Consider the following 112,816-nt stretch of genomic DNA (forward strand, 5'->3'; position numbering starts at 1 on the left):
CAGCGCCTGCGGGCGCAAGGTTTCCGGCGCCTGCGGCAGGGTTCCCGACGACCGGGCCGGTATAGCCGGCCTGTCGGAGCTGGGACATTGCGGTGGAGTTGCCTGCACCCACCAGCAGCACGATCACCGCGTCGGGATTCTCTCCGGCGATACGCGTTGCGGTGGTGCTGAAGTCCTGGGTGCTGGCCTGGACGGCGGTGTTCGAGAGGACCTTGTATCCGTACTCGTCCTGCCCCTCCGGGATGGTGTGTTCCCCGAGTCCGGCCAGGGTGACGTTGCCGGCGTTGTAGAGCACACTGACAGTACGGGCGCCCTGGTCGCGCAATCGCTCGAGGGCCTTGACGAAGTACGTTTCCATCGGTGCCGTCGCTCGGTAGGTGTAGTCACCGATGACAACTCCTTCACTGCCGGATTGAGTGAAGACGGTCGGCAGCTTGGCCCGTTCGACGAGGGGTGCGATCGCGACCGCGTGAGCACTGAGGACCGGACCGAGCAGGGCGCTGACGTTCCGGTCCGTCAGTGCCTCGGTCGCCTGGCTGACGGCAGTCTGGGTGTCGCTCGCGGAATCCCGCTTCTCCAGGACGAATTCGGTGTCGCCGAGGTAATCCTGCGAGTTGATTTCGTCGATGGCGAGTTCGATGCCTTTGAGCTGGCTGCTACCGACGTATGCGGTAGTTCCGGTCTGGTCGGTGACGGACACGACCTTGACCTGGTCCGGCAGATCGCCGTCCGCGAGCGACCCCCCTCCGCCCGAACCACACCCTGTGAGGACGAGCGCAGCGGCTCCGATGGCGGCGAGGATCCGAACACGACATCCACGGTCGACTCGACTCATGACTCCCCTTTCGGGACGAATGATGTGCATCATTATTCGTGATTGGCATCACAGTATGGTCATGAATCCGAAATGTCCATAGGAAGCCGTGAATCGGGCGCGTATCAGCGTTCGACGGCCAGAACGTCCGGGAGCGCGGCAACGGAGGTCGACTTCCAATACCTGCGCCCGAAGGCAAGGACCGCACCACAGAAGGCCGAGAACAGAAGGACCATGACAGCGGTTCCGCGCACATAGCCCAGACCGGACGACAGTGCTCCGGCCAGAAGAATCATCGATGCCGCGAATCCGTAGGAGACGCACGCATACAACGACGTGGCCCTCCCCTGCTGCACCGGTGTCGACCCTCTCGTCAGGAGCTCCAGCCCCTTCGCGTAGGCGAATCCCTGCCCGATTCCCCACAACAGACAGCCGACGAGAACCAGGACGAGCCGGCCGGACAGAACGCCCGCCACGAGAACGACACCACCGGAGCCCAACAGGACGAGCGAACGAGGGGCGGACAGAGTGCGACGCACGACTCTCGCTACATGCGGGGCGATCCAGGCCGCCACCAGCAGCACGATTCCACCGAGGACCCCGGCGACGAGCAGGTCCGATTGCAGACTGCTCCGGAGCGTCGTCGGTAGCACACCCACCGCGATTCCGCCGACCGTCCAACCCGCTGCCCCGAGGCCGTAGGCGGCGAGCCTGCCGGGCGTGGCCATATCCCGGGGTTGCCCGCGCCCACTGCTGCTGCTCACCGTCGGCTCGACGACCGTCGCAGCGCGTATTCGTGCGCGGTTCCACCACAGCACCACGATGAGAAGAACTTCGCACACCAGAAGTGCCACAGCATGGAGACGGTAGATCAGCACGGTCGGATCGGCGAAGGTCTCGGCCACGACGGCTGCCGAGAGAAGACCGATCAAGGAGCCACCGATCGCGCCGGTCGCCGCGAGCGTCCGGCCGGCCTCCCCGCGAGCGGTGACGGCGAGGGTCGCCGCGGAGCCCGTGGCCGCACCGACACAGACTCCGGTCAGCGCCCGGCCGAGAAAGAGAAGCGGAGAGAAGTCGCTTCCGAGCCACAAGGCGACGTCACCGAGTATCCCGACGAGCACGGCCCCCGGAAGAACGAGATGCACGTGGCGGCCCACCCTCGTCCGGTTCATCACGAGGAACATCGAGATCAATGCCGCGAAATACGTTGCGAACAGTGCCGCGAGCACGAACGGGGACATCCCGAGCCGTTCCTCGTAGAGCGGTAGGAGCGGTCCCGGGATGTTCGAACCGACCACGGTGAACGCGAAGGTGAGTGCGACGACGAGACCCAATGCGGCCGCGGCTCCCCCTCCCGTTCGGCCGGAATGTGCGATCACGCTCGAACGGGACGCGATTTCACCAGGGGAGGATCGAAATCGGTGGGTCCGACCTTCGACGCTCCGCCCGGTGACCCGATCTCGGCGAAGAACTCGTGGTTGGCAGCAATGTAAGCCGAATGTTCTTCGGGCACGTCCTCCTCGAAGAAGATGGCCTCGACCGGACACACCGGCTCGCACGCGCCGCAGTCCACACATTCCTCCGCATTGATGTACATCATCCGTCCGCCCTCGTAGATGCAGTCGACCGGGCACTCCTCGATGCAGGCCTTGTCGAGGATGTCCACGCAGGGTTCGGTCACGATGTAGGTCATGCAACCCTCCAATCAATGAGTTAAGTCATAATCATATTCATCGATTTGGTAGTGTCAACGAGAATCGTCGAGAACCGATCGATCGAGGACATCTCCGTGCCTCCGGCGGCGATAGCTCCTCGACCACGGCATCCGAACACGGTCGAGGGCCTTTCGGCCCTCCGTCCAGGGGTCCTAGGTATCCCTAGGCATTTGCCTGGTGTGACCGTAGCCACAGGCTGTCATCGTGGAGATATCGCCGGACACATCGCGTCGAGCCGGACCGGAAGAACCCGGTCATCACGAATCTTCAGTACAGGCTCGGCCGCGTCGGACACCGCCCCGTCCGTCCCGGGAACGAAGCCCGCTACCTGGAGGATCCCATGACCGACATCGTGGAGCACGTGCGCACTCGCCTCGACGGCGCACTCGTCGAAGACCCGAGCACCGGGCGGTACCAGATCCGCCGTGACGTCTTCACCGACGAGGAGATCTTCGAACTCGAGATGAAGCACATCTTCGAGGGCAACTGGGTGTACCTCGCCCACGAGAGCCAGGTCCCGAACGTCGGTGACTACTTCACCACGTACATCGGCCGCCAGCCCGTCGTCATCAGCCGCGACAAGGAAGGCGAGCTGCACTGCCTGATCAACGCGTGCAGCCACCGCGGCGCGATGCTGTGCCGTCGCAAGACCGACAACCGCACCACCTTCACGTGCCCCTTCCACGGCTGGACGTTCCGCAACAACGGAAAGCTGCTGAAGGTCAAGGATCCCCGCGACGCCGGCTACCCCGAGCAGTTCAACACCGACGGCAGCCACGACCTGCGGAAGGTCGCTCGTTTCGAGAGCTACCGCGGTTTCCTGTTCGGCAGCCTCAATCCCGACGTCAAGTCGCTCGAGGATCACCTCGGCGACACCACGAAGATGATCGACATGCTGGTCGACCAGTCGCCCGAGGGCCTCGAGGTGCTGCGCGGTTCGTCCACCTACACCTACGACGGCAACTGGAAGCTGCAGGCGGAGAACGGTGCCGACGGCTACCACGTCTCGGCCACCCACTGGAACTACGCGGCGACCACCGCGCGTCGCACCGCCGGTGAGTCCAGCAACGAGACCAAGGCGATGGACGCCGGCACCTGGGGCAAGCAGGGCGGCGGCTACTACTCGTTCGACCACGGCCACCTGCTGCTGTGGATGTGGTGGGGCAACCCCGAGGACCGTCCGCTGTACCCGCGCAAGGACGAGCTGGCGAAGGAGTTCGGCGAGAAGAAGGCCGAGTTCATGGTCGGGGCGTCGCGCAACCTGTGCCTGTACCCGAACGTGTACATCATGGACCAGTTCTCCTCGCAGATCCGGCACTTCCGCCCGATCTCCGTGGACAAGACCGAGGTGACGATCTACTGCATCGCACCGAAGGGTGAGAGCGCCGAGTCCCGCGCCAACCGGATCCGTCAGTACGAGGACTTCTTCAACGCGACCGGCATGGCCACCCCGGACGATCTCGAGGAGTTCCGCTCCTGCCAGAAGACCTACCTCGCATCGGCTGCGCCCTGGAACGACATGAGCCGCGGTGCAACCCACATCCTCAACGGACCCGACGAGGTCGCACAGGATCTCGGCATGACGAAGGTGCTGTCGAGCGGTGTGAAGACCGAGGACGAAGGCCTGTACCCGATCCAGCACGGCTACTGGCTCGAAACGATGCGCGAGGCCATCGCCGCCGAGAGCTCCGCCGCCGACCCGTCCGCGCTCTGAGAGGAACCGGAATCATGACTGCCGTACACGAATTCACGCAGACCGACATCGAACAGTTCCTCTACCGTGAGGCCCGGCTGCTCGACGACCGCGAGTTCGAGCAGTGGCTCGAGTGCTACCACCCCGACGCCGAGTACTGGATGCCGGCCTGGGACGACGCCGGCGCTCTCACCGAGAACCCGCAGACCGAGATCTCGCTGATCTACTACCCGAACCGCGGTGGCCTCGAGGACCGGGTGTTCCGCATCCGCACCGACCGTTCGTCGGCGACCTCGCTGCCCGAACCCCGCACGGGACACAACATCACCAACGTCGAGATCCTCGAGCGTCGCGGCACCGAGATCGACCTGCGACACAACTGGTTCTCGTTGTACTTCCGCTACAACACCACCGACACCTACTTCGGGACCACCTTCCTCACCCTCGACGTCTCGGGCGCACAGCCGGTGATCAAGAAGAAGAAGATCGTCCTGAAGAACGACTACATCCACCACATCGTCGACGTCTACGTCGTCTAGTTCCACCCCGATCACGAAAGGAGGCACGTGCCATGGCTTACCAGGTGGCATTGAGCTTCGAGGACGGGGTCACCCGCTTCATCAAGGTCAACCCGAACGAGACCGTCGCCGACGCCTCGTACAAGGCGCGCATCAACATTCCGCTCGACTGCCGTGACGGCGCGTGCGGAACCTGCAAGGCCTTCTGCGAATCGGGCAGCTACGACGGCGGCGACTACATCGAGGACGCCCTCACCGACGAAGAGGCCGAGCAGGGTTACTGCCTGCCGTGCCAGATGATGCCGGAATCCGATCTGGTGGTGCAGATCGCGAGTACCTCCGATGTCGCGAAGACCGCGGCTGCCTCGTACAGCGCGACCATCACGGATCTGCGCCGCTACTCCGAGAGCGTCGTCGGGTTCACCGTCGAGATCGACAACCGTGACGATCTGGTGTTCCTGCCCGGTCAGTACGTCAACATCGGCGTGCCCGGCAGCGACGACGGCACCGGCAAGGCCGCGACCCGTTCGTACTCGTTCAGCACCGGCCCGCACGAGAATTCGCTCGCGTTCCTGGTGAAGATCACCGAGGACGGTCTGATGTCGGAGTACCTGCGCGACCGCGCGCAGGTCGGCGACACCCTCGAGTTCACCGGCCCGTTCGGCAGCTTCTTCCTGCGCGAGCGCAAGCGCCCGTCGCTGCTGCTCGCCGGCGGTACCGGCCTGGCGCCGCTGCTGTCGATCCTGTCGAAGATCGAGGCCGACGGCTCGGACCAGCCGGTGCACCTGATCTACGGTGTCACCTTCGACCACGATCTCGTCGAGCTCGACGCGCTCGAGGAGTACACGAAGCGGCTGCCGAACTTCACGTTCGACTACTGCGTCGCCGACGAGGCGTCGTCCGCTCCGAACAAGGGCTACGTGACGGGTCTGTTCGAGCCGTCGCATCTCAACGACGGTGATGTGGACATCTACCTGTGCGGTCCGCCGCCCATGGTGGAGGCAGTGCGTAACCACCTGTCCGAGAACGGCATCGAGCCGACGAACTTCTACTTCGAGAAGTTCAACACCTCGGCCACCCCGGGTGGGGCAACCGCACCTGCTGCCACCGACGCCGAGAAGGCCGCGGCGGAGAAGGCTGCCGCCGAGACCGGTCGTCCGGTGGTGCTCGAGAACCCCGAGCCCGGCAACTACGAGATCGGCGAGGAGCATCCGCCCGTCGCCGAATCGGACGAGCAGTTCGATGCCCGCATGGCCCTCGAACTCGGCGTCGTCGAACTCACGATCGGCCGGCTCACGCCGGAGCAGCTCGTCGAGTTCCGCATCCTCGCCGAGGCGTCGGGCGCGTCGGTCGAAGGCGACCACTTCACCGACGCCGCGGCGTTCACCGACACCAACGCGGCCTTCCACGAGTTCCTCTTCCGTTGCTGCACCAACCCGGTGTTGCTCGAGGCGTACAACAAGCTCGAGGTCACCCGGTTGATGAAGCAGGTCCTGCGCGACGCGCAGTGGATCGAGGAGCACATCGTCGACGAGCATCTGCAGTTGGTCGAGGCGTTCGAGAAGGGTGACAAGGCCGCCGCGCGCGACCTGATCGTCGTCCACTCGCAGCACGCCAAGGAGACGATGCGCCGTGCCATCGCCACCAACGCCCCGGCAGGTGCCTCTTCATGACCGAGACGAAGATCTTCCCGGGCCGGTTCGACGGCCGGTGCCTGACGATCACCGGCGCCGCGCAGGGCATCGGTCTCGCGGTGGCGACACGCATCGCCGCCGAGGGCGGTGAGGTCGTGCTCGTCGACCGCGCGGATCTCGTCCACGAGGTGGCCGAGCAGCTGCGCGAGGCCGGCGGCAAGGCACATTCGGTGACGGCGGATCTCGAGACCTTCGAGGGCGCGGAGGAGGCGATCTCCCACGCGGTCCGCACCACCGGCCGCATCGATGTGTTGATCAACGTCGTCGGCGGCACGATCTGGGCCAAGCCGTACGAGCACTACGCGCCGGAGGAGATCCAGAAGGAGATCCGGCGGTCGCTGTTCCCCACCCTGTGGACGTGCCGCGCCGTCGCTCCCCATCTGATCGAGCGCCGCGCCGGCACGATCGTGAACGTCTCGTCGGTCGCAACCCGCGGCGTCAACCGCGTGCCGTATTCGGCGGCGAAGGGTGGGGTCAACGCGGTCACCGCGTCGCTGGCCCTCGAGCTCGCCCCCTACGGGGTCCGCGTGGTGGCGACCGCACCGGGCGGCACCGTCGCTCCGGAGCGACGGATCGCGCGCGGTCCGTCGCCGCAGTCCGAGCAGGAGAAGGCCTGGTACCAGCAGATCGTGGACCAGACCGTCGACTCCTCGCTGCTCAAGCGGTACGGCACGCTCGACGAGCAGGCCGCCGCAATCTGTTTCCTGGCCTCCGAGGAGGCCTCCTACATCACCGGCACGGTTCTTCCCGTCGCCGGCGGCGACCTGGGCTGACCGCCCCCTCGCACGGCCTCACCGGAGGCGCCCGTCCCTCCGGTGAGGCCACTTTTCTCCCTGAATTCGCTTGTGACTCCACCCACAGACCGGAGCAATGCATGACCCACGCCACACAGACCTGGGCCAGTCCACAACATCGGCGCAGCGTCGTCTGGATCGTCGCGCTCGCCACCCTCGCGATCATCTTCGACGGCTACGACCTCGTCGTGTACGGCACCGTCCTTCCCACCCTGATGGCCGATCCGACCCAGCTCGGGGAGATCTCCGCCCAGCAGGGTGGTGCCCTCGGCTCCTACGCGCTCATCGGCGTCATGGTCGGCGCGCTGCTGACCGGCGCGTTCGGTGACCGCGTCGGTCGCCGCAAGATGATGTTGATCAACATCGTCTGGTTCTCCGTCGGCATGGGTGCGGCGGCCTTCTCCACGAGCATCACGATGTTCGGTGCGTTCCGCTTCTTCACCGGCATCGGCGTCGGCGGCCTCGTCGCCACCGCCGGAGCCGTGGTCGCCGAGTTCGCGCCTCCCGGCAAGCGCAACCTGTTCAACGCCATCGTCTACAGCGGTGTCCCCGCCGGTGGTGTCCTGGCCTCGCTGCTCGCGATCCTGCTGCGCGATGTCATCGGCTGGCGCGGACTGTTCCTCATCGGCGCGTTGCCGCTGCTCGTCCTGCTGCCGTTGGCACTGATGAAGCTCCCCGAGTCGCCGGCCTGGCTGCAGTCGCGGGGACGATCCGACGAGGCGCAGCGGGTGTGCGCGAAGTTCGGTTTCCCGGTGCCGTCCGCGGCCCCTGTCGCCCCCACCGAGAAGATCGGTTTCGCGGCGCTCGCGACCCGCAAGTACGCCCTCGGTACGGGACTGCTCGGCATGATGAGCTTCGCCGGCCTGCTGCTCACCTACGGCCTCAACACCTGGCTGCCGAAGATCATGGCCGACGCCGGTTACAACGCCAACGGCTCGCTCGCCTTCCTGCTCGTCCTCAACGGCGGCGCCATCATCGGCGGCCTGCTCGCCTCGAAGGTCGCCGACGGCCGCGGACCGCAGTCCGTCATCGTCACCACCTTCTTCCTCGCGGCCGTGGCCCTGGTGCTCCTGACCCTCGGCTTCCCGCTGCCGGTACTGCTCACCGCTGTTGCGATCGCCGGTACGGGCACGATCGGCACCCAGGTGCTCATCTACGGGTTCGTGTCCAACTACTACGACACCCCCGCCCGCGCGGCAGGTGTGGCATGGTGTGCCGGCTTCGGTCGTCTCGGCGGCATCGTCGGCCCGGTCATCGGCGGCCTGCTGATCGGTGCGGGCTTCGCGAACAACGTGAACTTCTACATCTTCGCGGGGATCGCGCTCGCCGGCGGTCTGGTCACCTGGTTCGTGCCCCGTCCGGCCGTCACCGTCTCGCCGGTCCGCAGTTCCGACCGGCCCGCGCCGACTACCGTGGATGTGTGACGGACAACACTGTGCTGATCGGCCGGAACTCCGAGTTGATGCAACTCGAACGCCTCCTCGACGAAGCCCGCGCGGGTGTCCCCTCGCTGGTCCTCGTCGAGGGGGCATCCGGCGTCGGAAAATCTTCCCTCGTCTCGTATTTCGTCGCTCGACACGACGACATCGCCGTGCACGACGCCACCGGGGCACGCTGGGAGGCCGGCCATCCCTGGTCCGTTCTCGAACAGCTGCTCGGCGACACCGTCACGGCCGGTGATCCGGTGGAGGCGGCACGCACGCTCCTCGACCGGATCGACGACGTGACGGTGATCGTCGTCGACGACGCGCACTACGCGGATGTCGAGTCGTTGCAGTCGCTGTCGTCGTCGCTCCGGCGAGCGCACGGACGTCCCCTCCTCATGATCTGGATCGTGCCCGACGTGCTTCCCGACGATGTCGCTCCGGCGACCGCCGACCTCCTCTCGAACAGCCACCGCGTGGACATCCTCCACGTCGGCGCGCTGGCGCCACCCGACGTCGCACAGCTCGCGCTGCATCGCATCGGTGTCGATCTGTCCGCGTGGACGGCACGGCGCCTGCAGGAACACACCCTCGGGAATCCCCGTTCGATCCTGCAGCTCCTCGACGAGATCCCGCGCGACGAATGGCACCGCTGGCAGGCACGTTTCCCGGCTCCGAGACAACATGCGGGAAAGGTGGGGCGCATCCTCGCCCGGTGCTCACCGGACACGCGCGCCCTCGTCGAATCGGTTGCCGTCCTGGACACCGCTGCGACACGGGGAGCCACCGAATCCCTCGCGCTCGTCGCCGAACTCGCCGAGGTCGGCGACACGACCGGGCCGCTCGACGAGGCCCACCGGCTCGGCCTGCTCACCATGCGTGAGCAACGGGGCGTGGTGTCGTTGTCGTTCCCCGATCCCATGACCCGCGCCGCCGTCGCCGACGAGATCGGTCCCGCGCGCTGGCACAGTCTGCACGCGCGGGCCGCCTTGCTCGTCGACGACGAAGGCGCCCGGTTGTTCCACCTGGTGTCCGCGACACCGACCGGCAACGAAGAGCTTGCCGCCGACCTCGACGCCTACGCCCGGCGGTGTGCCGCCGACGGCGCCTGGTCCCAGGCCGCCGAAGCACTCATCACCGCGAGCCGCATCACCCTCGACCGAGAACTGCGGACCCGCAGAATGATCCGTGGTGTCGATGCGCTGACCGGCGCGGCGGATCTGCCCCAGGCCCAGACGTTCGTCCCCGAGATCGAGAGCGTGCCGAGCGGGCCGATGCGCAACGCCGTGCTCGGTTATCTCGCCATCCAGAGGGGACGGGCCGCGGAAGCGCACCACCTGCTCACCGAGGCGTGGTCGATGCTCGACGATCCGGAGTCCGAACCCGAACTCGCCGCGACGATCTCCCAGCGCATGGTGCTGCACTCGCTGGCACGACTGCGCGGCGACGATCTCGTCCTGTGGGCCGATCGCGCGGCCGACACTCTTCCCGAGACGGCTCCACCTGTCGTCGAGTCGCGTGCCATCCGCGGACTCGGACTGGCGATGACCGGTCGTGTCGACGAGGCGGTCGAGTCGTATTCGGCTCTGTCCGAAGGAATCCGGCTCGGAGCACAGAGTCAGCGCATCCGTATGGCCGAGGGCTGGCTCGCCCTGGTTCTCGACCGGCCCGATCTCGCCCGGACGGAACTCGAGGCCGCCGAACCGACCACCTTCCGCGGCGGGTCCTTGCGTATCTCCCTGTGGGCGCAGGCCTGGCTCGCGCGAACCCAGTTCGCCCTCGGCGCGTGGTCGGACGCGCTCCGCACCGTGGATCGCGCGGCGGCGCAGCTCGACGCTACCCAACTCGACCTGCTCCGACCGCTCGTCCACTGGACCGGCGCCCAGGTCCACGCGTTGCGCGGGAACTGGCCCGCTGCACGGGAACACGCCCACCGTGCCCGCGCCGGGAACAACGACTACCCGCTCATGCTCGTACCGGCCTGCCTGTGCCTGGCGCAGTGCGCCGAAGTGGTTTCCGACTACACGAGCGTGTTGCGCTATCTGCAACCGATCGTCACCCTGCGCGAACGGGGTGCGGTCGACGAGCCCGGCCAGTGGCCGTGGCCGGATCTCTACGGCAACGCCCTCGTCATCACCGGACGTGTCGACGAGGCGGACGAATTCCTGCGACCGCACGAGGAACTCGCCGCCGAACGCGGTCACCGCTCCGCCAAGGCCCGTCTCGGGTACGTGCGCGGCCGGATCCTCGGTGCCCGCGGCGACATCGACGCCGCCCGCGATGCCTTCGAGAAGGCACTCGACGAGATCGATACGCTGCCGCTGCCCTACGACCGTGCGCGCATCAACTTCGCGTACGGTCAGACGATGCGCCGGGCGGGGCGTCGCCGCGACGCCGACACGGTGATCCGCACCGCCCGCGAGCTGTACTCCTCACTCGGCGCCGTCTCGTACGTCGAACGCTGCGACCGGGAACTCAAGGCCGGTGGTCTTCGCACCGGTGACAGTGAGACCGACGCCCCGCGTTCAGATTTCACGACTCTCACGCCGCAGGAACGCGCCGTGGCCACACTCGTGGCGTCGGGTCGCACGAACAAGGAGGTGGCCGGTGAGCTGTTCCTGTCCGTGAAGACCGTGCAGTACCACCTGACCCGCGTGTACTCGAAGTTCGGCATCCGCTCGCGCAGCGAGCTCGCCGCGAAGTTCCGACAACAGGATCGAGGTTGACCATTGACCGCCGTGGACGATCGCCCCACCGCCGAGACCGATCTGTTCGAACGCCCCGTGCGTCCCGTCGTCCGGCCGCGCGGAATACTCCGGGATCTCGGCCCGCGATACGCCGCGAACGGTCTGATCGGGCTCATCTTCTCGTGCACCGGACCGGTCGCGGTGATCCTCGCCGCCGGCGCCGCGGGCGGGCTGAGCGCACCGCAGCTGGCGTCGTGGATCTTCGGGGTGTTCGTCCTCAACGGGCTGCTCACCATCGCGATGAGCGTCGCCTACCGGCAACCGCTCGGATTCTTCTGGACCATCCCCGGCACCGTGCTCGTCGGCGGGTCGCTCACCCATCTGAGCTGGGCCGAAGTGGTCGGCGCGTTCTTCGTGACCGCGGCCCTCGTGACGGTGCTGGGAGCCTCCGGACTGGTGCGCCGGGTGATGGAGGCGCTGCCCATGCCCATCGTCATGGCGATGGTCGCGGGAGTGTTCCTGAAGTTCGGCATGGACCTGGTGGCAGCACTCGGATCCGACGTCGCGATCGCCGCCCCGATGGTGATCGTCTTCCTTCTGCTCAGTTCGGTTGCGGTTCTCGGTAAGTGGATGCCACCGATCCTCGGCGCCCTGCTCGCCGGGGTGGGTGCGGTCGCACTGTCGGGCCGGTTCTCACCGTCCGGGGCCGACAGCGCGGTCTTCGCCGCACCGGTGTTCACCGCCCCGCAGTTCACGTGGTCGGCGATCCTCGAACTCGTCGTGCCGCTCGCGATCACCGTGCTGGTCGTGCAGAACGGGCAGGGCATCGCGGTACTGCGTTCGGCGGGCCACAACCCTCCCGTCAACGTCTCGGCGATCGCGTGCGGACTGTGGTCCTTCCCCGCCGCGTGCGTCGGTGCCGTGTCGACCTGCCTGACCGGGCCGACCAACGCGTTGCTGGTGTCGTCGGGGGAACGTGCCCGTCAGTACACCGCGGCGATCACGTGCGGGACGCTGGCGATCGTCTTCGGACTGTTCGCACCGCTGTTCGTCCGGTGGATGATCGCCGCACCCGCCTCGTTCGTCGCGACCCTCGGCGGCCTGGCGATGCTCAAGGCGTTGCAGGGCGCCTTCGTGGCCGGGTTCGCGTACAAGCACACGATGGGTGCGCTCGTCGCGTTCGTGGTCACCGCCTCGAACATCACCGTGTGGAACATCGGCGCGGCGTTCTGGGGGCTCGTCGCCGGTGTGGCCGTGTCGTGGCTGATGGAGCGTCCGGACTTCAGCCGCTGACACCGACCCCGACGTACTCGGCGAGGTGCTCGCCGGTGAGCGTCGACCGCTTCTCCACCAGCTCGCCGGGGGTGCCTTCGAAGACGATGCGCCCACCGTCGTGGCCGGCGCCGGGGCCGAGGTCGATGATCCAGTCGGCGTGGGCCATCACGGCCTGGTGGTGTTCGATGACGATCACCGACTTGCCGGACTCGACGAGCCGGTCGAGCAGGCCGAGCAACTGTTCGACGTCGGCGAGGTGCAGGCCCGTCGTGGGTTCGTCGAGGATGTAGGTTTCGCCCTTCTCTGCCATCGCGGTGGCGAGCTTGAGCCGCTGCCGCTCACCACCCGACAGGGTGGTCAGGGGCTGGCCGAGCCGCAGATAGCCGAGACCGACGTCGGACAGTCGCTGCAGGATCTTCGACGCCGCCGGGGTGCGCGCCTCGCCGTCGGCGAAGTACTCCTGCGCCTGCGCGACGGACATGCCGAGCACCTCGGCGATGTTCTTCCCCGCCAGGGTGTACTCGAGCACCGCGGCCTGGAAGCGCTTGCCCTCGCAGTCCTCGCAGACCGATTCGACGGTGGCCATCACTCCGAGGTCGGTGTAGACGACACCGGCGCCGTTGCAGGTCGGGCAGGCGCCCTCGGAGTTGGAACTGAACAGGGCCGGCTTGACGCCGTTTGCCTTCGCGAACGCCTTGCGGATCGGTTCGAGCAGCCCCGTGTAGGTCGCGGGATTGCTGCGACGCGAGCCCTTGATGGGGCTCTGGTCGATCGTGACCACGCCGTCGCGGTCGGCCACCGAGCCGTGGATCAGCGAGCTCTTGCCCGACCCGGCCACGCCCGTCACCACGACGAGCACGCCGAGCGGGATGTCGACGTCGACGTTCTGCAGGTTGTGCGTGTCGGCGCCGCGGACCTCCAGGGCGCCGTTCGGGGTGCGCACCGTCGGTTTCAGCGACGCCCGGTCGTCGAGGTGGCGACCGGTGAGGGTGTCGGCACGCCGCAGTTCGTCGACGGTGCCCTCGAAGACCACCTGTCCGCCCTCGGTGCCGGCGCGCGGGCCGAGATCGACGATGTGGTCGGCAATCGCGATGGCCTCGGGTTTGTGTTCGACGACGAGCACGGTGTTGCCCTTGTCGCGCAGTTGCAGCAGCAGGTTGTTCATCCGCGCGATGTCGTGCGGGTGCATGCCGATCGTCGGTTCGTCGAAGACGTACGTGATATCGGTCAGCGACGATCCGAGATGGCGGATCATCTTGATGCGCTGCGATTCTCCACCGGACAGGGTGCCGGTGGGGCGGTCCAGCGACAGATATCCCAGCCCGATGTCCGCGAAGGAGTCGAGCAGATGACGAAGGTTCTTCAGCAGCGGAGCGACCTGCGGAAGATCCAGTCCGCGCACCCATTCGGCGAGATCGCTGATCTGCATCGCGCACACGTCCGCGATGCTCCTGCCGTCGATCTTCGACGACCGCGCCTCGGGGGCGAGACGCGTCCCTTCACAGTCCGGGCATGTGGAGAAGACGACGGCCTTCTCGACGAACGCACGGATGTGCGGTTGCATCGCGTCGAGATCCTTGGACAGGAACGACTTCTGGATCTTCGGGATCAAACCCTCGAAGGTGACGTTGACGCCCTCGACCTTGACCTTGGTGGGTTCCTTGTAGAGCAGGTCGTGGAGTTGCCGCTTGGTGAACTTCGCGATCGGCTTGTCGGGATCGAAGAAGCCGCACCCGCGGTAGATCCGGCCGTACCAGCCGTCCATGCTGTAACCGGGGATCTTCAGGGCACCCTCGTTGAGCGAGAGACCGTCGTCGTAGAGCACGGTGAGGTCGAAGTCGGAGACCGAACCCTTGCCCTCGCATCGCGGGCACATGCCCCCGAGCCGGTTGAAGGTCACCTTCTCGGCCTGGGTCTTCCCCGCACCCCTCTCCACCGTCACCGCACCGCTCGCCCGCACCGACGGCACGTTGAACGAATAGGCGTTGGGCGGACCGATGTGCGGCTCCGCAACCCGGCTGAACAGGATGCGGAGCATCGCATTGGCGTCGGTGGCGGTGCCCACCGTCGAGCGCGGATTCGATCCCATCCGTTCCTGGCCGACGATGATCGCCGCGGTGATGCCGTCGAGCACGTCGACGTCCGGGCGGGCCAGGGTCGGCATGAATCCCTGCACGAACGCGCTGTACGTCTCGTTGATCAGACGCTGCGACTCTGCGGCGATCGTGCTGAACACCAGCGAACTCTTGCCCGAGCCGGACACACCGGTGAACACCGTCAATCGCCGCTTGGGGATCTCCACGCTGATGTCGCGGAGATTGTTCACGCGCGCTCCGTGGACCCGGATCGCGTCGTGGGTGTCGGCGACGTGCGCTGCAGGTGCCGGTGTGTCCTTCGTCGAGGTCATGTTCGAAGACTCCAATGGTCGTATGGATGCGGGCGGAACGGGTGCGACGATCGGAGAGTAGGTCCGATCGTCGGATCGGTCAGCGCAATTGCTGGATGCGGACCATGTTTCCCGCGGGATCGCGGAGGGCGCAGTCGCGGACCCCGTACGGCTGGTCGGTGGGTTCCTGGACGATCTCGGTGTCGCCGGCCTGCAGCTGCTCGAAGGCCCCGTCGAGATCCTTCGTCGCGAGGATGATCGACGCGAAGGTGCCCTTGGCCATCATCTCGGCGATGGCGGCGTTCTCCTCCTCCGTGATGCCGGGGTCGGCGTCCGGCGGGTACAGCACCAGGGACGTGCCGGGAGTGTCGCTGCGGCCGAGGGTGATCCAGCGTTTCCCGGCGTAGCCGACGTCGTTGAGGACTTCGAAGCCGAGCGTGTCGCGGTAGAACGCGAGGGACGCCTCGGGATCGGTGTGCGGAAGGAATGTCTGGTGAATGGTGATGTCCATGCCGATCACGGTATGACCGGCGGACCCGTCCGCGCTTCTCGATTCCTGATCGGTCTGGTGACATTCTTCGCCACGCACGACGGGATGCCGTTCGTCTCCTCGGCGGCCTGCTTGCGGTACACGCTCGGGGGCACGCCGACGAGTTCCGTGAACCGGGTACTGAAGGTGCCGAGCGACGAACAGCCCACCTCGAAGCACACCTCGGTGACGGTGAGGTCGCCGCGTCGCAGCAGCGTCATGGCCCGCTCGATGCGCCGGGTCATGAGATACGAGTAGGGCGACTCGCCGTACGCGAGCCTGAACCGGCGGCTGAGATGGCCGGCCGACATGTTCACACCGCGGGCGAGGGCCTCGACGTCGAGGGGCTGGGCGTACTCGCGATCGATGCGGTCGCGGACGCGGCGCAGCAACGCGAGGTCGCGGAGGCGCTGATCGGTGACGGGTTTACCGGGCACGGATCCGATCGTGCCACGATGTGCCGCCTCGATCCTGTCGTCGTGCGCCTCCACAGCACACCCGCCCCGTGAGGATCCCGGGACCACAAACCGGACCCGTCGGGACCGGAAAACTGACACTCTGTCGATACCTGCCCGTACGGACGAAAGGTCACCGATGGCTCGTGCGGTTCGCGTCGTCGTTCTCGGATCGGGATCGTGGGGAACCACGATCGCGTCGTTGTCCGCACGCAACACCCCGACGACGTTGTGGGCCCGCAACGACGACATCGCGCGCGAGATCGACACCGAGCACCGCAACCGTCGTTATCTCGGCGAACGGCCACTGCCGCAGGGCCTGCGCGCGACCTCCGATCTCGAAGAGGCCGCCCGCGAGGCCGACGTCCTGGTGGTCGGTGTGCCGTCGCATGCGGTGCGCAAGACACTCGAGCAGGTCGTCGACGAGATCCGCGCCTGGGTCCCGGTCGTCTCGCTCGTGAAGGGCCTCGAGCCGGGCACCCGCCTCCGGCCCACCGAGGTGATCGCCGAATGCCTTCCGGGACACCCCGTCGGGTTGCTCGCGGGTCCGAACATCGCCGGGGAGATCGCCGACGGCATGGCCGCCGCGTCGGTGGTCGCGATGCAGGACGAAGCGGTGAGCGCGGCGTTGCAACCGCTGTTCGCCACGTCGCTGTTCCGGGTCTATCGCAACACCGACGTGCTGGGCTGCGAACTGGGCGGGATCCTCAAGAACATCGTGGCGATCGCGGCCGGCATGGCCGAGGGGCTCAGCGTCGGCGACAACACCCGCGCGATGGTCCTCTCCCGCGGGTTGGCGGAGATGACGCGCCTCGGGGAGGCCATGGGCGCGGATCCGCGCACGTTCGCGGGCCTCACCGGGATGGGTGATCTCATCGCGACGTGCACGAGTCCGTCGTCGCGGAACCGCCGGGTCGGTGAGGCGCTGGCGCGCGGGCTCAGCATCGACGAGGCCGTCGAGGCACTGGGGCAGGTCGCCGAAGGGGTGAAGACCGCGCCGACGGTCATGGAACTCGCCCGCGAGTACGGGGTGGAGATGCCGATCGCCGCGGAGGTGGCGGCCGTGGTGACCGGGAAGAGCACCCCCACCGACGCCTATCGGGGGCTGCGCCGGGTCACTCCCGGCGACGAGAAGGACATCGTCTGACCTTCTCTACCGCTTTCTCGGGCGGATCGTAGAAAGCCGAATATTCACCTGTCGTCCGTTCGCGACCGGCTGAACGAACGCTCGGTGAAGTGATGTGCCATCGTGGTGACATGACTTCTGCTGCCGACACGCTGTCGTCCCTGCTCGACACCCGTTTCAGCTGCCGCGCCTTCCTGACGAAACAGGTCCCGCGTGAGGACATCGAACGCATGCTGCAGATGGGTCAGCGCACCGCGTCCTGGTGCAATTCGCAGCCCTGGCAGGTGCATATCGTCAGCGGCGACGCCACCGACCGCCTGCGCGACACCGTCTACGCGCAGGCCACCTCGGGGAACATGGATCCCGACATCCCCGGCCCGGCCGAATACCGCGGCGCCTACGCCGAGCGTCGCCGCGGTGCCGGCTACGCCCTGTACAACGCATTGGGCATCGCGCGCGACGACTACCAGCGCCGCACCGAGCAGATGCTCGAGAACTACCGCTTCTTCGGCGCACCGCACGTCGCGATCATCACCACCGACAAGGCCCTCGGCGTGTACGGCGCGGTCGACTGCGGCGGTTACGTCTCGACCCTGCTGCTCGCCGCCGAATCGCTCGGCATCGCTGCCGTCCCGCAGGCCGCCGTCGCGATGACGGCCACCGCGCTGCGACGCGAACTGAACATCGGCGACGACCGCGACATCGTCTGCGCCATCTCGTTCGGTTACGCCGACGAGGCGCACCCGGCCAATGCGTGTCGCACCGATCGCGCGTCGCTCGGCGAGACCGTCGAGTGGGTCGACTGAGCTTTCGATCGCCCCGGCCGGGTCAGTCGTTCTGGGCTCGGAGGTAGCGCCCGAAGTGCGGAACGGTGAACCCGATGAACCCGCGCTCGGCGGAGTAGATCAGGCCCTTCTTGATCAGTCCGTCGCGCGCGGGTGACAGGGAGGCCGGCTTCCGTCCGAGTTCGACGGCGATCTTCGATGTCGCGACGGGCCCGTCGTCGCCCGACAGGTCCGCCATGGCACGCATGTATTCGCGTTCGGCGGGGGTCGCCCGTTCGTAGCGGGAGCCGAAGAAGCCGACGGCGAGTTCCTCTTCCGCAGTCGGTGCCGCGACCCGCACGTCGTCGGCGGTGATCGGCGAGTCCGCTGCGACGTCCCAGGTGGCCTTGCCGTATGCCTGCACGAAATACGGGTAGCCGTCGGCGGTTTCGTACAGCAGGTCGAGGGCGTCCTGCGTGAACTCGACCTCCTCTCGCGCCGCGGGCGCGATGAGCGCGAGATCCGCTGCCGCACGGTCGAGCCGGTCGATGCGGTGGTAGGTGAACAGCCGCTCGGAGTAGGACTTCGACGCCGACAGCACGGCGGGCAGGTGCGGCAGACCGGCTCCGACGACGATGAGCGGCGCGGCGTCCTGGCTCAGCTCGTGGCAGGCTCCGCAGATCGCCGAGACGTCGTCGGGTCCGAGATCCTGCATCTCGTCGATGAACAACGCGATGCCCACGCCCACGTCGCGCGCGAGTCCGGCTGCGTCGACGAGCAGTTCGACGAGGTCGATCTCGATGTCGCCCGAGTCCGCGCGCCCTTTCACGGCCGGGGCATCGATCCCGGGTTGCCAGCGTTCGCGCATGCCCTTGTCGGCGGTGGCCCGCAACGCGAACGACTTGAGCACACCGAGGAAGTACTCCACCGATTCCGGATCCGGGTGCGCGGCGGCGATCTCGCGGACCGCCATGTGCAGCGCCGACGACAGTGGACGTCGCAGTCCCTGATCGGGGCGGGCCTCGATCTTGCCGGTGCCCCAACTCTTCGCGATGGCGGCGGAGCGCAGATGGTTGAGAAGGACGGTCTTGCCGACCCCGCGGAGACCGGTGAGGACGACGCTGCGTTCGGGTCGTTCCCGGGCGATCCGTTCGAGGACCACCTCGAACGCGGTGAGTTGTTTCTCGCGGCCGGCGAGTTCGGGCGGGCGCTGTCCCGCGCCCGGGGCGTACGGGTTGCGGACAGGATCCATCCGTCGATGCTAACGGCGAGCTCATCGGATTCTGAGCTCATCTAGCGCGTGTCGTAGACGGCCGTATTCGCTTATGTCCGCGCTCGAAACCGCAGTTGTTGTCGACATTTCGGCGAATTCTCGACAACGACTGCAACCTCGATGTTCCGGAGCAACATGCACGCATGCGCATTTCAGACTTTGACATTCATTTTCGATAGTGGCTATTTCTTTCCCCATGACAACGCTCTCCCGCTACGGCGGCGCCGTCCTCACTGTCGTCGCTGCAACCTTCGCTGCCGCATGCAGCGCCACCCAGGCCGACACCACCGAGACGACGACCGCCACCGTTGCCGCTTCCGAGGTGGCGAGCGCCGAACCGCGCCTCGTCGTCACCTACGACGGCGGCGTCCTCGTCGTCGACGAAGAAGACCTCACCGTCGTCGACGACTTCGCACTCGACGGCTTCAACCGCCTCTCCCCCGCCGGCGACGGACGCCACGTGCTGATCTCCACCGAGGGCGGATTCCGCGCCCTCGACACCGGCAGTTGGACGGAGGCCCACGGCGACCACGGCCACCACTACGCCGGCGCACCCACGCTCACCGACCTCACGTTCACCGCCGAGAAGCCCGGACACGTCGTGCCGCACGCCGGAGTCACCGCCCTGTTCGACGACGGCACCGGACGCATCGACGTGTTCGAGCCCGCCGACCTCGCCTCGGCGACCGACCTGCCGGATCTCGACAGCCGCACGCTCCCCGAGGCCCACCACGGCGTGGCCGTCCCGATGCCCGACGGCGGCATGCTCGTCACCCTCGGCGATTCCGAGGAGCGGACGGGCGTGGCGCTGCTCGACGAGAACGGCACCGAGATCACGCGCACCGAACAATGCCCGGGCGTGCACGGAGAGACGGTCGCGGCCGACGGGGTCGTCGCTTTCGGGTGCGAGGACGGCATGGTGATCTTCCGCGACGGAACGTTCACGAAGGCGTCGGTGCCCGACCCCTACGGCCGGATCGGGAACCAGGCCGGAAGCGAGGACTCACCCGTCGTCCTCGGCGACTACAAGACCGATCCCGACGCCGAGCTCGAGCGGCCCGAGCGCGTCGCACTCGTGGACACCCGCACGGCGTCGGTGCGCCTCGTCGATCTCGGCACGAGTTACACCTTCCGCTCCCTCGGCCGTGGACCTGCGGGTGAAGCGCTCGTTCTCGGCACCGACGGCAGCCTCCACATGATCGATCCCGACTCCGGCGAGATCGTCCGGCGGATCGAGGTGCTCGAGCCGTGGACCGAGCCCGACGAGTGGCAGGCACCTCGGCCCGCTCTCGAGGTGCAGGGCGGAACGGCGTTCGTCACCGATCCCGCCACCGATTCCCTGTACGCGGTGGACGTGACCTCGGGTGCGATCCGTTCGGCCGAACTGCCGCACACCCCGAACGAGATCAGCGGCGTCGCCTGACCCACTACAGGAGTATTCGGCTTTCTAGCTCCAATGCTAGAAAGCCGAATACTTTCCTCACGTCGCTCGGATCGAGACGTTTCCGCAACGTGACCCGCCTCACTTCGCAAGTTCACGAAACGGATATCTCGGCCAAAACGGTTGGGGAGACGATATTCTCGTCGTCCGATCCCGAAGACAACGATTGTGTAACGTGGCGACGCACCTGTTTCCTACCGGGAGGTACCGCCCGTGCTGTTGACCGAAGTCCGTACCCGACCTGTTCGATCCTTGGTGATCGCCATCGGTCTGACGGTCTCGGCCCTGGCAGTCGCGGGATACATGCGCGACGCGGTGAACGAGTACCTCATGGATCTCGACGTCTTCCGCGATGCCGGCTGGGCCTTCCTGCACCACACCCCGCTGTACACCGAGGGGTTCTTCAGCCATTCCGGCTTCCGGTTCATCTATCCACCCTTCGCGGCGTTCCTCTTCGCCCCGATGGCACTGGTGGGCAGTACCGCCCTGCAGGTGTTGTGGACGATAGGGCTCATCGCCCTCGTGTGGTGGGTGCTCAAGGTCGTCTACCAGCGTCTCGACATGTCGCAACCGAGCCTGATCGCTGCCGCGTCGCTCGGAGCGGTGCTGTGGCTCGAACCGTTCCGCTCCAACTTCACGTTCGGCCAGATCAACATCGTGCTCATGGCCCTGGTGGTCGCCGACCTGCTCGGCGTGATTCCGAAGCGCTTCCGTGGTGTCGGCATCGCACTGGCCGCCGCCATCAAGGTGACCCCGGCCGCCTTCGGTCTGATCTTCCTGCTGCGCCGCGACTGGCCGTCGGCATTCCGTGCGATGGGCGCCTTCACCGCGACCGTCGCGTTCGGCTACTGGCTGCGCCCCGATTCGACCGTCTACTTCTGGACCACGGAGTTCTTCGCGACCGACCGCGCCGGCGACCCGTCGTTCTTCCGCAACCAGGCGCTCACCGGTCTCATCGCCCGTTTCGACTTCTCCGACGGCACCGCCAAGGCACTGTGGCTGGCCGGTGCCCTGATCGTCGTCGCCGGTACCGCATGGGCCGCCTACCGCTTCCTGCGTGCCGACGAGCCCGTCGTCGCGGTGGCCCTGGTGGGCCTGGCGTCGCTGCTCGCCGCTCCGATCGCCGTCACCCACCACTGGGTGTACGCACTGTTCCTCGTGCCGCTGCTGGTCGCGCCGGCCTACCGTCGCTGGTGGCCCGTGCTGCTGCCTGCGACCGTCGTCTTCCTCATCGGACCCAACCACCTGCTTCGTGAGGCGTCCTCCGGCGGCTGGGTCGAGAAGCTGCTCCTCGAGGTGCTCGGAACCTCGCAGTGTCTGGCCGCGATCGGGGTCTTCGTCGCCGCGATGATCGCCGCGCGCAGCCGTCGCCCCGGCGCCGAGGCCCCGGCGGAAGCCCGCCCGGTGGAAGCGCAGGCGGCCTCGGGGGAGACCGAGGAGACCGTCACCGAGACCGCTCAGGTCCAGAACGCCGACGCGACGAGGTAGAGGCCCGTCCCGACGACGGTGCTCAGCGCGGCGTTGCGTCGCCACAGGTGCACGGCGATCGTGCCCGCGAGACCGACGGTCGCCGGGAGCCAGGTCGACTGCCCCACATCGCGCAGCGTGTACATCACGAGGATCACCATGACCCCCGCGGGCATCGTGCGACCGAGGAAGTCGACGAAAGCCGAGTTCTTCAGCGCCGACAATGCGAGGAACGGCGCCGCGCGCAGCGCGACCGTCACGACGAACATCACCGCCAGGGCACCGAGGACGTATGCGGCGCCGGGCACCGACTCAGGCACGGGCCACCTTGTTCCGGTAGACGAACCGCGCGAACAGACACACCACGAACAGACCGAGGCCGACGACGAGCATCTGCTCCTTCGCGACCAGCAAGGCGACGAGACCGCAGACCAGCGCGATCACCGGCGCCGGCACGTCATGGTTGGCGCGGAAGGCGTCGATGGCGAGCACCGTGAACAGCGCGGTGAGCGCGAACTCGAGTCCGGCGAGCCCCTCCGGGAGCACCGCCCCGATCAGCGCGCCGACCGTGCCCGACGCGACCCACATCAGCTGGCACAGCACCTGGACGGTGAGGATGCGGGTGCCCGTCAACTGTTCACGCGCCTTGGGCGCGACGATCGCATACGACTCGTCGGTGAGCGCGTACACGCCGTAGCGACGCCCGAGCCGGCTGCGGATTCGGTGCAGCGGGAACGACAAGCCGTAGAAGACGTGCCGGAAGTTCACGAGCAGCGTCGCCGCCGCGACCGACGCGAGCGGGGTGACCGCCGCGATGAGACCGATCGCGAGGAACTCCATCGACCCCGCGTAGATGACGGTGGAGAAGATCGGTGCCCACCACCAGTCGAACCCGCCCTGGGTGAGCACCACCCCGAACGCGAGGCCCAGCGGAATCAGTCCGAGACCGACGGCCCACGAGTCCGCGATACCCGCGCGGATCTCGAGGGAGCGACGGTCGGGCATGCTCATCAGGCTATCGCCGGGGCAGTGGTCTCTACGCCCGGCCCTGCCGGGCTCGGGACCACCCGTGTCCGGCCCGAAGGAAGGTGATCTGTGTCCACCTCGTTCACGGAGGTCGTGTCCTCCGCGTGGCAGGCCGTGTCGACCGTCGACGAGCCCGCACCGACGATGGTCGTCGTCGGCACGGCGATCGTCGCGCTCGTGCTCGTCACGGTACGTCCACTGTGGTTGAAGACCCGCCACGTCATCACGCAGGCGCACGAGGGATCGCACGCGCTGGTCGCGGCGCTCGTGGGCCGCAAACTGTCGGGCATCCGCCTGCACAGCGACACCTCGGGGGTGATGGTGTCGTCCGGTAATCCGCGCGGTCCCGGCATGGTCGCGACGACCTTCGCGGGGTACACCGGCCCGGCCGTCCTCGGCTTCGCCGCGGCGACGTTGCTGACGCTCGATCGGCCCGCCGCGGTGTTGTGGTCGATCCTCGCCGCGCTCGCCGTTCTGTTGCTGCTGATCCGCAATCTGTACGGCTTCGTCTCCGTCGTGATCGCGGGTGCGCTGGTCGGTGCGGCCGCCTATCTCGGTGATCCGATCGTCCGGTACACCGCGGCGTACCTGATCACGTGGGTGCTGCTCCTCGGCGCGACCCGCCCTGTCCTCGAACTCGCCCGCACCCATTCGCGCGGTCGCGGCCGGGGTTCGGATGCCGACCAGCTGCGTTGGCTCACCCGGCTCCCGGCCGCGGTGTGGATCGCGCTGTTCGCGATCGTCACGGCGGGTACCGCCTTCTACGGCGTCACGCGGATCGTGGTGACCCAGCTGTCCTGAACCGTCAGGACGCCGGCGGCACCTCGCCGTAGCGGGCGAGCAGGGCCCGGCGCAGGATCTTCCCGCTGGGCAGTCGCGGAACCTCGCCGAACTCGACGGTGCGCGGCACCTTGAAGTGCGCGAGGCGCTCGCGGGTGTACTCGACGAGTCCGGCCGCGAGGGCGTCGTCCGCCCGCACTCCGTCCACGGGCGTGACGACGGCGTGGACGCGCTGGCCCATCTCGTCGTCGGGCAGGCCGACGACGGCGACGTCGAGGACGGCGGGGTGCATCGTCAGCACGTCCTCGACCTCGACCGGGTAGATGTTGACGCCGCCGGACAGGATCAGATCGGTGCGCCGCGCCGAGAGGTACAGATAGCCGTCCTCGTCGACGTGCCCGAGATCGCCGAGGGTCGTCCAGCCCCTGTCGTTGTGGGCGGCGGCGGTCTTCGCCGGATCGCCGTGGTACTCGAAGTCCGGGCCGTCGCCGATCCACACCGTGCCCACCTCTCCCGGACCGAGTTCGCGGCCGGTCTCGTCGCAGATGTGCACCTGCCCCGATGTCGGTCGGCCGACGGAACCGCGATGTTCGAGCCATTCCGGTGTGGTGATCATGAAGAATCCGTTGCCTTCGCTGCCCGCGTAGAACTCGAGGATCTTCGGGCCGAACCAGTCGATCATGCGTTCCTTCACCTCGACCGGGCACGGCGCCGCCGCGTGGACCACGACGCGCAGGCTCGACACGTCGTAGCGCGTGCGGATCGGTTCCGGGAGCTTGAGCATCCGCACGAACATCGTCGGGACGAACTGGGCGTGGGTGACGCCGTACCGCTCGACGGCATCGAGGGTGCGTTCGGCGTCGAAGGTCTCCATCACCAACGCCGTGCCCCCGTTGCGGACGGTTCCCATCGTCCAGCCGAGCGGTGCGGCGTGGTAGAGCGGTCCGGGGCTGAGATAGACGGAGTGCGGACCGAATCCGAAGGCGTCGCGCATCGTCGAATCGATGCCCAGACCCGTGCCGAACGGGGCTCCGGTGAGCGCCGGCAGGATCCCTTTCGGACGTCCGGTGGTGCCCGACGAATACAGCATGTAGTACCCCTCGAGTTCGTCGTCGACGGTGAGCTGAAGGACGGCGACCACCTGCCCCACGAGGCCTCGCTCATGGAGCACTTCTCGGTGAGCCGGCCGACGCTGCGCGAAGCCGTCCGCGTGCTCGAGGCCGAACGGCTCGTCGAGGTGCGACGCGGCTCGCGCTCGGGCGCGCGGATCTGCGTCCCGGGCCCCGAGGTGGTGGCGCGACCGGCGTCCCTGCTGCTCGAACTGGCCGGCGCCACCGTCGCGGACGTCTACGTCGCACGCGAGGCCGTCGAACCCGCCGCCGCGCGACTGCTCGCGGAGAACGGCAGCGAAGAGGCGTTCGACGAACTCGAACGCCTGGTGGACGAGACCATCCCGTCGTCCTTCGCCGACGGCACCTTCGGGCAGGCCGCCGCGATGTTCCATCTGCGGATGGTCCAGCTCGCCGGCAACTCCTCACTGGCGCTCATCGCGGGCATGCTGCACGAGATCTACGAACGGCACACCATGAACGTCACGCGCGAGAGCATGCAGCGCGACGCGGAGAAGTACGAGGACCACTACAAGGTGTTCGTCCGCTCGCAGCGCAAACTCATCCGCCTGCTGCGCGCCCGCGACGGCGAAGGTGCCTTCACGCACTGGCAGAAGCACATGGCGGCCGCGCGCGAACTCGTCGTCGGTGGACGCGAGGACGTCGAGGTGCGCGACATCCTCGATTGACCGGATCTGTTGCCGGCGATCACTTCTCGATCTCCATGGCGACAGCACGCACCGGTGCGCCGTCGATCCCTGCGAACGGGATCGGCAACAACGAGACGAGCGGATCCGGAAAGTCGATCGTGTCGAGGTTGCGCAGGTTCTCGCAGATGACCGCGTCCGCGTCGGCGAGCACGTGGTGCGCCGCGAGCGTCTCGTCACCCGTGGGATCCACGCTCGGCGCGTCGATCCCGATCGTGCGGACGCCGCGGTCGAGCAACCACCGGCAGGCGTCGACGCTCAGGGCCGGATGCTCGAAATAGCGGTCGGTGCCGAAATACTGCGACCAGCCGGTGAGGACGAGCGCGATGTCGCCGGCACCGATCGCGGGCTCGCCCCACATGTCGGCGGTGACGAGCGAACCGGCGTCGACGCGGGCCCGCACGTCGAGCACCACACCGCGTCCGACGAAGTCCTCCGGTGGCACCGCGTCGATCGCGGTGCCACCCCTGCGTACGTGGCGCGGCGCATCGACGTGGGTGCCGGTCTGTGAGCCCATGTCGATGCGCATCAGGTCGAAACCGTCGGCCTCGACCGTGGCGTGCGGAGTGAACGTCGGTGCCGGATCTCCGGGATAGACCTGGATGGCCGGGGAGACGACGTGGGTCAGGTCGACGATCCGCCGTACGCGCATGACATCACTCCTGTTCGGATCAGCCGAAATCGACCTGCCGTTGCGCGTTCGCGAGCGCGGTGACCACACCGGTGCCGAAGGCCCCGAGACGGTCGAACAACACCGCCGTGCCGACCGCGATACCCTCGCTGCTGATGTGGTTGTCGGCCTCGATACCGACCTCCGGTCCCTCCGGTAGGCGGGACAGCGCCAGGGTGACATCGGAATTGATGTAGCCGACACCCTTGTCCGACCAGTTGGTCACGAACGAGGTGCCCTCACCGACGGTCGCGGTGTTCACGAACGGCGACAGTTCCTCGCCGACGATGATCGGCAGCTGCCGCGACCACAGCCGCTTGCGATCGGAGTTCTGGTGCTCCGACCGCACCCGCGTCCATCCCGGGCCGTCGCTGCCGTACCAGGACGAGTACTCGAGCGGTCCGGGCTGCGTCTCCAGGGAACCGGGGGGCGGCGTCGGGGACTCGCCACGTAGCCACACCGACCCGGGCGGCGGGGCCGACTTGCGGAGGAAGGTGAGCGTCGCGCGCGCCGACACCTCTCCGCCCTGCATCAGGTTCGCGTCTGCGACGCGGATGCGGTTGCCGTCGCGCACCCGGGTGGTGGTGAAGGTGATCGGTTCGTTGCGGACCGGCCTGAAGAGATCGAGCGTGAACCGGGACGGGACGAAACCCTCGACGGCATGGTGGATCTCGAGCTCGCGTGCGACCAGACCACTCACACACGGCCCGTTGAGCATCTTGTCCGACCACGGGCTGGCCGCGTACTTGGTGGGCAGGTAGACACCGTCGTCCTCGGTGAAATAACCGCGGTTCTTGCGCTCGTGCATTCGGGAATTCTCCCAGCACCGGCCGCGGCGCGCTCATCGGGATGCCCCAAGATGGGTTCGTGCACGTACACGAACCCGATGTTCCGGCCGCCCGTACCCGCCTGATCGTCGACGTCGACACCGGCATCGACGACGCTCTCGCCCTGCTCTATCTCGTCGCGAGCCCGGAAGCCGAGATCGTCGCCGCCCTGTGCACGGCGGGGAACGTGCCGGTGGACCAGGTCACCGCCAACACGCTGTCGTGGCTCGAGGTGTGCGGCCGGCCCGATATCGAAGTGGCTGCCGGATCGCAGGTTCCGCTGGTAGCGCCGCTGATGACCACCGAGGACACCCACGGCCCGCAGGGGATCGGGTACGCGGAACTTCCCGCTGCGTCACGGTCGCGGTCGGCTCGATCCGCCGCGCAGGCGTGGGTCGATCTCACCCGCGAGCATCCGGGAGAGCTCACCGGGCTCGTCACCGGCCCGCTCACCAACCTCGCCCTCGCCCTGCGCATCGATCCGGAACTGCCGTCGCGGTTGCGTCGCCTCGTGATCATGGGTGGGTGTTTCCACCATCCGGGTAATACGACACCGACCTCGGAATGGAACGTCGCGGTGGATCCGGAGGCCGCCAAGGTCGTGTTCGACGCGTTCTCGATCGCGCCTCCGGACCGGCGCCCGATCGTGTGCCCGCTCGACGTCACGGAGTCGATCGAGATGCATCCCGAGCATGTCGCGCGGATCGGGGACGTCGTCGGTGTGCCCCGCTCCGGGGAGCTCTCCCCCGACGCTCCGCGCGGTACGCGGTCGACGGCCGACGTCCCTCTCGTCCGCCACATCTCCGACGCCCTGCGGTTCTACATGGAATTCCACCGTGATCAGGGCCTGGGATTCCTCGCACACGTACACGACCCGTTCGCCGCGGCGGTCGCGCTGGGCTCGGTTCCCTACACCTCCCGGCCCGCGACGGTCGACGTCGAGCTCGACGGACGGCTCACCCGGGGCACGACGGTCGCCGATCTGTCCGGCATCTGGCAGAGGACGCCGAACGCGGATATCGTGGCGGGCACCCGTCCGGCCGAGTTCTTCGATCATTTCGTCGAAAGGGTGGGATCGTACATTCGCGACTTGAACCTACCCCCGAGTAAGAACTAGCGTCGACAGCGCACAGTTCGGGGACAAGGAGATAAACGTGGCACAGAAAGTGCGCGTCCAATATTTCGACGATATCGACGGCCAACCGATCATGGACGGCCTGGCGCAGTCGTTCCGCATCACGGTCGACGGCGACGAGTACGAGATCGATCTGCGACCGGCGAACGCAGACAAGTTCCTGGCGGTACTCCGCCCGTGGCTTCACGAGAAGGCACCTGCGAAGCCCGCAACGACCACCCGCACCATCACGCCGAAGAAGACTGCAGCAAAGGCCCGCACGCGGACGGCGGGAACCCACAAGGCGATTCCGCCCACTCGATCGCCGGAGCAGCTGGCCGCGATCCGGCACTGGGCCCGCAACAAGGGTTACGACGTCAACTCGCGTGGCCGGATCCCGCGCCACATCCTCGAGCGGTTCGAAGCCGCTCACTCCTGAGCATCACCCCGCCGCCTCCCGCGGCAGGCCATGAACACCACCGACGACCGGTGCCGTCCCGTCACGCGACGAGATGGTGCCGGTCGTCGCGTCGGATGGTCACCGCAGCGACGATCACGCCCACGACCACACCGATGACGGTGTCGGCGACCCGGTTCACGGCGAGCCCCGGACCCGCATGCTGCCCGAGGCCCGTGAGCAGCAATGCCATCGTCGTCACCCCGACCGAGGCGAGACCGTAGTTCCGGGTCACCGTGAGTTCGGTGACCGTCTGGAACAGCACGGCGGCCGCGACCACCGGCCAGTAACCCAGGTCGATCGCGAGCAGTACAGCAGCAATCATCGCGCCGCCGACATTTCCGATCAGACGTTGGATGCCGCGCTGAACGGTGTTGCGGTAGTTCAATCCCTGCAGCGCCGCCATGGCACCCATCGCAGCCCACAACGGATGGTCGAGCCCGATCAGTGCGGCGAGCGACGCGGCGAGCAACGACGCGACAAAGATCCGGGCCGCTCCGATCAGCACGAGACGGTCGAGCAGACGGCCGCATCCTTCGCGGACGAAACCGGGCGGTGTCGGCAGCACCGGCCGCCCCTCGGCATCGACGCGCGGAATTTCGATGTCGCGCCGCGCCTTCCGAAGTTCCTTCTCGAATCGGGCGAAGTCGTCGCGGCGTGCGCGGGAGGTGTCGTGCGACCCGCTGTCGAGCACCGCCTCGGCCGCGTCGAGCAGGGCGGCCAGTTCGTGGACATGGGTGTCCGGACGTCGCGGAGCGTTCAGCGCGACGGTCTCACGCGCCTTCCGGATGCTCTGTCGCGCTATGGGAACGGCTTCGGCACCGCGGATCTCGACGGCGGAGACCGCCGCGAGGGCGCGCGCCACCGCGAGACGGGCCGGCGTATGGGGATGGGAGAGCGCGGGCAGCATCGCCACGACGTATCCGAGCAGCGCACCGATCGCCGCCGCGGCGGTGACCAGGCCCGCATCCGTCCATCCGTCGGAGAATCCGGCGGCACCGGCCGCCGCGAAGATGAGGATCACCGGGCCGGGGCCCATGAGGGAGAACGCCGTGAACACCCAGTACGCGACGGCCGAACCCAGCGAGAGCACGACGATCTGCACCCACAGCGGGGCACCCATCGCGCCGAGCGCAGCCCCGAAGGCGGTGTATCCGACGATGCCGAGACCGACCCACGGAAGTCGCACCGCGAGACGCGGATACGGCTCGTATCTCAGGAAGGCGCTGGTGAGTGCGCCGAGGGCGGCGAAGCCGGCGACCTGTCCGTAGCCGAGCAGACCGCCGCCGACGAGGGCGAGCATCGTCGCGAGACCCACGCGCAGCGCCACGGCGACGGTCGGGTCGCCGCGCCGCACTTCGAGGGCGTCCTTCCATGCGCTCGCCGACAGTGGATGCGCGAGCGCTCCTCGGGTGTGACGGAGCTGGGGACGGTCGTCGAGTCGGCGGTCGAGCATCCGTCCACCATATTGCTTCACTGGTAAAATATCTATGAAATTGTTCGTCCTCTGCCGTTAGACTTGCCACATGCCCTCCGAGACACCCCAGCCCGACTACGTCGATCGCGTACGCCTCGGATGGACCGCCCACTACCCCGACCTCGACCTCCGCCCCATCGACGTGATCGGCCGCATCACCCGCATCGGGTCGCTCGCGCTCACCTACTTCGATCGGGAACTCGAACCGAGCGGCATCAGCCGCAGCGAGTTCGAGGTGCTCAGCGCACTCGCCCGCAGCGACCATCCGTTACGCGCCAGCGAGGTCACCTCGATCACGGGCATCTCCGGTGCGTCGACGACGAAACACACCGAGCGACTCGCCAAACTCGGCCTCGTCGAACGCAAACGACTCGAACGCGACGGCCGCGTCGTGCTGCTCACCCTCACCGACGACGGGCGCGCACTCGTCGAGAAGGAATTTCCGCGACGCCTGGCGCGCGAGTGGCAGATGCTCGACGGACTCGACGACGACGAGGTGCAGGTCCTGTCCGACCTGTTGCGCAAGGTCGTCCGCAACGTCGAGAACCACTACCCGGCCTGACGCCGGGAACAGCTCAGGGCATCTCCTGCGTCTCGGCCCGTTCGATCTCGCTCACGGCACGACGTAGATATGCCTCGGGAGCCACACGGCGCGCAGCGACGAGATCGGCGACGACGAGCAGACCCGCGGCCAGATACTGCTCGGGACGGATCCTCGGGCGCTCGGCGTCGGGATCGGACACACCGAGCGCGCCCGTGAGCACGGCGACGACGGCATCGGGTTCGAGCGACGGCAACCATCGCAGTCCGGAACGGACGGAGCGTTCGAGCACGGCCTGCACGTCCTCACCGGCGAGGCCGTCGGGATGCAGTTCCTCGAGCAACTCCCGGACCATGCCCGCATGCACGGCCGTGACCTGCTCGTAGGGCAGGTCGACCAGCACAGCGACCGCCTCGTCGAAGGGCTCGGCCGACTCGCTGCGGGCAGCGGCGAGCGCATCGGCGGTGGCCGTCGCGATCTCCCGCGGCGTTCTCGGCCAGTGGTCGGGCCACACAGCGATCTCCTGTCCTTCCTCCGTGCACCCGGTCACAGGCGTTCCTGCAACGCGAGCGCGTCGTGCGGGGCACAGCCTTTCATGTCGTTGTCGAAGTACACGTAGACGTCCCTGCCGTCGCCCAGCCATCCGCGGATCCGTTCGGCCCACACGTCGAGCACCTCGGGGGTGTACCCGCTCGCGTACAGCTCCTTGTCGCCGTGCATCCGCACGTAGACGAAATCGCTCGTGACATCGGTGAGGAACGGGAACCTTCCGGCCGTGTCGGCGACGACGAGCCCGATGTCGTGCGCGCGCAGCAACTCCACGGCCTCCGGACTCGCGAGGTCCGGGTGCCGCACCTCGACGGCGTGACGCAACGGACGCTCGGCATCGACCTCCACCCACACCCGGTCGTCGGCGAGCTTGTCGGTGTGCCGGCGTGCGAGTGCACCGGCGGCCGTCGTCGTGCGGGGCAACCGGTCGAAGAAGTCCGCGAGCCTGTCCTCCTCGAAACCGAGGGTCGGCGGGAGCTGCCACAGCACCGGACCGAGTTTCGGGCCGAGCGCGAGCACACCGGAGGCGAAGAAATTGGCGAGGGCGTCGTCGACACCCGCCAGCCGTTTCATGTGGGTGACGAACCGCCCGCCCTTGACGGCGTAGACGAAGTCGTCGGGTGCGGCGTCCCGCCACGCGAGGTAGCTGCTCGGGCGCTGCAGCGAGTAGAACGAGCCGTTGATCTCGATCGATCCGAACCGCCCGGCGGCATATTCGAGTTCCCGGCGCTGGACGAGTCCTTCCGGGTAGAAGTCTCCGCGCCAGCCCGGATAGCGCCACCCGGATATCCCGATCCTCGCCCTGGCCACGTTCCCGAGCGTAACCTCGCCTGCGATTCGGCAGGCGAAGCAGCACAACCGCGCTTATCCTCTGGGCTACAAGATCACATCACACGCCAGGAGCCGTCATGTCCACGAGCTCGGTTTCTTCCAACGATCCGTTCCGATCATTACTGAAGCAGATCTGGTGGGTGGTGCTGCTGCGCGGCATCCTCGCCGTTCTCTTCGGTGTCGTCGCACTCGTCTGGCCCGGCATCACCGTCTGGGCGCTGGTGGTCGTCTTCGCGGCCTACGCGATCATCGACGGCATCGTGCTGGTCGTCCAGTCGATCCGCGACAAGCCCGAGGGCTGGGGCTGGTGGCTCGCCATGGGCGTCGTCTCCGTCCTCGCCGGTCTCGTCGCGCTCTTCTGGCCCGGCATCACCGCACTGGCACTGCTGTACGTGATCGCGTTCTACGCCATCCTGTTCGGCATCACCGGCATCGTCGGCGGTGTCCGCTTCCGGAAGGTCCCCGATTCCGGATGGGTGTGGTCGGTGCTTGCGGGCGTCGTGGCCGTCCTGTTCGGCATCGTGCTGCTGGTCTTCCCTGGCGAGGGCATCCTGAGCCTGATCGTCCTGCTGGGCATCTACGCGATCCTGTTCGGTGTGCTGCTCATCATCCTGGCGTTCCAGGCACGCAGCGCAGCGAAGAAGGCCGGCGTCATCTGACCACCGGCCTTCTCCCCGATCGATCTCAGGCGTTGCGCAGACGACCCCACGCGTGCCAGCGATCGATCTCGATCCACGCGTTCACACGCTTGCCGTCACGCGCGTGGTACGGCTTGCCCGTGTAGTGGCGAGCGATCCGGTCGATGTCCTCCAGGGACGGATCGTCGGTGAAGTCGACGACCCGTCCCTGGAGGCTCACGTGCGTGATCCAGTCCTGCGGATCCATCGCCGACAGGCTCACCCGCGGATCGTTCCGCAGGTATTCGAGGCGCTTACGGGTGGAGTCCATGTTGACGAGGATCCGGCCGTTCTCGAAGAGATACCAGGTCGGAACGGACACCGGCTGACCGTCGGGGCGCAGTGAGCTGATCGTGGCGTAGTTGGGCTGGGCGAGGAACTCGGCAACGGCCTCGGGTACGGGTCGTTTCGGCACGGCACTCCCTTTCGATGCGGCGGACAGGGTCTCGATATCGAGACTAGGCCGTGATTCCCGGCGAAACCGTCCCCGGTGATGCGGGGTGGACCGACCATGGATGTCGAGATCCTCGAAAGGAGACGGTCATGCCGCGATATCTCTGGCAGGTGAACTACACCGCGGACGGCGCACGCGGGCTGCTCACGGACGGCGGTACGTCCCGGCGCGACGCCATCGTCCGGATGGTCGAAAGTGTGGGCGGGACGGTCGATTCGGTGCACTTCGCGCTCGGCGGCCACGATCTGTACGTGCTCGGCGAGGTGCCCGACGAGGTCGCGGCCGCGACACTCGAGCTCCGCACCATCGCCTCCGGTGCCGCGCGCTCCACGCCGATCGCTCTGCTCACTCCCGAACAAGTCGACGAGGCCGCGCGCCGCGACGCGAGTTACCGGACGCCGGGGAGCTCGGGCAGCTGACCGCTCGCCTCCCACGACACGCTGCTGGGTATCGTCTGCTCATCCTGTTGCTTTCCCGAAGAAAGTGAATTCGTGATGAGTGTGCGCCCGGCCCAGCGCAGCGACCGCCGCCCGGCCCGCATCCACCCGGCATGGTGGGTCGCCGCGGTGGCCTTCCTCGCGTTGTTCGGCGCCGCCGGCTTCCGGGCGGCACCCGGCGCGCTCATGGTGCCGCTGCACGACGAGTTCGGCTGGTCGACGAGCGTGATGTCGCTCGCGGTGAGCATCAACCTCGTCCTGTTCGGACTCGTCGCACCGTTCGCCGCCGCGCTGATGGACCGGTTCGGCATGCGCCGCGTGATCTCGTCGGCACTGTTCCTGGTGGCCCTCGGCGCCGGCGGCAGTATCGCCATGACCGCCTCGTGGCAGTTGCTCGTCTTCTGGGGACTGCTCATCGGTACCGGTACGGGATCGATGGCCCTGGTCCTGGCGGCGACCATCGCCGACCGCTGGTTCGTCGAGCGTCGCGGCCTGGTGATGGGCATCCTCACGGCCGGTTCCGCGACCGGTCAGCTGGTGATCCTCCCTCCCGTCGCCGCGCTCGCGGAGAACGTCGGGTGGCGGCAGGCCTCCCTCGTGATCGCCGCGGCGGCGCTCGTCGTCGTCCCGCTGGTGTGGGCGGTGATCCGCGACCGTCCCGACGAGCGCGGTGTCCTGCCCTACGGGGCCGACCCCGGGACCTACGTCGCGCCGGCGCGGGCAACCGGTGGTGCCGTCGCCCGCGCTCTCGAAGGGCTGGCCTTCGCGGTGCGTCACCGGGCCTTCTGGGCGCTGGCGATCGCCTTCGCCATCTGCGGAGCCACCACCAACGGGCTCGTCGGCATCCACTTCATCCCCTCGGCCCACGACCACGGCATGCCCACGACCACCGCGGCGAGCCTGATGGCGGCCGTCGGGATCTTCGACATCGTCGGCACCATCGCCTCCGGATGGCTGACCGACAAGTTCGATCCCCGCAAGTTGCTGGCCTTCTACTACACCTTCCGCGGCGTGGGCCTGCTCCTACTGCCCTGGCTGCTGCAGGAGTCCGTGCATCCCAGCATGATCCTGTTCGTCGTGGTCTACGGCCTGGACTGGGTCGCCACCGTGCCGCCGACCGCGATGCTGTGCCGCCGGATCTTCGGCGACCGCGGAACCATCGTGTTCGGCTGGGTGTTCGCCTCCCACCAGATCGGTGCCGCGGCGGCCGCTTTCGGAGCCGGGGTCATCCGCGACAACCTCGGCACCTACACCTACGCGTGGTGGGCCGGAGCGTCCCTGTGCGCGGTCGCCGCGTCGCTGTCGATTCTCACCAGGGGCCGCGTCGCCACGACCGCACCGATGGGCCGCAACTGAGCGATGCGACCGCGTGCGGATCGTGACGACGCAGGGGCACTATCCGGGTCGGAAGTCGCGCTCGCTACCGGCCCACTCGCGGGCCCACTCGCGCAGTTCCACGGCGCGGATCTTCGAGCCGTTGCCCCCGACCGTGGTGGGCATCCGTTCGATGACATGGATCGCCGTGGGCACCTTGAAGGCGGCGAGGGTCTCGCGGCACCAGGCCCGAAGGGTCTCCGAGGTCGTGTCCGCGGGTGCGTCGTCGGTGGGGACGACGAAACCGATCGCCTCGGTGTAGCCGCCGTCGCCGGTGATGCCGACGACCTTGGCCGTGGCCACGCCGGGATGCTCCGCCAGACGCGTCTCGATCTCGGCGGGGTCGACGAGGAAGCCGCGTAGGCGCAGGACGTCGCCCATCCGGCAGACGTAACGGAAACCCCCGTCGCCGAGGTCGACGGCGAGGTCGCCGCTGCGGAACCAGCCGTCGGCCGTGAACGCGCGCGCGGCGGCGTCGGGGTTGCCGAGATAGGCGTCGACGACGTTCGGGCCGCGGAACTGCAGTTCGCCCTGCTCACCGGCCGGGAGGACCCGATCGTCGTAGGGATCCGCGACCCGCAGTTCGATCGCGGTGTCGACCGCGCGTCCGCCACCGTTCCAGCGCACCGATTCCGGATCGTCGGCGTTCCACAGCATCGCGAGAGCGAACACTTCCGACGAACCGAACACCCCGGAGGTGTGGGTGCCGAATTCGTCGCGCAGCCATCGGGCGATCTCGTGGGAGCGGCCGAGGAAGTCGGCGATACCGACCCAGCGCAGTGCCGACAGGTCGACGCGTTCACCGTCGTGCCAGGCATCGTAGAGACGGCCGAACAGGTCGTCGGCGCCCACCGCGTGCGTGACCCCGACCTCGTGCATCCGGCGCAGGACCGCATCCGGGTCGAAGACCGTCTCCATGAGCAGCGCTCCCCCACCGGCGAGCGCGGCCATCGCGGTACTGAAACCGAAGACACCCGAGACCGGGAGCACGCACAGCGCCACGTCGCCCTCGACGACCTTCATGATCACGGCGTCGGCGCGTCCGTGACGGACGACCGCGTTGCCGCGGTGCGCGGCCAGCTTGGGCACACCGGTGGAACCGGACGTCGTGAACGCCACCGCGATCCGGTCCTCGGGATCGTCGTCGATCCCGGCCGGGGTCAGTGTCGCGGTATCGGGTGTCTCGGGTGCGCTCGCGCCACGCGTGTCGCCGCTACCGGCCGTCCAGGCTCCTCCGCCGAGGTCGAAGTCGGCCGGGGACGCCGAGGCGTTCGCCGGTCCGGGCACCACCGCGACCACCGGGGTGGCCACGTCGGGGACGGACGCCGCGGCCTCGGTGAGCCGGCCGAACAGGTCGAGTCCGTGGAAGGCGGCCGGCACGGCCACGACGGCAGGTCGCGCGGCGGTGAGGATGTGCGCGACCTCGCGGGTGTTGTAGCGGGTGTTGACACCGATGACGTGGGCGCCGAGTGCGGAGGCCGCGAACTGCCACACGAGTGCGTCGGACCAGTTCGGCAACATCACCGCGATGCACTGGCCGGCGCGCAGGCCGATGCCGTCGAGTTCGCTGCGCACGGCCTCGACCCGGTCGCGGAACTCTCCGCGGCTGCGTGCCACCGCCACGTCGTCGACGATGTCGTAGGCGATCGGGGCATCCGGGTTCGCGGCGACGAGGCCGTCGAGCAGTGCGGGCAGGGTGTCGGTGCGGGTGGTGGTCACAGCGCTGCCTCCTCGGGAACAGCGACCCGGCGCAGTTCACCGATCCAGGTGTCGGCGAGCGCGGCGAAGTCGTCGATCTCCTCCATCGGATAGTGCCCGATGCCGGCCAGTGCCGTGAAGCGGGCGCGTCCGGGAAGTGCGTCGTTGATGGTCTCCGCGGCCCGGGCCACGGCGTCGGGGTCGATCCACGGGTCGTCGACTCCGGCGACGAGGTGGATCGGTGCGGTCACCCGGTCGAGGCGGTCGCGCACGTCGTGGGTTCCCCAGCCGATGAGGTCGGACGACGAGATCTCCGGGTCCTCCCGCTTGTGCATGAGCGCGATCGTGTGTGCCTTCGCCTCCGGAACCGAACGTCCCACGGATGCAAGGGTTCCCAGATAGGTGCGCTCGGAGCGCGACGGACCGGCGACATCCTCGAGTTCGCGGCGCAGACCGGCGACGTTGACGCGGCCCGGGCCGGGTTCGGCCTCCATCGCGACGGCACCGGACAGCGGGCGGTCCGGGCGGGTCGCGAGTTCGAGGGTGAGCTTGCCGCCGATCGAGCAGCCCATGACGAACGGCCGGTCGATGCCGAGCGCGTCGAGCACCGCGCACAGCCAGTCGCCGTAGGCGATCAGGCTCGTGACGGGGCCACCGGGTGCGGGTTCGGAACGTCCGTGGCCGGGCAGATCGGGGACGATGACCCGGTAGCCGCGATCGGCGAGATCGCGGGCCACATGGCGCCACTGCACGCCGCTCTGGCCGGCGGTGTGGATGCACAGGACGGTGGGCAGATCGGTCGCGTCGAGAGCGTTGCCGGATCGTGCGTCGGGGGTGACGATCTCGACGAAGCCGAGCGCTCCGCCGATCTCCAGATAGCGGGCCTCGATCATGAGCGGGCCTTTCGGGCGAGGGCACGGGCGTGCCCGATGATCGTGTTGAGCGGCTTGGTCAGACGCAGGTACTCGTATCCGTCTCCGGTGGAGGAGAATTCGCCGCGGATGGCGCGGCGCATGAAGTCGTTCTCCTCGGACAGGACGAGATCGGCCCAGGCGTGGTCGGGTGCGACGAAGGTGAACGTCGCGCCGTGCGGGGTGCGCCGGGTGACGTCGACGATGCGACCCTTGTAGATGCGCAGGTGCAGTTCGGTCTCGCCGCTGCGCAGTCCGATGGTGCCGTCCCAGGTGGACAGCGACGAGGTGAATTCCCGGTCTTCGGAGAGACTCTCGGCGAGCAGGGCACCCCAGGCCGGTGTGCAGAAGTCCAGTTCGGGAGCCGACGGCTGTTCGTCGTCGAAGGTCCATGTCTCGGTGCCGGATTCGCGTACCGTGCCGGTCGCGTCCACGAGCCGGACGTAGCGGCGCGCGGTCCGACCGGACACGCGGGTGATCACGGTGTCCGCCGAGACGACGTCCGAGGCGGAGACCGGATCGTGTGCGTTCCAGGCGAATCCGGACGGGACACCACCGGGGACGGGCGTGACGAGCGAGGCGACGGCCAGGGCGCCGAGGACGGGTGAGTTCGCCGGCGCCACCGCGCCGGCGTCGGTCAGGACATCGGCCACGGCGCGGGGTTCCGAGACGGTGCGGTCCCCGACGGTGAGCGGGCGGGTGACGGTGTGTGCGCTCATGCCTGTTCGGGCCTTCCCAGGAGTTCGTCGGAGATGATGCGCATCTGGATCTCGCTGGTGCCCTCGAAGATCTTCGTCAGACGCGCGTCGCGCCAATGGCGTTCGACCTGGAAGTCGGTGGTGTATCCGGCGCCGCCGTGGATCTGCACGGCCTCGCTGGTGACCTGCTCGGCCATCTCGGTGGCGACGAGTTTGCACATCGACGCCTCGAGCGAGCACCGCCGGCCGGTGTCGATGTCGGTGGCGACCGAGTACATCAGCTGGCGTGCGGCTTCGATGTCGGCGGCCATCTTCGCGATCTTGAACCGCAGATGCTGGAAATCGCCGATGGGACGGCCGAACTGGCGGCGGGTGTGCACGTACTCGATCGAGTCCTCGAGTGCGGCGCGGGCGAGACCGATCGCGCGGGCGGCGGTGTGGGCCCGGCCCACCTCGAGACCGGAGACGGCGAGATAGAAGCCCTTGCCCTCCTCACCGAGCATCTTGTCGGCCGGGATGCGGAAGTTGTCGAACGACAGTTCCCAGGTGCTCCACCCGAAGTAGCCGATCTTGCGGACCTTGGTGCCCGAGATGCCCTCGGGGAACACGCCGCGCTCCTTCTCGACGAGGAAGGCGCTGATGCCGCGGTGCGGCTTGGCCGCGTCCTTGTTCGGATCGGTGCGGGCGAAGAGCACGAGGTAATCGGCCTCGTCGGCGTAGGTGCACCACATCTTGGTGCCGTTGACGACCCACTCGTCGCCGTCGCGCACGGCGCGGCAGGAGATGTTCGCGACGTCGGATCCGGCCTCGGCTTCCGACAGGGCGTACGCGCCGAGGTACTCACCGCGCGCGACCTTCGGCAGCAGCGCCGCCTCCTGCTCGGGGGTGAAGCCGCCGCCCATGCCGTTGCCGCGGGCGAGCAGACCCGACACGCTCATCCATGCCCGCGACAGCTCCTCGGCCACGAGGCAGTACTCGAAGACGCCGAGCCCGAGCCCGCCGTGTTCCTCGGGGATCATGATCCCGAAGAAGCCGATCTCGGCCATCTCCTTCTTGAGGGAGTCGGGGATGGTGCCCTGGACCGGGTCGAGTTCGTTGGCGACGGGCAGCACCTTCGTCATGGCGAAGTCGCGGGCGAGGTCGCGGATCGCGAGGCGTTCCTCGGTGAGATAGCGCGGGGAATCGGTGCGCGGCTGCGAGGGGCGGTGGGTCATGGGAGGTGCACTCCTTCGATGGACCGGAGTAGGTCATTAACGCTTGTTCACCCAGTACAGCACGGCACCCATGACCCGTCAACGGTTCAGCGCGAATATCCGACCAGATTGAGCGCGTATCCGGCGAAATCGTCGGCGACCTCCTGCGCCGAGAGGGGGCCGCTCTCCCGGAACCAGAGGGGGATACCGGCGCACATGGTCAGCACCGCGGTGACCCCCTGGTGCACCCGCTCGAGCGTGAAAATCCCTTGCTCCACACCGTCTTCCGCGATGTCGACGAAGAGCTGCTCCTGCGCGTCGCGCGAGCCCACCACACGCTTGCGGTCGAGCGGACCGAGATACCGCAGCTCCGAATTCGCCACCAGACACGCTCGCGGATTCCGCGCGGTGTACAGCGCGTGGGCCGAGACCGCCGCGCGCCACCGCTCGGCCGGATCGTCGCCGACCTTGCGCAGGGCGTTGCGGGTCGCCGTGAACTGCTCGTCGCTCGCGCGGCGGAGAATTTCCACGAGCAGTTCCGACTTGTTCTCGAAATGGTTGTAGACGTTGGCAGCGCTGCAACCTGCGGCGTTGGCGATATTGCGCATCGTCGACCCGTGGAATCCGCACTCGTAGAACTCGTCGAGCGCGGTCTCGAGAATCCGTTCCCGAATGGACGAGGACGCACCGTTCGACCGGCTGTTCATCCCTGCACAGTAGGCACACATCGCGCCGACCAGCAAGAACCTTCCCGTTGACGGGGCTGTTCACCGTTGTTATGGTCCGCATCACATGAACGGTTGTTAATAACCACGCACAACGGAGGATCTGCTGTGTCCAGTCCCCATCCCGAACCGTCCCTGCTCGACCGCATCACCCGCCTCGAAGACCTCGAAGCGATCCGGAAGCTCGACGCGCAGTACTGCCGCCACCTCGACGACGGCAACTGGGACGCGCTCATGGACCTGTTCACCGACGACGGCGAGTTCGACGGCCTGTCCCACCCGCGCGGGAAGGAGGAGATGCGCACCTTCTTCGCGGGACTCGCCGACGGCGGGCTGACCTCCTTCTGGCACTTCATCACGAACCTCGAGATCGACCTCGACGGTGACGGTGCCACGGTGCGTTCGTTCCTGTGGCAGCCCTGCGTCACCGACGGTGCACCCGCGATCGCGGCCGGTCGCTACAACGACGAGGTCGTCAAGATCGACGGCCGCTGGCTCTACAAGGTCAAGCAGGTGCGCTTCCACTTCTTCGGCCCGCTCGAGGCCGGTTGGGACGAGAACCTCTTCGCGCTCGACAGCGCCCGCGGCGCGGCGGTGCGGGCATGACCGACACCGTGAACAGCGCCGTCCCCGCATCCTCGACGGACGAGTTCGTCTGGACGCGGATGCTCCACCTTCCCGAGATCGCGGAACTGCGTCGCCGACGCGCCCGTGTGACCAACACGCTCGGTGGCATCACCGTCGTGCTGTTCACGTCCTTCCTCGTCGCCTTCATCGGATTCCCCGACCAGTTGGGAACCACCGACGTCCTCGGCATCCCGCTGTCGCTGTGGGTGGTGTTCTCCCAGTTCGCCGGAACCTGGGTGCTGGTCTGGGCATATTTCCGTCTCTCCCGCACCTACATCGGCCCTGCCGTCGACGACGCCGTCGCAGCCGTCGAACGGAACCATCCCGCATCCGAGGAGGTCGCATCATGACCGGTGACGCCGATTATCTCGCCATCGCGATCTGCAGTGCCGTCATCTCTCTGACGCTGTGGGTGACCTTCGCTGCGTCCCGGCGCGCGAAGAGCGCCGACGGGTTCTTCGCCGCGGGTCGCTCGATCTCGAGCTGGCAGAACGGATTCGCCATCGCGGGCGAATTCATCTCCGCCGGCAGCTTCCTCGGCACCACCGGCCTGATCTTCTCCAAGGGCGTCGACGGCACCGTCATCCTGTTCACGTCCGTCATCTCGTTCCTGCCGGTGCTGTTCCTCCTCGCGGAGAAGATGCGCAATCTCGGCAAGTACACCCTCGCCGACGTCCTCGTCTTCCGGACCGACTCACGGAACGTGCGGGTCGCGGTCGCGTTGAGCACGATCGCCACCGGCACCTTCGTGCTGCTCGCCCAGCTCGTCGCCGCGGGTGTGCTCCTCGAATCCGTCTCGGGCATCCCGTTCTGGCTGTCGGTGGTGGTCGCCGGATCGCTCATGGGCATCTACGTCTTCGTGGGCGGCATGCTCGCCACCACCTGGGTGCAGGTCATCAAGTCGACGATCCTGTCGGTGCTCGCGATCATCGTGTGCTTCGGCATCCTGGCGCAGTTCGGGTTCGCCTTCCCGAAGGTCCTCGACGCCGCGACCGACAACGCCGTCGCGGGCGACGCGATCCTGTCCCCCGGCCTGATCTTCGGCCAGACCAGCGCGATCAACCTCGTCTCCTACGCGCTCGCGTTCGCCCTGGGCACCGCCGGAATGGCGCACATCCTCATCCGGTTCTTCACCGTTCCCGAGGCCACGACGGCCCGGCGCTCGCTCGGCTGAACCGTCGCGCTGTGCAGCCTGTTCTACCTGATCGTCATCGTGATGGGCTTCGGCGCCGCGGCCGTGCTCGGACCGAACGGCACCGATCTCGTCGGGCCCGGTGGCAACCTCGCGGCACCCGTCCTCGTCACCGAACTCGGTGGCGGAGCCGGCACGGTCGGTGGGTCCGTCGCGCTCGCACTCGTCGCCGCGGTCGCCTTCGCGTCCATCGTCGCAGTGGTCGCCGGTGTCGTGATCTCCGCAGCCGGTACGTTCGCCCGCGACGTGTGGCCGGCCGTCACGCGGAAGGAACCGATCGAGAATCTCGACGCGGACGAGCAGGCCCGGGAGGACCAGGCCCAGGCCCGCATCGCGCGATACGGGGCCGTGTCCTTCAGCGTCATCGCGATCGGCCTGGCCATGCTCATCGGTGACGACACCAACATCACCTTCTTCATGGGCATGGCGTTCATGGTGGCCGGCAGCGCACACCTGCCTGCCCTCGTGCTGAGCCTGAACTGGCGGCGGTTCAACGCCACCGGCGCGGTCTGGGGTGTGCTCACCGGTCTCGTCTCGACGATCGTGAGCCTGATGTTCACCGAGGCCCTGTGGATGGGTAGCGGCCCCGCTCCCCTGACCATCCAGCTCCCGGTGATCGTCACCATGCCGCTCGGCATCGCAGCGTGCGTGATCGGGTCGATCGTCGGCGAGAAGCGTCGGGGACGCGGCCGCCTCGAGGACGAGAAACTCGCGGAGATGCTGGTGCGTGCGGAGACCGGCATCGGCGCGGAGGTCGCCGCCACGCACTGATCCGTCAGCGATATTTCGGGTTCGCGACCTTCAGGCGGTTCGCGGCCAACCCCCTGATCACCTCGGCGACCTGCGGGTCGTCGAGGTGATCTCGTCCTGCGCGCACACCGAGGGCGAGTTCGGCTTCGGAGCGGTAGCCGAGCCCGGCGAGCCGCACCCGGTAGGTCTCCCGCACCCCAGGGGCGAAGGTGGCCTCCCGGGCGGCGATGCCGAGGACGTGCGCCGCCACCCGGCTGCGGTAGCGGGTCTTCGCGTCGGCGCCCGCCCCGACCTCCAGGACGAACTCGCGGACCGCGTCGAGCAGCTCCTCGACGGGCGGTGCCCCGAGGAGCTGTGGGGCGGCGGGCGGAGTCTCCGTCTCGTCGTGGGGAGGGACGCCGAGCAGGTCCAGCAGGTCGTGTTCGCACTCGGCGACGCGCCGGCCGATGGCGCGCAGTTCGAGGGTGTTGTCTCCTCCCGTCGCCGCGGCGGCGGCCTGCATCCGGCAGATCACCGCCCACCGCAGCGAACCGTAGACCTCCCACCAGTGGACGACCTCGGGGTCGGGACTCTCGCCCGATTCGTCGGCGTACCCGCGGAACAGGTCGTCGCGGGAGCCGAACCCGCCGACCGGATGCGGCGAACCGAAACGCCACGTCCGGGTGCACAGCCACCCCAGGTCCTCCATCGGATCACCGACGTGCGCCAGTTCCCAGTCGAGTACCCCGCGCACGCCCTCCGCGTCGACGAGGAGGTTCCCGTTGCGGAAGTCGCCGTGTACGAACGCTTTCCCGGTCGCCGGTGGACGGTTGCGGGTGAGCCACGCGAAGGCGGCCTCGAGCGTCGGCACCGAGTCGCCGTTGGTGAGGTACTCGTCGAACAGGGAGGTCAGCGGGTCGTGTTCCGGCAGGTTCGGGACGGCCTCGATGTCCATGCGGTGGATCCGGGCGAGGATGCGTCCGAGTTCGTAGGGCAGCGCGGCGCGGACCTCGGCCAGATTCTCGTCGCGCAACAACTTCTGCGGCAGTGCCTCGCCGGGCACCTTCGACATCACGAGGTAGGTGCCGATCCCCGGGTGCGGTTCGTCGCCGCTGCGGTCGATGACGTCGGGCACGGGCACGCCCACGCGGGCGGCCTCGTCGAAGGACGCCGCTTCCATGGCGATCCGGCGTGCGTCCTCGCGTCCCGGCGGGTCGCGGCGCAGGATCAACTCCCGGGTGTCGCCCGTGGCCGACACCGCGGTGATCGCCCACGTCTCGCGGCTCGCACCGCCGGTGAGCCGTTCGATGTGCCGCAGTGTCCAACTGCCGTCGAGTACCGACGAAAGACGCTTCGTCAGTTCGTCTTTCAATTCACCGCTGACGCCACCCACCGCGACCTCCCCTGTTCGGTTTCCTGCGGTGGATACTCCCACGGCGATCGGCGGTGCGCGAGCACTTCCACCGCGACGTCGCGGAGTGTCAGGCCGCGAACCCCACCGCCCCGATGACCGGGATGATCGTCATGAAGACGATGGCGATCGCGAAGAGCGTGATGGTGATCTTCTTGTCCCAGCGCGATCGCGTGCCCGTCGCGGCGAGCATGAAGAAGACGAACCCCACGCAGATCGATCCGATACCGATGACGACGGGTGTTTCCAACATGCCTTCCATCATCGCCCATGCCGGTTCCGTCGTTCTTCCGGTCCACCGCCTGTGACCGGGCTCCGTCCGGGAGGCGCCGTGGAAGGTCGGGTCAGCGGTTGAGCTGCGTGATCCGTCCGGTCAGCAGCGTGGCGAACGCCGTCCACGCCGAGTAGGGAGCCAGCGCGGCACCCGCAGCCGGATTCGCCTCGGCCGTCCGGCGCGTCAGATCCGCGGTACTGGCGGCGAGCAGTGCGGCCACCACGGTGGCGGGCATCAACCGGTGCCACTTGAAGAACACCCACGACCACGACGCGTTGAGGACGAGATTCGTGGCCAGAGCCGCGATGTAGTTGCGACGACCCGCGTAGTCGTCGGCGTCGGTGTACTCGTCGATCGCGACGGCCGAGGTGACAGCGATATCGGCGTACAGCGCCGTCCAGACGATCGGGAACGCCGCGGCCGGAGGCTGGAAACCGGGCTTGCGCAACTTGCGGTACCACCGGGAGTTCGTGTCCTGGGAGGCGATCGATCCGACGATCGCGGTGGTCGTGGTGGCAGCTGCGGTCGCGAGGACGGTACTGAGTCTCATGTCTGTCGGCTCCTGTGGATGACGGTTGATCGTCGGCTACCCGAGCCGAAGGCGCACGAAACGGACACGCCGATAGGGTGACGAGCCGGGAGGTCGACATGAGTGGACTGCAGCAGGTCGGCGACGGGGTCTGGGCGTTCGTGCGTACCCCCGGCGGCTGGGGTGAGGCCAACACCGGACTGGTCGTCGCACCGGGAACGGCGTCGCTGGTCGTCGACACCGCATGGGACGTCGCATGGGCGCAGCGCATCGCCGAGGCACAGGCACCGCTGGTCGCCGATGCTCCGATCACCGACGCGGTGAACACCCACAACGACGGTGACCACTGGTGGGGCAACGACACGCTGCCGCCCACTGCGCGGATCACCACCAGCGCCACCGCACTGGAGGGGATGCGCGAGGATCTTCCGCCGCGCGCCCTCGCCGTGCTGGCCGGTACGGGCTCCCTGATCCGGCGGGTTCCCGGACCGATCGGTGCGGCCGGCGCCTACATGGCGCGGGTCCGCGGCGGTGCCCGTTTCCCGCGCCGCACCCCGCGGATGCCCGACACCACCTTCGCGACCGCCACCTCACTGGACATCGGTGGCCGCACGATCGAACTCGAGCAACTCGGACCGTGCCACACGGCCGGCGACCTCGTCGTCCGTGTCGCCGACGCCGGGGTCGTCTTCACCGGCGACCTGCTGTTCATCGGTTCGACGCCGATCCTGTGGCACGGCCCGCTCGACAACTGGTTGTCGGCGCTCGACCGACTGCTCGGCTGGGACGCCGCGGTGTACGTGCCCGGACACGGACCGACCTGCGGTGCAGCGGAGATCCGAGCACTGCGCGACTACTGGCTGTGGTTGCGCGACGCCGCCCTCGACCATCACGGGGCCGGACGCACCCCACTCGAGACAGCACGGAAACTCGTGCGCACGAGAGACTTCGATGCGTGGCGCCACTGGGAATCGCCCGAGCGCATCGCATTGAGCCTGAGCACCCTGTTCGACCAATGGAACGGCAACCCACCGGCGCCGCCCACCGTCACGCGTCGCGCCACGGCCTTCGTCGCAGCCGAAACCCTGCTGCGCGAAGGAGCATTCGAGGCGTCCTGACCGTCGCTCAGGACAGGTGCTTCGGCTCCGGGGTCGTCTTGTGCGACCAGTCCGACCCCACGGGCGCGGTTCCGAGCGCATCCGGGCACTCGTCGCGTCCGGCGGGCGCCAGGGAGATCACGATCGACTTGTAGGTGGGGCAGTTGCTCTCCAGCGCGGTCGAATCGAGCGGGACGAGAGGGTTGGTCTCCGGGTAGTAGGCGGCCGCGCTTCCTCGGGGCAGGTCGTATTCGACGATCCGGAACCGCTTGGCGCAGCGATCGCGGTCGTCGCCGTCCCATCGTGTGAACAGGTCGACGAAGTCCCCGTTGTCGAAGCCCAGTGCGGCGATGTCTTCCCGATGCATGAACACGACGCGACGGCCGCCCTCGATCCCGCGGTAGCGGTCGCTGAGGCCGTAGATGGTGGTGTTGAACTGGTCGTGGCTGCGCATCGTCTGCAACAGCAGATGCCCCGGTGGCACCTGGACCACGTCCACCGGTGAGACAGCGAATTCGGCCTTACCCGAATCGGTCTCGAAGCTCCGGGTATCGCGGGGCGGATGCGGAAGAATGAAGCCTCCCGGGCGCCGGACGTTGACCTCGTAACCCTCACAGCCCGGGACGACGCGGGAGATGCGCGAGCGGATGTTCGCATAGTCGTCGCGCATCGCCTTCCAGTCGATCCCGTAACGGTCGCCGAGCGTGGCCTCGGCGATGCCGGTGATGATCGCGACCTCCGAACGCAGGTGCTCGGAGGGAGGCTTCAGCGGTCCCCGGGAGGCGTGGACCGCGCAGGTCGTGTCCTCGACCGACACGAACTGCGGGCCGGAGGCCTGGACGTCCTTGTCGGTGCGTCCGAGCGTCGGAAGGATCAACGCCGTTCTGCCGCAGACCAGATGGGAACGATTCGGTTTCGTCGAGATGTGCACCGTCATGTCGATGCCGGCCATCGCCTCGGCGGTGACACCGGTATCCGGCGCCGCCTGCACGAAGTTGCCGCCGAGACCGAGGAAGAACCGCACCTTGCCGTCGCGCATCGCCTTGATCGAATCGACCGTGTCGTAACCGTTCTCACGAGGAGGGTCGAAACCGAACTCCTTCTCGATCGCATCGAGGAAACTCTGCGGCGCACGTTCCCAGATCCCCATCGTGCGGTCGCCCTGGACGTTCGAGTGTCCACGCACCGGCATGAGCCCGGCACCGCGCTTGCCGATGTTGCCCTGCGCGAACGCGAGGTTGCAGATCTCCTTGATGGTCGCCACCGCGTTGCGGTGCTGGGTGATACCCATGGCCCAGCAGAAAACCGTCGCCTTCGAGCGGCGCAGCATCTGGGCGGCCTCGGTGATCTGCTGTCGCGACAGGCCGGTCGCGGCGACCACCTCGTCCCAGTCGATGTCCCGGACGTGTTCGACCCATTCGTCGAATCCCCGCGTGTACTGCCGCACGAAGTCGTGGTCGAGCGCATCCCATTCGACGAGCAGCGACCCGAACGCCTGCAACAACGCGAGGTCGCCGTTGACGTTGATGGACAGGTGCAGGTCGGACAGGTCCGTTCCCCGCCCGAGCACGCCGCGCGGAGTCTGCGGGTTACGGAAGTTGACCAGGCCCGCCTCGCGCAGCGGGTTGATCGTCAGGATCTTCGCGCCGTTCTGCTTGGCCTCTTCGAGCGCGGTGAGCATGCGCGGGTGGTTCGTGCCGGGGTTCTGCCCCTGCAGGATGATCAACTCCGCGTTGTGGACGTCGTCGAGCATCACGCTGGCCTTGCCGATGCCGATCGACTCCTGCAGCGCGATGCTCGTGGACTCGTGGCACATGTTGGAGCAGTCGGGCAGGTTGTTCGTCCCGAACGCCCGCGCGAACAGTTGGTACACGAAGGCGGCTTCGTTCGACGCGCGCCCGGAGGTGTAGAAGGTGGCCTGATCAGGGCTGTCCAGCGACTTCAGTTGCTCACCGATGAGGGCGAAGGCCTCGTCCCACTCGATCGGGGTGTAATGCGTGGCACCGGGTCGCTTGACCATCGGGTGCGTGATGCGGCCCTGCTTGCCGAGCCACAGTTCGCTGTGCGCGGCGAGCTCGTCGATGCTGCACCTGGCGAAGAAGTCGGGGTCGGCGCGGCGCTTGGTGCCTTCCTCGGCAACGGCCTTGGCACCGTTCTCGCAGAACTCGGCGATCTTACGATGGCCGGGGTCCGGGTCGGGCCACGCACAACTCGGGCAGTCGAACCCTTCGGCCTGGTTCAGCTCGAGCAGAGTCTCGGCCGAACGCACCAGTCCCATCTGCTCGAGGGATCGTTTCATCGCCACGGTGACGCCGGTGATGCCGGCGGCAGCCTTCTTGCGATCTCCGATCTCGAGGTCGGCCTCGTCGTAGTCGGACTGCAGGTCGCTCTTCCGCATTCGCTCACCTCTCACCACGCACAGTTCTGCACGGCGGGTACCCGTGGTGTCCGCCTCCCCAAACCCCGATCGGTTCCCGCTCCGAGGTCACCGTTCGGACGTACCCTCGGAGGATGGGATGGTCGAAATCGCTCGGTATCCCGGCCGCTGCGGCGGCCGCCGTCGGTGCCTACGATCTTGTGCAGAAACGACATTCGTTGCTACGGAACTTCCCGATTGTCGGGCATGCACGCTATGTTCTGGAGTCGCTGGGACCCGAACTGCGGCAGTACATCACGACGACCAACGACGAGGAACGGCCGTTCAACCGCGACCAGCGCAGATGGATCTACGCGTCGTCGAAGAACGTCACGAACACCTTCGGTTTCGGCAGCGACAACGACATCGAGTACACCGACGGGTACACGATCATCAAGCACCGTACGTTCTCGGACCTACCTCCGTCGGCCGCTCCGCACGGTGGCGAGAAGGTCTCCATTCCGTCCGCGAAGATCCTCGGCGCCGCGCGCGGGCGCGCCCGCGCCTTCCGCCCCGGGTCGTTCGTCAACATCTCCGCGATGAGCTTCGGCTCGTTGTCCGGCGCCGCGGTGGAGGCGCTCAACCGAGGCGCCCGTGCGGCCGGATGCCTGCAGAACACCGGCGAAGGTGGTCTGACGAACTACCACCGCAACGGCGGAGAGTTGATCTTCCAGATCGGCACCGGCTACTTCGGGTGCCGCGATGACGACGGCCACTTCGACCTCGCACGATTGAAGCGGGTCGTCGGATCGGCACCTGTCCGCGCTCTGGAGATCAAACTCAGCCAGGGCGCCAAGCCGGGACTCGGCGGACTGCTCCCCGGAGCCAAGGTCACCCCGGAGATCGCCGAGGTCCGCGGAATCCCCGTCGGCAAGGACTGCGTAAGCCCGTCCCGGCACACGGAGTTCCACGACATCGACAGTCTGCTCGACTGGGTCGAACTACTCGCCGCCGAGACGGGACTTCCCGTCGGCATCAAATCCGCCGTCGGCGACATGACCTTCTGGGACGAACTCACACGCCGGATGAGCGAGACCGACCGCGGCGTCGACTTCGTCACCATCGACGGCGGCGAAGGCGGAACCGGCGCAGCACCACTGGTGTTCGCCGACGCGGTCTCCCTTCCGTTCCGCAGCGGATTCGCACGGGTCTACGCGACGTTCGCCGAGGCCGGCCTGACCGACGACGTCACCTTCATCGGCGCCGGCAAACTCGGCCTGCCCGACAACGCCGTGGTCGCCATGGCACTCGGCTGCGACATGGTCAACGTCGCCCGCGAACCGATGTTCTCCATCGGATGCATCCAGGCACAGAAATGCCACACCGACCGCTGCCCCACCGGCGTGGCCACCCAGAACCGCTGGCTCACCCGAGGACTCGACGTCCCGTCCAAGGCCGACCGCGTCGCCGACTACATCGAAGCCCTCCGACGCGACGTCTTCAAGATCGCGCAGGCAACCGGAGTGGCACACCCCGGCCTGATCACCGTCGACGACATCGAGATCGCCGACGGTAACCGCCACGCGATCACCCTGCGCGAGATGTACGGCTACCGAGACGGATGGGGACTGCCGTCGCAGGCCGATCGGGAAGAGATCACGCGGCTGATGACCATGGAAGCGGTGACCACGCCGGGCGGGACGGAGGCGTCGACAGAGACGTCGTAACCACCTGCGGACAGTACGGCGAACCGAGCACGTCTGGAACTCATATCAAAAATGTTTCGTGATATGGCATTTCGGAATACGGGGTTGTTCGAGGAGGCAACATGCCAGTCGGGGCAGCTCACACCTGGCGGCGCCGATCAGGAACACCTCATGCGGTGCTGGGTGCGGCCTCGATCAGAGCTCGCGCGATCTCCTTGGCCTCGAGGGCCGTCTGCGGTGAGCCGGTGATCGGCGCGGTAGCCATAGCACCGTTCGCCACGATGTAGAGCCGCTCGGTGAGCTTGTCCGCCTCGCCCGGTGCAAGGTCGAGTGCGGCGACCAAGTTCGCCAGCGTTGCCCGGAACGCGCGTTTGTGGTCGCGGACGGCGGCCGCCACTTGGGCGGATTCCTCGCCGAGTTCCCCGAAGGCGTTGATGAAGGCGCACCCACGGAAGGTGTCCTCGGCGAACCAGTCCGCCATCCAGTCGAACAGCGCCAGAACGGCCGACTCGGCATCTCCCGAGGAGTGTGCGGCGACGTAATCGCCGACGGAAGCCCGGAGCGCCGCGTCCCGCTCGCGCAGCGTCGCCTCGACCAGGTCGTCCTTGGACCGGAAGGCGCGGTACAGCCGCTTGAGCGGCACGCCGGAGGCCGCCCGCACGGCGTCCATGCCCACCGCCTGGATTCCGCACCGGTAGTAGAGCTCGCCCGCTGCCTGGACGAGAGCGTGGTAGTCGCTCGTTTCTCCGGACTTCTCCATGTACATACTCCTTGACCCGAGAACGATTGTTCTCTACGGTAACCCGGGAATGCGGAAAACGATCGTTCTCGCCATCCATGTGAGGAGACCACCATCGTGTCCACGACTGTCCTCGACCCCAGTTCGCGTGCCCACGCGACCCCTCGTTACCGCACCGCCGTGGTTGCCGGCCACACCCTTGCCTACCGCGAAGTCGGTGACCCCGACCGACCCACCCTGGTACTACTCCACGGCTTCCCTACCAGCTCGCACATGTACCGGGGCTTGATGGCCGAACTGGCCGACGAGTACCACCTCATCGCCCCGGACCATCTAGGCTTCGGAGCCAGCGACGCCCCGCCTGCCGACCAGGTGCGCTACACCTTCGAGCTCCTCACCGAACTCACCCTCGGCCTGCTCGATCACCTCGGCCTCGACAGGTTCGCGCTCTACATCCAGGACTACGGCGCACCCATCGGCCTGCGGATCGCCGCCCGGCACCCGGAACGCATCACGTCGATCATCACCCAGTCCGGCAACGCCTATGAGGAAGGCTTCACTCCCTTCTGGGAGCCTTTGGTGGCCTACGCGAAGGCTCGCGCCGCAGGTGAACTACCCGACGACACGGCGGTGCGCGCGCTTCTGACCCCGGACGCAACACGGTGGCAGTACACCCACGGTGTACCGGCCGATCGACTCGATCGAATCTCGCCCGACAACTGGATTCTCGACCAAGCGCGGTTGGACCGCCCGCGCAACGTGGAGGGGACTGCTGCACGGATAGGTGACATCTGAACTGTGGTGCCGTGAGGCACTGCTGGAAGGATGGACCCCGTGCCCAAGCCCTATCCGAAAGAGTTCCGCGACGACGTCGTCCGCGTGGCCCGCAACCGCGAACCAGGTCAGCACCTGCGGCAGATCGCCGCCGACTTCGGCATCAGCGAATCCTGCCTGACCAACTGGCTCAGGAATGCCGACGTCGAGGACGGCACCAAGCCAGGGACGACGAACGAGGAGTCCAGAGAGAACCGCGAGCTGAGAAAGCGGATCCGGTTGCTTGAGCAGGAGAACGAAGTGCTGCGGCGGGCCGCGGCGTATCTATCACAGGCGAATCTTCCGGGAAAATGATGTTCCCCCGCACGCGGGAGGTGCCCCCACCGCTCGTCCGCGAGCTGGCCGCCGGCGGGATTCCCGTCGCGGCGGGTGTGCCGGGTTCTGGGGATCGCGCGCCAGCCGTACTACCGGTGGCTCGCCGACCCGGTCACCGACGCCGAACTCGAGGAGGCGTACCGGGCGAACGCCCTGTTCGACGCCCACCGCGAGGACCCGGAGTTCGGCTACCGGTTCCTCGCCGACGAAGCCCGCGATGCGGGCGAGTCGATGTCGGACCGCACGGCGTGGCGGATCTGTTCGACCAACAGGTGGTGGAGTGTGTTCGGCAAGAAACGTGGCTCGAAGAAGGGCCGCTCCGGGCCGCCGGTGCACGATGATCTCGTCGGCCGCGTCTTCACCGCGGATGCTCCAAACACTTTGTGGCTCACCGATATCACCGAACACAGAACCGAGGAAGGCAAGCTCTACCTGTGTGCGGTCAAGGACGTGTACTCGAACCGGATCGTCGGCTACTCGATCAGCGATCGGATGAAATCCCGTCTGGCTGTCACGGCCCTCGAATCGGCAGTGGCACGGCGGGACTCGGTTGCCGGATGTGTGGTTCATTCCGACCGTGGATCGCAATTTCGCAGCCGGAAATTTGTCCGCGCCCTCGCCCGCCACGACCTGGTCGGATCGATGGGTCGGGTGGGTGCGGCCGGCGACAATGCCGCGATGGAATCGTTCTTTGCGCTGCTCCAGAAGAACGTCCTCGACCGGCAGAGATGGGCCACACGCGAGCAGTTGCGCATCGCGATCGTGACTTGGATCGAGCGGACCTATCACCGCCGGCGACGTCAGCTCCGGCTCGGCAGATTGACGCCTGTCGAGTTCGAGACCATCATGACCACACCAGCCACACAGGCTGCGTGACCGAATCTGTCACCGGATCGTGCAGCAGTCCCGGATGTGCCTCGTATTCAGAACCCCGTGCCCCCGCTGAGCATTCCCCGAAATATCCTCCGAGACTTTCGAGTTGCCAATTGATGGTTGAGCTCACCGGCCGATTTCAGGACGATCTGACGTATGCGACTCCGTCGAGTGGACGGAGACGGCCGGCTCGAGGATTCCGCCCGAATCAGCTGAATCAGCGAATCAACGAATCGATGTAGTCCGCACCGAGGCCGACCTTGTCGTAGTGGTCGCGGCACAGCGCGAGGTAGTCATGGACGTCGAAGTGACCTGTGCTGTCACCGTTCTCGTCGAGCCACACCAGCGGGCCGGTCACGACGAAGAACGCACGCATCGACTCTTCGTGCTCGTACGCCACGAGGGTGTGGCCTTCACCCGGTGTCTCGTACACGAACGACCCCGCGGTCGCGGTCCACGGCTGTTCGAGGTAGCCCCACTTGCCGGAGATCGTGTATGCGAAGACCTCGTGCGGGTGGTAGTGCCGATTGACCAGACCTGCGGACTTGGCCCACAGGATGTCCGCCCAGCGGTTGTCCCGCGGTGAAATCCAGAGCGGGCGAGAAAAGACCGTCTCGCTCAGCGGCGCGTAGTAACGCTCGTCGTCGATGGGCGCGAACTGATGAAACACTTCGGGCTGGGCGTCCGGCTTCATCGAGTCCACGATCGGCTTCAGATCGGCCCAGAACTCATTGGTAGCGGCCTCGGGCATGACATTCTCCTTCGTCGGATGCAGGAGCTGCACCGTCCAGGGATTGCGGCTACAGCGACAGGACGAGTACACACCGTCGAGGTCGGAACGTCTTTCACCAGCAGGACAGATCAACGTTCACTTTCGGACATGACCGAGTCGCGTTTGACGCCCCAATAGGGCCCATGCATACTTCTGCGGCATGTGTGGCCCACGTCTCACCGGGTAGGCGGTACCACCGCGGCCCGCCGACAAGTGGAGGTATTCGGCCCATGCGCCCCAAGATCACCACCGTGACAACCGACGGCATCGACAACCGCGACCGGGTGGCGTTCTGGGAGGAATACAACGCGCAGGAACTCGTAGGACTGCGATGCTCCACCTACCACCAGGACGGACTCGAAGCACGCCAGCTCAACATGGACCTCGACGGACTGCGACTCGCGGATATCTCCGGAAATTCGCACGTCATCGACCGCTCGCACCAACACATCAGTGCCACGCCGAAGGACTCGATCTTCATCAGCCAGCTGGTTACCGGATCGGCGTTCTTCTACTACGCCCACGGCTTCCTACGACTCGATGCCGGCGACATGATCGTCTACGACACCACCCGCCCGTACCTGTTCGGGTTCGAAACCGACATGCGGCAATTCCTGCTCGACATTCCACGGGACGCATTGCGTGATCACCAACTGACAGGGTCCCCCGACCTGCCGTACGTCCTGTCCCCTACTGCCGGGGGCGTGAATGGAACTCGCGTGCGAGCGCTCGGCGGACTCGTCCGTTCCCTCATCGATGATGGTGACGCCGACGACCAACGCCGCGGCGACCTGCTCACCAGCGCACTCACCGTGCTGACCGGACGCGAATCAACCGCGACAGCGTTGCGGCGCACCGCGACCACGCACATCATGGCGCACCTGACGGATCCCGATCTCTCGGTCGAGTCCGTAGCCCGAGCAATCGGCATCTCTGCCCGGCATCTCAGCCGCACCTTCGCTGCCGACGACACGACCGTGGCCCATTTCATCCAGCGGCAGCGTCTCGACGGTGCCCGTAGGGAACTCGTCGATTCGGCATCGTTCGATCGGCGTATCGCCGATATCGCCGCGCACTGGGGGTTCTCCTCGCAGGCTCACTTCACGCGCGCGTTTCGCCGGGAGTTCGGGTGCACTCCCAGCGAAATGCGCTGCAATCGATCGAACGTCGCCTGCCACATCGCGATGTGAATCGTCGGTCAGCATCCACACACGCGGCGGACAACCCACATGACTGTGCGAGAACGTCAGCGTCCGGACACCGTCACTCTTGTGGGCCACCGGGTGCGTTACGTGGGTGAGTGCACGACGGAGATGATGGGGTGATGCCGAACATCGACGTAGGGCGATATCTCGAAGCCCTCGTGAAGGCCGCCCGAGATGTGCTCGATACGGAGTTCGTCGGGGCGTACGCGGCCGGATCGCTGCCCCTGGACGCTTTCCACCCCGGCCGAAGCGACATCGACATTGCCTTGCTCTGCCGCGACCCTCTGAACGAAGCAGTGAAGCGGGAGTTGATCACTCGACTGCGGCACAGCGCCCTGCCGTGTCCGGCCCGAGGTTTGGAACTGGTCGTCTACACCGCGGCTGCGGCACAGTCGGGGACAGGGGAACCGGGCTTCGAGCTCGAGTTGAACGACGGCCCGGCCATGGCCTTCCGGCAAACCCTTCGACCTGCGGACCGTCCGGCAGCCGACGGGACGTTCTGGTACGGACTGGACCGCAGCATCCTGCACCAGAGCGGCCGGGTCCTGGCGGGACCGCCGGCCTCGGAGGCATTCGCCGAGCTACCACCGGAGACGCTACGGAGCCTACTGGTCGACTCGCTGCGTTGGTGGATGGCGCTGCTCGGCCCGGCAGGCGACCGGCCTGCACCCGGAGCCGACGACGCGGTCCTCGGCGCCTGCCGCGCGCTGGTCCGACATCGCTACGGAAGGTGGTTGTCCAAAGTCGACGCCGGCCGGCGGCTACTCGAGGTCGGTTACGAACCGGCCGAGACGATCGAGCTGTCCATCGCAGCACGCTCCGGTAGGGAGTCCCCGCCCTCAGGCCGGCAAGCACGGACTTTCCAGGAAGGCGTGTTGCACGAGCTCCTGACCGCGACCGACCGGCCGGCATGACCCTCGTTGGGATCGACCCTCGTACGGCCTCGCTCTGCGTCGCGAATTTCCGGCTGCTCTCCGCCACACGGGTTCGGTCGATGACTGGAACGCGCAGGTGATCGCCGAGTTCCGGGCCAACGGAGGCCGGGTCGGCGGCAACTTCGAGAGAGCTCCGATGGCGCTCCTGCACCACCGCGGTCGCAAGAGTGGTCGCGAGACGGTGACGCCGATCCTGTATCCGCCCGACCCGGACGACGACGCGACCGTCTACGTCTTCGCGAGCAACGCCGGCGCTCACCGGACGCACACACTTCGGTGTCCTGGACCCCGCTGAGCGGGGCTGGAACCACCGAGATCCCGCCGGCACATGCCGACGGGATCTCTCGTGTCCGGCCAGCAGGCCGGAAAGTAATTTGCAGTAGGGCTACTTACGTCCCGCCTGCCACTGCATGCCCCAGCCGAACGCGCGGTCGAGGTCGGACTGGCTGCCGTCGATGTACTGCACGAGACGCTCGACGGTGATGCCCTGCCCGGTGTTCTGCAGCATCGCGATCGCGCAGATGCGCGCACCGTTGTTCGGCGAATCCAGGCGCACCTCGATCTGCGGACCCGACGGCGGGGTCAGCGTCACGACACCGTCCACGGCAGCCCAGTTCGGCGCGCCCTCGTAGATCATCGCGAAGATCAGCACACGCTTGAACAGTTCGGGGCGCTCGAGGTTGATGTGCATGTTCTCGCCGCCGGTGTTCGAACCGGTGCGGTCGTCGCCGTCGAGGTGGATGTACGGCGGGGTGTTCAGCGACCCGAAGCTGTTCCCGAGCGCCTGGATGACGCCTTTGGATCCGTCGGCGAGCTCGAACAGGCAGCCGAGGTCGAGGTCCACCCCACCGCTCGCGCCCATGAGCTTCGAGAGGAAGCCCTTCTTCGGCTGCTCACCGCGGGACCAGTTGAGGTTCACTCGCGTGACGCCCTGCCCGGACCCGGCCTTCGACAGGCTGACGGTCGGGGATTCCTTGGTGAGGTTGATCTTGCTCAGGTTGACGCCGCCGGCGTTCTGCTCGGGCTTCTTGTTGTAGTCGATGGCCATGTCGAGCCTTTCGTCGGAGTGGCTGCGCGCGGTTGCGCACGGGGTACGGAAAAGCGATGGGAGCCCTCGATCCGAGATGTCGGATCGAGGGCTCCCATCGGCATGTGATTCGAACTGTCGAAGATCAGGGGATGCTGGTCTTCACAGCATCTTCGCCTTCCCTCGCCGCGATCTTGCGGTTGCGGTAGATGCTCGAGCCGAGCGCCGCACCGATCAGGGCGACACCGACCAGGCCGGTGATGACCTCCGGCACGTGCGTGCCGATCGAGTACAGCAGGATCAGTGCCAGCGCACCGATGGCCCAGTGAGCACCGTGCTCGAGGTACACGTAATCGGACAGCGTGCCCTTGCGCACCAGGAAGATGGTGATCGAGCGGACGAACATCGCGCCGATGAAGCCGAGGCCCAGGGCGATGATGATCGGGTCGGACGTGATGGCGAAGGCGCCGATGACGCCGTCGAACGAGAACGACGCGTCGAGCACCTCGAGGTAGAGGAACAGGAAGAAGCCTGCCTTACCGGTGGCCTTCGCGAGACCGCTCGGTCCGCCTTCGGGCTCCTCGCCCTCCTCGGGGACGTGGAACATCTCGCCGAGCCCGTTGACCGCGATGTAGGTGATCATGCCGAGCGCGCCGGCGATCATGACGGTCGAGACCTTGTCCTCGGGCGCGATGACGGTGGCCGTGATGAGCAGCAGGGCGGTGGCGACGACGACCTCGAGTTGCTCGAGCTTGCCGGCCTTCGCGAGCGGACGTTCGAGCCAGTCGAGCCACTTGATCTCGCGCTCTTCGAGGATGAAGTGCAGGAAGAGCATCAGGAGGAACATGCCGCCGAATGCCGCGATCTGCGGATGCGCGTCGGTGATCAGGGTCTCGTAGCTGGGATCCCCGTTCGGGAAGTATGCGGCTCCGTCCGGCGGCGGGTTCAATGCGAGGTCGAGTGCCGCGATGGGGCCGAGCCCGGACGCGATCCACACGATCGCGAGCGGGAACACCAGACGCATACCGAAGACGGCGATGAGGATGCCGACGGTGAGGAAGATCCTCTGCCAGAACTCGCTCATCCGGCGCAGCACGGTCGCGTTGATGACCGCGTTGTCGAACGACAGCGAGACCTCGAGGATGCCGAGGATCACGCAGAGGAACAGAGCTTGCGGGCCGCCGTAGAGGAACGCCACCACGAGAGATATGACGGTGACGGCCATCGACGGACCGAATATTCGCAGAACCACGAAGCGTGGCCTTTCTAATCGAAATCAGGGCGTTGCAGGGTGGTTACTGCACATCGGTTCCGGCTCCGGTACTGCGACCGAAGCCGGAACCCGAAGAAACGAACTAGACGTTGACGCCGTAGTCGCGGGCGATACCCGCGAGACCGGACGCGTAGCCCTGGCCGATGGCGCGGAACTTCCACTCCGCACCGTTGCGGTACAGCTCGCCGAAGACCATGGCGGTCTCGGTCGAGGCGTCCTCGGACAGGTCGTAACGAGCGAGTTCGTTGCCGTTCGCGCGGTCGACGACGCGGATGTACGCGTTGCGGACCTGGCCGAACGACTGGCTGCGGGAATCGGCATCGTAGATCGAGACGGGGAAGAAGATGCTCTCGATGTTCGCCGGGACGGCAGCGAGGTCGACGTTGATGACCTCGTCGTCGCCTTCACCCTCACCGGTGCGGTTGTCGCCGGCGTGCTCGATGGCACCGTCGGGCGACTTGAGGTTGTTGAAGAAGACGAAGTGCTGGTCGGAGACGACCTTCTTGTCGGCCCCGGTGGCGATGGCGCTGGCATCGAGGTCGAAGTCGGTGCCGGTGGTGGTGCGTACGTCCCAGCCCAGGCCGACGGACACTGCCGTCAGGTTCGGAGCTTCCTTGGTGAGGGAGACGTTTCCGCCCTTGGTCAAGCTGACGCCCATGCGGGGTCCTTTCGATCGTTCCAACGGTCGACGTACCGGTACAGGGCACGCCCGGTGTGCGTTACTCCCCACCCTAGTTGTTGGCGTGGGGTACGCCCATATCCACTATGCCCGGTCCCGCGGACCACTTCCGTAGCCCGCACGAACCACGGTTCCGACCGGCGGAAAGGTGACGGATCGGCCCGGTGGACGTGCGCCCAGTACCATTCGGTTCTGTGGCGAGCCGATGGACGCGCCGCCTGTTCGGCGGGGGAAACACGGAAGATCCCGCGGCTCGTCGTGCACACGATGCGATGGTCGCGGCGTTCCTCGACATGGACAGACGCCAGTCCGTCATCGAGGCCGGTGTGGCCGCGTCCTACGAGCTCGAACCCGAGCGGCACCTGCTCGGTCGGTGGGATCCCATCCGGCAGGCGTGTTATCGCGCCGGTGAGACGTATCTCCAACTGGCAGTGACGGATCCGGAGCAACCGCTCGCACCTGCTCCGGCCTACGAGCAGGCACTGCGACAGATCACCGAAGCAACACGAACACTTGATGAATTCTTCGGAAACAACCGGGGTCACCTCGAGCACATGACGGCCGTGGCGAACACCGTGCCCGAGCTGGCGCACCGGATGCGCACCGAGGCGCGCAAGACCCTTGCCGAGGTGGAGTCTCCGGATTTCGTTGCTTTTGCGCACTATCCGTCGGTTCGATCCGCCACCGAAGCGCTCGAGAAAGCTCTGAACAGCCTCGATGCGGCACACGGCGTGGGCGCGACCCGCACGGCTGCCCTCCGGGTCGAGGAAGCGACCACCGCCCTGCTCGACGCCCTTGCCGCAGCCCCGGGACGCCGCGACGAGGCCGCCCGCACCCTCGCCTCGGTCACCACCAGGATCGGAGCGGTCCGGACCCGCACGGAAGGCCTCGCCCCGGCCTTCTCCGCGCTGCTGCGCGAGTTCAATGCGGCCAGCTCCGCCGACCTGTCCGGGAACGAGAAACAGGCCGCCGAACTGCTCGCTCGCGCGGAGGACCAGCTCGGACGCGCACGGGCGGCGGCGAAGGACGGCCGCCCCGAGGAAGCCCTCGAGCTGGTCGCGGCGATCCGCGCCGAACTGTCACGTGCCGAGGAACTCGTCGACGCCGTGACCGCACGACTCGCTACGCTGCGTTCCGTCCGGCAGAATCCGGGGGCCAAGGTCGACGAGGTGCGGTTCCGCCTCCGTGACGCACAACACCTGGCCGTGCAGCGCGGTCTCACCGCAGAATGGGGTTCCGTTCTCGACTCGCAGTTGAGCCGGATCGACAGGGCAGTCGACGCACTCACCGGGGTGCACCCCGACTACTGGGCCTACGTCAGAGATTTGGATGCGGTGTCGACCTTCATCGCAGGAGTGGTCGATCGGATGAGAGGACGGACCGAGAACGCATGAGGGGGGCCACGCTTACCGAAGTGCGCGCCATGCAGCACTTTCGGCATCTCGACGGCGCGACGCTGGACGAGTTGTTCCTGCACCGTCCGCAGCCGTTCGGGCACAGCGACGATCGCGACCGCCTGGCGACCGCTCTCGGCGCCACGCTCTACGTCCCCGCGACGCGCGGTGATCTCGTCGCGACCATCACGAAGCGTGCGGCCGAGGGCGTGACGTCGATGGTGCTCGACCTCGAGGACGCCGTCGCCGACGACGAGGTCGAGCACGGCCTGCAGAACACCGTCGCAACACTCGATGCGCTCGCCGACAGCGGACCGTCGACGATGATGGTGTTCGTCCGTGTCCGCACTGCCGACGGCGTCGGACGGATCGCGTCGATGCTCGGCGCCGGCAAGGCGGTGCTGACCGGGTTCGTGGTGCCCAAGTTCACCGCACGCACCGGTCCCGCCTTCCTCGAGGCGGTCGCCGCGGCATCGGAACTGCTCGACCGTCACCTCTACGCGATGCCCGTGATCGAATCGGCCGAGGTCGTCCACCGCGAGACCCGGGACGGCGAATTGCGTGCGATCTCCGGCATCCTCGCCGAGCATCGCGACCGCGTCCTCGCCGTCCGAATCGGCGCGACCGACATGTGCGCGACCTTCGGTATCCGACGCGACCGCGACCTGACGATCTACGACGTACGGGTCGTCGTCGACGTGATCGCCGATGTCGTCAACCACCTCGGACGTACCGACGGAACAGGTTTCGTCATCACCGGACCCGTCTGGGAGTACTTCGCCGATCACGAACGCATGTTCCGTCCGATGCTGCGCTCGACACCTTTCGAGGAGCAGGACGCGGTGTTGTTCCGTCAGCAGCTCGTCAGCCGCGACCTCGACGGTCTGCTGCGCGAGATCGCGCTCGACCGCGCCAACGGCATCCAGGGCAAGACCGTCATCCATCCGTCGCATGTCGCTGCGGTACATGCCCTGTCGGCCGTGACACACGAGGAGTTCCACGATGCGACCGACATCCTCGATCGCGACACCGGCGGTGTGCAGGCCTCGGGTTACGGCAACAAGATGAACGAACGACGACCCCACCGCACGTGGGCCGAGCAGACCCTGCTGCGCGCGTCGGTGTTCGGTGTCACCCGCAAGGGGATCACCTTCGTGGATCTGCTGACGGCGCTGGTGGACCGATGACCGACATACTTGATATTCCCTGGGCCACCGCAGAACTCGGTTTCGCGCTCGAACATGTGGAGTCGTCGTGCGGCTACACCGTTCCCGAACTCGTCCGACCGGGGCTGCGGCGCAATCCACGACGTGCACACCTGCTCGTCTCCACAGTTCTCGGCAAGCACATCCCCACCGAGCCGGCCGCGGTGCGCGGTGCCGGTCACCGGCTCGGCCGGCTCGTCGCCGATCTCCTCGGCGATGCCGCACCCGACGCCGTCGTCATGGGATTCGCCGAGACCGCAACGGGTCTCGGTCACTGCGTGGCCGACGCCCTCGACGCCGCGTGCTACCTGCACTCGACGCGACGTCAGGTTCCCGGAGCGGAGGTGCTCACCGGATTCGAGGAGGGGCACTCGCACGCAACCTTCCATCTGCTCCAGCCGACCTCCGGCGCATTGTTCGCCAACGCTGCACCGCTCGTCCTCGTCGACGACGAGATCTCCACGGGAGCAACGGCCCTCGACGCCATCCGCGCGCTGCACCGCGATCACCCCCGGGATCGTTACGTGCTCGCCTCCCTCGTCGACATGCGGTCCGAACAGGATCGTCGCCGGACGGCGGAGGTCGCGGCGGAGCTCGGCACGAGCATCGAGCACGTGAGCCTGGCCGCCGGACGATCCGTCGTCCCCGACGATCTCGTCGCGCGGGTCGCGGCATTGCCCGACCCTCACCTCAATCCAGTGGGTGACCGATGCGGCGACGTCCGATTCCTCCACGCGGCGTGGCCGTCCCATGTGCCCGACGGTGGACGACACGGGATGCTGCGCACCGACGCGGCAGCCTTCGACGCGGCGCTGTCGACGCTCACCGACACGATCGCGGACGTGCGCGACGCCCGGCGGCCCGCCGTCGTCGTCGGACACGAGGAACTGATGTACCTGCCGCTGCGGCTCGCCGAGGCGCTCGTCGAACGCGGTACCCCCGCACGGTTCCAGACCACGACCCGCTCCCCCGTCCACGTGATGGACGTCGACGGATATCCGTTGCGCCGCGGATTCCGTTTCACCGCACCAGAACACATCGACAGCGAATTCGAGAACGAGGTGCCGCGTTTCCTCTACAACGCGCAGTGGCCCACAGCCACCGAGCTCCGCGCCGAGCTGATCCTCGTCGTCGATTCGCCCGCCGACACCGACCGCCTGCGCGCACCGGGAGGTGTTCTCGACGTGCTCACCGCTGCCGGCGAGGACGTCCTCGTCGTGATCGTGCCCGCCACCGATCCGACGGTGCTGCGCACCCACAGGGAGACCGTATGACCGTGCCACTGACCGGACCCGAGTTCGGCTCCTACGCGCCCGACGAGGTGACGTGGCTGCTCAAGGACCTCTCCCACGCCGACCTCGAAGGCGACATCGCCGAACGGGAGGCACGGATCCAGGCGGGTCTCGCGCACTACGCGGAGTCCCTGCCGATCGAGTACCAGCCCGACGCCGCCTACCGTGAGCTCTTCGACAAGGCGCTGGCCGGCACCGCGGGCCGGTTGGCGCACGCGGTGGGTACGGTCACCGAACTGCTCCTCGCCGAACGCGGAACCGACCTGACCCTCGTGTCGCTCGCGCGGGCGGGCACCCCGATCGGCATCCTGATCCGCCGGTGGGCGCTGCACCACCACGGCCTGACGCTGCCGCATTACGCCGTGTCGATCGTCCGCGGTCGCGGAATCGACTCCGCCGCACTCGATCACATCACCGCGCGGCACGATCCCGCTTCGGTCGTCTTCGTCGACGGCTGGACGGGCAAGGGCGCGATCGCGCGCGAACTGTCCGCTGCGCTCGCCGAGTACACCGCGCGGGGCGGTCCCGTCCTGTCCGACGATCTCGCGGTCCTCGCCGACCCCGGCCACTGCGTCCGCACCTACGGCACGCGCGACGACTTCCTCATCGCCTCGGCCTGTCTGAACTCCACCGTCTCCGGACTGGTCTCGCGGACGGTCCTCAACGACAGCCTGATCGGTCCCGGAGAGTTCCACGGCGCCAAGTTCTACGCCGAGCTGGCCGCGGACGACGTATCGAACCATCTGCTGGACACCGTCACCGCGGAGTTCGACACGTGCGGCGACGTCGCGGCGGCCGCGCAGGCGGTGCTCGGGTCCGACCGCACCCCCACCTGGGCCGGCTGGGAGTCCGTCGAACGCGTGCGGGCGCAGTACGGCATCTCGAGCGTCAACTTCGTCAAACCCGGTGTCGGAGAGACCACCCGCGTGCTGTTACGCCGCGTTCCCTGGAAGGTGCTCGTGCGCGACATCACCGCCGACGAGCACGCCCACATCCGCATGCTCGCGGCCGCCCGCGACGTTCCCGTCGAGGAGGTCCCCGATCTGGCCTACTCCTGCATGGGACTGATCAAGGACCTCCCGTGAATATTCCGTCCGCGACCGGCACCGTCCCCGCACTGGTCGCCACCGATCTCGACCGCACCCTCATCTATTCGCGCGCCGCAATGACCGGCGACCAGTTCGACACGCAGGACCTGCTGTGCGTCGAGTACTACGAGGGCGCACCGCTGTCGTACGTCACCGACACTGCGGCACAACGACTTCGAACCCTCGCCGACGAGGTGGCGATGGTGCCGACCACCACGCGTACACCCGAACAGTTCCGCCGCATCGAACTGCCCGGCGGCCCGTGGTACTACGCGGTCACGAGCAACGGCGGGTCGATCATCGAGAACGGCCGGATCGATCCGGAGTGGCGCCGCAGCGTCGACCGCGCGGTACGTGAGGGCGGGGCAAGTCTCGACGAGGTGACGACCGAACTGCGCCGTCGCATCTCCGAGGACTGGGTGTCGAAGTTCCGCATCGCCGACGAGCTGTTCTGCTATCTCGTCGTCGACGTCGCAGCCCAACCGTCGGGATTCCTCGACGACTGGCACGAGTGGTGTTCGACGCGCGGCTGGAACGCGTCGCAGCAGGGCCGGAAGATCTACACGATGCCGAACAGCGTGTGCAAGAGCCGCGCGGTGGCCGAGGTGCACCGACGGCTCCGCGACCGCGGAGTCCTCGCGGACGACGCCCTCGTCTTCGCCGCCGGTGACGGTGCGCTCGACGCGGAGATGCTGAAGGCCGCCGACGCCGCGATCCGGCCTCGCCACGGCGAACTCGAACTGATGGACTGGCGCCACCCGACCGTCTCGGTGACCGACACCGCGGGCGTCACGGCCGGGGAGGAGATCCTCACCTGGTTCGCCCGATCCGCTCGTCTTCCGGTCGCTTCGTAGAGTAGAAGGCGCCCGGTCACCGACACAGTGAGGACACATCTCTTGCCGACTCCGCTCTCCAAGGGTCAGAACGGACCGCTCACCGCGTCCGACGTCGTCGTCTCGCTCGAGCTGACCACGCCCGCCGATCTGTCCGCACTGCTCGTCAAGGCCGACGGCAAGGTGCGCTCCGACGCCGATTTCGTGTTCTTCAACCAGCCCACCGGGCCGGGCGTGCGTCTCGTTCCCGGTGCGCCCGGGCAGGCGGCCTCGCTCGCCGTGTCGCTCGCGCAGGTTCCCGCCGACATCGATCAGGTGCGCGCCGTGATCACCCTCGACGACGCGTCGAGCAACTTCGGCCGGTTCGCACCGCCCACCGCGCGCGTGTCCGACAGTGCGGGAACGGTGTTGTACGAGTACCGGATCGACGGACTGAGCACCGAATCCATCGTGATCGCGCTGGAGCTGTACCGGCGCCAGGGCGCGTGGAAGGTCCGTGCCGTGGGCCAGGGATATGCGGGCGGATTCGCGGCACTGGTGACCGACCACGGTGTCAGCGTCGACGACGCGCCGGCCCAGCCTGCTGCCACACCGCAGCCCGCCGCTCCCACGCCCGCTCCGGCTCCGCCCGTACAGCAGACTCCGCCTCCGGCATATCCTGCACAGCCCGCCTCACCGGCACAGCCGGCGGAGGTCAGCCTCACGAAGAGCCGACCGGTGAGCCTGGTGAAAGGTCAGAAGGTCACCCTCCGCAAGGACGGCGGCGTCGCGCTGACCTTCCTGCGCATGGGGCTCGGCTGGGACCCGGTGGAGAAGCGCGGCCTGTTCGGCAATCGTTCCGCCGACATCGACCTCGACGCCTCGGCCGTGATGTTCGCCGACAACCAGATCGCCGACGTCGTGTACTACGGCCAGCTGCAGTCCAAGGACGGCTCGATCCAGCATCAGGGCGACAACCTCACCGGTGCCGGTGAGGGCGACGACGAGGTGATGCTCGTCGACCTCACGCGTGTCCCCGCCCATGTCACGACGGTGATGTTCATCGTGACCTCCTACAAGGGCCACACCTTCGAGCAGGTGCAGAACGCGTTCTGCCGCCTCGTCGACGGCACGATCGATACCGAACTCGCCCGCTACACGCTGCAGGGTGGCATGCCGTTCACGGGCATGGTCATGGCGAAGGTCTACCGCCAGGGCAGCGAATGGAAGCTTCAGGCCATCGGCGAGGGCATGCAGGCGAAGCATCCCGGTGAGGCCGCGCCGCAACTGGGCCGGTTCCTGGCCGTCTGACCGGTGGGCGAACTCTTCACAGCGGGACGCAACGCCCCGCTGCCGACCCGCGCCGTCCGTTTCACGGCGACCGCATCCGTCCCGCTGGACGTGTGCGCGTTCGTCGTGGACGACGGCCTGCAGGTGGCGTCCTCCGACGACGTCGTGTTCTACAACCAACCGGCGACGGCAGGCGTTCGGCTCGAGGGTGAGGTGATCGTCGTCGACGTCGACGCGGTCCGTCCCGGCGCACGCGTGTTGTGCGCGGTGGGTTGCGAGCGCCCCGCAGCGGTGTCGACCTCGCTGTCCGACGCGGCGGGCACCGTCCTCGCGTCGTTTCACGTGGAACCGGTGGTCGGTACCGAGACGGCGGTGCTGTGCTGGGAGCTCTACCGTCGCCACGGCGAATGGAAGATCCGCGCCCTCGGTCGGGGATATGCCGGTGGCCTCGCCGAGATGTTCACCGCGCACGGAGTTGACGTCGAGTCCCCCTCCGACACGGAGGAGGTAGCCGCCCCCGGGCCCGGCCCGGTCATCGGACTGTCCCCTCTCGAAGTGCTGTGGCGGATCTTCGAGGACGCCGCCCGATCGGCCGCCGCGTACACGTCGAGTGTGGAGTTCGCGCAACACCGCTTCGACGACGAACTCTCGGCAGCGGTGGCCGACCGCGCCCGCCGTATGGGTCCCGGAGCCGATCGTGCCCGGGCACGTGCGCAGCAGCGCTACGACGAGCTCGTCGGTGTCGCCGAGGCCCGCTACCGCGACGACAGTGCCGTGCTCGCCGCCGAGCTGCTCACCGTCGACGCGACGTTGCCGCCCGCACTCGCGTCCTGGATCTCCCCGGCCTGGATGTATCTGCACCTGCCGAGCGACGGCGTGCGGGTGGGTGAGGTGACAGCTCCCGATCTGGGGCCGCTGCGCATCCCCCTGTTTCTGCCGGCGCCGCTCACGCGACCGTTGTGGATCGACGGTGATCCGGCCGAACTCGGTCCCGTCGTGTCGTCCGTGGTCGTGCGGCTGCTCACGGCCCGGCCCGACACACTGCTGCACCTCGTCGATCCCGGGCGGACGCTACCCGCACTCGAGCCCCTCACCGCAGCGCGACTCGCCGGACCGCCCGTCCACGAGCGGTCGCAGGTCCCCGCCAAACTCCGGGGGCTGGCCGACGCGGCGGAGCTCGACGCGCTCGCCCGGCAGGTCGACGCGGACACCGCGTCACCCGTGTTGCTGGTCCTCGCCGGTTTCCCCTACGGCTACGACCACGACGACCTGCTCGAAATCGTCCGGATCGCGCGTACCGGCAGTGCCGGCCGGGTCTCGGTCGTCCTCGCGGGAGATCCACCGGACGATCGGGTCGCGCAGATCCTGTGGGACGAGGCGCAGAAGCTCCCCGTCGACGGGGAGCTGGCCGATCCTTGGACGGGAGCCCGCTGGACGTTCGTTCCCGACAGCCTGCCCGCCGAGACCGAGCATCTGCGCGGCGCGCTGGGTGGGAGTTCGCTTCCGGAGTGATCGTCCCTTCCGACGACGGGGTCAGCGCCGATCGACGAGTCTCGTGAAATCGGGTGCGTACACCGTCATCCAGTGCGGTTCCAGGCGGTAGTAGACCACCTCCTCGTCCCAGTCGAAGGCGTCCCCTCCGTAGAACGACTGCAGGTAGGCGAGCAGCTCGGGCCAGTCGTCGGCCGGCTCACCCCCGCGCGGGTTGAGGATCTCCACGCGCCCGTGCGTGAACACTCCGAGATCCTCCCCGCGCATGTGCGCCGTGCTGACCGCGGGACGGGCGGCGAGATGCCGGGCCTTGGCGGCGGTGGGGGCCGTGCCGAAATACCACTTGCCGTGCAGGAAGTGTCCGTCCACAGCGCTGATGCGCGGTTCTCCGCCGGCGGTGACCGTCGCCAGCGAGAGGACGCACATGCCCGTGAGCACCTGGACGAGTTGCTCGGCTGTGAGGGTCCGCGACGCGTCGACGATCGACCTCAGGTGGGATGTGGACCGGGACAGCGACGTGTCGAGGAGCTCCTGGAGTTCGGCGAGTTCGGTGGGGGTTTCGTGCATGACTCCATGTTCACATCATCGGCACTGGCCGGACCCGACAGTTCTTGCTCTGTTCTCCTGGCCGATGTCTGTTCTCGGGGAGAGCACCGAACCCCGGGTCACCCGCATGGAGGACCCGTGATCCCCCGGTCGGCCGACGCGCACCGCACCCTCCGCGTCGCATGGTGAGGATCATGACGGTCACCGGTTCGACCACGCGACAGCAACGAATCCTCGCACTCGACGTGGCCCGGGGGATCGCCATCCTCGGCACGTTCGCCGCCAATGTCTGGATCTTCACCGACCCCGCCGGCTTCGTCGGCTATCTCGACTCGATCGGCACCGATCCGTGGCCGCAGCGCATCCTCATGCAACTCGCGCAGGGAAAGTTCCTCGGGTTGCTCACCCTGATGTTCGGGATCGGCCTGGCCGTGCAGGCGGCGTCCGCGCAGCGAGCGGGGCGGCCGTGGCCCGGCGGTTACCGTGTACGCGCCGCCCTGCTCCTCGTCGACGGGCTCGCGCACTACCTGCTCGTCGCCGAGTTCGACATCCTCATGGGATACGCGCTGACATCCATGATCGTGTGCGGACTGGTGATCTCCTCCCGTCGTGTGCGGCTGTGGGTCGCGGGGACCGCCGTCGCCGTGCACGCGCTGGCCGTGACCGCGCTCGTCGTGGCACTCGCCGGTTCACCGTCGAATCCGGAGACCCCCGAGCTGACCACCGCCACCTGGTGGGACATGGTCGTCTTCCGCGTGGACAACGCCGTAGCGTTCCGTGCCGAAGTAATCTTCGTGATCCCGATGACGGTCGCGCTGTTCCTGACCGGCGCCGCCCTGTATTCGGCCGGTCTGTTCGACAGCAGAGGCGCGGTGCTGCGCCGACGGCTCATGGTGATCGGGGCGATCGCAGCACCGCTCGACCTCGCCGTGGGTCTGTTCGGCGGTGCCGCAGGTGTATTCGCAGCGCGCTACGGCATTGCCCCGTTCGTCGCCCTCGGACTGTTGGCGTGGATCGCCCACTTCTACATCGACAGGTCCACGACCGGCACGGTCGGCACTGCCTGTGAACGCATCGGGCGCACCGCCCTGAGCTGCTACATCCTGCAGAACATCGTCGCGTCGGTGCTCTGCTACGACTGGGGACTCGGCCTGGCGAAGGCCGTGGACCCCGACATGCGGGTCCCGTTCACGATCGCCGTGTACATCACCGTGGGAGCGGTGATGGTCGTCGGATCCCGTTGGTGGCTCGGCCGATTCCGTCAGGGACCGGTCGAATGGGTGTGGCGGGCATCCTACGAGCGACTGACGGAACGTCGCTGACGTGTCGTGACCGCCTCGCGGAGGTCTGCCGCTCGGTCACGGATTCGGCGCCCTCACCGGCGAGTACGGCGATATGTTCGACGAAGGCACGATCCGTCCCTCCAACATCTACCGACCGGAGGCAAGATGATCTTCATCGTGGTCCGTTTCAAGGTGAAGCCCGAGTACCAGGACAGCTGGCTCGAGACCACCGCGGAGTTCACCGAGGCGACTCGCAGCGAACCGGGGAACCTGTGGTTCGACTGGTCTCGCAGCGTGGACGATCCGTCCGAGTTCGTTCTCGTCGAGGCGTTCCGCGACGGGGACGCCGGAGCCGAGCACGTGAAGTCCGATCACTTCCGCAAGGGACTCGACGCGATGCGACCGGCGCTGGTCGAGACCCCGCGCATCCTCAACACGGAGATTCCGGGCACCGAGTGGGGCCGGATGGGTGAACTGCAGATCGACTGATCGATCGCATCGAGACCGACGTCGTGTGCGAGACCCGTCGGGGATTTCGCACACGACGTCGGACTCGATATGCGCCCATAGGTTTGCCCTAACGTTGCGTACGGCTGCAGGTCTTTGTGGCAGCAGTCACGATCGTGATCGACTGGAACGGCGTGGACGGCATGTCCGCGCGTCGGCCGTGTCGATCAGGAGCGTGATGTGAGCGAGTTGCACCTTCCCAACCGAATCCGGCAGCTGGCAGTCGAACATCCGGATCGTGCGGCGGTCAGCTCCGGCGGAACCACACTCACCTACTCCGAGTTCGACGCGCTCACCAACCGGGTCGCCTCGGCGCTCGTGACCGTTCCGGCGACGTCCAAGCGCATCGGCGCCCTGCTGCGCATGGGCCTGCCCGGTGCGTCCTCGTTCGTCGGCTGCGCCAAGGCCGGGCTGGTCTTCACCCCCCTCAACTGGCGCCTGAACCCGGGCGAGATCGCCGACATCGCCGACGACGCGCAGCTCGACGTCCTCATCGTCGAGGACGAGTTCGCCGCATCGGCCCGCGCTGCCGCCGCAGTCCTGCCCGCCGTACAGATCGTCGTGGTCGGCGACGCCTCCACCGTTCCCGGTGCACGGTCGTGGGACGACTTCGTCGCCTCCGGTGACGACATCGACCCCGGCTTCGGCGACGACCCGCGGACCGAGGTGCTGCAGCTCTACACCTCGGGCACCACCGGTCGTCCCAAAGGTGTTGTGGCCACGCATCACAACCTGTTCAACGAGCCGCGGAACTTCGCGCTGTACGAGTTCACCGAGGACTCGGTGTCCCTCGACGCGCTGCCCCTGTTCCACATCGCCGGCGCCGGCTGGATGAGCACGACCCTGTCGGCGGGTCTGCACCTGGTGTTGCTCGGTGAGATGCGCCCGAACCTGGTGGCGGCCGCCATCTCCGAGCACGGCATCACCCACGCATTCCTCGTGCCGTCGGTGATCAACATGCTCGTGGAGATGCCCGACCTGTCGGACTACGACCTGTCGACGCTGCGTCTGGTCGCCTACGGCGCCTCCCCCATCACGCCCACCCAGCTCGCCCGCGCCATGGACACGCTCGGCTGCCGTTTCGTGCAGCGCTACGGCATGACCGAGACGATGGGCGCCCTCACGGCTCTGCGTGCCGACGACCACGACCCGCACGGGTCCCGCTCCTATCTGTTGCGTTCGGCCGGCAGCCCGCTCCCCGGTGTCGAGGTCGACATCCGCGACATCGCCACGGGCGAACCGCTTCCCGGTGGGCAGACCGGTGAGATCGTCTGCCGGTCGCGCAACAACACGTCGGGTTACTGGCGACGCGACGCCGAGAACGCCGCCCTGTTCACGGCCGACGGTTTCCTGCGCACCGGCGACGCCGGGCACATCGACTCCGACGGTTACCTGTTCGTCACCGACCGCGTGAAGGACATGATCATCTCGGGTGGCGAGAACGTCTACCCGATCGAGGTCGAATCCGTTCTGTCCGAACATCCGGCCGTCGCCGAGGTCGCCGTGGTCGGTGTGCCCGACGACCGTTGGGGCGAGGCCGTCACCGCCGTCGTGCGGGTGGCACCGGGCGCATCCCGCCCGACCGAGGACGAACTCCTGCAGTTCACGGTGGAGCGACTCGCGTCCTACAAGAAGCCCCGGCACATCCACTTCGTCGACGAACTGCCCCGCAACGCGAGCGGAAAGATCCTCAAGCGCACCCTGCGCAACGAGTTCGCTCCCGTGCAGGAGGGAACGACACCATGATCGTCACCGAGGACCTCGGTACCGTCCAGCGCGAAGCATGGGCCGCCGGAGTGTTGCCGCCCGTCGAAGAGGTGCGTCCGGGGTTGTGGTCGATCCCGGTCCCGATGCCGAAGAACCCGCTGCGGTACGTACTCTCATACGCGCTCGCGCTCGCGCTCGACGACGGTCTCGCTCTGATCGATCTCGGTATGGACACCGAGGAGTCGTGGGACGCCCTCGTCGCCGGCGTCGCCTCGACCGGCCACCACATCACCGACGTGCGCTACGCGGCGATCACCCACCTGCACCCCGACCATTTCGGTCTGGCACCGCGTCTGAAGGAGACGACCGGCGCCGTCATCGCGATGCACGCCGCCGACGCCGCCGCGCTCGGACACTTCACCCCGGAGGACGTCGCAGCCGACAAGGAAGCATGGCGCGTGGACCTCACCGGACTCGGCGCACCGCCCGAGGTCGTCGAGGCCGCCCGCTTCGAACTCGTCCGCTTCCCCCGGGGTGAGAGCGCCGATGTCGTTCTCGCTCATGGCGATCGACTCGATCTTCCCGGGTGGAACATCGAAGCGGTGTGGACCCCCGGCCACACGCCCGGGCACCTCGCCTTCGTCGACCGCGACCGCGACCTGCTGTTCAGCGGCGACCACATACTCCCGCGCATCAGCCCCAACATCTCCTCGGGCCCCGGCGAACTGGGCGACCCGCTGCACCGCTACCTGCTGTCGCTGCATGCGACGACGGCTCTGCCGGACTGCGAGGTGCTGCCCGCCCACGAGTACCGGTTCCGCGGAGTCACCGAACGCGCACGCCAACTCATGGACCACCACGAGGTCCGTCTCGACGAGATCCGCGATGCCGTCGCGTCCCGGCCCGAGTCGACGGCGTGGGAGATCACGACCCGCGTCACGTGGTCGCGTCCTATCGACGTGATGGATCCCCGGCTGCAGCGACTCGCCGTCCGCGAGACCCAGGCCCATCTGCTCGTTCTCGCCGATCGAGGCGACATCCGTTCCGACGGTGGAACTCCCGCCCGCTGGACTCTCTCCGCTCCGACCCATACGAAGGAAAACTGACATGAGCGTTGTCCTCACCGAATTCGCCGACGGCGTCGCGGTGTTCACCCTCAACCGCCCCGAGGCCAAGAACGCCGTGAACCTGGAGGTCTCGGAGGCGCTGGCCGCGGCCATCGACGAGTTCGAGGCACGCCCCGACCTGACCATCGGCATCCTCACCGGTGCCGGCGGAACGTTCTGCGCTGGAATGGATCTGAAGGCGTTCGCACGCGGGGAGCGCCCGTCGATCCCCGGCCGCGGTTTCGGTGGCCTCACCGAGGCACCGCCGAGCAAGCCGCTCATCGCCGCCGTCGAGGGCTGGGCCCTGGCCGGTGGATGCGAGCTCGCCCTGTCCGCCGACCTGATCGTCGCGTCGCGCGAAGCGAAGTTCGGTATCCCCGAGGTCAAGCGCGGACTCGCCGCGGCGGCCGGCGGCCTGCTGCGCCTGCCGAAGATCCTCCCCTACCCGCTCGCGATGGAGCTGGCCATCACCGGTGACCCGCTCACCGCCGAGGTCGCCCACCAGCACGGCCTGGTCAACCGCGTCACCGAGCCCGGTGAAGCACTCACCGTGGCAAAGGAACTCGCTGCCCGCGTCGCGGCGAACGGCCCCCTCGCCGTCATGGCCACCAAGCAGGTCGTCGCGATGGCCGCCAACTACACCGACCCCGACGCCTTCGTCGCGCAGCGCAAGTTCATCGACCCGGTCTTCGCGTCGGCCGACGCCAAGGAAGGCGCCCGGGCGTTCGCCGAGAAGCGCGCACCGGTCTGGAAGGGCGAGTAGGAATGTCGGACGTGCTGGTCGCGCAGGACGGCTCGGTCGCCACGATCACGCTGAGCCGACCGGAGCGCAAGAACGCGATGACGGTCGAAGCATGGCGGTCGTTGCGTGAGACGTTCGGTGCGCTCCAGCACGACGACTCCGTCCGCGCCGTGATCCTCACCGGCGCCGGTGGCGACTTCTGCACCGGTGCCGACATGGAGCGGCGCGACTCCACCCATCCCCTCGACCGCATGCGGGAGATCAACGCGACGGCGCTCGCCGTCGCGGAGTTCTCGAAGCCGCTGATCGCGCAGGTCGAGGGGTATGCGGTGGGCGCCGGATGGAACATGGCGCTGCTGTGCGACGTGGTTGTCGCCTCCCGCACCGCGAAGTTCAGTCAGATCTTCGCGCGGCGCGGACTGTCGGTCGACTTCGGCGGGTCGTGGATCCTGCCGCGCCTCGTGGGATTGCACCAGGCGAAGCGTCTGGTCATGCTCGCCGACATCGTGAGCGCCGAGGAAGCGTACGACCTGGGCCTGGTGACCGAGCTCGTCGAGCCCGACGCCCTCGCCGGTCGCGCCGCCGAACTGGCCGCGCAGCTGGCCGCCGCCCCGCCGGTCGCGGTGAGCATGTCGGCGCGCATGCTCGAGCAGGGTTCGTCGCTCACGCTCCGCGAAGCACTCGAGAACGAGGCCCGCTCGCAGGCGGTCAACCACGCCACCGACGCCCCCGATGCGATGCGTGCATTCGTCGAGAAATGCGAGCCGTCGTTCACCGGCGGATGGCGGGTACCGCGCCCGGTAGACACCTCTTCCTGACGGTTACGTGCGGGACGGTTCGGGGCGTCACCTACGATAATCGGGTGGACTTGCACCTCGTGACCTATTTCGTGGCCGTCGTCGACCACGGCGGGATCACGAAAGCTGCTCAGGCACTTTACATTTCGCAGCCGTCGTTGTCGCAGGCCATCCGCACCCTCGAACGCCGCCTCGACACGACCCTGTTCGATCGCACCGGCCGACGGCTCACCCTCACCGAGGACGGTCGTGTCCTCGAGGTCGCCGCACGCCGCATCCTGGCCGACGTCGAGCGGGCGAAACAGAAGGTCGCGGCGGTGCGCGATCTCGAGGCCGGTCGTGTCGAGATCGTCACCTTCGCGACGTTCTCGATCCACCCCGTCATCGAGTTCGTCCAGCGCTTCCGTCGGCGCTACCCCAACCTGACCGTGCGGGTGAACGACGCCGAAGGCCCTCCCGGAGTCCACGCGGCGCTGCGTCGCGGCGAAGCGGAGATCGGCATCACCGACCTGTCCGTCGAGCACGCCGGCATGATCACCGTTCCGGTCCTCGAGCAGGAGATGGTGCTCGCCGTGCACCCCGACCTCGCCGCCGACGTGCCCGACCCCGTCACCCGGGCCCAGGTCCGCGACTTCCCGCTGGTCCTCGACCTCGGCTCCCGCGCGAGCGCCGCACGCACCGGTGAACTGCTCGGCGATCAGAACGTCGTCGTCGACTGCGCCAACCAGGCAGCCCTTTGGCAGTTCGTCGAGCGTGGCACCGCCGGGACGATCGTGCCGCGTCGCGTCGCCGAGAAACAGATCCCCGGTGCGGTCGTCCGGCCGCTGGACCCGCCGTTCCGACGTCCCGTCGGGTTGGTGATGCGACCCGGCGATCTGTCCCCCGCTGCCGCCGCATTCGTGGCGACCACCACCGGCACCCCCTGGGAAGCGTGACGACATGGAGTTCCGTCAGGTCGAATACTTCCTCGCCGTCGTGGAGAACGACGGCATCAACGGCGCGGCCGCCGAGCTCGGCGTCGCCCAGCCCACCGTCTCCCAGGCGCTGCGCAGCCTCGAGCGCGAGCTGGGCGTGCAGCTGTTCCACCGCATCGGGCGCGGCATGGTGCTCACCGCGGCGGGCAAGGCGCTGATCGGTCCGAGCCGGCAGATCCTCCGCGATGTGAACGCGGTCGAGGAGCTGCTCACCGTGTCGACGACCGAGGTGACGGGTCGCCTGGATCTGATGGTCTTCCCCGCCCTGGCGACCGGCCCGATCGTCGACCTGGTCTCCGAGTTCCGCCGCCTCCATCCCAAGGTCACCGCGCGGCTCGGTGATCTGCGTGCGGAGGAGTTCACCGCGTCGGTCATCCACGACGGCCACTGCGAGTTCGTCGTCACCCACCTGCCGGTCGAGGACGAGGTGGGGCTCGAGATCATCGAACTCGGACAGACCGAGTACTGGCTCGCCTATCCCCCCGGCACCGACCTGCCGCCCGGGCCGCTGTCCTTGGCCGAGCTCCCCGACATCCCGATGGTCTTCGTGCCGCGCGGTGGTGGCTCCGTGAGCGACGCGATCGACTACGCGATGCGACAGGCCGAGGTGCGCCGCCCCATCTCCGTGCTCACCGACCATCGCGAGGCCCGCCTGCCGATGGTGCTCGCCGGACTGGGCGGATCGTTCGTCGAACGGTCCCTCGCCGAATCGGCGCAGGACGTCGCGGTGGTCCGCCCGTGCGAGCCGACCTTCGCGCAGTCGTACGGACTGGTGTTCGACCCGGCCTCGCTGTCGAAGGCCGGTCGCGCCTTCGTCGACTTCGTGCGGTCGTCCGAGGAGTCCGGCGCGGAGGAGCAACTCCCGACGCAACGGTGACATCCGGGGATCCGGGGGCGACGATGGTGGGGACGACATCCACTTCTCCTCGGGAGATGATCCGTATGTCCACCTCGACGACTTCCTCCGTCCACCTCGATTCCGTCGACGCGTACGCGCAGCGCGTCCTCGATTCCGTCCTCGGCACCATGGACACCCTCGCGATCCTGATCGGCGACCGTCTCGGCTGGTACCGAAGCCTCGCCGACGACGGACCTGCGACGGCCGACGAACTGGCCGAACGCACCGGAACCCACCCGCGGTACACCCGCGAGTGGCTCGAGCAGCAGGCCGTGAGCGGTCTGCTCGACGTCGACGACGGCGATCCCCCACGCTTCACGCTGTCTGCGGCCGGTCGCGAGGTACTCACCGATCCGCACAGCCTGGCGTACATGGCGCCGCTCGCCCGGATGATCGTCGGCGCGACGATGCAGCTTCCCGGTCTGCTCGAGGCGTACCGCAACGGTGGCGGCGTGAGTTGGAGCCGGTTCGGCCGCGACGTGTGCGAGTCGCAGGCCGACGCGAACAGGCCGCTGTTCGAGAAGGCGCTGCCCGATGCTCTGCGGTCGGTACCGGAGGTCGACCGGGTGCTCGGGAAGCCGGGCGCGCAGATCGCCGATATCGGCTGCGGCGGGGGATGGTCGACGATCACGATCGCGCGCACCTATCCGGATGCGAAGGTGCACGGCTTCGACATCGACGCCCCGTCGGTGGAGATGGCCCGGTCGAACCTCGCGGAGAATGCCGATGTGGCGCAACGCGTCACGTTCACGCAGTGCGACGCGTCCGAACTGCCCGGTGGAAACTTCCAGGCGGCCTTCGCGTTCGAGTGCGTCCACGACATGCCCCGACCGGTCGAAGTGCTGGCCGCCGTACGCCGTTCGCTCGCACCCGGCGGGTTCATGATCGTCATGGACGAAGCGGTCGCCGACACCTTCACCGCGCCCGGCGACGACGTCGAACGGCTCATGTACGGCTACAGCCTCACCATCTGCCTCCCCGACGGTATGAGCCACTCACCGAGCGCCGGGACGGGCACCGTCATGCGTCCCGCGACCCTGCGTCGCTACGCCCTCGACGCCGGTTTCACCGGGGTCGACGTGCTCCCCATCGAGGACTTCGGCTTCTTCCGCTTCTATCTCCTCCGCACCGAATAGCGTTGCCTTCGGAACTTCGGGGAGGTTGTGGTCGCGTTTCTCGAAAAACACGCACGCAACCTCCCCGAAGTCCTGCTCAGACGGGCGCACCGGCCGCTCCCAGAGCACGACGCACCCGTTCGACGAAGACGTCGGGCCGCCGGTAGAGGAGGTCGGCACCGACCCGGATGACCGTCCACCCCAGTTCGGGCAGCACCGCGTACCGGTCGATGTCGCGGGTGCGCTGGGTGGGGTCGGTCCAGTGCTGCACGCCGTCGTACTCCACGAGGACCCGCCACTGCTTCCATCCCATGTCGGCTCGCGCCACGAACGCGTCGCCGACGAAGATCTCGATCTGGGTCTCCGGCGGCGGGAGACCGGCACGGACGAGGAGCAGACGCGTGTGGGTCTCGGGCGGTGACGCAGCTCCACCGTCGACGAGGGCGAGCACCCGCGGCACGGCACCGATGCCGTGTGCGCCCTTGCTCCTCGTCGTCAGTTCCTCGATCTCACGCACCTTCAGGCCGGTCGCGTTGCAGAGTGCGTCGATCGTTTCGACGGCGCGGTCGAGCGGCATTCGTCGGGCGAGATCGAAGGCCGTCTGCGCCGGTGTGGTCGCGACCATCCCGTCGACCACGCAGGTGTCGAGCTTCGGGGCGCGGCGGACCGAGATGCCCGGCACCGATCGGACATGATCGGAGCGGACGAGTTCGGCCGCCGCATCCGGGTCGAGCCACCGGGTGCCGTGCACGGCAGCGGCGGAGACTCCCGCGAGGACGCCGCGGCCCTGCGACCACAACCATGCCGCCTTCGCACGCAGCAGCGGCGTCGCCGGGATTCCCCGTCGGATGTAGACGTCGCGGTGGAGATGGACGAAGTCGTGTGCGAGTCGATGCCGCGTGACGACGCCGGCAGCGAGTGCCGCACGTCCCGAGAACGGTTCGTCGAAGTCGATCACGCGCCGAGCATGCCCGGCGCGACTCCCGTCCGGACGCCGCATGGAGGCCGGTTGTGAACAAGCTCGGACGTTATCCCCAGGCCGTCACCTGCGACGAAAGAAGTTCGGGGAGGCTGTGTCCGGGTTTTTCGAGAAAACCGGACACAACCTCCCCGAACCGGGAGCTGTCTGCTTACGCGACGCGCTCGAAGATCGCTGCCAGACCCTGACCGCCGCCGATGCACATGGTCTCGAGGCCGTAGCGGGCCTCGCGACGGTGCAGCTCGCGGGCGAGGGTGGCGAGCATGCGTCCGCCGGTCGCGCCGACCGGGTGGCCGAGCGAGATGCCGGAGCCGTGGACGTTGGTGCGCTCGAAGTCGGCCTTGCCGAACTTCCACTCGCGGGTCACGGCGAGGGCCTGCGCGGCGAACGCCTCGTTGAGCTCGATGAGGTCGACGTCGGCGAGGGTGATGCCCGCCTTGGCGAGGGCGACCTCGGTGGCCGGCACGGGGCCGATGCCCATGATCTTGGGCTGGACACCCGCGACGCCCCACGAGACGAACCGCACCAGCGGGGTCAGGCCCAGCTCGGCGGCCTTCTCCGGGGTGGTGACGATGGCCATGGACGCGGCGTCGTTCTGGCCGCTGGCGTTGCCGGCGGTGACGGTGGCCTCGGGGTCCTGCTTGCCCATGATCGGCTTCAGCTTGGCGAGGGTCTCCAGGCTGATGTCGGGACGCGGGTGCTCGTCGGTGTCGATGACCTCGTCGCCCTTACGGCTGCTCACTGTGACGGGGATGATCTCCTCGGCGAGGATCCCGTTCTTCTGGGCGTGGACGGCACGCAGGTGCGAGTTCAGGGCGAGCTCGTCCTGCTCGTCACGGGAGATCGAGTACTCACGACGCAGGTTCTCGGCGGTCTCGATCATGCCGCCGGGCACCGGGTAGAAGCGGCCCCCGGCGGTCGAGCGGGCGCGGACCAGACCGTCGTGCATCTGCACGCCGGTGCGGGCACCGCCCCAGCGGATGTCGGTGGAGTAGAACGCCGCGTTGCTCATCGACTCGGTACCACCGGCGACGACGAGATCGTGATCACCGTTACCGACCTGGAAGGCGGCCTGGATGACGGCCTGCAGGCCCGAACCGCAGCGGCGGTCGATGTGCATGCCGGGCACCGTGATCGGCAGACCGGCGTCGAGCGCGACGACGCGACCGATGGCCGGCGCCTCGCTGTTGCCGTTGCAGTGGCCGAGGATGACGTCCTGAACCTGTTCGGGCGCAACACCGGTGCGCTCGAGCAGACCCTTCAGTGCCGCGACACCGAGATCGACTGCGGTGAGGGACTTGAACATTCCGCCGTAGCGACCGATCGGAGTACGGACCGGCTCGCAGATGACAACTTCGCGCATGATGACCTTTCGGGAAGAGAGTGAGGTGACGGGTGGACCGTCACATGAAGCGGCCGCCGGTGACCTCGAGGACGGTGCCGGTCATGTAGGAGGACATGTCGGACGCGAGGAACAGTGCGACGGAGGCGATCTCGTCGACCTCGCCGGGGCGGCCCATGGGGATCTCGCTCATCTTCTGGTCCCATGCCTTCTGCGGCATGGCCTCGGTCATCGCCGAACGGATCAGGCCGGGCTGGATCGCGTTGACGCGGACGCCGTGGTGCGCCATCTCCTTGGCGGCGGCCTTGGTCAGACCGACGATGCCTGCCTTGGCGGCGGAGTAGTTGGTCTGGCCGACCATGCCGACCTTGCCGGACAGCGAGGAGATGTTGACGATCGCGCCGCGCTTGGCCTCACGCATGATCGCGGCGGCCTTGCGGGTGCCGTGCCAGGTGCCCTTGAGGTGCACCGAGATGACCAGGTCGAAGTCCTCTTCGGTCATCGTGCGCATCGTCGCGTCGCGGGTGATACCGGCGTTGTTGACCACCACGTCGAGCGAACCGAAACCGTCGACGGCCTCGGCGAGGAGGGTGTCCCAGTCGGCGGACTCGACGACGTTGGCGCGCACGGCCCGGGCCACGTCGCGGCCACCGAGCTTCTCGGCGGCGGCGGTGGCGGCATCGAGGTCGAGGTCGCCGATCACGACGCGGGCGCCGGCATCGACGAACTCCTGTGCGATGGCGAAGCCGATTCCCTGAGCGCCACCGGTGATCACGGCAGTGCGGTTCTCCAACAGAGACATCTACGATTCCTTTCGGCGGGGCTCGGGACGGCCCCCAGACAAGTCGATGCTCCGAATATAACGGCGATCCGGCCCGTGGAACGGCCTCGATCCATCGACAATGCCTATACGGGAATGGCGCCATTCGTATTGGACACCTCCGGGCGGCCGCACGAAGGTTGTAGACATGACACTCTCCATCCCGGCCCCCGAGGTCGACGAAGACGACTTCCGCGAGATCCTCGCGCAGACCCGCGCGTTCGTGCGCAACGTGGTCGTGCCGCGCGAGCAGGAGATCGCCGAGACGAACGCGATTCCCGAGGACATCCGCCAGGCCGCGAAGGACATGGGTCTGTTCGGTTACGCCATCCCGCAGGAGTGGGGTGGTCTCGGCCTGAACCTGCAGCAGGACGCGGAACTGGCGATGGAGCTGGGTTACACGACCTTGTCGCTGCGCTCGATGTTCGGTACCAACAACGGCATCGCCGGCCAGGTGCTGGTGAACTTCGGCACCGACGAGCAGAAGAAGCAGTGGCTCGAGGGCATCGCCTCCGGCGAGGTCGTCGCCTCGTTCGCGCTCACCGAACCCGGTGCGGGCTCGAATCCGTCGGGTCTGCGCACCAAGGCCGTGCGCGATGGTGACGACTGGGTCATCACCGGTGAGAAGCGTTTCATCACCAATGCGCCGTTGGCGAACCTGTTCGTCGTCTTCGCCCGCACCCGTCCCGCGGACGAGAACGGTACCGGCATCGCGGTCTTCCTCGTTCCCGCCGACACCCCGGGTCTGACGGTGGGCAACAAGGACGCGAAGATGGGCCAGGAGGGTGCCTGGACGGCGGATGTGCACTTCGACGGGGTGCGGGTGCCGAACTCTGCGCTCGTCGGTGGCAGCGAGGACGTCGGCTACAAGGCCGCGATGGTCTCGCTCGCCCGCGGTCGCGTGCACATCGCCGCGCTGTCGGTCGGTCAGGCCCAGCGTGCGCTCGACGAATCGGTGGCCTATGCGGCCGCGGTGACCCAGGGCGGCACCCCGATCGGCAACTTCCAGTTGGTACAGGCGATGATCGCCGACCAGCAGACCGGTGTGATGGCCGGCCGCGCTCTGGTGCGCGACGCCGCCAAAGCGTGGGTGGAGGAGACCGACCGCCGCATCGCGCCGTCTGTGGCAAAGCTGTACTGCACCGAGATGGTCGGCAAGGTCGCCGATCTCGCCGTTCAGATCCACGGCGGCAGCGGGTACATGCGTGAGGTCACCGTCGAGCGGATCTACCGCGACGTGCGTCTGCTGCGTCTGTACGAGGGCACCAGCGAGATCCAGCGTCTGATCATCGGCGGCGGACTCGTCAAGCAGGAACAGAAGAAGAACTCCTGATCTTCGCGGCGCGGTTCCGGAACGGCTGCATCCGGAACCGCGCCCGAACCGATTCTTTCGAATCGCCTTCCACCGCATACGAAGAAACCCCGGCATCCGATGCCGGGGGTTTCTCGTGTGCGGGTCAGGAGATTGTCAGACGCGATCGCAGATCGGTCTTGAGGATCTTGCCCGCGGCGGAGGTCGGCAGTGCATCGACCACCACCACGTCGCGGATCTTCTTGTACGGCAGGACCCGTTCGGCGACGTACGCCTTCAGCTCCTCCGCGTCGGGCTCCTCGCCGGCGACGGGGACGACGAAGGCGACCGGCTCCTGACCGATCGCGCCCGCCTCCCGGCCGACGACCGCCGCGGTGGACACCTTCGGGTGGGTCACCAGGATCTCCTCGAGCTCACGCGGATACACGTTGTAGCCCTTGTAGATCAACATGTCCTTCGCCCGGTCGGCGATGTACACGAATCCGTCGGCATCGCGGTAGGCGATGTCGCCGGTGGCGAGCCAGCCGTCGACGTACTGCTCGGCAGTGATCTCGGGGTGTCCGAGATATCCGTCGGTGACCTGCGGTCCGCGGATCCACAGTTCGCCGCGCTCCCCGTCGGGGAGGACGACGCCCGGATCGAGCTGCGACCGGATCTCGAGTTCGGTGTCGAAGACCGGAAGGCCGACGCTGCCGAGGCGGTACTCCGAGTCGACGACGAGCGGCATGGCCGTGACGACACAGGTGCCCTCGGTGAGCCCGTAGCCCTCCGCGATGCGCGCGTTGGGGAAGGCGCGCTCGAGGTTCTCGAGGGTCACATGGTCGATCGGTGCGGCACCGGACGAGACGACCCGCACGGTGGACAGGTCGCGGGTCTCGACGTCGGGATGCGTGGCGAGAGCATGCCACATCGCCGGGCTGCCGGTGATGTAGCTGGCCTCGTACCGCTCGATCAGTTCGAGCATGCGAGCCGGATCGAAGCGACCCGCGAGGACCTGGGTCAGGCCGCACGCGAGCAGGAACGACGTGTTGATCAGCGCGTGCGCGTGGAACAGCGGCGACACCACGATCGTCGAACCCTGGCCCGGGACCGCACCGGCGATCTTCAGGTCGTCGATCGGCTCGAGCGAGATCCGCCCGTCGACGTCGGCGACCAGCTGGTGCCCCGCGCGCCACGCGCACATCTGCGTGACGTTGCCGACGACGTTGCGGTGCAGTACCCGGACGCCCTTCGAAATGCCGGTCGTGCCACCGGTGTACGCGATGTGCGCGACGTCGTCCGGGCCGGTGACGACCGGTTCGAAGGTCTGCGGACGCCCTTCGAGCGCATCACCGAAGTGCACGGCGCCCGGTGCGGTGACCGCCTCGTCGGAGACGACCGCGATCAACCGGACGCTCGTTCCGTCCGCGGCCCGGAACAGCGTCTCGGACTGCGCGGAACCGGTGACCGCCGCGGCCGCGGAGGTCTCCTCGATCTGCCGGCGCAGACCCGGTTCGGGCTGCAGCGGATTCACGAGCGTGACCGCCGCTCCGACGCGGAGCGCACCGTAGTAGGCGATGTGGAACTCGACGCAGTTACCGAGGTGCAGGAGCACTACGTCGCGGGCCCGCACCCCGGCCTCGTGCAGCACGCCGGCGAACTGCGCCGAACGTGCGTCGAGGTCGTTGTAGGTGAGCACCCGGTCGTCGTCGATCACCGCCGGCCGGTCGCCGTAGACGGCGGCGAGGCTCGGTGCCCACACCGCCATCGTCGTCGCAGGGTACGACAGCCTGCGCTGTGCGAGGTCGGAAGCCGAGGTCATGGTCGACGCCCGGCTCAACGCGGTGCCATACGGATGGCACCGTCGAGACGGATCGTCTCACCGTTGATGTAGCCGTTCTCGAGGATGTTCGTGGCCAGCTGACCGAACTCGTCGGGGCGGCCGAGGCGCGACGGGTTGGGCACGGTCGCCTCGAGCGACTTGCGGACGTCCTCGCGCAGGCGGGCGAGCAGCGGGGTGTCCATGATGCCGGGGGCAATGGTGTTGACGCGGATGCCCTTGCTGGCGAGGTCGCGTGCGGCGACGATCGTCATTCCGACGATGCCGGCCTTGGACGCCGAGTAGTTGATCTGGCCGATCTGGCCCTCGAAGGCCGCGACGGAGGCCGTCATGACCACGGCGCCACGCTCGTCCTCGATGAGATCGAGTTCGGCCATGCGCTCGGCACCGAGGCGCAGCGCGTTGAACGAGCCGATGAGGTTGAGACGGATCACGAACTCGAAGTCCTCGAGCGAACCGGCCTTGCCCTCCTTGTCGAGGACACGCATCTTGCGTCCGGCGCCGGCGCAGTGCACGACACCGCGCAGGCCGCCGCGCTCGTGCGCGACGTCGAGAGCCGCCGCGAACTGCTCCGCATCGGTCACGTCGCCGGGAGCGAAGACGACGCCGTCGCCGAGATCCTTCGCGATCTCCTCACCGTTCGAGTTGGGCAGGTCGATGAGGGTGACGTTGCCGCCGGCCGCCAGGACGCGACGTGCCGTGGCGAGACCGAGACCGGACGCGCCACCGGTGACGGCGACGGACAGACCCTTGAGTTCCATAGTGTTTCCTTCGAATTCGTAGCAGTTCGAGTAATGAAGTGGGATCAGTGGATCTTGGAGAGCCTTCGGCTCAGAGAAGTTCGAGGATGGTGGCGTTGGCCATGCCGCCGGCCTCGCACATCGACTGCAGACCGTAGCGGATGCCGTTGTCGCGCATGTGGTGCACGAGGCGGGTCATGAGAATCGCGCCGGAGCCGCCGAGGGGGTGGCCGACACCGATCGCGCCGCCGAGCGGGTTGAGACGGTCGGGCTTCGCGCCGGTCTCGACCTGCCATGCGAGCGGCACCGGCGCGAAGGCCTCGTTGATCTCGAAGGCGCCGATGTCGTCGATGGACAGACCGGAACGCTTCAGGGCCTTCTCGGTGGCGGGGATCGGGCCGGTGAGCATGATGACCGGGTCGGCGGCGGCGACGACTGCGGTGTGGATGCGCGCGAGCGGGGTCCAGCCCTGTGCCGCAGCGTATTCGCTGGTGGTGATGAGCAGGGCGCCGGCACCGTCGGAGATCTGCGAGGAGTTGCCGGCGTGGATCACGCCGTCCTCCTTGAAGACGGTCTTGAGCTTGGCGAGCGATTCGACGGTGCCGCCGCGGCGGATGCCCTCGTCGGTGGCGAAGTCGCCGACCGGGGCGATCTGACCGGTGAACGCGCCCGCGTCGGTGGCGGCCGCGGACAGTTCGTGCGAGCGCAACGAGAATTCGTCGAGCTGCGTGCGGGAGAAGCCCCACTTCTCGGCGATCATCTCGGCGCCGATGCCCTGGCTGAAGCCTCCGACCTCGAAGCGGTCGAGCACGTTCTGTGGGAAGTGCTGACCGTCCTTGCTGGAGCTGCCCATCGGCACGCGGCTCATGGACTCGACACCACCGGCGATCACGACGTCGTTCTGACCGGAGATGACGGTCGCGGCAGCGAAGGACACGGCCTGCTGGCTCGATCCGCACGCCCGGTTGATGGTGGTGGCGGGCACGGTGACCGGCCATCCGGCCGCGAACACGGCGCTGCGCGAGACGATTCCGGCCTGGTCGCCGACCTGGCTCACGCAACCCCACTGGACGTCGTCGATCGTGGCGGGATCGAGGCCGGTCCGCTCGGCCAGTACGGTCAGCACGTGTGCGGACAGGTTGACGGGATGGATCTCGGACAGTGCACCACCGCGACGTCCGATGGGGGAACGGACGGCGTCGACGATCACGGCATCGCGCATGCGAATCGGTCCTTTGCTGTTGCGGGACACGGTTGCCGGGCAACCGTGGTGGGAAACGACGACCGGCCGGGTGGTGGTCCTCACATTCGAGGAGACCATGCACCCGGCCGGTAGGGGAAAGTCTTTCGGCGGAAGCGTCCGTTAGGCGGAAGCTATGCCGAACTGGTCAGGCCGCAGCCCGGATGATCTTGCGGTCACGCTCCGGGTTCGCCAGGAACAGGACCAGGATCGCGGCGAGCGCACCGAGTGCGCCGATGACCTGGAAGGCCGTTGCGTAGCCCTCCGCCGCAGTGGCGGCGTTGTCGACGAGGACACCCGTGCCGTAGGGGGCGACGAGGCCGCCGACGGCCATCAGGGCGAGGAAGACACCCATCGTGCCGGCGGTCTGCTGCGGCGGGCACAGCTCGGAGATCGCGGCGTTGATCAGCGGGAACGCGATGGCACCGAAGCCGTAGCCGATGGAGACGACCGCGACGGCGAGGGCCGGCGTACCGATGGACGGGAGGAAGACCAGGATGGCACCGCAGATGAGCACGCCGACGGCGGGCACGATGATGCGGACGACCCGCGAGCGGTAACCCTTGGCGCTGAGACGGTCGGTGACCGTGCCCGAGCTGATCATGAGGAACAGACCGATGATGGACGGCAGGGCGAACATCGAGCCGGCCTGCAGAGCGCTGTAGCCGAGGCCGACCTCGAAGTAGGACGGCAGCCAGGTCAGGACGACGGTGGTGAGCGCGTAGACGACCATGATCAGGATCGCGCAGCTGATGAACGTGCGGGTGAGGAAGATCTTGTGCCACGGCACGGACGGCTCGGTCTGGGCAGCCGACGCGGAGGTCTCGGCGCCCTTGACGGCCTTGGTCGTGTAGGGGCCTTCCTTCCAGCCGAGGAGCCAGGAGCCCATCCAGACCGCACCGAGGACCGACAGCGAGATCAGCGCGGCACGCCATCCCCACTCGACGGTGATGAAGGTCAGGACCGGGGCGAGGGCGATCTTGGCGACCGAGGCGGAACCGGCCAGGAAGGCGCCGGGCAGGCCACGCTTGGCCGGCGGGTGCCACGAGTACGCGGCGGTGTGCATGAGAGCCGAACTCGGTCCTTCGGCGAGACCGAGCAGCATGCGGGTGACGACCAGCATCGCGAAGCTCGCGCTGACGACGAGCGGCAGCATGACCACCGACCACACCAGGCCGAGGGCCAGCAGGGCCCAGCGGAGGGTCATGTACTTGTTCAGCGGCCCGGCGAAGAATCCGCCGACGGTGAATGTGACGAAGAACAGCGATCCGACCAGGCCGATCTGGGAGGAGCTCATGCCGAGCTCGCGCGCCAGGGGCTGGGCGATGATGCCGAGGACGGCCTTGTCGGCGTAGTTGACGACGTAGAGGAAGATGACCAGACCGGTCATGCTCCACGCGCGGCCGGGGGTCACGAGAGGGGTCGAGCCGGTCGCCGGCCCACCGGGGCCGTCGGCGGCCGCCGACTTGTCGTGCGCGATTTCGCCTGTGGTCACTGGGAGTCCCTTCAGAACTCGAGCGGGGGTGTCCGACGAACGAACAATCTGTATGTCGCTGTCGGTGAGAACGTCACGCCTGGCGTCTGCATGCATTGAACGTGAGCCATGTCACCTGACGCAAAGAGCGGAAGGCGAACGAATCGATCACTGAAACCTATGACCCATCACAAGGCAGATTGAGGCCTCATCGAGTATTGGTCTGCGCTAACCGAGCGATAGCCGATCGGTGCTGTTCCCGGCGGCAAAACCTGGGCATGCTGACTGTGCCCGAAACAATCTGCGACGACGAGCGAGCCCAGCATGAACTCCACCGCTTCCACCGACGAGCTGCCCTCGTCCACTGCGCCCCTCGCGGGAGTGCGCGTGGTCGAGGTGTCCAGCTTCGTGGCCGCACCCCTGTGCGGCATGACCCTGGCCGCGCTCGGCGCCGACGTGATCCGGGTCGACCCGATCGGCGGCGCTGCCGATTACCGCCGCTGGCCGGTCACCGACGACAACGAGTCGATCTACTGGGCCGGCCTGAACAAGGGCAAGCGGTCGTTCGCGGCGGACTTCCGTAACCCGGACGCGCAGAACCTGATCCGTGACCTGATCATCGACGCAGGAGTGCTGGTCACCAACGCCGCCGGTCGTTCGTGGCTCGACTACGACGAGCTCGCCGCGATCCGCCCCGACCTGATCCACGTGCAGGTCCTCGGCCGCGCCGACGGCACCGGTGCTGTCGACTACACCGTCAACGCCGCCGCCGGCTTCCCGCAGGTCACCGGCGCCGAGAACGTCTCGACCCCGGTCAACCACGTGCTGCCCGCCTGGGACGTCTCGTGCGGTCTGTACGCAGCCCTGTCGGTCGCCTCGGCCGTCTACCGCCGCGAGATCACCGGCGCCGGAACGAAGGTCGTTCTTCCCCTCGAGGACGTCGCGTTCGCGACCGTCGGCAATCTCGGCTACATCGCCGAGGCCCAGCTCGGCCGTCCCGTCCGGGAGAAGGTCGGCAACTCCGTCTACGGCACCTACGGCGCCGACTTCGCCACCAGCGACGGCGCACGCTTCATGATCGTCGCGCTCACGCCCCGGCACTTCCGCGACCTCACCGGACTCACGGGCACCGCCGACGCCGTGGCTGCCCTCGAATCCGCACTGGGCGTGGACTTCCGCGACGAAGGCACCCGATTCGAACACCGCCACGTGCTCAACAGCCTGTTCGGCGCCTGGTTCTCCCGCCACACCGCCGACGAGGTCGAGAAGGCCTTGGCCGGCACCTCGATCCTGCACGAGCGCTATCGCACCTTCGCCGAGCTCGCCACCGACCCGCGCGTGACCGACAACCCGATGTTCCACAAGCTCGATCAGCCGCGCATCGGCAGCTACCACGCCCCGAGCACCCCGATGTCCTTCGACGGCCGGTACCCCGAGGTCCGCCCCGCGCCGGCCAACGGCGACGACACCGCCGAGGTGCTCACCGAACATCTCGGGCTGACCGACGACGAGATCGACGCCCTCGCAGCTTCCGGCACCATCCGCATCTCCCAGAAAGAGCACGCATGACCCGCCTCGCCCAGACCCTCGGTCTGACGGAATTCCAGTCCGAGATCCTCGACACGGTCCGCACCTTCGTCGACCGCGAGATCATCCCGAACGCTCAGGAACTCGAGCACTCGGACACCTACCCGCAGGCCATCGTCGACCAGATGCGCGAGATGGGCCTGTTCGGGCTGATGATCCCCGAGGAGTACGGCGGACTCGGCGAGTCGCTGCTGACCTACGCGCTGTGCGTCGAGGAACTCGCCCGCGGCTGGATGAGCGTCTCCGGCGTCATCAACACCCACTTCATCGTCGCGTACATGATCCGCCAGCACGGCACCGAAGAGCAGAAGCAGTACTACCTGCCGCGCATGGCCACCGGTGAGGTTCGCGGCGCGTTCTCGATGTCCGAGCCCGAACTCGGCTCCGACGTCGCCGCCATCCGCACCAAGGCCAAGCGCGACGCCGACGGCAACTACGTCATCAACGGCCAGAAGATGTGGCTGACCAACGGCGGCAGCTCCACCCTCGTCGCCGCCCTGGTCAAGACCGAGGAAGGCTCCGACAAGCCCCACAAGAACCTGACCACCTTCCTGGTCGAGAAGCCCGCCGGCTTCGGTGAGGTCGTCCCGGGTGTCACCATCCCCGGAAAGATCGACAAGATGGGGTACAAGGGCATCGACACCACCGAACTCGTCTTCGACAACTACAAGGCCTCGGCCGATTCGATCCTCGGCGGCGAGCCCGGCAAGGGTTTCTTCCAGATGATGGACGGTGTCGAGGTCGGCCGCGTCAACGTCTCGGCCCGCGCATGCGGTGTCGCGATCCGCGCGTTCGAGCTCGCCGCCCGCTACGCCCAGCAGCGCACCACCTTCGGCAAGCCCATCGCCCAGCACCAGGCGATCTCGTTCTCCCTCGCGGAGATGGCCACCAAGGTCGAGGCCGCCCACCTGATGATGGTCAACGCCGCGCGTCTGAAGGACTCGGGTGAGCGCAACGACGTCGCCGCCGGTATGGCCAAGTACCTCACCAGCGAGTACTGCTCCGAGGTCACCCAGGCCAGCTTCCGCATCCACGGCGGCTACGGCTACTCGAAGGAGTACGAGATCGAGCGCCTCATGCGCGAGGCTCCCTTCCTGCTCATCGGTGAGGGCACCAGCGAGATCCAGAAGACGATCATCAGCAAGGGTGTGCTGCGCAGCTACGCGCTGTAAGGTCCACCCCCACAATCACATCCATCCCTGGAAGGACAACGCGTGAAGCGCACGCTGTACAACGAGGATCACGAGGCGTTCCGTCAGACCGTCCGCGACTTCATCGCGAAGGAGGTCGTGCCCGTCTACCCCGAGTGGGAAGAGGCCGGCCATCCTCCGCGCGAGTTCTACAACCGCATGGGCGAACTCGGGCTCCTCGGCATCCAGGTTCCCGAGGAGTACGGCGGAGGCGGCGAGACGTCGCTGAAGTTCAACGTGATCCTCGCCGAGGAGGCGTCGGCGGCCGGTGTGTCGTTCGGTTCGTCGTCGGTGCACTCGAACCTGATCCTGCCGTACATCATGCAGAACGCCACCGAGGAGCAGAAGCAGCGCTGGCTCCCCGGGTTCGCCTCGGGTGAGCTGATGTTCGCGATCGCGATGACCGAGCCGGGCACCGGTTCCGACCTCGCCAACATCGCGACCACCGCGAAGCTCTCGGAGGACGGCAGCCACTACGTCCTCAACGGCGCGAAGACGTTCATCACCGGCGGCGCTCTCGCCGACCGCATCCTCGTCGTGGCCCGCACCTCGCCGTACAACCCCGAGGACCGCCGCGGTGGCCTGTCGATCCTGGTGGTGGACACCAAGAGCGAGGGCTTCGCCGTCGGGCGCAAGCTCCACAAGATCGGCCTCAAGACCTCGGACACCGCCGAGCTGTCGTTCGACGACGTGAAGGTGCCGGTCGCCGATCTGCTCGGCAAGGAGGGCGAGGCGTTCTCGTACCTGACGCAGAACCTCGCGCAGGAGCGTCTCACCATCGCGTTCGGCGCTGCCGCCACCGCGGCCGCGGCGATCCAGCACGCCATCGCATACACCAAGGACCGCAAGGTCTTCGGCAAGCCGGTCGCGTCCTTCCAGAACACCAAGTTCGTGCTCGCCGAGTGCTCGACCGAACTGCAGGCCATGCAGATCATGGTCGACAACGCGATCGAGCTCAACGACCGTGACGAACTGACGGTGCCCGACGCCGCCCGCGCGAAGCTGTTCGCGACGGAGGCCGCCGGCCGCATCATCGACAAGTGCCTGCAGCTGCACGGCGGCTACGGCTACATCACCGAGTACCCCATCGCCCGCCTCTACGCCGACACCCGCGTGACCCGCATCTACGGCGGCACCAACGAGGTCATGAAGACGATCATCGCCAAGGATCTGGGGCTGTAGGTCTTCTGTAGTTCTTCGGTGGAGTAGGCCCCGCTATCCGGGGTCTGCTCCACCGAAGTCGTTTCCGACTATCGTTTCCCGCCATGCGGCTAGTCGTGAAGACCAAGAGGGTGATCGAAGCCCACCTGAGCAATTCGTCCGTCCGCGCCCTGTCGGGGTCGATGGTGGCGTACGAGGGGCAGGTCGGTTTCAAGTCCGCCGGTTTCGGTGGCGGTGAGGGTGTTCTCGCCGGGCTGCGGCAACGCGCGACGGGCGAGGGGCTCTCGCTCATGGAGTGCAGCGGCACGGGTGTCGTCTACTTCGCGCACCAGGCGCAGGACGTCACGGTGCTGGAGCTGAACAACGAGACCCTGCAGGTCGAGTCCGAGCAGCTGCTGGCGCTGAGCGGGAACCTGAACACGAACGTGACGTTCGCGGGCCTGCGCGGCGGCATGAGCGGCCAGGGCCTGTTCACCACGACGGTGACGGGGACCGGGCAGGTCGCGCTGCTCTCGGCCGGAGGTCCGCTCATCCATCTCGAGGTGTCGCCGCAGTATCCCCTCGTCGTCGATCCCGACGCCTTCGTGTGCGCGAAGGGTCAGCTCACGCAGTCGTTCGTCACCGACGTGTCGTGGCGCTCGGCCATCGGCCAGGGCAGCGGCGAGGCGTTCTCCCTGAAGTGGGACGGCGTGGGCGTGGTCTCCATCCAGCCGGCGGAACGGTAGGAACAGATGAGCTTCACGAAGATCAACGGCAAGGTCGTGCGCGTCGACCTGCGGCAGTCCGGTCCCGTCGTGGCCCGCCGCGGCGCGATGCTGTTCTACACCGGCAACGTCCGGTTCTCCCCCCACGGTGTTCCCGGTGGCGTCGGGGGCGCTCCCGGTCTCGGTGGTCTCGCCGGCATGGCGGGACGCATGCTGCAGGGTGAGCACGAGGCCACGATGCTGGCGCAGGGCGACGGCGTCGTGCACTACGGCTTCCGCGGTCTCGAGACGCACATCGTCGACATGTCCGCGGGCGGCGAGCTGCGGGTGGAGGCGTCGCGTCTGCTCGCCCACACCACCGGTCTGCAGTCCACGGTCGTCTCGGTGGCCGCGGCCTCCGGTGGTGGCGGGGGCGGCGGTGGTCTGCTCGGGGCACTGCGCGGCGCCGCCACCGGCGCGATGACCGGCACCGGCATGTTCACCACCCAGCTGACCGGGCAGGGTGCGGCGGTGCTGCTCGCCCACGGTGGCGTGTTCGAACTCCAGGTGGGCGGCCCGACGCCGGTGGTCGTCGACCCACAGGCGTTCGTGGCGTCCTACGGCCCGGTCCGCACCGAACTGAAGTCGTCGATGAGCTGGCGGAACGTCGGTCGCACCGGCGGGGAGGCCATGCAACTCGAATGCAGCGGACAGGGCATCGTCTACGTGCAGGCATCGGAGGAGAAGCTGTGAGTACCGTTCTGAACCCGTCGAGCTTCGGCGGCAGCGACAACGTGCCGGGCAACCCCTATGCCTATTGCATCGACCTGCAGACGCCCTGGTTCCTGTCGAAGGGCGCGATGATCGCGTACTACGGCCAGGTGCAGTTCTCGGCGCTCACCCACGGGTTGCAGGGACATCTGCTGCACATGGTGGCCCAGCAGTTCTCCGCTCCGCTCTATCTCGGCGACTACGTCGTGGCGGAAGGCTTCGGGAAACTGATCATCGGTGACCGCGGATACGACATCAATTCGTACGACCTCGACGACGGCAACCTCACGATCCGGCAGGCCAATCTGCTGGCCTTCGAACCGGGCCTGTCCCTCAACCAGTCGATCGTCCCGGGCTTCCTCACCCTCATCGGTACCGGCCGCTTCCTCGCGTCGTCGAACGGGCCGGTGATGTTCGCCGAGCCGCCGCTGCGGGTCGATCCCGAGGCGCTCGTCGGCTGGGCCGACTGCCCGTCCCCCAGTCATCACTACGACGAATCGTGGATCACCGGCTTCGTCTCGGCGGGGGCACGTCGTTTCGGTGTGCAGTCGGGCGAGGAACGGCAGTTCGATTTCACGGGTGCCGGCACCGTCCTGATCCAGTCGAGCGAGAAGGTTCTCGACGATTCGTCGCTGGTGCGCACGATCGAGAACCAGATCCCCGGCCTCACCTCGCCCGGTTTGCACCGGATCAACCAGGTGGTATCGCAACACCTGCAACAGCAGTAGCTGCAGTAGCACACCCTGGGACAGACCTGGGCATAACACGGATCCGGGCCCCCTTTTCTGTGACTACGATCACAAGCTAGGCTAGCCTAAGCCGATGTAAGGTTTGGACAACCTAAGTGAGTGTTTCCTCAGTCGCAGAAAGGTGGCTCTGATGATCGTCTGCAGTTGCCACGCTCTTACCCACCACCACATCGAGGCAGAGGTGGCTGCGGGAGCACGCTGTACCCGCGAGGTGAGCGCCAAGTGCCGCGCCGGCACCGATTGTGGCAGCTGCGTCCGGAACATCTCGGCGATCATCCGGCAGGCCCGCGAGCGGAATGAGACGATCGAACTCGAGACCGCCGTGTAGCCAGCCCCTACCCGGCGGTAAACCTGATGGTTCACCCCGGGAGGTGCCATGAAGGGCGACAAGAAGGTCATCGAGTTGCTCAACGAACAACTCACCGCCGAGCTCACCGCGATCAATCAGTACTTCCTGCATTCGAAGATGCAGGACAACCGCGGATGGGCGAAACTCGCGAAGCACACTCGCGACGAGTCGTTCGACGAGATGCGTCACGCCGAGAGACTCACCGATCGGATCCTCTATCTCGACGGACTCCCCAACTACCAGCGCCTCGGGGCGTTGCGTCTGGGGCAGACCGTCAAGGAGATGCTCGAAGCCGACCTGCAGGTGGAGATCGAGGCCCGCGACCGGCTCCGGAAGGGAGCCGAGTACATGCGCTCGGTCAGCGACATCACCTCGGCCAACATCTTCGAGGAGATCCTTGCCGACGAGGAAGAACACATCGACTATCTCGAAACCCAGCTCGATCTGATCGAGCAGCTCGGCGAGCCGCTGTACCTCGCCCAGCACATCTCGCCGCCGGAATAACCCGGCACAGCAGAACGGGCCGCGGCATTGTGCCGCGGCCCGTTCTCTATGCTGTGGGACACACCAGCTTGTCGACGGTGAGAGGAAGACCATGAGCGATTCGTCCGTGACCGTGGTGCACAACGCCGAGAAGCAGAGGTACGAAGTCCGGGACGACGACGCCGTCGTCGGATACACGCAGTACCACCCCGACGACGACGGCCGCCTCGTCTTCGACCACACCGAGATCGACAAGGGCTACTCCGGTCAGGGACTCGGAGGCAAGCTCGTCGGTTTCGCCCTCGACGACGTCCGCGACCGCGGCAAGCGCATCGTCGCGATCTGCTCGTACGTCGACAAGTTCATCGAGAAGCACCCGGACTACCGGGATCTGACCGACTAGACATGCACGCGGGCGCGGCACGACCTGGTGGGTCGTGCCGCGCCCCGACGCGATTGTTCCGGCTTTGTGCGGCCGGTGGTCAGTTCCCCGCGCGGTTGCGCAGGTCGAGTGCGACGTCGGTGATCATGTCCTCCTGGCCACCGACGAGGCCGCGACGGCCGATCTCGACGAGGATGTCGCGGGTGTCGAGACCGTAGATGCTCGCGGCGGTCTCGGCGTGCCGCAGGAAGCTCGAGTACACGCCGGCGTAGCCGAGGGTGAGGGTCTCGCGGTCGACTTGGACCGGACGGTCCTGCAGCGGGCGAACGAGATCGTCGGCGGCGTCCTGCAGCCCGAACAGATCGCACGAGTGCTTCCAGCCGAGCAGGTCGGCGACGGCGACGAAGGGCTCGATCGGGCAGTTGCCGGCACCGGCACCGTGTCCGGCCAGCGATGCGTCGACGCGGATGACACCTTCCTCGACGGCGCACACGGAGTTGGCGACCGACAGCGACAGGTTCTGGTGCGCGTGGATGCCGATCTGCGTGGTGTCGTTCAGGACCTCACGGTAGGCACGCACACGCTCGCGGACGCCGTCCATCGTGAGGCGTCCGCCGGAGTCGGTGACGTAGACGCAATCGGCGCCGTAGGACTCCATGAGCTTCGCCTGGCGGGCGAGCTCCTCGGACGGGGCCATGTGCGACATCATGAGGAAGCCGGACACGTCCATGCCCAGTTCCTTCGCCGCGGCGATGTGCTGCGCGGAGACGTCGGCCTCGGTGCAGTGCGTCGCGATGCGCACCGACCGCACGCCGATCTCGTAGGCACGCTTCAGCTCGTGGACGGTTCCGATACCGGGCAGGAGCAGCGTCGTGAGGGTGGCCGAATTGATCGCTTCCGCAGCGGCTTCGAGCCACTCCCAGTCGGTGTTGCTGCCGGGACCGTAGGTCAGCGAGTGACCGGCGAGGCCGTCGCCGTGGGAGACCTCGATGGCATCCACACCGGCACGGTCGAGCGCACCGGCGATCTTCGCGACGTCCTGCGGCGTGATGCGGTGACGGATGGCGTGCATGCCGTCGCGCAGGGTCACGTCCTGGATGTACAGAGCCGTTCCGTCGCTTGCGAATTCGCGAGTCGTCGTCGTTGCCGCGGTCATGCCGTCACCTGATCCTTCTTGCGTGCCGCCACGGCGCGTGCGACCTGCAGCGCCGCGGAGGTCATGATGTCGAGATTGCCCGCGTACTCGGGCAGGTAGTGCGCTGCGCCCTTGACCTCGAGGAAGACCGCGACCTTCCACAGGGGGCCGGTGTGGTCGGTGAGCGTCTCCATGGGCTCGGTGACCTCGGTGAACTGCACCTCCTGCTTGAGGGTGTAGCCGGGCACGTATTCCTGGACCTTCGCGACCATCGCCTCGACGGACGCGACGATCTCGTCCTTGCGGTCCTCACCGACGAGCGCGAGCACGGTGTCGCGCATGATCATCGGCGGCTCGGCCGGGTTGAGGATGATGATCGCCTTGCCGCGCGTGGCGCCACCGATCTTCTCGATGGCCTGCGAGGTGGTCTCGGTGAACTCGTCGATGTTGGCGCGGGTGCCGGGGCCGGCCGACTTCGAGGAGATCGAGGCGACGATCTCGGCCCAGTGCACCTTGGTTACCTGCGAGATGGCCGCGACGATCGGGATGGTGGCCTGGCCACCGCAGGTGACCATGTTGACGTTCGGGGCGTCGAGGTGTTCGGTGAGGTTCACCGGCGGCACCGTGTACGGGCCGATCGCGGCCGGCGTCAGGTCGATGAGCATCTTCCCGTGCGGGCGCAGGACCTTCTCGTTGTACTCGTGGGCCTTCGCCGAGGTTGCGTCGAAGACGATCTCGATCTCGTCGAAGCGCGGGTGCTCGACGAGTCCTTCTACACCGGTCGAGATGGCGTCGATGCCGAGGCGCTTCGCCCGTGCGAGGCCGTCGGATTCGGGATCGATGCCGACGAGGGCGACGGTCTCGAGTTCGGCGTCGGCCAGTCGCTTGATCTTGATGAGCAGGTCGGTGCCGATGTTGCCCGACCCGATGATGGCAACCTTGGTGGTCATGAGTTCTCCTGTGCGGTGGAGCTTTCGGAAGAGAAACGCGCGGTGACGGTGCCGAGCGAGGAGATCTCGGCGCGGACCGTGACGCCGGGCGGCGCCGGAACCATCGGGCCGAGGGCCCCCGACAGCACGACCTGCCCTGCGCGCAGGGGCTGCCCGAACTCGCGTGCCGTGCGTGCGAGCCACAGCAGGGCGTTCAGCGGATCGCCGAGGCAGGCTGCGCCGTTGCCCTCGGAGACGAGTTCGTCGTCGACGTACATCCGCATGGTGGCGTCGATCGGCTCGAACTCGTCGAGGGTGAGCGTCTGCGAGCCGAGCACGTACAGGCCGCTGGATGCGTTGTCCGCGACCGTATCCGTGATCTTGATGTCCCAGCCGGCGACGCGGCTGTCGACGATCTCGAGAGCGGCGACCGCGTGTCCGACGGCGGCGCGGACGGTCGCGAGATCGAGATCGTCCGAGTCGAGGTCGGCGGAGAGGACGAAGGCGATCTCGGCCTCGGCCTTCGGCTGCAGCAGGCGCTCGCTGGGCACCTCGTCGAGAGCGGTCACGTCCATGTCCTCGAAGAGGACACCGAAGTCGGGGCGATCGACACCGAGCTGCTGCTGCACCGCCGGGGAGGTCAGGCCGATCTTGCGTCCGACGATGCGGGCACCTTCGGCGAGCCGGCGGTCGGTGAGCTGCTGCTGCACCGCGTACGCCAGGTCGATGTCGGTCTCCCCGAGCAGGTCGCGGACCGGACCGCACGGTGCAGAGCTGCGTGTGGCCTCGATGAGACGGTCGGCCGCCGCACCGGCGATGCGGGTGCGATCCGCCGCTGATGTGGTGTTGGAGCTGGTAGTCATCACGTCCTCGTCGTTCGATGGATTACGACCATCGTGGCGGCGGGGTCCGCCCCCGTACAGGGGGTCGTTCCGGTGAGTGGAACGTGTGCGCTCAGAGGTTGCGGATGGCCTCGCGCCGGGCGTGGGTGGCGGCGATCCCCGCGGCGGCGGCCTTCACCGCGCCCTCGTGCTTCTCCGGACGGAACCGGGTGACGGGACCGGTGACGCTCACCGCCGCGATGGGACGCTCGTCCGCGTCGAAGATCGGGGCGGCGACACAGGCCAGGCCGACCGCGGACTCCTCGAATTCGAACGCCACCCCGCGCTCGAGCACGGTCGCGAGATTCGCCCCGAGCCGCCCGGGGGTCGTGATGGTGCGGGGAGTCTTGCGCGCCAACCCGGCCTCGACCACCTCGGCCAGCAGCTCCGGTGGGGAGAACGCGAGAAGCGCCTTCCCGATCCCGGTGCAGTACATGGGCATTCGCCCACCGATCCGGGACGGCGTGGAGGCAGGCCGGTGCCCACCGATCTTCGAGACGTAGACGACCTCGACGCCTTCGGGGACACCGAGGTGCACGGTCTCGTGGGTGCGTTCGTAGAGGTCCTCCATGAACGGGATCGCAACCTCGACCAGGCCCCGCTCGACGGAGGCGCGCAGACCCAGTTCGAAGAGCTGACCGCTCAGGCGGTAACCCGCCGGATCCTTGTCGAGCAACCGGACGGCGACGAGATCGGTGACGATGCGGTGCAGCGTCCCCTTCGGCAGACCGGTGCGTCGGCCCAGTTCGGCGAGGGTGAGAACGTGGTCGTCGGCGGTGAACGCCCACAGCACGGTGACGACCTTGCCGAGCACCGTGTTGGTGTCCACCCCGTCGCCCGGCGGGCGGGCATGCACCGGCGACTCGCGCTGTCCTTCCACGTGGCTCAGGTTAGGACACCTCGCTCCGCACGCGGGACAGGCGCCCGCGCTGGCATCCTGGATGTGTGACCGAGCGCAAGCGGTGGGATCTGACGTTCGAGACGTGGATCGAACGTCAGATCCGTGTGGCGCAGGACCGCGGCGATTTCGACGATCTGCCCGGTTACGGCAAACCCATCCCCGATCACGGCGACGACGAGCTGTGGTGGGTGAAGAGTTATCTGGCGCGCGAGGGTCTGTCGACGGAAGCGTTGCTGCCGCCCGAACTGCAGTTGCGGCGCGAGATCGAGCGGCTGCCCGACACGGTCGGCTCGGCGCCCAGCGAGAAGGTGGTGCGCGAGATCGTCTCCGATCTCAACCGGCGGATCGCCGACTGTCTGCGTTTCCCGAGCGGCCTGCCCGTACCGATCCACAAGGTCGACACCGAGGAGATGGTGGAGGTGTGGAGGGTCGAGCGGGCACGTCGTCGCGAGGAGGCCCGCACGGCCCTGAACTCGACGCGACCCCGGCTCGAGACGGAGTCCGAGACCGGGGTCGCGCGGAGAAGGTGGATCTTCCGGTGGTTCCGCAGGCGGAACCGGCCGGTCGTCAGGGAAGGGTGAGCGGTGCTCCGGTCGCAGCGCGCACCTGCTCCTCGGTGACGCCCGGGGCGCACTCGGTCAGGACGAGGCCGTCGGCGGTCACATCGATCACCGCGAGGTTGGTGATGATGCGCTGCACCACGCCCTCACCGGTGAGCGGCAGCGAGCACTCCGAGACGATCTTCGGGTTGCCCTGCTTGTCGGTGTGCTCCATGAGCACGATGACCTTGCGGGCACCGTGGACGAGATCCATCGCCCCGCCCATGCCCTTGACCATCTTGCCGGGCACCATCCAGTTGGCCAGATCGCCGGTGGCCGAGACCTCCATGCCGCCGAGCACCGCGGTGTCGATGTGGCCGCCGCGGATCATGCCGAAGCTCAGCGCCGAGTCGAAGAAGGCAGCGCCGGGGTTGACCGTCACGGTCTCCTTGCCGGCGTTGATCAGGTCGGGATCGACCGAATCCTCGGTGGGGTACGGCCCGGTGCCCAGGATGCCGTTCTCACTGTGCAGGGTCACGTGCACACCCTCGGGCAGGTAGTTGGGGATCAGCGTCGGCAGGCCGATACCGAGGTTGACGTACTCCCCCGGCGAGAGTTCCTGCGCGGCACGCGCGGCCATCTGCGTGCGCGTCCACCCCTGTGTCTCGACAGCTGTGGTCATCTTCTACGCTCCCTTCGCGGCGCTGACGGTGCGCTTTTCGATCTGCTTGTCCTGGACACCGGTGTGCACGACCCGGTTCACGAAGATTCCCGGCAGGTGCACCTCGCCCGGATCGATCTCGCCCGGCTCGACGAGTTCTTCGACCTGGGCGATGCACACGCGACCGGCCATCGCGGCGAGCGGGTTGAAGTTCATCGCGGCCTTGTTGAACACCAGGTTGCCCTCGGTGTCGCCCTTGAGGGCGTGCACGAGCGAGAAGTCGGCGGTGATGGACTCCTCGAGCACGTACCGCTTGCCGCGGAACTCGCGGATCTCCTTCGCCGGCGACGCCACGGCGATCGAACCGTCGGCGTTGTACTTCCACGGCAGTCCGCCCTGCGAGATAGGCGTGCCGACACCGGCGGGGGTGAAGAATGCGGGGATGCCCGCGCCGCCGGCGCGGAGCTTCTCGGCGAGAGTGCCCTGCGGGGTCAGCTCCACCTCGAGTTCACCCGAGAGGTACTGCCGGGCGAATTCCTTGTTCTCCCCGACGTACGATGCGGTGACCCGGCTGATGCGCTTGCTGCCCAGCAGGATTCCGAGACCGTGGCCGTCGACGCCGCAGTTGTTGGAGAACACCTCGAGGTCGGTGGCCCCGGTGTCGGCGATGGCCTGGATCAGGATGTCGGGGATACCGCACAGTCCGAATCCGCCCACCGCGAGCGTCGCACCGTCACGGATGTCGGCGACGGCCTCCGCCGCCGTCTCGAACACTTTCGTTGCCAACTCTCACCTCTCGGGTTCCGGGGGAGCCGCCGGGGCTCCGCTGGACGAATCACGTCCACTGGATGAACGCGGTCACATTCTTGGTTTCTACTAAAAAGTCTGCAGGTGGCGAACACAAGTACCTGCCGAAATCTGCCGAAAATTGGTCGTTCATCGAACGGAGACCCCATATGCGTTCACTGAATGGACGTAGAATCGATACATGTCGTCCGATGCACGGGGTCAACTGGTCACGCGGATCGCCGCTCTGCTGCGCACCGTCTCGTCGCACGAGCCGGAAGGGGTGACGACCTCCGAGGTTGCGCGCAGCACCGATCTCGCCCGGCCCACGGTGCACCGCCTGCTCAGCTCGCTCGCCGACGAGGGGCTCGTCGACCGGGATCCGGCCTCGGGACGCTGGGCCCTCGGACCCGAGCTCTACCTGCTGGGATCGCTCGCATCGGTGCGCTACGACATCACCGACCTCGCGGGCGACGTGCTGCGCGATCTGGCGCGCGCGACCGGCGAGAGCGTCTTCCTCTCCGCGCGGCGGGGCGACGAGACGGTGTGCCTGGCGATGGAGGAGGGCAGCTTCCCGCTGCGTTCGCACGTGCTCCACATCGGGATCCGGTTCCCGCTCGGGGTGGCGTCGGCGGGGCTGGCGATCCTCGCGCACATGCCCGATCAGGACATCGAGGCGTATCTGTCGCGGGTGGATCTCACGGAGAATTGGGGACCGGACCATGCGCGACCCGCACTGGAGAAACGGATCGAGGCGACTCGGCTGGCCGGCTACGCCGTCAATCCGGCGCTGATCGTGGAGGGCAGTTGGGGAATGGGCGCCGCGGTGTTCGATCACCGCGGCGCCCCGACCTGGGCGTTGAGTCTGACCGGCGTGGAGAGCCGGTTCCGGCCCGATCGTGTGCCCGAACTCGGTGAGGCGCTGCTCGACAGCGCTCACCGTCTCACTCAGTTGTTGCGTCACCGTCCCCGGTGACGCGCGGTCATGCCGAGGCGGCAGCCGACGCGCGCTGCAGCACGCGTTCGGCGTGGCGCAGCACCGGGGCGTCGACCATCTTCCCTTCGAAATCGAAGACGCCGCGCTCCGATTCGGCGGCCTCGAGGACGCGTCGCGCCCACGCCTCCTCCTCGGGGGTGGGCGCGTACGCCCGGCGGACGACGTCGACCTGACTCGGATGGATCGACACCTTGATGTCGAATCCGACCGCTACGGCGTCGAGGGCCTCCTCGTGGAGACCGTCGGTGTCCTTGATGTTCAGGTACACCGAGTCGAGTGCCCAGCGGGCGTGACCCTTCGCGGCGAGCAGGGTCACCGACCGGGCGTGCTGCGCGACCGCGCGGTACGTCCCGTCGGCGCGACGGCTTGCGTTGCCACCGAGTCCGGCGACGAGATCCTCGGCACCCCACATCATTCCGAGGGTGTTCTCGGCGACGGCGATGTCCTCCACCGCGAGCACCCCGAGGGGCGACTCGATGAGCGCGACCACCTCGAGCGGTGCGAGCGAGCGCACCTCGTCGCCGCTCTCGCACTTGGGCAGCATGACCCGCGTGTACGACGTACGGCGCAGCGCCTCGAGATCGGCCTCGTGGTCGGCCGTGCCCACCGGGTTGACCCGCACCACGGTGCGTTCGGGGTCGAGCGGGGTGGCGATCAGCGCCTCACGGGCGGCCTGCTTGTCGGCCGGTGCGACGGCATCCTCGAGGTCGATGATCACCACGTCGGAGCGTTCGGCGGCCTTGGCGTAGCGCTCCGGACGATCGGCGGGACAGAAAAGCCATGCGGGGCCGGGGAGTTCCCAGGTCATGTCGTGGGCCTCTTCTGGACGAGGGTCTTGCGCACGGCGACGGCGACGACGTCGCCGTGCTGGTTGCGACCGGTGTGTTCGAGGGTGACGATGCCCTCCCCCGGCCGGCTCTTCGACTCGCGCTTGTCGACGATCTTCGTCTCGGCGTAGAGCGTGTCGCCGTGGAAGAGCGGCTTGGGGAAGGAGATCTCGGAGAATCCGAGGTTCGCGACGATCGTGCCCTGCGTGAGCTGGGCGACCGACAGTCCCACGATCGTCGAGAGCGTGAACATCGAATTGACCAGACGCTCACCGAAACTCGTCTCGGCGGCGTAGGCGGCATCGAGGTGCAGCGCCTGCGTGTTCATCGTCTGCGTCGTGAACAGCGTATTGTCGGCCTCGGTGATCGTCCGGCCGGGGCGGTGCTCGTAGATCGCGCCGAGTTCGAATTCCTCGAACCACAGGCCGCGCTGGACGATCCGTTTCTCCACGGTGGTGTCGGTCTCGCTCACAGTCCCAGCTCCCGTCCGATGAGCATGAGCTGCACCTCGGTGGTGCCCTCACCGATTTCGAGGATCTTGCTGTCGCGGTAGTGGCGCGCCACGGCGTACTCGTTCATGAAGCCGTAGCCGCCGTGGATCTGCGTCGCGTCGCGCGCGTTGTCCATCGCGGCCTCGGACGCGACGAGCTTGGCGACCGCGGCCTGCTTCTTGAACGGCTTGCCGGCGAGCATCGCGGCGGCGGCGTCGTAGTAGGCGGTGCGTGCGGCGTGCGCACGTGCCTCCATGCGGGCGATCTTGAAGGCGATGGCCTGGTTGCTGCCGATCGGGCTGCCGAAGGCCTCGCGCTCCTTGGCGTACTTCACCGATTCGTCGACGCAACCCTGCGCGGCGCCGGTCGACAGCGCGGCGATCGCGATGCGGCCCTCGTCGAGGATGCGCAGGAAGTTGGCGTAGCCGCGGCCCCGCTCGCCGAGGAGGTTCTCCTCGGGCACCCGCACGTCGGCGAAGGTGAGCGGATGCGTGTCGGAGGCGTTCCAGCCGACCTTGTTGTAGGCAGGTTCGGCGGTGAAGCCCGGCGTGGAGGTCGGCACGAGGATCGTGGAGATCTCCTTCTTGCCGTTCTCCCGCACACCGGTGACGGCGGTGACGGTCACGAGCGAGGTGATGTCGGTGCCGGAGTTGGTGATGAACTGCTTGTTGCCGTTGATGATCCACTCGCCGTTCTCGAGCTTGGCGGTGGTCTTGGTGCCTCCGGCGTCGCTGCCCGCACCCGGCTCGGTGAGACCGAAGGCCGCGAGGTTGCGGCCGCTTGCGAGCTGCGGCAGCCACTCCTCCTTCTGCTTCTCGTTGCCGAAGCGGTAGATCGGCATCGCACCGAGCGAGACACCGGCCTCGAGGGTGATGGCGACGGACTGGTCGACCTTGCCGAGTTCCTCGAGGGCGAGGCACAGCGCGAAGTAGTCGCCGCCCATGCCGCCGTACTCCTCGGGGAACGGCAGACCGAACAGGCCCATCTCGGCCATGCCCTGCACGACCTCGTAGGGGAACGAGTGCTCGGCGTCGTGCTTGGCGGCGACCGGCGCGACCACCGTGCGGGCGAAGTCGGCGACCGTCTTGCGCAGCTGCTCGTACTCGTCGGGAAGTTGACCCGTGGCCAGGTATTCCGTCATTACTGTGCATCCTCCGTGTCGGCGTGCGGGGTGACTCGCACGAGAAGTTGATCGACCTTGACCTGCTCACCGGCGGCCGCGAACAGTTCGACGGTGCCGTCGATGGGGGCGGTGAGCGAATGTTCCATCTTCATGGCCTCGACGACGACGAGCGTCTGTCCGGCCGTGACGGTGTCGCCGGAGGCGACGGACACCGCGATGACGGCGCCGGGCATCGGGCTCGTGATGTCGGCGTCGCCCGCGTGCGTGTCGTCGCCGCGGACCGATGCCTCGCGCACCTCGCGGACGGCGACGCTGCCGTGGCCGTCGGAAAGCCAGACCGCACCGTCGGATTCGCCGACGCGGTAGCTGTGACGTCGGCCGTCGAGCACGACCGCCAGATCGGAGCCGTGCAGCACGGCGCTGAACCGGTAGGTCTCGCCGTCCTCGACCTCGGCGACACCGGCCGCCGGGGTTCCGGTCAGGCGCACGTGTGCGGTGCGGTCGCCGGAAGTGAGCCGCGACGTGACGGGCCGGTGGGCACCGACGCGCCAGCCGTCGGGCACCGCCCACGGATCGGTGGTGTCGCCCAACCAGCGGTCGAGCCACCGCAGGATCGCCGCGGCGACGAGCGTGGAATCGGCGGTGGTGGGGGCGGTGTAGTCGCCGACCCGGCGGTCGAGGAGTCCGGTGTCGAGCGCACCGGCCACGACGTCGTCGTCGGCGAGCAGGAACCGCACGAAGTCGACGTTGGTGACGACGCCGAGCACGGCGGTCTGCGCGAGCGCCCGGTCGAGGCGACGCAGCGCTCCGGCGCGGTCGTCGGCGTGGGCGATGACCTTGGCGAGCATCGGGTCGTAGTCGCTGCCGACCACGGTGCCGGCGCGGATGCCGGAGTCGACGCGCACACCGGGGCCGGTGGGTTCGACGACGTCGGCGATCTCGCCGCCGGTGGGGAGGAAGCCGCGGGCCGGGTCCTCGGCGTAGACGCGGGCCTCGATCGCATGGCCGGTGAGGGTGATGTCGTCCTGGGTGAAGCCGAGCGGCTCGCCCGCGGCGATGCGCACCTGCCATTCGACGAGGTCGAGGCCGGTGACCATCTCGGTGACCGGATGCTCGACCTGCAGTCGGGTGTTCATCTCCATGAAGAAGAACTCGTCGGGCTTGTCGGCGGAGACGATGAACTCGACGGTGCCGGCGCCGGTGTAGTCGACGCTGCGCGCGGTGTTGCACGCGGCCTCACCGATGCGGGCGCGGGTGGCCTCGTCGAGCAGCGGCGAGGGTGCTTCCTCGATGACCTTCTGGTGCCGCCGCTGGAGGCTGCACTCGCGCTCCCCCAGGTGGACGACGTTGCCGTGCGCGTCGGCAAGGACCTGGACCTCGATGTGCCGGGGGCGCTGCACGAACCGCTCGAGGAAGAGGGTGTCGTCGCCGAACGCCGACGCCGCTTCGCGACGGGCGGATTCGAGCGCGGCGGGCAGATCCTTCGGGTCCTCGACGAGGCGCATGCCCTTGCCGCCACCACCGGCGGACGGCTTGACGAGCACGGGATAGCCGACGTCCTCGGCGCCCGCGATCAGTTCGTCGTCGCTCAGGCCGGGCCGGGAGATGCCGGGCACGACGGGAACGCCGAACTCCGACACCGCGGCCTTGGCGGTGATCTTGTCGCCCATGGTCTCGATGGCGTGGGCGGAGGGGCCGAGGAAGGCGATACCCGCGGTGGCGCACGCGGCGGCGAAAGCCGAGTTCTCCGAGAGGAATCCGTAACCGGGGTGGATGCCCTGCGCGCCGGTGGCGAGCGCCGCGTCGATGACCTTGTCGATCACCAGGTAGCTCTCGCGCGCCGCGGCGGGTCCGAGCAGCACCGCGGTGTCGGCCTCCTGCACGTGCCGGGCGTCGCGGTCGGCCTCGCTGAACACGGCGACCGAGCGGATACCCATCGCCTTCAGGGTGCGGATGACGCGCACCGCGATCTCGCCGCGGTTGGCGACCAACACCGTGTCGATCCGAGTCGTATCAGTCATGGGTGCACTCACATCCGGAAGACGCCGTAGGAGACCGGCTCGAGCGGGGCGTTGGCGCACACCGACAGTGCCAGTCCGAGAACTTTTCTGGTGTCTGCGGGATCGATGATGCCGTCGTCCCACAGGCGCGCGGTCGAGTAGTAGGGATTGCCCTGCTCCTCGTACTGGGCGCGGATCGGAGCCTTGAACTCCTCCTCCTGCTCGGCCGTCCAGGGCTTGCCCGAGGCGTCGAGCTGGTCGGAACGCACCGTGGCCAGCACCGAGGCGGCCTGCTCGCCACCCATGACGGAGATGCGGGCGTTGGGCCACATCCACAGGAAGCGAGGCGAATACGCGCGACCGCACATCGAGTAGTTGCCGGCGCCGTACGAGCCGCCGATGACGACGGTCAGCTTCGGTACCCGGGCGCACGCGACGGCGGTGACCATCTTCGCGCCGTGCTTGGCGATGCCGCCGGCCTCGTAGTCGCGGCCGACCATGAAGCCGGAGATGTTCTGCAGGAACACCAGCGGGATCGAGCGCTTGTCGCACAGTTCGATGAAATGCGCTCCCTTGACGGCGGATTCGCCGAAGAGCACACCGTTGTTCGCGATGATGCCGACCGGGTGGCCGTGGATGCGCGCGAAACCGGTGACGAGCGTCTTGCCGTATTCGGCCTTGAACTCGTGGAACGAGGAGCCGTCGACGACACGGTCGATGACCTCGTGCACGTCGTAGGGGATGCGCGAGTCGGTGGGCACCACGTCGTACAACTCGGCGGGGTCGGCCTCGGGTTCGACGGTGGGTTCGACGTCCCACGGGCGCGGGTTGCGCGGACCGAAGGTGGAGACGATGTCGCGCACGATGCGCAGCGCGTCGCGGTCGTCCTCGGCCAGGTGGTCGGTGACGCCGGAGACCTTCGAGTGCAGGTCGCCGCCGCCGAGCTCCTCCGCGGTGACGACCTCGCCGGTCGCGGCCTTCACCAGCGGCGGACCACCGAGGAAGATGGTGCCCTGGTTGCGGACGATGACGGCCTCGTCGCTCATCGCGGGGACGTAGGCGCCGCCGGCGGTGCACGAGCCCATGACCGCGGCGATCTGCGGAATCCCCTTGGCACTCATGGTGGCCTGGTTGTAGAAGATGCGGCCGAAGTGCTCGCGGTCGGGGAAGACCTCGTCCTGCCGCGGCAGGAAGGCACCGCCGGAGTCGACGAGATACAGGCACGGCAGGTTGTTCTGCAGCGCGACTTCCTGCGCCCGCAGGTGCTTCTTGACCGTGATCGGGTAGTAGGTGCCGCCCTTGACGGTGGCGTCGTTCGCGACGATCACGCACTCGCGGCCGGCGACGCGGCCGATGCCGGCGATCATGCCGGCGCCCGGGCACTCGTCGTCGTACATGCCGTTCGCGGCGAGCGGCGACAGTTCGAGGAACGGGCTGCCCGTGTCGAGCAGTTCGTCCACACGGTCGCGGGGAAGCAGCTTGCCGCGCGCAACGTGCCGCTCCCGAGCTTTCTCGCTGCCACCCAGTGCTGCGGCAGCGAGCTTGTCTCGGAGCTCTCCGACCAGCTGTTCGTGCTGGTCGCGGCTGGTTGTCGAGGCCGTCTCAGCGGTTGTCACGGACACCATCCTCGGTAGATCGACTAATCGCCATTAACTGAAATCTAGGTTAGTTATGATTAACCGAGTTGTCCAGACCACACCGAGCGGAGATTTTCATGACCGAGTCCGCGATCGACGTCTCGACCGCATCGGGACGCCCGACGCGGCGTAGCCTCGCCAAGGCGGAACGCCGACGGGACCTCCTGCGTGCCGCGGCGCACCTGATCGCCGAACGCGGATTCCCCGGAGTCCGCCTCGAAGATCTCGGTGCGGCCGTGGGGATCAGCGGTCCCGCTGTGTACCGGCACTTCCCCAACAAGGACGCCCTGCTCGTCGAGATCCTCGTCGAGATCAGCCGCCGCCTCCTCGCAGGTGGCACGCAGGTCGCCGAGACGACGCCCGACCCGCGCGACGCCCTCGAGGGGCTGGTCGACTTCCATCTCGACTTCGCGCTGGGCGAGCCCGATCTCATCCGCGTGCAGGACCGCGAGTTCACGTCCCTCCCCGACGAAGGGCAGCGGGAGGTGAGGGTGACCCAGCGTCGCTACGTCGAGATCTGGGTCGACGTCCTGCGCCGCATCGACCCCGCACTGCCCGAATCCGATGCGCGCACGATGGCGCACGCGACCTTCGGACTCATCAACTCGACACCGCACAGTGCCGACCCGCGTTCCCCCGAGGGCACCCGCGCGGTGCTGCGACGCATGGCACTGGCAGCTCTCGCCGCGACCCCCTCGGCTCTCGCGGCAGAGCCGGCACGAACGGAGACCGCATGAGCTACTTCGAACGACTCGGCCCGACCTCCTTCCGCGCCACCGAACACGTCGGTGGGGCGTGGAACGAGACGGAGCAGCACATCGCGCCCGCCCTCGGGTTGATCGCCCACGTCGTCGAATGCGACCGCGACGCGCGGCGCGACGACGACCTCGCGATCGGACGCCTGTCGTACGACATCCTCGGCACCGTGCCCGTCGGTCCCGTCGTCACGACCGTCGAGGTCCTGCGGCCCGGACGCACCATCGAACTCGTGGAAGCGACACTCGCCTACGACGGGCGCGCGATCGTGCGTGCCCGCGCGTGGCTGATGCAGACTCGCCCCACCGCGGAGATCGCCGGCACCACGCTGCAGCCGATCCCGTCGCCCGAGGACTGCGAACCCTGGGACCCGACGACGCTGTGGCCGGGAGGATTCATCGACTCGGTGGAGGTGCGTCGCGTCTCGACCGCACCCGGACGGGCCTCGTTCTGGGTGCGTACCGATCTTCCGCTCGTGGAGGCCGAGAAGGTCAGCGATCTCGCCGCCACGGCCGGCCTGTTCGACATCGCCAACGGCATGGCGGTGCGTGCCGATCCGAGGACGGTCGCCTTCCCCAACCTCGACCTGACCGCGCACCTGTTCGCCGAACCCCGCGGTGAATGGATCGGCTTCGATACGTCGGTCTCGTTCGGCGCCGACGGCATCGGCCTGACGAGCACGGTGCTGCACGATGCGACCGGCCCGATCGGCACGATGTCCCAGATCCTCACGGTGCGGCCGATCTGAGCGGCCGCACCGGTCCGGAGGTCTCGGAGTCCGGTGACCTCGAGGTTCGGTGACCTCGGGGTGCGGCGCCCTCGGGGTTCGGTGGCCTCAGCTCAGCAGCGCGGACGCGAGCTGCCGGTAGCCCTCGCTCGGGAAGGTGAACGGATCCGCGGTGAGCACCTGGATGGCCACCTCGTCGGCACCGGCGGCGTAGTGCTTCTCGATGCCGGCGACGACGCTGTCGAGATCACCCCACGGGATGAGCACGTCCATCAAGGCGTCGCTGCCACCGTCGGCGAGGTCCTCGTCGGTGTACCCGAGACGACGCAGGTTGTTCGAGTAGTTCGGCAGCGCGAGATAACCGCGCATGTACTCGCGGGCGATGCCGCGCGCGACGGTCTCGTCGGTTTCGAGGACGACGGCCACCTCGGGCGCGAGCAACGGCTCCGAGCCGAGGGCCTCACGCGCGACCGCCGTGTGCTCGGGCGGAACGAAGTACGGATGGGCTCCTGCCGCGCGCTCGGCGGACAGCTTCAGCATGCGCGGGCCGAGCGCCGCGAGGACCCTGCGATCGGTGGGCACCGGCGTCGACGCCGCATCGAGACCGTCGAGGTACTCGACCATCCGGCTGTAGGGCTTGGTGTAGCTGGTGTTCTCCCGCGCGTCGACGACGGGAGCGTGACTCGTTCCGACTCCCAGCAGGAAACGACCGGGATACCGCGACTCCAGATCGGCGACCGCAGCGGCCGTGGTCTCCGGGTCGGCGTGCCAGATGCTGATGATGCCGCTCGCCAGTTCGAGCGTCGTCGTCGCCGCGAGCAGTTCCCCGTAGACGGAGGGGAAACCGTCCTGGAATCCGCCGGACGTCCACAACCGGGAGTACCCGAGCTCCTCCAGTTCGCGGGCAGCGCCGAGCGCCTGCTCGCGAACCTTCCGACCGAGCCAGAACGCGCCACCCCACACACTCACTCGTCGTGTCATGCGACCGACCCTAGTCGCGTTCCGACACTCGGTGCAGCCGCTTCGGCCCGTGGCCGGATCGGGACGGCTCCACCGGTCGGCTACAGTTCGCATTCGGGTTCAACAGACAGCCCGTCCATACGTGTGTTCGCAGACCGACAGGTCCGGGACCGCACCGCCGTCGGGATTCGTCGCCCGTAGGCGCGAATCGGGCACGGACCGGGAAGCTGGGGTGGATGTGATCGGTTTCGTGCGTTCCGCCGAAGTCGGAGCGACGGTGCAGCGATGAGGGATCCTTCGGTTCCCGAACCGCGTATCGAGCGCATCTCCTCGCGGCTGGCCGTGCAGAGCTGGTTCCAGTTGGCGTTCGCGCTCCTCGCGGTGTTCGCCGTCGTCGGTTCGATCGTGGGCGGGATCTTCATCCAGCGCACCGTGCAGATCACCGACGAGGTGACCGAGCGGATCCAGCCGGCGATGACGCAGGCCTTCAACTTGCAGACCGCTCTGCTCGATCAACAGACCGCGGTCCGCGGGTACGCGCTCACGACCGAACCCGTCTTCCTCGGGCCGTACCGTGCGGGTCAGGAGAACCAGCAGGTCGCGCTCGATCGTCTTCGCGTGCTCCTCGCCGAGCATCCGGATCTGCTCGCCGACATCGACACCATCGAGGCCGCCGCTGCGCAGTGGCGGACGCAGTACGCAGAGCCGATCATCGAGACCGTCGTCCCCGGGGAGCCGCGTCCCGTCGATCCGGCCCTGGCGGAGCAGGACCGGCTGGCCTTCGGTGAGATCCGGTCGATGTTCGCCCAGGAGAACAGCGCGCTCTCCAACGTCCTGGCGGAGGACCTCGACGAACTCGCGGAGTCCCGCACCATCCGCAATTCGGTGCTGATCGCGATGGTGATCACGTTCATCCTCACCGGTCTCGCCACGGTGGTTCTCGTCCACAACCTCGTCGCCGTGCCGCTCGCCAGGCTCCGCGGGGCCAGCCGCCGGGTCGCGCTGGAGGAGAACTTCTACCAGCACATCTACCCCCAGGGACCGAAGGACATCCGGGCACTCGCCCTCGATGTCGAGACGATGCGCGGTCGTATCGCGGACGCGTTGGCGGACTCCCGGAAGCAGCAGACCCTGCTCGCGAAACAGACCGAGGATCTCGATTCCCAGGCCGAGGAACTCCGTCGCTCGAACACCGAACTCGAGCAGTTCGCCTACGTCGCATCGCACGACCTGCAGGAACCGCTGCGGAAGGTCGCGTCCTTCTGCCAGCTGCTCGAGAAGCGGTACGGCGACGTCCTCGACGATCGCGGACGGCAGTACGTCGAATACGCCGTGGACGGCGCGAAACGGATGCAGGTGCTGATCAGCGATCTGCTCGCCTTCTCCCGGGTCGGACGCGTCCACGACGCCTACGTCCGGGTCGACCTCGGCCGACCGCTCGAGAAGGCGTTGTTCAATCTCTCCGCGTCCGTCGAGGAGTCGCAGGCGCGGATCGAACGTCCCGACGACCTTCCCGAACTGACCGGCGACCCCACTCTGCTGACGATGCTGTGGCAGAACCTGGTCGGCAACGCCATCAAGTTCCGACATCCCGATCGCACCCCGGTGATCAGGATCGAGTGCGAAAAGGTCGAGGACGAGTCGGACGGTCCGCAGTGGCACTTCTGCGTCACCGACAACGGCATCGGAATCGACAGCGAGTACGCCGAGAAGGTGTTCGTCATCTTCCAGCGGCTGCATCCTCGCGACGATTACCAGGGCACCGGTATCGGACTGGCGCTGTGCAAGAAAATCGTCGAGTATCACGCTGGAAGAATCTGGATCGACACCGAGTACGGCGATACTCATACCGAGGGCACTCGAATCTGCTTCACCCTCGGAACCGCATCACGCCCCGTCGAGCAGAAGCAGGGGACAACGTCATGAGGAGCACGATCGTGACCTATCCCGCTGCCCGACCGGTGGACGTCCTGTTGGTCGAGGACGATCCCGGCGACGAGCTGATGACCCGTGAAGCATTCGAGGACAACAAGATCGGCAACGCCCTCCACGTCGTCCGCGACGGGGCGGAAGCACTCGACTTCCTGTACCGCCGGGGCGAATACGAGGGTGCGCCGCGCCCGGATCTGATCCTGCTCGACCTGAACCTGCCGAAATACGACGGCCGTCAGGTGCTGACGAAGATCAAGTCCGATCCGGAACTGTCCGACATCCCGATCGTGGTGCTCACGACCTCGTCGGCGGAGGAGGACATTCTCCGCAGTTACAAGCTGCACGCCAATGCGTACGTCACCAAGCCGGTCGATCTCGACCAGTTCATCGGTGCCGTGAAGCAGATCGACGAATTCTTCGTGCAGGTCGTGCGGCTACCGCGTCGCGGACGCTGACGAGAAGCTCCGCGGCGCGGCTCCGGCCGAACCGTCAGGACAGGATGCCGAAGATCGCGACCACGAAGATGATCACGATCACCGCGACGGCGAGCAGCGTGAGCCACCCGCTGATGGGGAATCGCTTCCTCGTGTCGGGCTCCGGTGCGGACAGCCCGGACGTCGTCCCCGAATCGGGGGGCGTCGATCCGGGCGCTACGCCACCGCCGGGTTCCAGATCCGGGGTGCGTGCAGGGTCGGGATCCTGGTTTCCATGATGTTCGGGGTCCGACGTGGTCACCTGACCTCCTTCTGTGCGGCTGCGCTCCCGTAGAGCGGCCGCAGACGTGTGTCGCGGTGAATTCGGTTCTACGGCGACATACCTCTCCCCCGCACTCCGCAAACCTGGCCTCCTGCGGCAGGCGACCTCTTCCGGTCCGGCGTTTGCCCGCTCCGAGCGCGGGTAGGCATCGAGGGACACGTGCCGGGTACGACCCGACATTCCTGCACCCGAGGAGCCGAGGAGCGACATGAAGGCAGTGACATGGCAGGGGCGCCGCAACGTGAGCGTCGATACGGTGCCCGATCCGACGATCCAGGAGGCCGGTGACGCCGTCATCCGCGTCACCACCACCAACATCTGCGGCTCCGATCTGCACCTGTACGAGGTGTTGGGAGCCTTCATGACTCCCGGCGACATCCTCGGTCACGAACCGATGGGCATCGTCGAGGAGGTCGGCTCCGGCGTCACGAAACTGAAGCCCGGTGACCGGGTGGTGATCCCCTTCCAGGTGTGTTGCGGCCAGTGCTTCATGTGTACCCACGGCCTGCATTCGCAGTGCGAGACCACGCAGGTCCGTGAGGAGGGCACCGGTGCCGCCCTGTTCGG

Annotated in this window: 111 protein-coding genes and 3 pseudogenes (2 of these 114 running past the window's edge); 63 read left to right on the plus strand and 51 right to left on the minus strand. The window is 67.6% G+C overall.

Annotated elements, in window-relative coordinates; all coding sequences use genetic code 11:
- From U9J23_RS23175 to fdxA, 3 genes are all read right to left on the minus strand, one after another.
- On the minus strand, positions 1–835 hold the 5' portion of the coding sequence (locus U9J23_RS23175; RefSeq protein ID WP_085469959.1) for an ABC transporter substrate-binding protein. Its footprint begins 347 nt before the window's first position; 835 of the gene's 1,182 nt are visible here — the first part of the coding sequence; its start codon is at positions 833–835; the stop codon falls past the left edge of the window.
- 104 nt (positions 836–939) lie between these two features.
- Positions 940–2,193, minus strand: a complete 1,254-nt coding sequence (locus U9J23_RS23180; protein ID WP_145707594.1) for an MFS transporter — start codon at positions 2,191–2,193, stop codon at positions 940–942.
- A complete protein-coding gene (gene fdxA, locus U9J23_RS23185) occupies positions 2,190–2,507 on the minus strand; it encodes a ferredoxin (protein WP_085469961.1) in 318 nt (105 codons plus the stop codon). Before fdxA ends, U9J23_RS23180 begins: the two co-directional genes overlap by 4 nt.
- A gap of 362 nt (positions 2,508–2,869) precedes the next feature.
- Between fdxA and benA the strand changes: the two genes are divergently transcribed.
- The 7 genes from benA (at position 2,870) to U9J23_RS23220 (ending at position 12,632) form a co-directional block, all read left to right on the plus strand.
- Complete coding sequence (gene benA, locus U9J23_RS23190; protein ID WP_060652630.1) at positions 2,870–4,243, plus strand: benzoate 1,2-dioxygenase large subunit; 1,374 nt, start codon at positions 2,870–2,872, stop codon at positions 4,241–4,243.
- 14 nt (positions 4,244–4,257) lie between these two features.
- Entirely contained in the window at positions 4,258–4,761 is a 504-nt protein-coding gene (gene benB, locus U9J23_RS23195) for a benzoate 1,2-dioxygenase small subunit (RefSeq protein ID WP_016691754.1), read from the plus strand.
- Positions 4,762–4,793: 32 nt separating this feature from the next.
- A complete protein-coding gene (gene benC / locus U9J23_RS23200) occupies positions 4,794–6,413 on the plus strand; it encodes a benzoate 1,2-dioxygenase electron transfer component BenC (RefSeq protein WP_272266003.1) in 1,620 nt (539 codons plus the stop codon).
- Positions 6,410–7,207 carry a benzoate diol dehydrogenase BenD gene (gene benD, locus U9J23_RS23205; RefSeq protein ID WP_272266005.1) on the plus strand — a complete coding sequence of 266 codons (798 nt, stop codon included), beginning with the start codon at positions 6,410–6,412 and terminating at the stop codon, positions 7,205–7,207. Before benC ends, benD begins: the two co-directional genes overlap by 4 nt.
- 101 nt (positions 7,208–7,308) lie before the next feature.
- Entirely contained in the window at positions 7,309–8,652 is a 1,344-nt protein-coding gene (locus tag U9J23_RS23210) for an MFS transporter (RefSeq protein WP_272266007.1), read from the plus strand.
- On the plus strand, positions 8,649–11,378 hold the full coding sequence (locus U9J23_RS23215) for a helix-turn-helix domain-containing protein (protein ID WP_059382674.1): 2,730 nt from the start codon (positions 8,649–8,651) through the stop codon (positions 11,376–11,378). Before U9J23_RS23210 ends, U9J23_RS23215 begins: the two co-directional genes overlap by 4 nt.
- A 12-nt stretch (positions 11,379–11,390) precedes the next feature.
- Positions 11,391–12,632 (plus strand): benzoate/H(+) symporter BenE family transporter, encoded by a 1,242-nt coding sequence (locus U9J23_RS23220; RefSeq protein ID WP_326600741.1) that lies wholly within the window; start codon positions 11,391–11,393, stop codon positions 12,630–12,632.
- Here the strand turns inward: U9J23_RS23220 and U9J23_RS23225 are convergent.
- The 3 genes from U9J23_RS23225 to U9J23_RS23235 form a co-directional block, all read right to left on the minus strand.
- The gene (locus U9J23_RS23225) at positions 12,622–15,021 is read right to left on the minus strand and encodes an excinuclease ABC subunit UvrA (protein ID WP_272266010.1); all 2,400 of its coding nucleotides are present in this window, start codon (positions 15,019–15,021) and stop codon (positions 12,622–12,624) included. The genes U9J23_RS23220 and U9J23_RS23225 overlap by 11 nt on opposite strands.
- A 79-nt stretch (positions 15,022–15,100) precedes the next feature.
- Positions 15,101–15,511 carry a VOC family protein gene (locus U9J23_RS23230; protein WP_186455356.1) on the minus strand — a complete coding sequence of 137 codons (411 nt, stop codon included), beginning with the start codon at positions 15,509–15,511 and terminating at the stop codon, positions 15,101–15,103.
- A 5-nt stretch (positions 15,512–15,516) separates the two neighbouring features.
- Positions 15,517–15,966 (minus strand): helix-turn-helix transcriptional regulator, encoded by a 450-nt coding sequence (locus U9J23_RS23235; protein WP_059382793.1) that lies wholly within the window; start codon positions 15,964–15,966, stop codon positions 15,517–15,519.
- A 157-nt stretch (positions 15,967–16,123) separates the two neighbouring features.
- Between U9J23_RS23235 and U9J23_RS23240 the strand changes: the two genes are divergently transcribed.
- Both U9J23_RS23240 and U9J23_RS23245 read left to right on the plus strand, forming a co-directional pair.
- Positions 16,124–17,131, plus strand: a complete 1,008-nt coding sequence (locus U9J23_RS23240) for an NAD(P)H-dependent glycerol-3-phosphate dehydrogenase (protein ID WP_272266014.1) — start codon at positions 16,124–16,126, stop codon at positions 17,129–17,131.
- A gap of 110 nt (positions 17,132–17,241) precedes the next feature.
- Positions 17,242–17,916: a nitroreductase gene (locus U9J23_RS23245; protein WP_272266016.1), complete on the plus strand. Its 675-nt coding sequence runs from the start codon at positions 17,242–17,244 to the stop codon at positions 17,914–17,916.
- A 22-nt stretch (positions 17,917–17,938) separates the two neighbouring features.
- Here the strand turns inward: U9J23_RS23245 and U9J23_RS23250 are convergent, their stop codons facing one another.
- Entirely contained in the window at positions 17,939–19,126 is a 1,188-nt protein-coding gene (locus U9J23_RS23250) for an AAA family ATPase (RefSeq protein WP_059382669.1), read from the minus strand.
- A 217-nt stretch (positions 19,127–19,343) separates the two neighbouring features.
- Here U9J23_RS23250 and aztD point away from each other — a divergent pair, with 217 nt between their 5' ends.
- Both aztD and U9J23_RS23260 read left to right on the plus strand, forming a co-directional pair.
- Positions 19,344–20,570: a zinc metallochaperone AztD gene (aztD, locus tag U9J23_RS23255; RefSeq protein WP_272266018.1), complete on the plus strand. Its 1,227-nt coding sequence runs from the start codon at positions 19,344–19,346 to the stop codon at positions 20,568–20,570.
- Positions 20,571–20,801: 231 nt separating this feature from the next.
- A complete protein-coding gene (locus tag U9J23_RS23260) occupies positions 20,802–22,076 on the plus strand; it encodes a glycosyltransferase 87 family protein (RefSeq protein WP_272266019.1) in 1,275 nt (424 codons plus the stop codon).
- On the opposite strand, the gene U9J23_RS23265 is transcribed toward U9J23_RS23260, so the two are convergent.
- Together U9J23_RS23265 and U9J23_RS23270 are read right to left on the minus strand one after the other, a co-directional pair.
- Positions 22,046–22,375: a branched-chain amino acid transporter permease gene (locus U9J23_RS23265; RefSeq protein ID WP_088898065.1), complete on the minus strand. Its 330-nt coding sequence runs from the start codon at positions 22,373–22,375 to the stop codon at positions 22,046–22,048. The two genes, U9J23_RS23260 and U9J23_RS23265, sit on opposite strands and share 31 nt — an antisense overlap.
- Positions 22,368–23,066 (minus strand): AzlC family ABC transporter permease, encoded by a 699-nt coding sequence (locus U9J23_RS23270; protein ID WP_272266021.1) that lies wholly within the window; start codon positions 23,064–23,066, stop codon positions 22,368–22,370. Before U9J23_RS23270 ends, U9J23_RS23265 begins: the two co-directional genes overlap by 8 nt.
- 84 nt (positions 23,067–23,150) lie before the next feature.
- Here U9J23_RS23270 and U9J23_RS23275 point away from each other — a divergent pair, with 84 nt between their 5' ends.
- Positions 23,151–23,882 (plus strand): M50 family metallopeptidase, encoded by a 732-nt coding sequence (locus U9J23_RS23275; RefSeq protein WP_272266023.1) that lies wholly within the window; start codon positions 23,151–23,153, stop codon positions 23,880–23,882.
- 4 nt (positions 23,883–23,886) lie between these two features.
- On the opposite strand, the gene U9J23_RS23280 is transcribed toward U9J23_RS23275, so the two are convergent.
- Positions 23,887–25,011 carry an AMP-binding protein gene (locus U9J23_RS23280; protein ID WP_229582952.1) on the minus strand — a complete coding sequence of 375 codons (1,125 nt, stop codon included), beginning with the start codon at positions 25,009–25,011 and terminating at the stop codon, positions 23,887–23,889.
- Here U9J23_RS23280 and U9J23_RS23285 point away from each other — a divergent pair.
- A complete protein-coding gene (locus tag U9J23_RS23285; protein WP_229582995.1) occupies positions 24,943–25,659 on the plus strand; it encodes a FadR/GntR family transcriptional regulator in 717 nt (238 codons plus the stop codon). The genes U9J23_RS23280 and U9J23_RS23285 overlap by 69 nt on opposite strands.
- A 19-nt stretch (positions 25,660–25,678) precedes the next feature.
- Here the strand turns inward: U9J23_RS23285 and U9J23_RS23290 are convergent, their stop codons facing one another.
- Positions 25,679–26,329: a cyclase family protein gene (locus tag U9J23_RS23290; protein WP_272266027.1), complete on the minus strand. Its 651-nt coding sequence runs from the start codon at positions 26,327–26,329 to the stop codon at positions 25,679–25,681.
- Positions 26,330–26,348: 19 nt separating this feature from the next.
- Entirely contained in the window at positions 26,349–27,155 is an 807-nt protein-coding gene (locus U9J23_RS23295) for an acyl-CoA thioesterase domain-containing protein (protein WP_059382659.1), read from the minus strand.
- Positions 27,156–27,196: 41 nt separating this feature from the next.
- Here U9J23_RS23295 and U9J23_RS23300 point away from each other — a divergent pair, with 41 nt between their 5' ends.
- Both U9J23_RS23300 and U9J23_RS23305 read left to right on the plus strand, forming a co-directional pair.
- The gene (locus U9J23_RS23300) at positions 27,197–28,291 is read left to right on the plus strand and encodes a nucleoside hydrolase (RefSeq protein WP_059382658.1); all 1,095 of its coding nucleotides are present in this window, start codon (positions 27,197–27,199) and stop codon (positions 28,289–28,291) included.
- Between the two features lie 37 nt (positions 28,292–28,328).
- Positions 28,329–28,727, plus strand: coding sequence for a histone-like nucleoid-structuring protein Lsr2 (locus tag U9J23_RS23305; RefSeq protein WP_085469988.1), 399 nt, complete (start codon positions 28,329–28,331; stop codon positions 28,725–28,727).
- Between the two features lie 61 nt (positions 28,728–28,788).
- Here the strand turns inward: U9J23_RS23305 and U9J23_RS23310 are convergent, their stop codons facing one another.
- A complete protein-coding gene (locus tag U9J23_RS23310) occupies positions 28,789–30,201 on the minus strand; it encodes an FUSC family protein (protein ID WP_326600756.1) in 1,413 nt (470 codons plus the stop codon).
- Between the two features lie 70 nt (positions 30,202–30,271).
- On the opposite strand from U9J23_RS23310, the gene U9J23_RS23315 reads away from it, so the two are divergent.
- Entirely contained in the window at positions 30,272–30,784 is a 513-nt protein-coding gene (locus U9J23_RS23315; protein WP_085469990.1) for a MarR family winged helix-turn-helix transcriptional regulator, read from the plus strand.
- 13 nt (positions 30,785–30,797) lie between these two features.
- Here the strand turns inward: U9J23_RS23315 and U9J23_RS23320 are convergent, their stop codons facing one another.
- Both U9J23_RS23320 and U9J23_RS23325 read right to left on the minus strand, forming a co-directional pair.
- Positions 30,798–31,277, minus strand: a complete 480-nt coding sequence (locus U9J23_RS23320; RefSeq protein WP_059382788.1) for a hypothetical protein — start codon at positions 31,275–31,277, stop codon at positions 30,798–30,800.
- Between the two features lie 32 nt (positions 31,278–31,309).
- Entirely contained in the window at positions 31,310–32,122 is an 813-nt protein-coding gene (locus tag U9J23_RS23325) for a DUF72 domain-containing protein (protein ID WP_085469991.1), read from the minus strand.
- Positions 32,123–32,220: 98 nt separating this feature from the next.
- Here U9J23_RS23325 and U9J23_RS23330 point away from each other — a divergent pair, with 98 nt between their 5' ends.
- Positions 32,221–32,802 carry an HdeD family acid-resistance protein gene (locus tag U9J23_RS23330; protein WP_085469992.1) on the plus strand — a complete coding sequence of 194 codons (582 nt, stop codon included), beginning with the start codon at positions 32,221–32,223 and terminating at the stop codon, positions 32,800–32,802.
- Positions 32,803–32,827: 25 nt separating this feature from the next.
- Here the strand turns inward: U9J23_RS23330 and U9J23_RS23335 are convergent, their stop codons facing one another.
- Positions 32,828–33,235: a TIGR03618 family F420-dependent PPOX class oxidoreductase gene (locus tag U9J23_RS23335; RefSeq protein ID WP_059382653.1), complete on the minus strand. Its 408-nt coding sequence runs from the start codon at positions 33,233–33,235 to the stop codon at positions 32,828–32,830.
- Between the two features lie 128 nt (positions 33,236–33,363).
- On the opposite strand from U9J23_RS23335, the gene U9J23_RS23340 reads away from it, so the two are divergent.
- Complete coding sequence (locus U9J23_RS23340; RefSeq protein ID WP_059382652.1) at positions 33,364–33,693, plus strand: GYD domain-containing protein; 330 nt, start codon at positions 33,364–33,366, stop codon at positions 33,691–33,693.
- A 75-nt stretch (positions 33,694–33,768) separates the two neighbouring features.
- A complete protein-coding gene (locus tag U9J23_RS23345; RefSeq protein ID WP_326600763.1) occupies positions 33,769–35,067 on the plus strand; it encodes an MFS transporter in 1,299 nt (432 codons plus the stop codon).
- A gap of 39 nt (positions 35,068–35,106) precedes the next feature.
- Here the strand turns inward: U9J23_RS23345 and U9J23_RS23350 are convergent, their stop codons facing one another.
- The 5 genes from U9J23_RS23350 to U9J23_RS23370 all read right to left on the minus strand — a co-directional run bounded on the left by U9J23_RS23350 (position 35,107) and on the right by U9J23_RS23370 (position 40,292).
- A complete protein-coding gene (locus tag U9J23_RS23350) occupies positions 35,107–36,804 on the minus strand; it encodes an AMP-binding protein (RefSeq protein WP_326600765.1) in 1,698 nt (565 codons plus the stop codon).
- Complete coding sequence (locus tag U9J23_RS23355) at positions 36,801–37,676, minus strand: alpha/beta fold hydrolase (protein ID WP_326600767.1); 876 nt, start codon at positions 37,674–37,676, stop codon at positions 36,801–36,803. Before U9J23_RS23355 ends, U9J23_RS23350 begins: the two co-directional genes overlap by 4 nt.
- Positions 37,673–38,413, minus strand: a complete 741-nt coding sequence (locus U9J23_RS23360) for a hypothetical protein (protein WP_326600769.1) — start codon at positions 38,411–38,413, stop codon at positions 37,673–37,675. Before U9J23_RS23360 ends, U9J23_RS23355 begins: the two co-directional genes overlap by 4 nt.
- Entirely contained in the window at positions 38,410–39,606 is a 1,197-nt protein-coding gene (locus U9J23_RS23365; RefSeq protein WP_160877234.1) for an acyl-CoA dehydrogenase family protein, read from the minus strand. The genes U9J23_RS23360 and U9J23_RS23365 overlap by 4 nt, the downstream gene beginning before the upstream one ends.
- 86 nt (positions 39,607–39,692) lie before the next feature.
- Positions 39,693–40,292 (minus strand): TetR family transcriptional regulator, encoded by a 600-nt coding sequence (locus U9J23_RS23370; RefSeq protein ID WP_145707643.1) that lies wholly within the window; start codon positions 40,290–40,292, stop codon positions 39,693–39,695.
- Between the two features lie 126 nt (positions 40,293–40,418).
- On the opposite strand from U9J23_RS23370, the gene U9J23_RS23375 reads away from it, so the two are divergent.
- The 3 genes and pseudogenes from U9J23_RS23375 to U9J23_RS23385 all read left to right on the plus strand — a co-directional run bounded on the left by U9J23_RS23375 (position 40,419) and on the right by U9J23_RS23385 (position 42,900).
- Positions 40,419–40,916, plus strand: coding sequence for a nuclear transport factor 2 family protein (locus U9J23_RS23375; protein ID WP_326600774.1), 498 nt, complete (start codon positions 40,419–40,421; stop codon positions 40,914–40,916).
- Positions 40,913–41,287: a DUF485 domain-containing protein gene (locus tag U9J23_RS23380; protein WP_326600778.1), complete on the plus strand. Its 375-nt coding sequence runs from the start codon at positions 40,913–40,915 to the stop codon at positions 41,285–41,287. The genes U9J23_RS23375 and U9J23_RS23380 overlap by 4 nt, the downstream gene beginning before the upstream one ends.
- Positions 41,284–42,900, plus strand: a pseudogene (locus U9J23_RS23385) (solute symporter family protein). Before U9J23_RS23380 ends, U9J23_RS23385 begins: the two are co-directional and overlap by 4 nt.
- A 4-nt stretch (positions 42,901–42,904) precedes the next feature.
- On the opposite strand, the gene U9J23_RS23390 reads toward U9J23_RS23385, so the two are convergent.
- The 3 genes from U9J23_RS23390 to U9J23_RS23400 form a co-directional block, all read right to left on the minus strand.
- On the minus strand, positions 42,905–44,251 hold the full coding sequence (locus tag U9J23_RS23390) for a phosphotransferase family protein (protein ID WP_326600780.1): 1,347 nt from the start codon (positions 44,249–44,251) through the stop codon (positions 42,905–42,907).
- Positions 44,252–44,339: 88 nt separating this feature from the next.
- On the minus strand, positions 44,340–44,522 hold the full coding sequence (locus tag U9J23_RS23395) for a hypothetical protein (protein ID WP_026061210.1): 183 nt from the start codon (positions 44,520–44,522) through the stop codon (positions 44,340–44,342).
- Between the two features lie 91 nt (positions 44,523–44,613).
- Positions 44,614–45,093 carry a TspO/MBR family protein gene (locus U9J23_RS23400; protein WP_060652595.1) on the minus strand — a complete coding sequence of 160 codons (480 nt, stop codon included), beginning with the start codon at positions 45,091–45,093 and terminating at the stop codon, positions 44,614–44,616.
- A 98-nt stretch (positions 45,094–45,191) separates the two neighbouring features.
- Between U9J23_RS23400 and U9J23_RS23405 the strand changes: the two genes are divergently transcribed.
- Positions 45,192–46,190, plus strand: a complete 999-nt coding sequence (locus U9J23_RS23405) for an MBL fold metallo-hydrolase (protein ID WP_326600786.1) — start codon at positions 45,192–45,194, stop codon at positions 46,188–46,190.
- Between the two features lie 7 nt (positions 46,191–46,197).
- On the opposite strand, the gene U9J23_RS23410 is transcribed toward U9J23_RS23405, so the two are convergent.
- On the minus strand, positions 46,198–48,567 hold the full coding sequence (locus U9J23_RS23410) for an FdhF/YdeP family oxidoreductase (RefSeq protein WP_326600788.1): 2,370 nt from the start codon (positions 48,565–48,567) through the stop codon (positions 46,198–46,200).
- Between the two features lie 113 nt (positions 48,568–48,680).
- Between U9J23_RS23410 and U9J23_RS23415 the strand changes: the two genes are divergently transcribed.
- Positions 48,681–50,252, plus strand: a complete 1,572-nt coding sequence (locus U9J23_RS23415; protein ID WP_326600790.1) for an FMN-binding glutamate synthase family protein — start codon at positions 48,681–48,683, stop codon at positions 50,250–50,252.
- Positions 50,253–50,400: 148 nt separating this feature from the next.
- On the opposite strand, the gene U9J23_RS23420 is transcribed toward U9J23_RS23415, so the two are convergent.
- Complete coding sequence (locus U9J23_RS23420) at positions 50,401–50,991, minus strand: TetR/AcrR family transcriptional regulator (RefSeq protein WP_085470015.1); 591 nt, start codon at positions 50,989–50,991, stop codon at positions 50,401–50,403.
- Positions 50,992–51,087: 96 nt separating this feature from the next.
- Between U9J23_RS23420 and U9J23_RS23425 the strand changes: the two genes are divergently transcribed.
- The 3 genes and pseudogenes from U9J23_RS23425 to U9J23_RS23430 all read left to right on the plus strand — a co-directional run.
- Positions 51,088–51,765 carry an alpha/beta fold hydrolase gene (locus U9J23_RS23425; RefSeq protein WP_085470004.1) on the plus strand — a complete coding sequence of 226 codons (678 nt, stop codon included), beginning with the start codon at positions 51,088–51,090 and terminating at the stop codon, positions 51,763–51,765.
- Between the two features lie 39 nt (positions 51,766–51,804).
- Positions 51,805–52,098 carry a transposase gene (locus tag U9J23_RS27790; RefSeq protein WP_006552189.1) on the plus strand — a complete coding sequence of 98 codons (294 nt, stop codon included), beginning with the start codon at positions 51,805–51,807 and terminating at the stop codon, positions 52,096–52,098.
- A gap of 72 nt (positions 52,099–52,170) precedes the next feature.
- Positions 52,171–52,995: pseudogene (locus U9J23_RS23430) on the plus strand (IS3 family transposase); the annotation flags it as partial.
- Between the two features lie 214 nt (positions 52,996–53,209).
- Here U9J23_RS23430 and U9J23_RS23435 read toward each other — a convergent pair.
- Positions 53,210–53,743, minus strand: a complete 534-nt coding sequence (locus U9J23_RS23435; RefSeq protein ID WP_085468790.1) for a 2,4'-dihydroxyacetophenone dioxygenase family protein — start codon at positions 53,741–53,743, stop codon at positions 53,210–53,212.
- 251 nt (positions 53,744–53,994) lie between these two features.
- Between U9J23_RS23435 and U9J23_RS23440 the strand changes: the two genes are divergently transcribed.
- The 3 genes and pseudogenes from U9J23_RS23440 to U9J23_RS23450 form a co-directional block, all read left to right on the plus strand.
- Positions 53,995–54,954 carry a helix-turn-helix domain-containing protein gene (locus tag U9J23_RS23440; RefSeq protein WP_189637484.1) on the plus strand — a complete coding sequence of 320 codons (960 nt, stop codon included), beginning with the start codon at positions 53,995–53,997 and terminating at the stop codon, positions 54,952–54,954.
- Between the two features lie 134 nt (positions 54,955–55,088).
- Positions 55,089–55,883, plus strand: coding sequence for a nucleotidyltransferase domain-containing protein (locus U9J23_RS23445; RefSeq protein WP_229580007.1), 795 nt, complete (start codon positions 55,089–55,091; stop codon positions 55,881–55,883).
- 34 nt (positions 55,884–55,917) lie between these two features.
- A pseudogene (locus tag U9J23_RS23450) lies at positions 55,918–56,160 on the plus strand (nitroreductase/quinone reductase family protein); the annotation flags it as partial.
- Between the two features lie 129 nt (positions 56,161–56,289).
- On the opposite strand, the gene U9J23_RS23455 reads toward U9J23_RS23450, so the two are convergent.
- The 3 genes from U9J23_RS23455 to U9J23_RS23465 all read right to left on the minus strand — a co-directional run bounded on the left by U9J23_RS23455 (position 56,290) and on the right by U9J23_RS23465 (position 58,862).
- On the minus strand, positions 56,290–56,952 hold the full coding sequence (locus tag U9J23_RS23455) for a TerD family protein (RefSeq protein WP_085468560.1): 663 nt from the start codon (positions 56,950–56,952) through the stop codon (positions 56,290–56,292).
- A 124-nt stretch (positions 56,953–57,076) separates the two neighbouring features.
- Positions 57,077–58,183, minus strand: a complete 1,107-nt coding sequence (locus U9J23_RS23460; RefSeq protein ID WP_145708945.1) for a DUF475 domain-containing protein — start codon at positions 58,181–58,183, stop codon at positions 57,077–57,079.
- Between the two features lie 103 nt (positions 58,184–58,286).
- Positions 58,287–58,862 carry a TerD family protein gene (locus tag U9J23_RS23465; RefSeq protein WP_059384433.1) on the minus strand — a complete coding sequence of 192 codons (576 nt, stop codon included), beginning with the start codon at positions 58,860–58,862 and terminating at the stop codon, positions 58,287–58,289.
- A 293-nt stretch (positions 58,863–59,155) separates the two neighbouring features.
- Between U9J23_RS23465 and U9J23_RS23470 the strand changes: the two genes are divergently transcribed.
- The 7 genes from U9J23_RS23470 to U9J23_RS23500 all read left to right on the plus strand — a co-directional run bounded on the left by U9J23_RS23470 (position 59,156) and on the right by U9J23_RS23500 (position 67,476).
- Positions 59,156–60,277, plus strand: a complete 1,122-nt coding sequence (locus tag U9J23_RS23470) for a hypothetical protein (protein WP_145708963.1) — start codon at positions 59,156–59,158, stop codon at positions 60,275–60,277.
- Between the two features lie 29 nt (positions 60,278–60,306).
- A complete protein-coding gene (locus U9J23_RS23475) occupies positions 60,307–61,464 on the plus strand; it encodes an HpcH/HpaI aldolase/citrate lyase family protein (protein WP_326600799.1) in 1,158 nt (385 codons plus the stop codon).
- Entirely contained in the window at positions 61,461–62,756 is a 1,296-nt protein-coding gene (locus U9J23_RS23480) for a phosphoribosyltransferase family protein (RefSeq protein ID WP_326600802.1), read from the plus strand. The genes U9J23_RS23475 and U9J23_RS23480 overlap by 4 nt, the downstream gene beginning before the upstream one ends.
- Positions 62,753–63,859, plus strand: coding sequence for a cysteine protease StiP family protein (locus U9J23_RS23485; RefSeq protein WP_106200997.1), 1,107 nt, complete (start codon positions 62,753–62,755; stop codon positions 63,857–63,859). The genes U9J23_RS23480 and U9J23_RS23485 overlap by 4 nt, the downstream gene beginning before the upstream one ends.
- An 80-nt stretch (positions 63,860–63,939) precedes the next feature.
- On the plus strand, positions 63,940–64,716 hold the full coding sequence (locus U9J23_RS23490; protein WP_229583086.1) for an HAD family hydrolase: 777 nt from the start codon (positions 63,940–63,942) through the stop codon (positions 64,714–64,716).
- Positions 64,717–64,758: 42 nt separating this feature from the next.
- On the plus strand, positions 64,759–65,985 hold the full coding sequence (locus U9J23_RS23495) for a TerD family protein (protein ID WP_272266091.1): 1,227 nt from the start codon (positions 64,759–64,761) through the stop codon (positions 65,983–65,985).
- A gap of 3 nt (positions 65,986–65,988) precedes the next feature.
- Entirely contained in the window at positions 65,989–67,476 is a 1,488-nt protein-coding gene (locus tag U9J23_RS23500; RefSeq protein ID WP_326600806.1) for a TerD family protein, read from the plus strand.
- A gap of 21 nt (positions 67,477–67,497) precedes the next feature.
- Here the strand turns inward: U9J23_RS23500 and U9J23_RS23505 are convergent, their stop codons facing one another.
- Positions 67,498–68,022, minus strand: a complete 525-nt coding sequence (locus tag U9J23_RS23505; protein ID WP_272266093.1) for a pyridoxamine 5'-phosphate oxidase family protein — start codon at positions 68,020–68,022, stop codon at positions 67,498–67,500.
- A 161-nt stretch (positions 68,023–68,183) separates the two neighbouring features.
- Here U9J23_RS23505 and U9J23_RS23510 point away from each other — a divergent pair, with 161 nt between their 5' ends.
- The 9 genes from U9J23_RS23510 to U9J23_RS23550 all read left to right on the plus strand — a co-directional run bounded on the left by U9J23_RS23510 (position 68,184) and on the right by U9J23_RS23550 (position 77,151).
- Entirely contained in the window at positions 68,184–69,323 is a 1,140-nt protein-coding gene (locus U9J23_RS23510; RefSeq protein WP_272266095.1) for a DUF418 domain-containing protein, read from the plus strand.
- A gap of 126 nt (positions 69,324–69,449) precedes the next feature.
- The gene (locus U9J23_RS23515) at positions 69,450–69,773 is read left to right on the plus strand and encodes a putative quinol monooxygenase (RefSeq protein WP_145690499.1); all 324 of its coding nucleotides are present in this window, start codon (positions 69,450–69,452) and stop codon (positions 69,771–69,773) included.
- A 198-nt stretch (positions 69,774–69,971) separates the two neighbouring features.
- Entirely contained in the window at positions 69,972–71,537 is a 1,566-nt protein-coding gene (locus U9J23_RS23520) for a long-chain-fatty-acid--CoA ligase (protein ID WP_106200991.1), read from the plus strand.
- Positions 71,534–72,604 carry an MBL fold metallo-hydrolase gene (locus U9J23_RS23525; RefSeq protein ID WP_326600813.1) on the plus strand — a complete coding sequence of 357 codons (1,071 nt, stop codon included), beginning with the start codon at positions 71,534–71,536 and terminating at the stop codon, positions 72,602–72,604. The genes U9J23_RS23520 and U9J23_RS23525 overlap by 4 nt, the downstream gene beginning before the upstream one ends.
- A gap of 1 nt (position 72,605) precedes the next feature.
- Positions 72,606–73,367 carry a crotonase/enoyl-CoA hydratase family protein gene (locus tag U9J23_RS23530; RefSeq protein ID WP_326600815.1) on the plus strand — a complete coding sequence of 254 codons (762 nt, stop codon included), beginning with the start codon at positions 72,606–72,608 and terminating at the stop codon, positions 73,365–73,367.
- A 2-nt stretch (positions 73,368–73,369) separates the two neighbouring features.
- Complete coding sequence (locus U9J23_RS23535) at positions 73,370–74,164, plus strand: enoyl-CoA hydratase/isomerase family protein (protein WP_272266102.1); 795 nt, start codon at positions 73,370–73,372, stop codon at positions 74,162–74,164.
- 44 nt (positions 74,165–74,208) lie between these two features.
- Positions 74,209–75,078, plus strand: a complete 870-nt coding sequence (locus U9J23_RS23540) for a LysR family transcriptional regulator (RefSeq protein WP_085468573.1) — start codon at positions 74,209–74,211, stop codon at positions 75,076–75,078.
- A 4-nt stretch (positions 75,079–75,082) separates the two neighbouring features.
- Complete coding sequence (locus U9J23_RS23545) at positions 75,083–75,994, plus strand: LysR family transcriptional regulator (protein ID WP_059384420.1); 912 nt, start codon at positions 75,083–75,085, stop codon at positions 75,992–75,994.
- 56 nt (positions 75,995–76,050) lie between these two features.
- The gene (locus U9J23_RS23550) at positions 76,051–77,151 is read left to right on the plus strand and encodes a methyltransferase domain-containing protein (RefSeq protein ID WP_272266104.1); all 1,101 of its coding nucleotides are present in this window, start codon (positions 76,051–76,053) and stop codon (positions 77,149–77,151) included.
- Between the two features lie 76 nt (positions 77,152–77,227).
- Here U9J23_RS23550 and U9J23_RS23555 read toward each other — a convergent pair whose 3' ends face one another.
- The 3 genes from U9J23_RS23555 to fabG all read right to left on the minus strand — a co-directional run bounded on the left by U9J23_RS23555 (position 77,228) and on the right by fabG (position 80,253).
- Entirely contained in the window at positions 77,228–78,088 is an 861-nt protein-coding gene (locus U9J23_RS23555) for an endonuclease domain-containing protein (protein ID WP_272266106.1), read from the minus strand.
- A 172-nt stretch (positions 78,089–78,260) separates the two neighbouring features.
- Complete coding sequence (locus U9J23_RS23560; protein WP_016695802.1) at positions 78,261–79,472, minus strand: acetyl-CoA C-acetyltransferase; 1,212 nt, start codon at positions 79,470–79,472, stop codon at positions 78,261–78,263.
- A gap of 40 nt (positions 79,473–79,512) precedes the next feature.
- Positions 79,513–80,253 carry a 3-oxoacyl-ACP reductase FabG gene (fabG, locus tag U9J23_RS23565; protein WP_059384417.1) on the minus strand — a complete coding sequence of 247 codons (741 nt, stop codon included), beginning with the start codon at positions 80,251–80,253 and terminating at the stop codon, positions 79,513–79,515.
- A gap of 166 nt (positions 80,254–80,419) precedes the next feature.
- Between fabG and U9J23_RS23570 the strand changes: the two genes are divergently transcribed.
- Complete coding sequence (locus U9J23_RS23570) at positions 80,420–81,604, plus strand: acyl-CoA dehydrogenase family protein (protein WP_258260076.1); 1,185 nt, start codon at positions 80,420–80,422, stop codon at positions 81,602–81,604.
- A 124-nt stretch (positions 81,605–81,728) separates the two neighbouring features.
- Here the strand turns inward: U9J23_RS23570 and U9J23_RS23575 are convergent, their stop codons facing one another.
- From U9J23_RS23575 to U9J23_RS23590, 4 genes are all read right to left on the minus strand, one after another.
- Positions 81,729–83,384: a class I adenylate-forming enzyme family protein gene (locus U9J23_RS23575; RefSeq protein ID WP_059384415.1), complete on the minus strand. Its 1,656-nt coding sequence runs from the start codon at positions 83,382–83,384 to the stop codon at positions 81,729–81,731.
- A gap of 14 nt (positions 83,385–83,398) precedes the next feature.
- Positions 83,399–84,163: an SDR family NAD(P)-dependent oxidoreductase gene (locus U9J23_RS23580; RefSeq protein WP_272266112.1), complete on the minus strand. Its 765-nt coding sequence runs from the start codon at positions 84,161–84,163 to the stop codon at positions 83,399–83,401.
- A 70-nt stretch (positions 84,164–84,233) separates the two neighbouring features.
- Entirely contained in the window at positions 84,234–85,364 is a 1,131-nt protein-coding gene (locus tag U9J23_RS23585) for a thiolase family protein (protein WP_059384413.1), read from the minus strand.
- 166 nt (positions 85,365–85,530) lie between these two features.
- Complete coding sequence (locus U9J23_RS23590; protein ID WP_272266114.1) at positions 85,531–86,877, minus strand: MFS transporter; 1,347 nt, start codon at positions 86,875–86,877, stop codon at positions 85,531–85,533.
- Between the two features lie 303 nt (positions 86,878–87,180).
- On the opposite strand from U9J23_RS23590, the gene U9J23_RS23595 reads away from it, so the two are divergent.
- From U9J23_RS23595 to U9J23_RS23635, 9 genes are all read left to right on the plus strand, one after another.
- Entirely contained in the window at positions 87,181–88,425 is a 1,245-nt protein-coding gene (locus U9J23_RS23595) for a CoA transferase (RefSeq protein WP_059384411.1), read from the plus strand.
- A complete protein-coding gene (locus U9J23_RS23600; protein WP_016693093.1) occupies positions 88,422–89,615 on the plus strand; it encodes an acyl-CoA dehydrogenase family protein in 1,194 nt (397 codons plus the stop codon). The genes U9J23_RS23595 and U9J23_RS23600 overlap by 4 nt, the downstream gene beginning before the upstream one ends.
- A gap of 42 nt (positions 89,616–89,657) precedes the next feature.
- Positions 89,658–90,815 carry an acyl-CoA dehydrogenase family protein gene (locus tag U9J23_RS23605; protein WP_016693092.1) on the plus strand — a complete coding sequence of 386 codons (1,158 nt, stop codon included), beginning with the start codon at positions 89,658–89,660 and terminating at the stop codon, positions 90,813–90,815.
- An 83-nt stretch (positions 90,816–90,898) separates the two neighbouring features.
- On the plus strand, positions 90,899–91,519 hold the full coding sequence (locus tag U9J23_RS23610; RefSeq protein ID WP_026061324.1) for an AIM24 family protein: 621 nt from the start codon (positions 90,899–90,901) through the stop codon (positions 91,517–91,519).
- Positions 91,520–91,525: 6 nt separating this feature from the next.
- Complete coding sequence (locus U9J23_RS23615; RefSeq protein WP_145708957.1) at positions 91,526–92,230, plus strand: AIM24 family protein; 705 nt, start codon at positions 91,526–91,528, stop codon at positions 92,228–92,230.
- A complete protein-coding gene (locus tag U9J23_RS23620; RefSeq protein ID WP_016693090.1) occupies positions 92,227–92,976 on the plus strand; it encodes an AIM24 family protein in 750 nt (249 codons plus the stop codon). Before U9J23_RS23615 ends, U9J23_RS23620 begins: the two co-directional genes overlap by 4 nt.
- A gap of 151 nt (positions 92,977–93,127) precedes the next feature.
- Complete coding sequence (locus U9J23_RS23625; RefSeq protein ID WP_019290600.1) at positions 93,128–93,325, plus strand: (2Fe-2S)-binding protein; 198 nt, start codon at positions 93,128–93,130, stop codon at positions 93,323–93,325.
- Positions 93,326–93,373: 48 nt separating this feature from the next.
- Positions 93,374–93,850 carry a bacterioferritin gene (gene bfr / locus U9J23_RS23630; RefSeq protein WP_016693088.1) on the plus strand — a complete coding sequence of 159 codons (477 nt, stop codon included), beginning with the start codon at positions 93,374–93,376 and terminating at the stop codon, positions 93,848–93,850.
- 91 nt (positions 93,851–93,941) lie between these two features.
- Positions 93,942–94,232: a GNAT family N-acetyltransferase gene (locus U9J23_RS23635; RefSeq protein WP_016693087.1), complete on the plus strand. Its 291-nt coding sequence runs from the start codon at positions 93,942–93,944 to the stop codon at positions 94,230–94,232.
- Positions 94,233–94,311: 79 nt separating this feature from the next.
- Here the strand turns inward: U9J23_RS23635 and dmpG are convergent, their stop codons facing one another.
- From dmpG to U9J23_RS23655, 4 genes are all read right to left on the minus strand, one after another.
- On the minus strand, positions 94,312–95,367 hold the full coding sequence (dmpG, locus tag U9J23_RS23640; protein ID WP_145708958.1) for a 4-hydroxy-2-oxovalerate aldolase: 1,056 nt from the start codon (positions 95,365–95,367) through the stop codon (positions 94,312–94,314).
- Positions 95,364–96,296, minus strand: a complete 933-nt coding sequence (locus U9J23_RS23645; protein WP_059384407.1) for an acetaldehyde dehydrogenase (acetylating) — start codon at positions 96,294–96,296, stop codon at positions 95,364–95,366. The genes dmpG and U9J23_RS23645 overlap by 4 nt, the downstream gene beginning before the upstream one ends.
- Positions 96,293–97,138 carry a 2-keto-4-pentenoate hydratase gene (locus tag U9J23_RS23650; RefSeq protein ID WP_059384406.1) on the minus strand — a complete coding sequence of 282 codons (846 nt, stop codon included), beginning with the start codon at positions 97,136–97,138 and terminating at the stop codon, positions 96,293–96,295. Before U9J23_RS23650 ends, U9J23_RS23645 begins: the two co-directional genes overlap by 4 nt.
- Before the next feature lie 91 nt (positions 97,139–97,229).
- Complete coding sequence (locus U9J23_RS23655; protein ID WP_272266350.1) at positions 97,230–97,985, minus strand: IclR family transcriptional regulator; 756 nt, start codon at positions 97,983–97,985, stop codon at positions 97,230–97,232.
- Between the two features lie 116 nt (positions 97,986–98,101).
- On the opposite strand from U9J23_RS23655, the gene U9J23_RS23660 reads away from it, so the two are divergent.
- Positions 98,102–98,638: a J-domain-containing protein gene (locus tag U9J23_RS23660; protein ID WP_229583059.1), complete on the plus strand. Its 537-nt coding sequence runs from the start codon at positions 98,102–98,104 to the stop codon at positions 98,636–98,638.
- On the opposite strand, the gene U9J23_RS23665 is transcribed toward U9J23_RS23660, so the two are convergent.
- Positions 98,625–99,278 (minus strand): CoA transferase subunit B, encoded by a 654-nt coding sequence (locus U9J23_RS23665; RefSeq protein ID WP_059384403.1) that lies wholly within the window; start codon positions 99,276–99,278, stop codon positions 98,625–98,627. The two genes, U9J23_RS23660 and U9J23_RS23665, sit on opposite strands and share 14 nt — an antisense overlap.
- A 3-nt stretch (positions 99,279–99,281) precedes the next feature.
- A complete protein-coding gene (locus U9J23_RS23670) occupies positions 99,282–100,043 on the minus strand; it encodes a CoA transferase subunit A (RefSeq protein WP_059384402.1) in 762 nt (253 codons plus the stop codon).
- A gap of 202 nt (positions 100,044–100,245) precedes the next feature.
- Here U9J23_RS23670 and U9J23_RS23675 point away from each other — a divergent pair, with 202 nt between their 5' ends.
- Positions 100,246–101,019 (plus strand): IclR family transcriptional regulator, encoded by a 774-nt coding sequence (locus tag U9J23_RS23675; RefSeq protein ID WP_016696360.1) that lies wholly within the window; start codon positions 100,246–100,248, stop codon positions 101,017–101,019.
- A 7-nt stretch (positions 101,020–101,026) separates the two neighbouring features.
- On the opposite strand, the gene U9J23_RS23680 is transcribed toward U9J23_RS23675, so the two are convergent.
- Genes U9J23_RS23680 through U9J23_RS23700 form a run of 5 tightly spaced genes read right to left on the minus strand, consistent with a single transcriptional unit; the run spans position 101,027 to position 107,106 of the window.
- Positions 101,027–101,848, minus strand: coding sequence for an HpcH/HpaI aldolase/citrate lyase family protein (locus U9J23_RS23680; protein WP_006550751.1), 822 nt, complete (start codon positions 101,846–101,848; stop codon positions 101,027–101,029).
- The gene (locus U9J23_RS23685) at positions 101,845–102,339 is read right to left on the minus strand and encodes a MaoC family dehydratase (protein WP_006550752.1); all 495 of its coding nucleotides are present in this window, start codon (positions 102,337–102,339) and stop codon (positions 101,845–101,847) included. Before U9J23_RS23685 ends, U9J23_RS23680 begins: the two co-directional genes overlap by 4 nt.
- Complete coding sequence (locus U9J23_RS23690; protein ID WP_085468596.1) at positions 102,336–103,499, minus strand: acyl-CoA dehydrogenase family protein; 1,164 nt, start codon at positions 103,497–103,499, stop codon at positions 102,336–102,338. The genes U9J23_RS23685 and U9J23_RS23690 overlap by 4 nt, the downstream gene beginning before the upstream one ends.
- A complete protein-coding gene (locus U9J23_RS23695; RefSeq protein WP_272266147.1) occupies positions 103,499–105,502 on the minus strand; it encodes an acetyl-CoA carboxylase biotin carboxylase subunit in 2,004 nt (667 codons plus the stop codon). Before U9J23_RS23695 ends, U9J23_RS23690 begins: the two co-directional genes overlap by 1 nt.
- 8 nt (positions 105,503–105,510) lie before the next feature.
- Entirely contained in the window at positions 105,511–107,106 is a 1,596-nt protein-coding gene (locus U9J23_RS23700; RefSeq protein ID WP_059384397.1) for a carboxyl transferase domain-containing protein, read from the minus strand.
- A gap of 89 nt (positions 107,107–107,195) precedes the next feature.
- Here U9J23_RS23700 and U9J23_RS23705 point away from each other — a divergent pair, with 89 nt between their 5' ends.
- Positions 107,196–107,855: an SACE_7040 family transcriptional regulator gene (locus tag U9J23_RS23705; protein ID WP_059384396.1), complete on the plus strand. Its 660-nt coding sequence runs from the start codon at positions 107,196–107,198 to the stop codon at positions 107,853–107,855.
- Entirely contained in the window at positions 107,852–108,622 is a 771-nt protein-coding gene (locus tag U9J23_RS23710) for a thioesterase family protein (RefSeq protein ID WP_272266150.1), read from the plus strand. The genes U9J23_RS23705 and U9J23_RS23710 overlap by 4 nt, the downstream gene beginning before the upstream one ends.
- An 87-nt stretch (positions 108,623–108,709) precedes the next feature.
- On the opposite strand, the gene U9J23_RS23715 is transcribed toward U9J23_RS23710, so the two are convergent.
- A complete protein-coding gene (locus U9J23_RS23715; RefSeq protein WP_202400343.1) occupies positions 108,710–109,582 on the minus strand; it encodes an LLM class F420-dependent oxidoreductase in 873 nt (290 codons plus the stop codon).
- A gap of 264 nt (positions 109,583–109,846) precedes the next feature.
- Between U9J23_RS23715 and U9J23_RS23720 the strand changes: the two genes are divergently transcribed.
- Entirely contained in the window at positions 109,847–111,487 is a 1,641-nt protein-coding gene (locus tag U9J23_RS23720; protein WP_106200971.1) for a sensor histidine kinase, read from the plus strand.
- Positions 111,484–111,948, plus strand: coding sequence for a response regulator (locus U9J23_RS23725; protein ID WP_174479677.1), 465 nt, complete (start codon positions 111,484–111,486; stop codon positions 111,946–111,948). Before U9J23_RS23720 ends, U9J23_RS23725 begins: the two co-directional genes overlap by 4 nt.
- Before the next feature lie 34 nt (positions 111,949–111,982).
- On the opposite strand, the gene U9J23_RS23730 is transcribed toward U9J23_RS23725, so the two are convergent.
- Complete coding sequence (locus U9J23_RS23730; RefSeq protein WP_024102438.1) at positions 111,983–112,228, minus strand: DUF6480 family protein; 246 nt, start codon at positions 112,226–112,228, stop codon at positions 111,983–111,985.
- A gap of 229 nt (positions 112,229–112,457) precedes the next feature.
- On the opposite strand from U9J23_RS23730, the gene U9J23_RS23735 reads away from it, so the two are divergent.
- Positions 112,458–112,816 carry the 5' portion of a zinc-dependent alcohol dehydrogenase gene (locus tag U9J23_RS23735; RefSeq protein WP_059384392.1) on the plus strand. 823 nt of this gene lie beyond the right edge of the window, so the window shows 359 of its 1,182 coding nt (coding positions 1–359); the start codon lies at positions 112,458–112,460; the stop codon falls past the right edge of the window.

Source organism: Rhodococcus sp. PD04 (genome assembly GCF_035918275.1).
Taxonomy (GTDB): Bacteria; Actinomycetota; Actinomycetes; order Mycobacteriales; family Mycobacteriaceae; genus Rhodococcus; species Rhodococcus rhodochrous.

Excerpts from the sequence above, each read along its gene's own strand:
- U9J23_RS23405 (WP_326600786.1), top strand. The coding sequence starts at position 45,192 with ATGAGTGGACTGCAGCAGGTCGGCGACGGGGTCTGGGCGTTCGTGCGT.
- U9J23_RS23490 (WP_229583086.1), top strand. The coding sequence starts at position 63,940 with ATGACCGGCGACCAGTTCGACACGCAGGACCTGCTGTGCGTCGAGTAC.
- benB (WP_016691754.1), top strand. The coding sequence starts at position 4,258 with ATGACTGCCGTACACGAATTCACGCAGACCGACATCGAACAGTTCCTC.
- U9J23_RS23315 (WP_085469990.1), top strand. The coding sequence starts at position 30,272 with ATGCCCTCCGAGACACCCCAGCCCGACTACGTCGATCGCGTACGCCTC.
- U9J23_RS23705 (WP_059384396.1), top strand. The coding sequence starts at position 107,196 with ATGACCGAGTCCGCGATCGACGTCTCGACCGCATCGGGACGCCCGACG.
- U9J23_RS23420 (WP_085470015.1), bottom strand. The coding sequence starts at position 50,991 with ATGGAGAAGTCCGGAGAAACGAGCGACTACCACGCTCTCGTCCAGGCA.
- U9J23_RS23505 (WP_272266093.1), bottom strand. The coding sequence starts at position 68,022 with ATGCACGAAACCCCCACCGAACTCGCCGAACTCCAGGAGCTCCTCGAC.
- U9J23_RS23345 (WP_326600763.1), top strand. The coding sequence starts at position 33,769 with ATGAGTGTGCGCCCGGCCCAGCGCAGCGACCGCCGCCCGGCCCGCATC.
- U9J23_RS23535 (WP_272266102.1), top strand. The coding sequence starts at position 73,370 with ATGTCGGACGTGCTGGTCGCGCAGGACGGCTCGGTCGCCACGATCACG.
- U9J23_RS23725 (WP_174479677.1), top strand. The coding sequence starts at position 111,484 with ATGAGGAGCACGATCGTGACCTATCCCGCTGCCCGACCGGTGGACGTC.
- U9J23_RS23290 (WP_272266027.1), bottom strand. The coding sequence starts at position 26,329 with ATGCGCGTACGGCGGATCGTCGACCTGACCCACGTCGTCTCCCCGGCC.
- U9J23_RS23340 (WP_059382652.1), top strand. The coding sequence starts at position 33,364 with ATGCCGCGATATCTCTGGCAGGTGAACTACACCGCGGACGGCGCACGC.
- dmpG (WP_145708958.1), bottom strand. The coding sequence starts at position 95,367 with ATGACCGCGGCAACGACGACGACTCGCGAATTCGCAAGCGACGGAACG.
- U9J23_RS23295 (WP_059382659.1), bottom strand. The coding sequence starts at position 27,155 with ATGCACGAGCGCAAGAACCGCGGTTATTTCACCGAGGACGACGGTGTC.
- U9J23_RS23310 (WP_326600756.1), bottom strand. The coding sequence starts at position 30,201 with ATGCTCGACCGCCGACTCGACGACCGTCCCCAGCTCCGTCACACCCGA.
- U9J23_RS23575 (WP_059384415.1), bottom strand. The coding sequence starts at position 83,384 with ATGACCTCGGCTTCCGACCTCGCACAGCGCAGGCTGTCGTACCCTGCG.
- U9J23_RS23370 (WP_145707643.1), bottom strand. The coding sequence starts at position 40,292 with ATGAACAGCCGGTCGAACGGTGCGTCCTCGTCCATTCGGGAACGGATT.
- U9J23_RS23720 (WP_106200971.1), top strand. The coding sequence starts at position 109,847 with ATGAGGGATCCTTCGGTTCCCGAACCGCGTATCGAGCGCATCTCCTCG.
- U9J23_RS23570 (WP_258260076.1), top strand. The coding sequence starts at position 80,420 with ATGACACTCTCCATCCCGGCCCCCGAGGTCGACGAAGACGACTTCCGC.
- U9J23_RS23680 (WP_006550751.1), bottom strand. The coding sequence starts at position 101,848 with ATGACCTGGGAACTCCCCGGCCCCGCATGGCTTTTCTGTCCCGCCGAT.
- benD (WP_272266005.1), top strand. The coding sequence starts at position 6,410 with ATGACCGAGACGAAGATCTTCCCGGGCCGGTTCGACGGCCGGTGCCTG.
- U9J23_RS23635 (WP_016693087.1), top strand. The coding sequence starts at position 93,942 with ATGAGCGATTCGTCCGTGACCGTGGTGCACAACGCCGAGAAGCAGAGG.
- U9J23_RS23230 (WP_186455356.1), bottom strand. The coding sequence starts at position 15,511 with ATGGACATCACCATTCACCAGACATTCCTTCCGCACACCGATCCCGAG.
- U9J23_RS23485 (WP_106200997.1), top strand. The coding sequence starts at position 62,753 with ATGACCGTGCCACTGACCGGACCCGAGTTCGGCTCCTACGCGCCCGAC.
- U9J23_RS23600 (WP_016693093.1), top strand. The coding sequence starts at position 88,422 with ATGACCCGCCTCGCCCAGACCCTCGGTCTGACGGAATTCCAGTCCGAG.
- U9J23_RS23270 (WP_272266021.1), bottom strand. The coding sequence starts at position 23,066 with ATGAGCATGCCCGACCGTCGCTCCCTCGAGATCCGCGCGGGTATCGCG.
- U9J23_RS23225 (WP_272266010.1), bottom strand. The coding sequence starts at position 15,021 with ATGACCTCGACGAAGGACACACCGGCACCTGCAGCGCACGTCGCCGAC.
- U9J23_RS23690 (WP_085468596.1), bottom strand. The coding sequence starts at position 103,499 with ATGACGGAATACCTGGCCACGGGTCAACTTCCCGACGAGTACGAGCAG.
- U9J23_RS23465 (WP_059384433.1), bottom strand. The coding sequence starts at position 58,862 with ATGGGCGTCAGCTTGACCAAGGGCGGAAACGTCTCCCTCACCAAGGAA.
- U9J23_RS23240 (WP_272266014.1), top strand. The coding sequence starts at position 16,124 with ATGGCTCGTGCGGTTCGCGTCGTCGTTCTCGGATCGGGATCGTGGGGA.
- U9J23_RS23710 (WP_272266150.1), top strand. The coding sequence starts at position 107,852 with ATGAGCTACTTCGAACGACTCGGCCCGACCTCCTTCCGCGCCACCGAA.
- U9J23_RS23530 (WP_326600815.1), top strand. The coding sequence starts at position 72,606 with ATGAGCGTTGTCCTCACCGAATTCGCCGACGGCGTCGCGGTGTTCACC.
- U9J23_RS23435 (WP_085468790.1), bottom strand. The coding sequence starts at position 53,743 with ATGCCCGAGGCCGCTACCAATGAGTTCTGGGCCGATCTGAAGCCGATC.
- U9J23_RS23650 (WP_059384406.1), bottom strand. The coding sequence starts at position 97,138 with ATGACTACCAGCTCCAACACCACATCAGCGGCGGATCGCACCCGCATC.
- benC (WP_272266003.1), top strand. The coding sequence starts at position 4,794 with ATGGCTTACCAGGTGGCATTGAGCTTCGAGGACGGGGTCACCCGCTTC.
- U9J23_RS23715 (WP_202400343.1), bottom strand. The coding sequence starts at position 109,582 with ATGACACGACGAGTGAGTGTGTGGGGTGGCGCGTTCTGGCTCGGTCGG.
- U9J23_RS23665 (WP_059384403.1), bottom strand. The coding sequence starts at position 99,278 with ATGACCACAGCTGTCGAGACACAGGGGTGGACGCGCACGCAGATGGCC.
- U9J23_RS23545 (WP_059384420.1), top strand. The coding sequence starts at position 75,083 with ATGGAGTTCCGTCAGGTCGAATACTTCCTCGCCGTCGTGGAGAACGAC.
- U9J23_RS23585 (WP_059384413.1), bottom strand. The coding sequence starts at position 85,364 with ATGCGCGATGCCGTGATCGTCGACGCCGTCCGTTCCCCCATCGGACGT.
- U9J23_RS23560 (WP_016695802.1), bottom strand. The coding sequence starts at position 79,472 with ATGCGCGAAGTTGTCATCTGCGAGCCGGTCCGTACTCCGATCGGTCGC.
- U9J23_RS23625 (WP_019290600.1), top strand. The coding sequence starts at position 93,128 with ATGATCGTCTGCAGTTGCCACGCTCTTACCCACCACCACATCGAGGCA.
- bfr (WP_016693088.1), top strand. The coding sequence starts at position 93,374 with ATGAAGGGCGACAAGAAGGTCATCGAGTTGCTCAACGAACAACTCACC.
- fdxA (WP_085469961.1), bottom strand. The coding sequence starts at position 2,507 with ATGACCTACATCGTGACCGAACCCTGCGTGGACATCCTCGACAAGGCC.
- U9J23_RS23550 (WP_272266104.1), top strand. The coding sequence starts at position 76,051 with ATGATCCGTATGTCCACCTCGACGACTTCCTCCGTCCACCTCGATTCC.
- U9J23_RS23695 (WP_272266147.1), bottom strand. The coding sequence starts at position 105,502 with ATGACTGATACGACTCGGATCGACACGGTGTTGGTCGCCAACCGCGGC.
- U9J23_RS23415 (WP_326600790.1), top strand. The coding sequence starts at position 48,681 with ATGGGATGGTCGAAATCGCTCGGTATCCCGGCCGCTGCGGCGGCCGCC.
- U9J23_RS23355 (WP_326600767.1), bottom strand. The coding sequence starts at position 37,676 with ATGATCGAGGCCCGCTATCTGGAGATCGGCGGAGCGCTCGGCTTCGTC.
- U9J23_RS23400 (WP_060652595.1), bottom strand. The coding sequence starts at position 45,093 with ATGAGACTCAGTACCGTCCTCGCGACCGCAGCTGCCACCACGACCACC.
- U9J23_RS23610 (WP_026061324.1), top strand. The coding sequence starts at position 90,899 with ATGCGGCTAGTCGTGAAGACCAAGAGGGTGATCGAAGCCCACCTGAGC.
- U9J23_RS23645 (WP_059384407.1), bottom strand. The coding sequence starts at position 96,296 with ATGACCACCAAGGTTGCCATCATCGGGTCGGGCAACATCGGCACCGAC.
- U9J23_RS23515 (WP_145690499.1), top strand. The coding sequence starts at position 69,450 with ATGATCTTCATCGTGGTCCGTTTCAAGGTGAAGCCCGAGTACCAGGAC.
- U9J23_RS23675 (WP_016696360.1), top strand. The coding sequence starts at position 100,246 with ATGTCGTCCGATGCACGGGGTCAACTGGTCACGCGGATCGCCGCTCTG.
- U9J23_RS23595 (WP_059384411.1), top strand. The coding sequence starts at position 87,181 with ATGAACTCCACCGCTTCCACCGACGAGCTGCCCTCGTCCACTGCGCCC.
- U9J23_RS23360 (WP_326600769.1), bottom strand. The coding sequence starts at position 38,413 with ATGAGCGCACACACCGTCACCCGCCCGCTCACCGTCGGGGACCGCACC.
- fabG (WP_059384417.1), bottom strand. The coding sequence starts at position 80,253 with ATGTCTCTGTTGGAGAACCGCACTGCCGTGATCACCGGTGGCGCTCAG.
- U9J23_RS23525 (WP_326600813.1), top strand. The coding sequence starts at position 71,534 with ATGATCGTCACCGAGGACCTCGGTACCGTCCAGCGCGAAGCATGGGCC.
- U9J23_RS23440 (WP_189637484.1), top strand. The coding sequence starts at position 53,995 with ATGCGCCCCAAGATCACCACCGTGACAACCGACGGCATCGACAACCGC.
- U9J23_RS23410 (WP_326600788.1), bottom strand. The coding sequence starts at position 48,567 with ATGCGGAAGAGCGACCTGCAGTCCGACTACGACGAGGCCGACCTCGAG.
- benA (WP_060652630.1), top strand. The coding sequence starts at position 2,870 with ATGACCGACATCGTGGAGCACGTGCGCACTCGCCTCGACGGCGCACTC.
- aztD (WP_272266018.1), top strand. The coding sequence starts at position 19,344 with ATGACAACGCTCTCCCGCTACGGCGGCGCCGTCCTCACTGTCGTCGCT.
- U9J23_RS23380 (WP_326600778.1), top strand. The coding sequence starts at position 40,913 with ATGACCGACACCGTGAACAGCGCCGTCCCCGCATCCTCGACGGACGAG.
- U9J23_RS23445 (WP_229580007.1), top strand. The coding sequence starts at position 55,089 with ATGCCGAACATCGACGTAGGGCGATATCTCGAAGCCCTCGTGAAGGCC.
- U9J23_RS23210 (WP_272266007.1), top strand. The coding sequence starts at position 7,309 with ATGACCCACGCCACACAGACCTGGGCCAGTCCACAACATCGGCGCAGC.
- U9J23_RS23480 (WP_326600802.1), top strand. The coding sequence starts at position 61,461 with ATGACCGACATACTTGATATTCCCTGGGCCACCGCAGAACTCGGTTTC.
- U9J23_RS23300 (WP_059382658.1), top strand. The coding sequence starts at position 27,197 with ATGCCCCAAGATGGGTTCGTGCACGTACACGAACCCGATGTTCCGGCC.
- U9J23_RS23395 (WP_026061210.1), bottom strand. The coding sequence starts at position 44,522 with ATGTTGGAAACACCCGTCGTCATCGGTATCGGATCGATCTGCGTGGGG.
- U9J23_RS23330 (WP_085469992.1), top strand. The coding sequence starts at position 32,221 with ATGTCCACGAGCTCGGTTTCTTCCAACGATCCGTTCCGATCATTACTG.
- U9J23_RS23470 (WP_145708963.1), top strand. The coding sequence starts at position 59,156 with ATGGTCGCGGCGTTCCTCGACATGGACAGACGCCAGTCCGTCATCGAG.
- U9J23_RS23455 (WP_085468560.1), bottom strand. The coding sequence starts at position 56,952 with ATGGCCATCGACTACAACAAGAAGCCCGAGCAGAACGCCGGCGGCGTC.
- U9J23_RS23510 (WP_272266095.1), top strand. The coding sequence starts at position 68,184 with ATGGTGAGGATCATGACGGTCACCGGTTCGACCACGCGACAGCAACGA.
- U9J23_RS23365 (WP_160877234.1), bottom strand. The coding sequence starts at position 39,606 with ATGACCCACCGCCCCTCGCAGCCGCGCACCGATTCCCCGCGCTATCTC.
- U9J23_RS23700 (WP_059384397.1), bottom strand. The coding sequence starts at position 107,106 with ATGGTGTCCGTGACAACCGCTGAGACGGCCTCGACAACCAGCCGCGAC.
- U9J23_RS23475 (WP_326600799.1), top strand. The coding sequence starts at position 60,307 with ATGCAGCACTTTCGGCATCTCGACGGCGCGACGCTGGACGAGTTGTTC.
- U9J23_RS23580 (WP_272266112.1), bottom strand. The coding sequence starts at position 84,163 with ATGGAACTCAAGGGTCTGTCCGTCGCCGTCACCGGTGGCGCGTCCGGT.
- U9J23_RS23245 (WP_272266016.1), top strand. The coding sequence starts at position 17,242 with ATGACTTCTGCTGCCGACACGCTGTCGTCCCTGCTCGACACCCGTTTC.
- U9J23_RS23615 (WP_145708957.1), top strand. The coding sequence starts at position 91,526 with ATGAGCTTCACGAAGATCAACGGCAAGGTCGTGCGCGTCGACCTGCGG.
- U9J23_RS23250 (WP_059382669.1), bottom strand. The coding sequence starts at position 19,126 with ATGGATCCTGTCCGCAACCCGTACGCCCCGGGCGCGGGACAGCGCCCG.